Source organism: Rhodococcus jostii NBRC 16295, from assembly GCF_001894825.1.
Taxonomy (GTDB): domain Bacteria; phylum Actinomycetota; class Actinomycetes; order Mycobacteriales; family Mycobacteriaceae; genus Rhodococcus_F; species Rhodococcus_F jostii.
Map to the genome: position 1 here is coordinate 1 of NZ_BCWY01000035.1, position 90,625 is coordinate 90,625.

85 protein-coding genes are annotated in these 90,625 nt (G+C 68.7%); 33 read left to right on the forward strand and 52 right to left on the reverse strand.

Annotated features, from left to right (window positions below; translation table 11 throughout):
- Positions 1–170 precede the first annotated feature (170 nt).
- Positions 171–1,181: a 4-hydroxy-3-methylbut-2-enyl diphosphate reductase gene (locus RJ1_RS22255; protein ID WP_073364033.1), complete on the reverse strand. Its 1,011-nt coding sequence runs from the start codon at positions 1,179–1,181 to the stop codon at positions 171–173.
- A gap of 142 nt (positions 1,182–1,323) precedes the next feature.
- Between RJ1_RS22255 and RJ1_RS22260 the strand changes: the two genes are divergently transcribed.
- From RJ1_RS22260 to RJ1_RS22270, 3 genes are read left to right on the forward strand one after another with little or no spacing between them, the layout of a single operon-like run.
- A complete protein-coding gene (locus RJ1_RS22260; protein ID WP_073364174.1) occupies positions 1,324–1,953 on the forward strand; it encodes a lipid droplet-associated protein in 630 nt (209 codons plus the stop codon).
- Entirely contained in the window at positions 1,950–3,206 is a 1,257-nt protein-coding gene (gene xseA, locus RJ1_RS22265; protein ID WP_073364034.1) for an exodeoxyribonuclease VII large subunit, read from the forward strand. Before RJ1_RS22260 ends, xseA begins: the two co-directional genes overlap by 4 nt.
- A gap of 3 nt (positions 3,207–3,209) precedes the next feature.
- The gene (locus RJ1_RS22270) at positions 3,210–3,440 is read left to right on the forward strand and encodes an exodeoxyribonuclease VII small subunit (protein ID WP_073364035.1); all 231 of its coding nucleotides are present in this window, start codon (positions 3,210–3,212) and stop codon (positions 3,438–3,440) included.
- A 13-nt stretch (positions 3,441–3,453) separates the two neighbouring features.
- Here RJ1_RS22270 and RJ1_RS22275 read toward each other — a convergent pair whose 3' ends face one another.
- Positions 3,454–4,023 carry a DUF4245 domain-containing protein gene (locus RJ1_RS22275; RefSeq protein ID WP_073364175.1) on the reverse strand — a complete coding sequence of 190 codons (570 nt, stop codon included), beginning with the start codon at positions 4,021–4,023 and terminating at the stop codon, positions 3,454–3,456.
- Positions 4,024–4,214: 191 nt separating this feature from the next.
- On the opposite strand from RJ1_RS22275, the gene glpX reads away from it, so the two are divergent.
- Positions 4,215–5,255 carry a class II fructose-bisphosphatase gene (glpX, locus tag RJ1_RS22280; protein ID WP_073364037.1) on the forward strand — a complete coding sequence of 347 codons (1,041 nt, stop codon included), beginning with the start codon at positions 4,215–4,217 and terminating at the stop codon, positions 5,253–5,255.
- Between the two features lie 98 nt (positions 5,256–5,353).
- Positions 5,354–6,757, forward strand: coding sequence for a class II fumarate hydratase (locus RJ1_RS22285; protein ID WP_073364038.1), 1,404 nt, complete (start codon positions 5,354–5,356; stop codon positions 6,755–6,757).
- A 61-nt stretch (positions 6,758–6,818) separates the two neighbouring features.
- On the opposite strand, the gene RJ1_RS22290 is transcribed toward RJ1_RS22285, so the two are convergent.
- The gene (locus tag RJ1_RS22290; protein WP_073364040.1) at positions 6,819–7,676 is read right to left on the reverse strand and encodes an acyl-ACP desaturase; all 858 of its coding nucleotides are present in this window, start codon (positions 7,674–7,676) and stop codon (positions 6,819–6,821) included.
- Between the two features lie 155 nt (positions 7,677–7,831).
- On the opposite strand from RJ1_RS22290, the gene RJ1_RS22295 reads away from it, so the two are divergent.
- Both RJ1_RS22295 and RJ1_RS22300 read left to right on the forward strand, forming a co-directional pair.
- Entirely contained in the window at positions 7,832–9,430 is a 1,599-nt protein-coding gene (locus tag RJ1_RS22295; protein WP_073364042.1) for a serine hydrolase, read from the forward strand.
- Between the two features lie 26 nt (positions 9,431–9,456).
- Positions 9,457–9,888, forward strand: coding sequence for a limonene-1,2-epoxide hydrolase family protein (locus RJ1_RS22300; protein WP_073364044.1), 432 nt, complete (start codon positions 9,457–9,459; stop codon positions 9,886–9,888).
- A 98-nt stretch (positions 9,889–9,986) separates the two neighbouring features.
- Here RJ1_RS22300 and phoH2 read toward each other — a convergent pair whose 3' ends face one another.
- From phoH2 to RJ1_RS22315, 3 genes are all read right to left on the reverse strand, one after another.
- Positions 9,987–11,354 (reverse strand): RNA 5'-3' helicase PhoH2, encoded by a 1,368-nt coding sequence (gene phoH2 / locus RJ1_RS22305; protein ID WP_073364046.1) that lies wholly within the window; start codon positions 11,352–11,354, stop codon positions 9,987–9,989.
- A gap of 308 nt (positions 11,355–11,662) precedes the next feature.
- Entirely contained in the window at positions 11,663–12,958 is a 1,296-nt protein-coding gene (glyA, locus tag RJ1_RS22310) for a serine hydroxymethyltransferase (RefSeq protein ID WP_073364048.1), read from the reverse strand.
- Between the two features lie 66 nt (positions 12,959–13,024).
- Positions 13,025–14,245 carry a DUF885 domain-containing protein gene (locus tag RJ1_RS22315; RefSeq protein WP_073364050.1) on the reverse strand — a complete coding sequence of 407 codons (1,221 nt, stop codon included), beginning with the start codon at positions 14,243–14,245 and terminating at the stop codon, positions 13,025–13,027.
- Between the two features lie 169 nt (positions 14,246–14,414).
- Between RJ1_RS22315 and coaA the strand changes: the two genes are divergently transcribed.
- Complete coding sequence (coaA, locus tag RJ1_RS22320) at positions 14,415–15,347, forward strand: type I pantothenate kinase (RefSeq protein ID WP_005238987.1); 933 nt, start codon at positions 14,415–14,417, stop codon at positions 15,345–15,347.
- Between the two features lie 41 nt (positions 15,348–15,388).
- On the opposite strand, the gene RJ1_RS22325 is transcribed toward coaA, so the two are convergent.
- Complete coding sequence (locus RJ1_RS22325) at positions 15,389–16,156, reverse strand: isoprenyl transferase (protein ID WP_073364053.1); 768 nt, start codon at positions 16,154–16,156, stop codon at positions 15,389–15,391.
- Positions 16,157–16,318: 162 nt separating this feature from the next.
- Between RJ1_RS22325 and trhA the strand changes: the two genes are divergently transcribed.
- Positions 16,319–16,987: a PAQR family membrane homeostasis protein TrhA gene (gene trhA / locus RJ1_RS22330; RefSeq protein WP_073364055.1), complete on the forward strand. Its 669-nt coding sequence runs from the start codon at positions 16,319–16,321 to the stop codon at positions 16,985–16,987.
- Between the two features lie 7 nt (positions 16,988–16,994).
- On the opposite strand, the gene RJ1_RS22335 is transcribed toward trhA, so the two are convergent.
- From RJ1_RS22335 to mca, 3 genes are read right to left on the reverse strand one after another with little or no spacing between them, the layout of a single operon-like run.
- On the reverse strand, positions 16,995–19,010 hold the full coding sequence (locus tag RJ1_RS22335; RefSeq protein WP_073364057.1) for a thioredoxin domain-containing protein: 2,016 nt from the start codon (positions 19,008–19,010) through the stop codon (positions 16,995–16,997).
- Between the two features lie 17 nt (positions 19,011–19,027).
- Complete coding sequence (locus RJ1_RS22340; protein WP_073364059.1) at positions 19,028–19,348, reverse strand: hypothetical protein; 321 nt, start codon at positions 19,346–19,348, stop codon at positions 19,028–19,030.
- Positions 19,345–20,223, reverse strand: a complete 879-nt coding sequence (gene mca, locus RJ1_RS22345) for a mycothiol conjugate amidase Mca (protein WP_073364177.1) — start codon at positions 20,221–20,223, stop codon at positions 19,345–19,347. The genes RJ1_RS22340 and mca overlap by 4 nt, the downstream gene beginning before the upstream one ends.
- 190 nt (positions 20,224–20,413) lie before the next feature.
- Here mca and RJ1_RS22350 point away from each other — a divergent pair, with 190 nt between their 5' ends.
- Both RJ1_RS22350 and greA read left to right on the forward strand, forming a co-directional pair.
- The gene (locus RJ1_RS22350) at positions 20,414–20,839 is read left to right on the forward strand and encodes a DUF4307 domain-containing protein (protein WP_073364061.1); all 426 of its coding nucleotides are present in this window, start codon (positions 20,414–20,416) and stop codon (positions 20,837–20,839) included.
- A 227-nt stretch (positions 20,840–21,066) separates the two neighbouring features.
- Positions 21,067–21,561, forward strand: coding sequence for a transcription elongation factor GreA (gene greA, locus RJ1_RS22355; protein WP_005238978.1), 495 nt, complete (start codon positions 21,067–21,069; stop codon positions 21,559–21,561).
- Between the two features lie 77 nt (positions 21,562–21,638).
- On the opposite strand, the gene RJ1_RS22360 is transcribed toward greA, so the two are convergent.
- Entirely contained in the window at positions 21,639–22,988 is a 1,350-nt protein-coding gene (locus RJ1_RS22360) for a bifunctional lytic transglycosylase/C40 family peptidase (RefSeq protein WP_073364063.1), read from the reverse strand.
- A gap of 148 nt (positions 22,989–23,136) precedes the next feature.
- The gene (locus RJ1_RS22365) at positions 23,137–24,999 is read right to left on the reverse strand and encodes a YecA family protein (protein ID WP_073364066.1); all 1,863 of its coding nucleotides are present in this window, start codon (positions 24,997–24,999) and stop codon (positions 23,137–23,139) included.
- A 163-nt stretch (positions 25,000–25,162) separates the two neighbouring features.
- Here RJ1_RS22365 and RJ1_RS22370 point away from each other — a divergent pair, with 163 nt between their 5' ends.
- A complete protein-coding gene (locus RJ1_RS22370; RefSeq protein WP_073364068.1) occupies positions 25,163–25,354 on the forward strand; it encodes a hypothetical protein in 192 nt (63 codons plus the stop codon).
- A gap of 25 nt (positions 25,355–25,379) precedes the next feature.
- The gene (locus RJ1_RS22375; RefSeq protein ID WP_073364070.1) at positions 25,380–26,150 is read left to right on the forward strand and encodes an FAD:protein FMN transferase; all 771 of its coding nucleotides are present in this window, start codon (positions 25,380–25,382) and stop codon (positions 26,148–26,150) included.
- Positions 26,151–26,166: 16 nt separating this feature from the next.
- On the opposite strand, the gene ilvA is transcribed toward RJ1_RS22375, so the two are convergent.
- From ilvA to RJ1_RS22395, 4 genes are all read right to left on the reverse strand, one after another.
- Positions 26,167–27,399, reverse strand: coding sequence for a threonine ammonia-lyase (gene ilvA / locus RJ1_RS22380; RefSeq protein WP_073364072.1), 1,233 nt, complete (start codon positions 27,397–27,399; stop codon positions 26,167–26,169).
- A 72-nt stretch (positions 27,400–27,471) separates the two neighbouring features.
- A complete protein-coding gene (locus RJ1_RS22385) occupies positions 27,472–28,644 on the reverse strand; it encodes a cystathionine gamma-synthase (protein ID WP_073364074.1) in 1,173 nt (390 codons plus the stop codon).
- A 21-nt stretch (positions 28,645–28,665) separates the two neighbouring features.
- On the reverse strand, positions 28,666–29,217 hold the full coding sequence (locus RJ1_RS22390; RefSeq protein ID WP_073364076.1) for a hypothetical protein: 552 nt from the start codon (positions 29,215–29,217) through the stop codon (positions 28,666–28,668).
- A gap of 93 nt (positions 29,218–29,310) precedes the next feature.
- Entirely contained in the window at positions 29,311–30,696 is a 1,386-nt protein-coding gene (locus RJ1_RS22395) for a cystathionine beta-synthase (protein WP_005238969.1), read from the reverse strand.
- Between the two features lie 138 nt (positions 30,697–30,834).
- Between RJ1_RS22395 and RJ1_RS22400 the strand changes: the two genes are divergently transcribed.
- Both RJ1_RS22400 and RJ1_RS22405 read left to right on the forward strand, forming a co-directional pair.
- Positions 30,835–31,857: an SGNH/GDSL hydrolase family protein gene (locus tag RJ1_RS22400; protein ID WP_073364078.1), complete on the forward strand. Its 1,023-nt coding sequence runs from the start codon at positions 30,835–30,837 to the stop codon at positions 31,855–31,857.
- A gap of 108 nt (positions 31,858–31,965) precedes the next feature.
- Entirely contained in the window at positions 31,966–33,183 is a 1,218-nt protein-coding gene (locus RJ1_RS22405) for an acetyl-CoA C-acetyltransferase (RefSeq protein ID WP_073364080.1), read from the forward strand.
- Between the two features lie 116 nt (positions 33,184–33,299).
- On the opposite strand, the gene RJ1_RS22410 is transcribed toward RJ1_RS22405, so the two are convergent.
- From RJ1_RS22410 to RJ1_RS22420, 3 genes are all read right to left on the reverse strand, one after another.
- The gene (locus RJ1_RS22410) at positions 33,300–34,154 is read right to left on the reverse strand and encodes a Bax inhibitor-1/YccA family protein (RefSeq protein WP_174695011.1); all 855 of its coding nucleotides are present in this window, start codon (positions 34,152–34,154) and stop codon (positions 33,300–33,302) included.
- 164 nt (positions 34,155–34,318) lie between these two features.
- On the reverse strand, positions 34,319–35,461 hold the full coding sequence (locus tag RJ1_RS22415) for a class I SAM-dependent methyltransferase (protein ID WP_073364084.1): 1,143 nt from the start codon (positions 35,459–35,461) through the stop codon (positions 34,319–34,321).
- A 1-nt stretch (position 35,462) separates the two neighbouring features.
- Positions 35,463–36,170: a nitroreductase gene (locus RJ1_RS22420; RefSeq protein ID WP_073364086.1), complete on the reverse strand. Its 708-nt coding sequence runs from the start codon at positions 36,168–36,170 to the stop codon at positions 35,463–35,465.
- 102 nt (positions 36,171–36,272) lie between these two features.
- Here RJ1_RS22420 and RJ1_RS22425 point away from each other — a divergent pair, with 102 nt between their 5' ends.
- The 3 genes from RJ1_RS22425 (at position 36,273) to RJ1_RS22435 (ending at position 41,462) form a co-directional block, all read left to right on the forward strand.
- Positions 36,273–39,767, forward strand: coding sequence for a serine/threonine-protein kinase (locus RJ1_RS22425; protein WP_073364088.1), 3,495 nt, complete (start codon positions 36,273–36,275; stop codon positions 39,765–39,767).
- 69 nt (positions 39,768–39,836) lie between these two features.
- Entirely contained in the window at positions 39,837–40,568 is a 732-nt protein-coding gene (locus RJ1_RS22430) for a flavodoxin family protein (RefSeq protein ID WP_073364090.1), read from the forward strand.
- A gap of 24 nt (positions 40,569–40,592) precedes the next feature.
- Positions 40,593–41,462, forward strand: coding sequence for a class II glutamine amidotransferase (locus RJ1_RS22435; RefSeq protein ID WP_073364092.1), 870 nt, complete (start codon positions 40,593–40,595; stop codon positions 41,460–41,462).
- Between the two features lie 10 nt (positions 41,463–41,472).
- Here the strand turns inward: RJ1_RS22435 and RJ1_RS22440 are convergent, their stop codons facing one another.
- Positions 41,473–42,522, reverse strand: a complete 1,050-nt coding sequence (locus RJ1_RS22440) for a ferredoxin--NADP reductase (RefSeq protein WP_073364094.1) — start codon at positions 42,520–42,522, stop codon at positions 41,473–41,475.
- Between the two features lie 106 nt (positions 42,523–42,628).
- Positions 42,629–43,390 (reverse strand): SDR family NAD(P)-dependent oxidoreductase, encoded by a 762-nt coding sequence (locus RJ1_RS22445; RefSeq protein ID WP_073364096.1) that lies wholly within the window; start codon positions 43,388–43,390, stop codon positions 42,629–42,631.
- Positions 43,391–43,510: 120 nt separating this feature from the next.
- Between RJ1_RS22445 and RJ1_RS22450 the strand changes: the two genes are divergently transcribed.
- Positions 43,511–44,284 (forward strand): SDR family oxidoreductase, encoded by a 774-nt coding sequence (locus RJ1_RS22450; protein ID WP_073364098.1) that lies wholly within the window; start codon positions 43,511–43,513, stop codon positions 44,282–44,284.
- A gap of 80 nt (positions 44,285–44,364) precedes the next feature.
- On the opposite strand, the gene RJ1_RS22455 is transcribed toward RJ1_RS22450, so the two are convergent.
- The 6 genes from RJ1_RS22455 to RJ1_RS22480 are packed head-to-tail and all read right to left on the reverse strand — an operon-like array spanning position 44,365 to position 49,999.
- A complete protein-coding gene (locus RJ1_RS22455) occupies positions 44,365–45,177 on the reverse strand; it encodes a MaoC/PaaZ C-terminal domain-containing protein (RefSeq protein ID WP_073364100.1) in 813 nt (270 codons plus the stop codon).
- Positions 45,178–45,179: 2 nt separating this feature from the next.
- Positions 45,180–46,358, reverse strand: a complete 1,179-nt coding sequence (locus RJ1_RS22460) for a lipid-transfer protein (protein WP_073364101.1) — start codon at positions 46,356–46,358, stop codon at positions 45,180–45,182.
- On the reverse strand, positions 46,355–46,789 hold the full coding sequence (locus RJ1_RS22465; RefSeq protein WP_073364103.1) for a MaoC family dehydratase: 435 nt from the start codon (positions 46,787–46,789) through the stop codon (positions 46,355–46,357). The genes RJ1_RS22460 and RJ1_RS22465 overlap by 4 nt, the downstream gene beginning before the upstream one ends.
- Complete coding sequence (locus tag RJ1_RS22470; protein ID WP_073364105.1) at positions 46,786–47,898, reverse strand: acyl-CoA dehydrogenase family protein; 1,113 nt, start codon at positions 47,896–47,898, stop codon at positions 46,786–46,788. The genes RJ1_RS22465 and RJ1_RS22470 overlap by 4 nt, the downstream gene beginning before the upstream one ends.
- On the reverse strand, positions 47,898–48,836 hold the full coding sequence (locus tag RJ1_RS22475) for a bifunctional MaoC family dehydratase N-terminal/OB-fold nucleic acid binding domain-containing protein (RefSeq protein WP_073364107.1): 939 nt from the start codon (positions 48,834–48,836) through the stop codon (positions 47,898–47,900). The genes RJ1_RS22470 and RJ1_RS22475 overlap by 1 nt, the downstream gene beginning before the upstream one ends.
- On the reverse strand, positions 48,833–49,999 hold the full coding sequence (locus RJ1_RS22480) for an acyl-CoA dehydrogenase family protein (RefSeq protein WP_073364109.1): 1,167 nt from the start codon (positions 49,997–49,999) through the stop codon (positions 48,833–48,835). The genes RJ1_RS22475 and RJ1_RS22480 overlap by 4 nt, the downstream gene beginning before the upstream one ends.
- 139 nt (positions 50,000–50,138) lie before the next feature.
- Between RJ1_RS22480 and RJ1_RS22485 the strand changes: the two genes are divergently transcribed.
- Positions 50,139–50,579, forward strand: coding sequence for a nuclear transport factor 2 family protein (locus RJ1_RS22485; RefSeq protein ID WP_073364111.1), 441 nt, complete (start codon positions 50,139–50,141; stop codon positions 50,577–50,579).
- Here RJ1_RS22485 and RJ1_RS22490 read toward each other — a convergent pair.
- Genes RJ1_RS22490 through RJ1_RS22500 form a run of 3 tightly spaced genes read right to left on the reverse strand, consistent with a single transcriptional unit; the run spans position 50,563 to position 54,351 of the window.
- The gene (locus tag RJ1_RS22490) at positions 50,563–51,450 is read right to left on the reverse strand and encodes an LLM class F420-dependent oxidoreductase (protein WP_073364113.1); all 888 of its coding nucleotides are present in this window, start codon (positions 51,448–51,450) and stop codon (positions 50,563–50,565) included. The genes RJ1_RS22485 and RJ1_RS22490 overlap by 17 nt on opposite strands.
- Positions 51,451–51,463: 13 nt before the next feature.
- Entirely contained in the window at positions 51,464–53,131 is a 1,668-nt protein-coding gene (casI, locus tag RJ1_RS22495; protein ID WP_073364178.1) for a steroid-22-oyl-CoA synthetase, read from the reverse strand.
- A gap of 26 nt (positions 53,132–53,157) precedes the next feature.
- Entirely contained in the window at positions 53,158–54,351 is a 1,194-nt protein-coding gene (locus RJ1_RS22500; RefSeq protein ID WP_073364114.1) for an NADH:flavin oxidoreductase, read from the reverse strand.
- A 153-nt stretch (positions 54,352–54,504) separates the two neighbouring features.
- Here RJ1_RS22500 and casG point away from each other — a divergent pair, with 153 nt between their 5' ends.
- Positions 54,505–56,166 (forward strand): steroid-24-oyl-CoA synthetase, encoded by a 1,662-nt coding sequence (gene casG / locus RJ1_RS22505; protein WP_073364116.1) that lies wholly within the window; start codon positions 54,505–54,507, stop codon positions 56,164–56,166.
- Between the two features lie 72 nt (positions 56,167–56,238).
- Here casG and RJ1_RS22510 read toward each other — a convergent pair whose 3' ends face one another.
- The 6 genes from RJ1_RS22510 to RJ1_RS22535 all read right to left on the reverse strand — a co-directional run bounded on the left by RJ1_RS22510 (position 56,239) and on the right by RJ1_RS22535 (position 62,853).
- The gene (locus RJ1_RS22510; protein ID WP_073364117.1) at positions 56,239–57,054 is read right to left on the reverse strand and encodes a mycofactocin-coupled SDR family oxidoreductase; all 816 of its coding nucleotides are present in this window, start codon (positions 57,052–57,054) and stop codon (positions 56,239–56,241) included.
- A gap of 19 nt (positions 57,055–57,073) precedes the next feature.
- Complete coding sequence (locus RJ1_RS22515; RefSeq protein ID WP_073364119.1) at positions 57,074–57,724, reverse strand: PaaI family thioesterase; 651 nt, start codon at positions 57,722–57,724, stop codon at positions 57,074–57,076.
- Entirely contained in the window at positions 57,721–58,593 is an 873-nt protein-coding gene (locus RJ1_RS22520) for a MaoC/PaaZ C-terminal domain-containing protein (protein ID WP_073364120.1), read from the reverse strand. The genes RJ1_RS22515 and RJ1_RS22520 overlap by 4 nt, the downstream gene beginning before the upstream one ends.
- Before the next feature lie 11 nt (positions 58,594–58,604).
- Complete coding sequence (locus RJ1_RS22525) at positions 58,605–60,860, reverse strand: acyl-CoA dehydrogenase family protein (protein WP_073364122.1); 2,256 nt, start codon at positions 60,858–60,860, stop codon at positions 58,605–58,607.
- Positions 60,861–60,894: 34 nt separating this feature from the next.
- On the reverse strand, positions 60,895–62,058 hold the full coding sequence (locus RJ1_RS22530; RefSeq protein ID WP_073364123.1) for a steroid 3-ketoacyl-CoA thiolase: 1,164 nt from the start codon (positions 62,056–62,058) through the stop codon (positions 60,895–60,897).
- A gap of 183 nt (positions 62,059–62,241) precedes the next feature.
- Positions 62,242–62,853 (reverse strand): TetR/AcrR family transcriptional regulator, encoded by a 612-nt coding sequence (locus RJ1_RS22535; RefSeq protein WP_073364125.1) that lies wholly within the window; start codon positions 62,851–62,853, stop codon positions 62,242–62,244.
- 184 nt (positions 62,854–63,037) lie between these two features.
- Here RJ1_RS22535 and RJ1_RS22540 point away from each other — a divergent pair, with 184 nt between their 5' ends.
- Positions 63,038–64,576, forward strand: a complete 1,539-nt coding sequence (locus RJ1_RS22540) for an FAD-dependent oxidoreductase (RefSeq protein ID WP_073364126.1) — start codon at positions 63,038–63,040, stop codon at positions 64,574–64,576.
- On the opposite strand, the gene hsaA is transcribed toward RJ1_RS22540, so the two are convergent.
- Positions 64,577–65,743, reverse strand: a complete 1,167-nt coding sequence (hsaA, locus tag RJ1_RS22545) for a 3-hydroxy-9,10-secoandrosta-1,3,5(10)-triene-9,17-dione monooxygenase oxygenase subunit (protein WP_073364128.1) — start codon at positions 65,741–65,743, stop codon at positions 64,577–64,579.
- A gap of 166 nt (positions 65,744–65,909) precedes the next feature.
- Here hsaA and RJ1_RS22550 point away from each other — a divergent pair, with 166 nt between their 5' ends.
- From RJ1_RS22550 to RJ1_RS22560, 3 genes are read left to right on the forward strand one after another with little or no spacing between them, the layout of a single operon-like run.
- The gene (locus tag RJ1_RS22550) at positions 65,910–67,073 is read left to right on the forward strand and encodes a 3-ketosteroid-9-alpha-monooxygenase, oxygenase component (RefSeq protein ID WP_073364130.1); all 1,164 of its coding nucleotides are present in this window, start codon (positions 65,910–65,912) and stop codon (positions 67,071–67,073) included.
- Complete coding sequence (locus tag RJ1_RS22555; RefSeq protein ID WP_073364132.1) at positions 67,051–67,305, forward strand: hypothetical protein; 255 nt, start codon at positions 67,051–67,053, stop codon at positions 67,303–67,305. The genes RJ1_RS22550 and RJ1_RS22555 overlap by 23 nt, the downstream gene beginning before the upstream one ends.
- A 39-nt stretch (positions 67,306–67,344) precedes the next feature.
- A complete protein-coding gene (locus RJ1_RS22560; protein ID WP_073364133.1) occupies positions 67,345–68,136 on the forward strand; it encodes an SDR family NAD(P)-dependent oxidoreductase in 792 nt (263 codons plus the stop codon).
- A 9-nt stretch (positions 68,137–68,145) separates the two neighbouring features.
- Here the strand turns inward: RJ1_RS22560 and RJ1_RS22565 are convergent, their stop codons facing one another.
- Positions 68,146–68,934, reverse strand: a complete 789-nt coding sequence (locus RJ1_RS22565; RefSeq protein ID WP_073364135.1) for an SDR family NAD(P)-dependent oxidoreductase — start codon at positions 68,932–68,934, stop codon at positions 68,146–68,148.
- Between the two features lie 232 nt (positions 68,935–69,166).
- On the opposite strand from RJ1_RS22565, the gene RJ1_RS22570 reads away from it, so the two are divergent.
- Together RJ1_RS22570 and RJ1_RS22575 are read left to right on the forward strand one after the other, a co-directional pair.
- Positions 69,167–69,982 (forward strand): alpha/beta hydrolase, encoded by an 816-nt coding sequence (locus RJ1_RS22570; RefSeq protein ID WP_073364136.1) that lies wholly within the window; start codon positions 69,167–69,169, stop codon positions 69,980–69,982.
- A 70-nt stretch (positions 69,983–70,052) separates the two neighbouring features.
- The gene (locus RJ1_RS22575) at positions 70,053–71,285 is read left to right on the forward strand and encodes a low temperature requirement protein A (RefSeq protein ID WP_073364138.1); all 1,233 of its coding nucleotides are present in this window, start codon (positions 70,053–70,055) and stop codon (positions 71,283–71,285) included.
- Here RJ1_RS22575 and RJ1_RS22580 read toward each other — a convergent pair.
- The 12 genes from RJ1_RS22580 to RJ1_RS22635 all read right to left on the reverse strand — a co-directional run bounded on the left by RJ1_RS22580 (position 71,282) and on the right by RJ1_RS22635 (position 83,027).
- Positions 71,282–72,130 (reverse strand): DUF427 domain-containing protein, encoded by an 849-nt coding sequence (locus tag RJ1_RS22580; RefSeq protein WP_073364139.1) that lies wholly within the window; start codon positions 72,128–72,130, stop codon positions 71,282–71,284. The two genes, RJ1_RS22575 and RJ1_RS22580, sit on opposite strands and share 4 nt — an antisense overlap.
- Positions 72,131–72,149: 19 nt before the next feature.
- The gene (locus RJ1_RS22585; protein ID WP_073364141.1) at positions 72,150–72,749 is read right to left on the reverse strand and encodes a hypothetical protein; all 600 of its coding nucleotides are present in this window, start codon (positions 72,747–72,749) and stop codon (positions 72,150–72,152) included.
- The gene (locus RJ1_RS22590; protein WP_073364142.1) at positions 72,749–73,822 is read right to left on the reverse strand and encodes a PEP/pyruvate-binding domain-containing protein; all 1,074 of its coding nucleotides are present in this window, start codon (positions 73,820–73,822) and stop codon (positions 72,749–72,751) included. The genes RJ1_RS22585 and RJ1_RS22590 overlap by 1 nt, the downstream gene beginning before the upstream one ends.
- A 3-nt stretch (positions 73,823–73,825) precedes the next feature.
- A complete protein-coding gene (locus tag RJ1_RS22595; RefSeq protein WP_073364180.1) occupies positions 73,826–74,212 on the reverse strand; it encodes a hypothetical protein in 387 nt (128 codons plus the stop codon).
- Positions 74,213–74,280: 68 nt separating this feature from the next.
- Positions 74,281–75,435 (reverse strand): alpha/beta hydrolase family protein, encoded by a 1,155-nt coding sequence (locus tag RJ1_RS22600; RefSeq protein WP_073364144.1) that lies wholly within the window; start codon positions 75,433–75,435, stop codon positions 74,281–74,283.
- Positions 75,432–76,343 carry a biphenyl-2,3-diol 1,2-dioxygenase gene (gene bphC, locus RJ1_RS22605; RefSeq protein ID WP_073364145.1) on the reverse strand — a complete coding sequence of 304 codons (912 nt, stop codon included), beginning with the start codon at positions 76,341–76,343 and terminating at the stop codon, positions 75,432–75,434. Before bphC ends, RJ1_RS22600 begins: the two co-directional genes overlap by 4 nt.
- A gap of 87 nt (positions 76,344–76,430) precedes the next feature.
- Positions 76,431–77,609, reverse strand: coding sequence for an acyl-CoA dehydrogenase family protein (locus RJ1_RS22610; protein WP_073364147.1), 1,179 nt, complete (start codon positions 77,607–77,609; stop codon positions 76,431–76,433).
- Positions 77,610–77,649: 40 nt separating this feature from the next.
- Positions 77,650–78,708 (reverse strand): 4-hydroxy-2-oxovalerate aldolase, encoded by a 1,059-nt coding sequence (gene dmpG / locus RJ1_RS22615; RefSeq protein WP_073364149.1) that lies wholly within the window; start codon positions 78,706–78,708, stop codon positions 77,650–77,652.
- Positions 78,709–78,743: 35 nt separating this feature from the next.
- Positions 78,744–79,649 (reverse strand): acetaldehyde dehydrogenase (acetylating), encoded by a 906-nt coding sequence (locus RJ1_RS22620; RefSeq protein WP_205415419.1) that lies wholly within the window; start codon positions 79,647–79,649, stop codon positions 78,744–78,746.
- An 8-nt stretch (positions 79,650–79,657) separates the two neighbouring features.
- Positions 79,658–80,443 carry a 2-keto-4-pentenoate hydratase gene (locus tag RJ1_RS22625; RefSeq protein WP_073364152.1) on the reverse strand — a complete coding sequence of 262 codons (786 nt, stop codon included), beginning with the start codon at positions 80,441–80,443 and terminating at the stop codon, positions 79,658–79,660.
- A complete protein-coding gene (locus RJ1_RS22630) occupies positions 80,443–82,155 on the reverse strand; it encodes an FAD-binding protein (RefSeq protein WP_073364153.1) in 1,713 nt (570 codons plus the stop codon). Before RJ1_RS22630 ends, RJ1_RS22625 begins: the two co-directional genes overlap by 1 nt.
- Entirely contained in the window at positions 82,152–83,027 is an 876-nt protein-coding gene (locus RJ1_RS22635; protein WP_073364155.1) for an alpha/beta fold hydrolase, read from the reverse strand. Before RJ1_RS22635 ends, RJ1_RS22630 begins: the two co-directional genes overlap by 4 nt.
- A 197-nt stretch (positions 83,028–83,224) precedes the next feature.
- On the opposite strand from RJ1_RS22635, the gene RJ1_RS22640 reads away from it, so the two are divergent.
- Positions 83,225–83,761 (forward strand): flavin reductase family protein, encoded by a 537-nt coding sequence (locus tag RJ1_RS22640; RefSeq protein ID WP_073364156.1) that lies wholly within the window; start codon positions 83,225–83,227, stop codon positions 83,759–83,761.
- Positions 83,762–83,794: 33 nt separating this feature from the next.
- Here the strand turns inward: RJ1_RS22640 and RJ1_RS22645 are convergent, their stop codons facing one another.
- Positions 83,795–84,688, reverse strand: a complete 894-nt coding sequence (locus tag RJ1_RS22645) for an IclR family transcriptional regulator (RefSeq protein WP_073364162.1) — start codon at positions 84,686–84,688, stop codon at positions 83,795–83,797.
- A gap of 202 nt (positions 84,689–84,890) precedes the next feature.
- On the opposite strand from RJ1_RS22645, the gene RJ1_RS22650 reads away from it, so the two are divergent.
- Both RJ1_RS22650 and RJ1_RS22655 read left to right on the forward strand, forming a co-directional pair.
- The gene (locus tag RJ1_RS22650) at positions 84,891–85,787 is read left to right on the forward strand and encodes a TIGR03619 family F420-dependent LLM class oxidoreductase (protein ID WP_073364164.1); all 897 of its coding nucleotides are present in this window, start codon (positions 84,891–84,893) and stop codon (positions 85,785–85,787) included.
- Positions 85,784–86,266 carry a nuclear transport factor 2 family protein gene (locus RJ1_RS22655; protein ID WP_073364165.1) on the forward strand — a complete coding sequence of 161 codons (483 nt, stop codon included), beginning with the start codon at positions 85,784–85,786 and terminating at the stop codon, positions 86,264–86,266. The genes RJ1_RS22650 and RJ1_RS22655 overlap by 4 nt, the downstream gene beginning before the upstream one ends.
- 63 nt (positions 86,267–86,329) lie before the next feature.
- Here RJ1_RS22655 and RJ1_RS22660 read toward each other — a convergent pair whose 3' ends face one another.
- Entirely contained in the window at positions 86,330–87,793 is a 1,464-nt protein-coding gene (locus RJ1_RS22660; RefSeq protein ID WP_073364167.1) for an MFS transporter, read from the reverse strand.
- A gap of 240 nt (positions 87,794–88,033) precedes the next feature.
- On the opposite strand from RJ1_RS22660, the gene RJ1_RS22665 reads away from it, so the two are divergent.
- The 3 genes from RJ1_RS22665 to RJ1_RS22675 are packed head-to-tail and all read left to right on the forward strand — an operon-like array spanning position 88,034 to position 90,598.
- Positions 88,034–88,969: a 3-oxoacyl-ACP reductase gene (locus RJ1_RS22665; protein ID WP_073364169.1), complete on the forward strand. Its 936-nt coding sequence runs from the start codon at positions 88,034–88,036 to the stop codon at positions 88,967–88,969.
- A 25-nt stretch (positions 88,970–88,994) separates the two neighbouring features.
- Positions 88,995–89,738 carry an SDR family NAD(P)-dependent oxidoreductase gene (locus RJ1_RS22670; protein WP_073364170.1) on the forward strand — a complete coding sequence of 248 codons (744 nt, stop codon included), beginning with the start codon at positions 88,995–88,997 and terminating at the stop codon, positions 89,736–89,738.
- Positions 89,739–89,761: 23 nt separating this feature from the next.
- Entirely contained in the window at positions 89,762–90,598 is an 837-nt protein-coding gene (locus tag RJ1_RS22675) for a mycofactocin-coupled SDR family oxidoreductase (protein ID WP_073364172.1), read from the forward strand.
- Positions 90,599–90,625: the final 27 nt, after the last annotated feature.

Sequence of the window (90,625 nt, forward strand, 5' to 3'; positions counted from 1 at the left end):
ACCGCCGCGCACCACCCAGGTGCCGCGTTCGGTCCCGCCGCGCGCAACGCCCCGGCCGCGGCCCAACCCCGACATTCCGGCCCACCCCATTCCGCAGGTGCGCTACCGCGACCGGTACGAGCCGCCGTTCGAGACGGAGCAGCCCCGCTAGAGCGGGGTGAGCGGGCCGATCAGGTCCGCGCCGCGCGAAGCTCGCGCGGCAATGCGAAGACCAGCGTCTCGTTGGCCGTGGTGACCGGCTGGACGTCGTGGAATCCGTGCTCGTCGAGCAGATCGATCACGCCGCGGACCAGGATCTCCGGCACGGACGCGCCCGAGGTGATTCCCACCGTCCGGACGCCGTCGAGCCACGCCGGATCGACCTCGCGTGCGTAGTCGACCAGGTACGACGCCTTCGCGCCCGCACCCAGCGCTACCTCGACGAGGCGGACGGAGTTCGACGAGTTCCGGGAGCCGACCACGATCACGAGGTCGCACTCGGGCGCCATCGCCTTGACCGCCACCTGACGGTTCTGGGTGGCGTAGCAGATGTCGTCGCTCGGCGGGTCCTGCAGATTCGGGAAACGCTCCCGCAGTCGGGCGACCGTCTGCATCGTCTCGTCGACGCTCAACGTGGTCTGCGACAGCCAGATGACCTTCGATTCGTCGCGGACGGTCACGGTGTCGACCGAATCGGGACCGTCGACGAGCTGCACGTGATCGGGGGCCTCGCCGGCCGTGCCCTCCACTTCCTCGTGGCCTTCGTGGCCGATGAGGAGGATGTCGAAGTCGTCGCGGGCGAAGCGCTTGGCCTCCTGGTGAACCTTCGTGACCAGCGGGCAGGTGGCGTCGATCGTGCGCAGATTGCGCGCTGCAGCTGATTCGTGAACGGCGGGAGACACGCCGTGGGCGGAGAACACGAGCAGCGCACCCTCGGGAACCTCGTCGGTTTCGTCGACGAAGACGACACCCTGATCGGTGAGCGTCTCGACGACGTGCCGATTGTGCACGATCTCCTTGCGCACGTAGATCGGGGCGCCGTGCTTCTCGAGAGCCTTCTCCACCGTCTCGACGGCGCGGTCGACGCCGGCGCAGTAGCCGCGTGGCTCTGCGAGCAGCACGCGCTTCCCGCCGTCGGCACGCGACGCTCCCGAATCTGCCGAACGTGTGATACCCACATTGAGTGGAACAGCCGAAGACATGGTTCCAGACTACGGGGCACCCCCGGCGGACGACACTTTCGCAGGGCCCCGGCGGGGTACTGTGCGCATCGTCGCACCCGAGTCGTCGACGCTGTGGGCACGTCGGCTACCCAAACGTGCCGTTGTCAGGCAGGCTGTGGGAATGATTCGTCCCCCGTTCGTGGCGCGCGTCGCCGCTGGAATCGCCGTGACGGCCGTCGAAGAGGCCCGAAAGCTGCCCACCACCGCGGCGACCCTGCCCATGACCGCGGTCAGCCAGGTGCTGCAGACCACGATGCGGGTTCAGCAGTCCATGACGGCGCTGGCCATCAAGGGTGACCAGGCATTCGCACTCATCAACTGGACGCACGACGACGAGCAGCCGGCGTGGGCGGTCTTCGACGAGGACACCGGTCCCGAGCCCGCCGTCGACGGCACCGACGACCGTCCGGCCGGACCGGGCCGGTTCGCCCTGTACTCGCTGAGCCCGCAGGACGAGAGCGCGCTCCCGAAGATCTCGACCCCGAAGGCTGCTCCCGCCGCCACCAACGGTTCCGCCCCCGCGAAGACCGCGACCAAGAAGCCCACGGCCTCCGCGCCGGCCGTCGCCGAACCCGAGATCGCCGTGCTCCTCGACTACGGCACGCTCACCCTCGCCCAGTTGCGGGCGCGCCTGCGCAGCCTGTCGGTCGAGGACCTCACGACGCTGCTGGACTACGAGAACGCGACCCTCGCACGGGCGCCGTTCCAGACCATGCTGACCAACCGCATCACCACCGCCAAGGCCAAGTGACCTCCGCACAGCCCCGCGCAGCCAGTATCGGACCGAGTACCGCCGAGCAGCCCTGGCCTGTCCGCACCGTGTCGGCCAAGGTCGCACAGTGGATCGACCGGCTCGGCAGCGTCTGGGTGGAGGGACAGATCACCCAGATCAACGCGCGACCCGGCACCCGGACCGCGTTTCTGGTCCTGCGGGATCCGTCCGTCGACATGTCGCTGTCGGTGACCTGTTCCCCTCAGTTGCTCCAGAACTCCCCCGTCCCGCTCACCGAGGGCAGCCGGGTGGTGATGTTCGGCAAGTTGTCGTTCTACACCGGCCGCGGGTCGGTGTCGCTGCGGGTCACGGAGATCCGCGCGATCGGGATCGGTGAACTCCTGGCCCGGATCGAGCGCTTACGCGCGTTGCTGGCCGCGGAAGGCCTGTTCGACCCTCGGTTGAAGCGTCCGCTGCCGTTCCTGCCGGGAACGATCGGGCTGATCACGGGTCGCGCGAGCGCCGCCGAGCACGACGTGCTCAGCGTGGCGCAGCGCCGCTGGCCGGCCGTGCGGTTCGAGGTGCGCAACACCCCGGTCCAGGGTGCGACCGCCGTCCCACAGATCCTCGACGCGTTGAAGGAATTGGACGCCGACCCGCACGTCGACGTCATCATCCTCGCGCGCGGCGGCGGCAGCGTGGAAGACCTGCTGCCGTTCTCCGACGAAACGCTGTGCCGCGCGATCGTCGCCTGCACGACACCGGTGGTCAGCGCGATCGGGCACGAGCCGGACAGCCCCCTCAGCGACCACGTCGCCGACCTGCGGGCCGCGACACCCACCGACGCCGCCAAACGGGTGGTCCCGGACGCCGTCGCCGAGCAGGCCCTGGTCGGCGAACTGCGGTCGCGGAGCGCGGCCGCCCTGCGCAACTGGGTGCAGCGCGAGTCGCACCTGATCTCCCAGCTGCGGAGCCGGCCGGTGCTCGCCGACCCGCTGCGCGCACTGGACCACCGGTCGGACGAGGTCGAGCGATTGCGCGAGGCCGGCCGACGCGACATCAGCCGCGCGATCGCCGCGGAGAGCACGACCGTCGAGCACCTGCGCGCCCGGCTCACGACCCTCGGGCCCGCGGCAACCCTGGCCCGCGGGTACTCCGTGGTCCAGCGGATAGTGCCCGACGGCGACCCCGAGGTGCTGCGTTCGGTCGACGACGCCCCGCCGGGCACCCAGATTCGCGTTCGAGTCGCCGACGGCGCAGTCCGTGCCGCGGTGATGGGAAAGGACAAGTAGGACATGAGCAAGCCCACCGGAAACGACACCGACATCGCGGAGCTCGGCTACGAGGCGGCGCGCGACGAACTCGTCGACGTGGTCAAGGTGCTGGAGCAGGGCGGCCTCGACTTGGACGCGTCGCTCGCGTTGTGGGAGCGGGGCGAAGCCCTGGCGAAGCGTTGCGAGGAGCACCTCGCCGGGGCCCGCAAGCGCGTCGAGACCGCGCTGTCACATGCCGACGACGAGGGCTGACGCCCCTCTCGTCTCAGTCTGCGAGGACCGGGGCGTCCGCCGACGCGGTCGTCAACTGCTCGAACGCCTCGGGTGATGCGCTGCCCGTGACGAGCAGCCGGACGTCGCCGAAGTCGGACACCCAGATCGGTTCGACACCCTCACCGCCGTACACGATCCAGCTGTGACCTGCGACGTCCTCGGTTCCGGTGGCCGTGCGCGGTCCACCCGCGACGAACGGCACGAGTACCGTCTCGCCGGCGTTGCTCTGCGTGAGCTGGATGTAGCGGCCGGCGTCGGTGATGAAACCGACGGTGCTCGAATCGCCGCCACCGTCGCCGCTGACGATGCTGCGGCTGCCCGAGTTGGGCGTCCAGCCCTCCGGGGTCGCCGGCTGACGCACCGGGAACGGAAGGTCCTTCGCGTCGTACTTCAGCGCCGCGTCGATGTCGAAGCTGGGGATCGGGCCGCTCGTCGGCCCGCCGGGGCTGAACGTGCACTGGCTGGCGATACCCGCGATCAGTACGCAGAACAGGACAAGGGGTACGAGCGACCACACCATGTCGCGGTTGTTGTGCAGGATGCGGGGTTTATCAGATGCCACGCCCACCAGTATCCAGGGTCGGTCCCGGAACAACGATTCTCGGTCCCGTGAATCGCGCCCCAGCAGCGCACGTCACACATCTTTCTGGGAGAATCAGCAGGCGAGATCCACCCGACACTCGGTGGCCGTGAGGCCGCCGACACAGCGTCGGCGTACAACGTCGACCGTGACAGCACCAGGAGGCACTGCCCATGACGGCTAGCACCACTTCGAGTCGCCGCGAGGCCCCGGACCGAAATCTTGCTCTGGAATTGGTCCGAGTCACCGAGGCTGGTGCGATGGCTGCCGGTCGCTGGGTCGGCCGTGGCGACAAGGAGGGCGGCGACGGAGCTGCCGTCGACGCCATGCGCCAGCTCGTGAGCTCGGTCTCGATGCGCGGCGTCGTCGTCATCGGTGAGGGCGAGAAGGACGAAGCCCCGATGCTGTTCAACGGCGAGGAGGTCGGCAACGGCGACGGACCCGAGTGCGACTTCGCGGTCGACCCGGTCGACGGCACCACGCTGATGGCCAAGGGCATGCCCAACGCCATCGCCGTACTCGCGGTCGCCGAGCGCGGCGCCATGTTCGACCCGTCCGCCGTGTTCTACATGGAGAAGATTGCCGTCGGTCCCGACGCCGCCGACGTCATCGACATCACCGCTCCCGTCGCGGAGAACATCAAGCGCGTCGCGAAGGTCCGCAAGGCGTCCACGTCCGACGTGACGGTCTGCATCCTCGACCGCCCCCGGCATGCCGGGCTCATTCAGGAGGTCCGGGACACCGGCGCCCGCATCCGCCTCATCTCCGACGGTGACGTCGCGGGTGCGATCGCCGCCGCGCGTCCGGACTCGGGCACCGACATCCTGATCGGCACCGGTGGCACCCCGGAGGGCATCATCGCCGCCGCCGCGATGCGCTGTATGGGTGGTTCGCTGCAGGGCCGCCTGGCCCCGACCGACGACGCCGAGCGGCAGAAGGCCATCGACGCGGGCCACGACCTCGACCGCGTGCTGACGACCGAGGATCTCGTGTCCGGTGAAAATGTCTTCTTCTGCGCCACCGGTGTCACCGACGGCGACCTGCTCCGCGGTGTCCGCTACTACGGTGGCGGCGCGTCGACCCAGTCGATCGTGATGCGGTCGAAGTCGGGCACCGTCCGCATGATCGACGCGTACCACCGTCTGGAGAAGCTGCGCGAGTACTCGTCCGTGGACTTCACGGGCGAGGACGGCGCCGTTCCGCCGACGTTCTAGGCAGCTCCGCTGCTCGTGCGCCTTTCCGGTTGCTGCGGCGACCGGAAAGGCGCACGGGAGCATCCCCACTCGGCGCCCATAAGTGGCATGTTTGACGCATGACCGAGAGCAACGAGCAGCAGTACCGGATCGAACACGACACCATGGGCGAGGTGCGGGTGCCCGTGGATGCCCTGTGGCGCGCGCAAACTCAGCGTGCCGTCGAGAACTTCCCGATCAGCGGTCGAGGTCTCGAGCGCACCCAGATTCGTGCGATGGGGCTGCTGAAGGCAGCCTGCGCGCAGGTCAACAAGGACCTCGGCCTCCTCGACTCCGACAAGGCGGACGCCATCATCGCCGCGGCAGGCGAGATCGCCGAGGGCAAGCACGACGATCAATTTCCCATCGACGTCTTCCAAACCGGCTCGGGCACCAGTTCCAACATGAACGCCAACGAGGTGATCGCCTCGATCGCGGCGGCGAACGGTGTGGTGGTCCACCCCAACGACGACGTCAACATGTCGCAGTCGTCCAACGACACCTTTCCCACCGCAACACACGTCGCGGCCACCGAGGCCGCGGTGAAGGACCTCCTCCCCGCCCTCGACCATCTGCGGCTGGCGCTGCTCGACAAGTCCACCGAGTGGAAGACCGTCGTGAAGTCGGGTCGCACCCACCTCATGGACGCGGTCCCGGTGACCCTCGGGCAGGAGTTCGGCGGTTACGCACGCCAGATGGAGGCGGGAATGGAGCGGGTCGTGGCCTGCCTTCCCCGTCTCGGTGAGCTGCCCATCGGCGGCACCGCGGTCGGAACGGGACTCAATGCCCCCGACGGCTTCGGTCCGAAGGTCGTGGCCGAACTGGTGAAGGCGACGGGTGTCGACGCCCTCACACCGGCGAAGAACAGTTTCGAGGCGCAGGCGGCGCGCGACGGCCTGGTGGAGGCGTCCGGAGCGTTGCGGACGATCGCGGTGTCCCTGACCAAGATCGCCAACGACATCCGCTGGATGGGTTCGGGACCGCTCACCGGTCTCGGCGAGATCCGGCTCCCCGACCTGCAGCCCGGCAGCTCGATCATGCCCGGCAAGGTCAACCCGGTGCTCCCGGAGGCGGCCACCCAGGTCGCCGCGCAGGTGGTCGGCAACGACGCCGCCGTCGCGTGGGGAGGTGCGGCGGGCGCATTCGAGCTCAACGTGTACATCCCGATGATGGCGCGGAACCTGCTGGAGTCGTTCACGTTGCTGGCCAACGTCTCGCGGCTGTTCGCCGACCGGTGTGTCGCGGGGCTCGTCGCGAACACCGAGCACCTGAAGACTCTCGCGGAGTCGTCGCCGTCCATCGTGACGCCGCTGAACTCGGCGATCGGGTACGAGGAGGCCGCCGCGGTCGCGAAGCAGGCGCTGAAGGAGAAGAAGACCATCCGGGAAACGGTCATCGACCGCGGCCTGATCGGCGACAAGCTGAGCGAGGAAGAACTCGACAGGCGTCTCGACGTGCTGGCGATGGCGAAGGTGAAGGACTGACCCTGCCGACGGAGAGGGCCCGCACTCCGTTCGAGTGCGGGCCCTCACGCGCAGGAAGTCCCTACAGCAACGCGGACAGCTCGTCCCGGGCCTTCTCGCCCTCCTCGCCGAGATCGGTGCGACCGGCGATGTTCCACGCGCGGAGCAGCGGGGCGAAGACCTTCTCTCCTTGCTGGGCGGGGTCGTAGATCCCGGCCTCGGCGAGCACGGCGGTGCTGTCGGTTCCGCCGGGGAGCGCCACGCTCGGCACGTCGAAGGCGGCGATCCGCGAAGCGATGGCGCGCATCGTCTGGTCGGGGACCAGCTCGAACGCCGCCTCGACGAGGTTCCGGTAGAACAGTGACTGCAGTTCGTCGTCGGCGGCCAGTCGCTCGGCGATCACGGCCACCAGCGGGTCCTCACCGAGCGCCGCGGTGTTGTGATGACGCACTGCCGCGGCCTTCTCCTCGAACGCCGAGTTCGCGAGCATCTCGATCAGGTGCATCGGCGGCATCGCGTAACCGCGGACCATCTCGTCCATCCGCGCGCGCTCGAGGGCGACGGGATCGACGGCCCGCGTCACCATCAGGTAGTTCCGGAGCACGATGGAGTGCCGGTTCTCCTCCGCGGTCCAGCGGCCCACCCAGCGCCACCACGGTCCGACCAGGGCGAGATGTTTGGCGATCTCCCGGTGATAGGCGGGCACGTTGTCCGCTACCAGCACACCCACGGTCAGAGCGAGCGCCTCGACCTCGCTCAGGGTCGACTGATCTGCCGACCAATCCGTTCCACCCATGAACGCAAAGTTCTTGCCCTGGTCCCAGGGAACCAGATCGTGCGGCTGCCAGCCGTCCGCCTCGGCGATGTGGCGTGTGAGGTTTTCGTCCACCACCGGAGCCAGCTCACTGAGCAGCTGCGAGTCATTCTTTTCAATCGGCATCCGCACACCGTAGCGTCCGCGCCCGGGTGCCGGGTTGACCAGCGGTGGATTCGAGGGAACAACACCGGCGTTGTGACGAAAACAGCCAGGTCATGGGCCTGTAGTCGTTAGGCTGGGAGTTCACGACCCTCCCGGGCCCGAGCAGAGGATCGCCAATGCGTCGACATGGGAACCTGACGATACTTCTGCTCGCCGTCGCTCTTGGCGGGTCCCTCCTCACGGGGTGCGGCTCCGGCACGGACGACTCCTCGCCCTCCGCAACCTCCACGTCCGAATCTTCCACACCACCGAATCCGGGCACCGTCGCGGGCGTCGAGATCCCCGACGGTCAGATCGACGACGCCGTCGGCCGTCTCGACGAACTGGCGAACGAGTTGATGGAGAGTTCCGGGCTGCCGGGCATGGCGGTCGCCGTCGTCCGCGGCGGGCAGACCGTCTACGCGAAGGGTTTCGGGGTTCGTGAGGCGGGCACCGATCAGAAGGTGGACGCCGACACCGTGTTCCAGTTGGCGTCGATGTCGAAACCGGTGGGGTCCACGGTGGTGGCCCATCAGGTCGGCGACGGGGTGATCGGCTGGGACACTCCCGTGGCGTCCACGTTGCCCGGGTTCGCCCTCGCCGACCCGTGGGTCACCGAGCACGTCACGGTGGGCGATCTGTACTCGCACCGGTCGGGGCTGCCCGATCATGCCGGCGACCTGCTCGAGGACCTGGGTTACAACCGGCAGCAAGTGCTGGACAAGCTCCGGCTCGACCCGTTGAACCCGTTCCGGATCACGTACGAGTACACCAACTTCGGTCTCACCGCGGCAGCCGAGGCCGTCGCGGTGGCGTCCGGGACGGATTGGGCGACGCTTTCGGAGCAGACGATCTACCAGCCGCTGGGGATGTCCTCCACGAGTTCGCGGTTCGCCGACTATCAGGCCCGCAGCGACCGCGCCGTCGCACACCAACTCGTCGACGGCAGGTACGTCGCCGATGCGGTGCGCGACCCCGACGCCCAGTCCCCCGCCGGCGGGGTGAGCTCGTCCGTCAACAACATGGGCAAATGGCTGGCGATGCTGCTGGCGGACGGAACGTTCGAGGGCAAGGAGATCGTGTCGCCCGAGGCGCTGCTGCCGGCCGTCAGTCCGCAGATGGTGTCCAGCCCACCGCGTTCGATGGACAGCCGTCCGGGGTCCTACGGTTACGGGTTCAATGTCTCGAGTTCGCCGGCAGGCCGGGTCTCCCTCAGCCACTCCGGTGGATTCCAGCTCGGGGTGGCGACGAACTTCGTTGCGATACCGTCGGCCGACGTCGCGATCGTCGCCCTGACCAACGGGTCACCCATCGGGATTCCCGAAGCCCTCACCGCCGAGTTCGCCGACCTCGTCCAGTTCGGGGAGATCCGCGAGGACTGGAGAGCGTTGTACCGGCAGGCCATCGCGCCGATGGACGAGCCCGAGGGCAGTCTCGTCGGCCAGACCGCCCCCGCGAACCCGGCACCACCGCAGCCCCTTCCGACCTATGCGGGCACGTACGACAACGCATATTGGGGGCCCGCCGTCATCACCGAGAGCAACGGCGGGCTGACACTCCAACTCGGTCCCGCCGGGCAGACCTTCCCCCTCACACACTGGGACGGCGACACCTTCACCTTCACACCCACCGGTGAGAACGCCCCACCCGGAACCATCTCGAAGGCCACGTTCGCCGGCAACAACGTCACACTCGAGCACTACGACATGGAAGGCACGGGGACATTCGTCCGCTGAGCCGACACATCGACGGGGAGAAGATCATGAATTCGAACTCGCACGCACCCACGGGAACCACGCAGAAGGACACCGCGAATGTCGAGGTGGTGCGAGCGTTCCTGGACGCGCTCGTCGCCGGCGACCCGGACGCCGCACAGCAGTACCTCGACCAGGACATCGTGTGGCACAACGTGTCTCTGCCCAAGATCCGCGGAATCCGCTCCGTGATGCGCATCTTGGACGGCATGAGCCGCCCTGGTTTCGGATTCGACGTGCGTCTGCACCACATCGCCGACGACGGAACGGCAGTGCTCACCGAACGCACCGACGTCCTGATCTACAAGCGTCTCCGCAGCGAATTCTGGGTGTGCGGCACGTTCGAGATGAAGGACGGCAAGATCGCCGTCTGGCGTGACTATTTCAGCAACCGGGACGTCCTGTGGGGCACGATCAAGGGGATCGTGCGGGCCTTCTGACGACCCCGGTTTTCTGCTGACACTCCGCCCGATGTCACCTCGGTGCAGTCCGACTGCACTGGTGCGACACCGGGCGGATCACGCTGCGGGACAGGCGCCTACGGCGTCGGCCCGAACTCCTCGAGCATCTCCGTGACGAGCGCGGCGATCGGCGAGCGCTCACTGCGCGTCAACGTGATGTGAGCGAACAGCGGATGCCCCTTGAGCTTCTCGATCACCGCCGCCACACCGTCGTGACGCCCGACCCTCAGATTGTCGCGCTGAGCGACGTCGTGCGTGAGGATCACCCGGGAACCGGTACCGAGCCGGGAGAGCACTGTGAGCAGCACGTTGCGTTCCAGGGACTGCGCCTCGTCCACGATCACGAACGAATCGTGCAGTGAGCGTCCGCGAATATGCGTGAGTGGCAACACTTCCAGCATGCCGCGACTGATGACCTCGTCCATCACCTCAGTACTGGCAAGACCGTCCAGGGTGTCGAAGACCGCCTGGGCCCACGGCCCCATCTTCTCGCTCTCACTGCCCGGCAGGTAGCCGAGTTCCTGACCGCCCACCGCATAGAGAGGCCGGAAGACGACGACCTTCCGCTGGGTGCGACGCTCCAGCACCGCCTCCAGACCCGCCGTCAACGCCAGCGCCGACTTACCGGTGCCCGCCTTGCCGCCGAGCGACACGATGCCCACGCTGTCGTCGAGCAGGATGTCCAGGGCGATCCGCTGCTCGGCCGAACGTCCGTGCAGGCCGAACGCTTCACGCTCTCCGCGCACCAACTGCACTCGCTTGTCGGCGTTCACCCTGCCCAGCGCGCTCGACGAACCACCCAGCAGCCGAATACCCGTGTGGCACGGCAGCTCCCGGGCCTCTTCCAGGTCGACGACGCCCTCGGCGAACAATTCGTCGATCGACGAGGATGCCACATCCATTTCGGTCATACCCGTCCAACCGGACGGAACGACGTCGTGGGCGTGGTACTCGTCGGCGGGCAGACCCACCGCACCGGCCTTCACACGCAGCGGGATGTCCTTGCTGACGAGGACGACGTCGCTGCCCTCGGCCTCGAGATTCAGTGCGCAGGCGAGGATCCTGGAATCGTTGCTGTCCGTGCGGAATCCGACCGGAAGAACCGACGGGTCGGTGTGATTCAGCTCGACCTGCAGGGTGCCGCCCTCCGTGCCGATCGGCACGGGCTGATCGAGACGACCGTATTCCAGCCGGAGGTCGTCCAGCATACGCAGCGATTCTCTTGCGAACCATCCCAACTCGTGGTGGTGTCGCTTCCCTTCGAGCTCACTGATCACGACGAGGGGAAGCACCACACGGTGCTCGGCGAACCTGGTGACGGCCCAGGGGTCGGACAGCAATACGGACGTGTCGAGTACGAACGTACGAATTCCCGAGTCCGAGGACTTCCTGGGTGCGGCGGACGAATGTCCGGCGCGGGCTGAGACGGAGCGTGAAGCAGTCACGTTGGCTCCTAGGTCTGCGTGGCACCCACGCAAACTCGGTTCGCTGGACCGGTCCGTCCCTGGTGTGTCACCACACGAGGGCCGGGCGCCGGCCCCCTCGCACTGAGTGTGTCAGCCACGATCAGGACCTCCCGTACAAGCAACTTCCCCGCTGCCTGTTACCCCCGACGGTACTGCCAAACACGCCGGACGGCCGCGCGAGAGGCGGGCGTGTCGGTGAACATCGCGTTACGCGGGGGCGTCTGCGGCGCCCGTGCGTGGTTGACGAGTCTCTGCACTCGCAGGTCACGCACGGGCGGCGGAGCCGCCTAGATCAGGCGCCAGTCCTCGAGGCCCTCGTACAGCGGGAAGTCGGCGGCGAGCTTCGACACGCGGGCCTTCAGGGCCTCGACGTCGGCCGATCCGGCGAGCGCGGCGCCGATGATGTCGGCGACCTCGGTGAACTGCTCGTCGCCGAACCCACGCGACGCGAGCGCGGCGGTGCCGATCCGGAGGCCGGACGTGACCATCGGCGGGCGCGGGTCGAACGGCACGGCGTTGCGGTTGACGGTGATGCCGACCTCGTGGAGGAGATCCTCACCCTGCTGTCCGTCGAGCTGCGAGTTGCGCAGGTCGACGAGCACGAGGTGGACGTCGGTGCCGCCGGTGAGGACGCTGACGCCCTTGTCCACGACATCCGAGCCGGTCAGGCGCTCGGCGAGGATCTTCGCACCGGTCAGCGTGCGCTGCTGACGGTCCTTGAACTCCTCGGTGCCCGCGATCTTCAGCGAAACGGCCTTGGCGGCGATGGCGTGCATCAGCGGCCCGCCCTGCTGACCGGGGAACACGGCGGAGTTGAGCTTCTTCGCCCACTCCTGCTTGGCCAGGATCAGACCGGAGCGGGGTCCGCCCAGCGTCTTGTGGACGGTGCTGGACACGACGTCGGCGTAGGGCACGGGCGACGGGTGCAGGCCGGCAGCCACCAGGCCCGCGAAGTGCGCCATGTCGACCCACAGGTACGCGCCGACCTCGTCGGCGATGGAACGGAACGCGGCAAAGTCCTCGTGACGCGGGTACGCAGACCAGCCGGCGACGATGACCTTCGGCTGCGCGGCGACGGCGATCTTGCGGACCTCGTCCATGTCGATGCGGTGGTCTTCCTTGCTGACCCCGTACGACTCGACGTCGTAGAGCTTGCCCGAGAAGTTCAGCTTCATGCCGTGCGTGAGGTGGCCGCCGTGCGCCAGGTCGAGGCCGAGGAGCTTCTCCCCCGGGTTCATCAGGGCCATCAGGACGGCCGCGTTGGCCTGGGCGCCGGAGTGCGGCTGGACGTTCGCGAAGTCGGCGCCGAACAGTTCCTTGGCGCGGGTGCGGGCGAGGTCCTCGATGACGTCGACGTGCTCGCAGCCGCCGTAGTACCGGCGCCCCGGGTAGCCTTCGGCGTACTTGTTGGTGAGGACGCTGCCCTGCGCCTGGAGGACCGCGCGGGGAACGAAGTTCTCCGAGGCGATCATCTCGAGCGTGTCGCGCTGACGGGCCAGCTCACCTGCCATGGCCTGGGCGACTTCGGGGTCGAGTTCGGCGAGGGGGGCCGTGTTGACGTCGGTACCGGGCACAGCGGTCATCGAGGAATCTCCAAGCTGGATGCGGAAACGAATGCTCCCAGTCTACGAAGAACCCGTGAGGAGTACCTAACCGCCCGCGGTGAGGGACCCCTCACCGGCACGCAGGACGCTGGGAACGAGCGGCTCGTCGAGCAGTCGACGGAACCGCTCCGACCGCTCCGCGCCGACGGGCACCTCGGCCAGCCAGCCGCCGAGCAGGCGGTATCCCTCCACATAGGTGCTGGTGTAGGCCCGCCACAGCGGCGACGACAGGAACCGCAGCGACTGCCGGGCCCGCTCGGGGGTCGACAGGCTCCACCGCTGCAGGAACGCGGCGACGTCGTCGTGGCTGCGGCCCTCGTCGTGCAGCATCATTGCCGCGTCCTGCCGCACGCCGAGCAGCTGGCCGGATGCCCCGGACAGGCGTTGCGCCTGCTCACCGTCGAATCGCAGCCCGAGGTCGGCGTAGATTTTCTGCGCCCACAGCCCCCAGTCGGACCCGACGATCGCCTCCAGTGCGAGGTCGGCGAGGCCCTCCGCCATCAGGCACTGCGGGGTGTTGACGACGAACAGCGTCTGCTCGAGCTGTCCCGCGCCGACCAGTCCGGCTTCTTTGCGGCAGTGCTCGGTGTGGTGGCCGGGGTACGACTCGTGCGCGATCAGCCGCGGCAGGTTCGACATGTGCTGCTTCAGGTCGGAGTTGATCGCGACCCGGGAACGGTAGTCGCCGAGGTAGTAATTGAACCCCGACCACGGCTTGTCGCCCACCACCTCGTACTCGACGACCTCCGTCTCGGGCAGGGCGTAGTGCTCCCGCACGAGATCGCGCAAGGCGCTGGAGAAGGCGTCGACGCATTCCTGCAACCGGTCCGCGGGGATCTCGTCCTTCGCGCGGTGGGCCTGGATGCGTTCGGCCAACGGCCCCGTCCCGGGCAGCACGGCGTCCATCTTCCGGTGCGCCTCCCGGTACTGCTCCTCGTCACCGCGTTCGATGCGGACGTCGAAGTACGCCTCGACCTCGTCGACGAATGCGACGTCGTCTCCAGCGAACTTGCGTCCCGAGCATTCGAGGGCGCGCAGATGGACGTCGAGGAACCGGGTGCGCTCTTCGGACAGTCCGGCCGACGGCAACTCCTCGCGAAGGTTCGCCGCCGTGCGCGCGAGGTCGCGCGGATCGGGCTTCGGCGCGTTCTCCACCTGCCTGCGCAGCGCGGGATCGCCGGTGTACGCGTCGACGAATCCTTCCTCCAGCCGGTCGAAACCCAGCCCGAGCAGCAAGTATTCGCGGACGAACGAAACGGATTCCATGCCGTCCGACCTTAGTCGCAGACACGTCTTCCCGACCCGCCGACAGCGCAGCGTGTGGCACCAAGCACAATCCGACTATGCAACCGCTACTCGCCAGCGCGACGACGACGGCAGAGATTCTGGGCATGGGCCGCTCACTCCCCCTGGTACCCGAGTGTGAGCGGAACTGATGGCGCGGACGAGCGAGTCCAGTCCGTACGTCGAATTCGACCGGAAGCAGTGGCGCACACTGCGTAAGTCGACGCCGCTCGTCCTCACCGAGGAAGAGCTGTACGGACTGCGGGGCCTCGGCGAGCAGATCGACCTCGAGGAGGTCGCGGAGGTCTACCTGCCGCTGTCGCGTCTGATCCACCTGCAGGTGGCGGCCAGGCAGCGACTGTTCGCCGCGACCGCGACGTTCCTCGGCGAGAAGCACCCCGACCAGCAGGTGCCGTTCGTGATCGGCGTCGCCGGCAGTGTGGCGGTCGGCAAGTCCACCACGGCGCGTGTCCTGCAGGCGCTGCTCGCGCGCTGGGAGCACCACCCGCGTGTCGATCTGGTGACGACGGACGGCTTCCTGTACCCGACGGCCGAACTGAACCGCCGCGGGATCATGCACCGCAAGGGCTTTCCCGAGAGTTACGACCGCCGCAAGCTGCTGCGGTTCGTCACCGAGGTGAAGTCGGGGGCCGAAGAAGTGGCCGCACCGGTCTATTCACACATCTCGTACGACATCATCCCCGGCCAGTATCACCTGATCCGGCAGCCGGACATCCTCATCATCGAGGGGCTCAACGTGCTGCAGACCGGACCCCGGCTGATGGTGTCGGACCTGTTCGACTTCTCGATCTACGTCGACGCGCGGATCGAGGACATCGAGAACTGGTACATCCAGCGGTTTCTGGCGCTGCGGAAGACGTCGTTCTCCGACCCCGACGCGCACTTCCACCACTACGCCGGACTGTCGGATCGGGACGCAACGTCTGCCGCGCAGGAGATCTGGCACAACATCAACCGGCCGAACCTGGTCGAGAACATCCTGCCGACGCGTCCGCGTGCCACGCTCGTGCTGCGCAAGGACGCCAATCATTCGATCAACCGGCTGCGGCTCCGCAAGCTGTAGGTGAGTGGCAAAGTGTGTTCCGGCACACTTCGCCGCTCACGTCAGACGCCGAACCTGCGGTGCCGGGCGGCGTAGTCGCGCAGCGCGCGGAGGAAATCGACGCGGCGGAACTCGGGCCAGTACGCCTCCGTGAACCAGATCTCGGAGTAGGCGCTCTGCCACAGCAGGAACCCCGACAGCCGCTGCTCCCCCGACGTGCGGATCACGAGGTCGGGGTCGGGCTGGCCGGACGTGTAGAGGTGGCCGTCGATGCCGTCGACAGTGATCGATTTCACGAGTTCGTCCCCCGACAGTCCCGCGAGGAGCTTCTCGCTGAGCAGCGACTGGACGGCGTCGGCGATCTCCTGACGGCCGCCGTAGCCGATGGCGACGTTGACGTGGGTGCCGGTGCGACCCTCGGTTCCGGCGGCCGCGTCACGCAACCGGCGCGACTGCGCGGCGGGCAGGAGATCGAGAGCGCCGACGATCTTGACGCTCCAGTTCTTGTCGGGGCCGGAGATCTCCTCCACGACGTCCGTGATGATCTCGAGCAGGGTGTCGAGTTCCTCGGGGTCGCGGCGCAGATTCTCGGTGGACAGCAGGTAGATGGTGGCCATCTCGATGCCCGCGGCGTCGCACCAGCCGAGCAACTCGGAGATCTTGAGGGCGCCCATGCGATGGCCGTGACTGACGTCCTCGAAGCCGTTCTCCCGGGCCCACCGCCGGTTGCCGTCGCACATCACGGCAATGTGCCGAGGGTGCTGTAGACCGTCGAGCCGCTTCAGTAGCCGACGCTCGTAGATGCTGTACAGCAGTCCTCGCGCACTCACCTGGAGATCACCATGACACGCAAGAGTACGCCGCACCCGAAGGTGATCCGCGACGGCCGTCACACAGCGCGCGACTTCCCGCTACCGACGGGTACGCTCTCACCAACACGCTAACCTACGGTTGCGTAGGTTAGCTCCACGCACAGCGAGAAGAGGTGTTCAGTGACCGCTTTCGGCCTCGACGAACTACCCGTCAAGCCCCGAATGCGCGGGTGGATCCACCTGTGGGCGTTCGGCGTCTCCGTGATCGCCGGCATCGTCCTCGTCACGGTCTCGGGCATCCGGGTGTCCGGGCAGGCGGCGCTCGCCACCGCCGTCTACAGCCTGACGGTGTGCGGCGTGTTCGGGGTCAGCGCCACCTATCACCGCATCCACTGGAACACCGTCTCGGCGCGCACCTGGATGAAGCGCGCGGACCATTCGATGATCTTCCTGTTCATCGCCGGCAGTTATACCCCGTTCGCGGTGCTGGGACTCCCGTCCGACACGGGCCGGACGCTGCTGATCGTCGTGTGGGCGGGCGCGCTCGCCGGGGTCGCGCTGAAGATGTTGTGGCCGACGGCCCCGCGCTGGGTCGGGGTGCCGCTGTACCTGCTGCTCGGCTGGGCCATCGTCCCCGTTGCACCCGAACTGACGCACGAGGTCGGCGTCGTCCCGATGCTGCTGCTCCTGATCGGCGGCATCCTGTACTCGGTCGGCGCGATCCTCTACGCCACCAAGTGGCCCAACCCGTGGCCGACCACGTTCGGACATCACGAGTTCTTCCACGCCGCCACCGTGGTCGCGGCGCTGTGCCACTACGTCGCCGTGTGGCTGGTGGTGTTCCGGTAGTCCCGGGCTACCGGCTCAACGCCTCGCTCAGGTCCTCGACGGTCGACACCGGGCGGTCGCAGACGAACCCGCGGCACACGTACGCCGCCGACGTTCCGCCGACCAGCGGCCGGTCGGCAAGCAGGGGTGACGAGTCCGGTTCGCCACCGACCACGACGGCACCGCCGGGGGCGAGCCTGTGTGCCTCCTCGAGCAACGCGGACTCGCCGTCGGTGGCCACGGCCACCTGGATCGGGCCGCGCACCGACGCCTCGGCCACCGCGAGCCAGTGCCCGGCGGATCGCGGTGCGCGCTGCAGGAGCAGCGCCACCCGGTCGAGCGAGTGCGCGGCGGCGGTCGCATACCGTCCCGATGCCTCCGGGTCGGCCATCGCAGCCGCGGTGAGCAGCGCCTCGGCCAGGCACGACGCCCCGGACGGCGTCGCTCCGTCGACGGGGTCACGGGGTCGGGTCACCAGCGTCTCCGCGTCGTCAGCGGTGTCGAACCAGCTGCCGGGCCTCTCGCCGTCGGCGAAGTGGATCAACGCCCGGTCCAGCAGCGCCTGCGCGGGCTTCAGCCACTCGGTGTCGCCGGTCGCCTGGTACAGCGCGAGGAGCCCCGTCGCCAGGCAGGCGTAGTCCTCGAGTACCCCGGCCGACTCGCCGACGGTAGCTCCGAGGGATGCCCTCCGCAGTCGCCCGTCGACGACGTGCAGTCCGAGGACGGCTCGCGCGCACTCCGCGGCGGCGTCCACCCACTCCGGCCTGCCGAGTCCCGCGCCCGCCTCGGCGAGCGCGGTGATCGTGAGGCCGTTCCACGCGGTGACCACCTTGTCGTCGCGCCCGGGCTGCGGCCGTGTCGCGCGCTGCGCGAGAAGCGCGTCCCGCACCCGGCGCCAGCGGTCCCGGTCGTCGGGGTCGCGGAGAAGCTGCAGGACGGAGGTGCCGGCCTCGAACGTCCCGGCGGGAGTCACTGCGAACACACCCGCCGCCCACTTCCCGTCCTCGGGCCCGAGGACCTCGACGAGCTGTTCCGGGGTCCACACGTAGGTGAGTCCCTCGACGCCCTCGGTGTCGGCGTCGAGGGCCGACGCGAACGACCCGTTCGCGGTGCGCAGATCGCGCAGCAGGAACTCGACGGTCTCCTCGCTGACACGGACGGCCAGGTCCGAGCCGGTGCGGCGACCCAGGTGCGCGTACGCACGTAGCAGTTGGGCGTTGTCGAAGAGCATCTTCTCGAAGTGCGGCACCACCCATGCGGCGTCGACCGAGTAGCGGGCGAATCCGCCGCCGAGCTGGTCGTAGATGCCACCGCGGGCCATCGCCGACGCAGTGCGCTGCACCACGCCGAGCACTGCCTCGTCGCCGGACCTCTCGTAGGTGCGGAGCAGGCCCTCCATCAGCGCGGACGGCGGAAATTTGGGGGCACCGCCGAATCCGCCGCGCTCGGCGTCCTCGTCGCTGCGCACGCTCCCGGCGGCCGCGTCCAGCAGGGCCGCATCCACCCGGACGTCACCCTCCGGGATGCCGCCCGCTCCGCGCCGCAGTTCGGCGACCACCGAACCCGCTGCCTCGTCGACGTCGCCGCGGCGGTCACGCCACGTGTCGGCAATGGCCCCCAGCAGCTGGGTGAACGACGGCATGCCACCGCGGGGCTCGGCCGGGTAGTAGGTGCCGCAGTAGAACGGGGCGCCGTCCGGGGTGAGGAAGCACGTCATCGGCCAGCCGCCCTGACCGGTCATCGCGACCGTGGCGTTCATGTACACGGCGTCGAGGTCGGGCCGCTCCTCGCGGTCGACCTTGACGCAGACGAAATGCTCGTTCATCAGCGACGCGACCGACTCGTCCTCGAAGGACTCGTGAGCCATGACGTGGCACCAGTGGCACGCCGAATACCCGATCGACAACAGGATCGGGACGTCCCGCTCCCGCGCCCACTCGGTCGCCTCCGGACCCCACTGCTGCCAGTGCACGGGGTTGTCGGCGTGCTGTCGCAGATAGGGGCTGGTGGACCCACCGAGTGTGTTCTGTGCGCGTGGGTCCATCTCCAGCTCCTGTTCGACTACTTCTGCAGGTTGGGCGGGGTGTCCGTGGGCTTCGGCGGTTCGGTCGTGCTCGCGCCGCCACCGTGAATCGCGCCGCGGTCGGTGCCCTCGTCCACTTCCTGGTCGGGTTCGGGATGCTCCGGCTCGAACGTCTCGGGCAGGTTCTTGAGCTTCTTGTTCATCGAACGCACCAGCAGCACGACACCCGCGAGCAGCGCGAGAATCACGACGAGGCCGATGGGCGACGCCTTACCGAACTCGGGACCGGACGGAGTGCTCGGCGTCTGCGCCAGGACGTCCGCCGCGCCGGTCACGATGCTGACCGTCAACGCGTTCACTGCCGGCCGTCCTCGGTGATACCCGCGAACAGATCGTTCTCCGGGATGGAGGTGGTGACCCGGGTCTTGGCCAGTTCGAATTCCTCTGTGGGCCAGATCTTCTGCTGGATCTCGAGCGGAACCGCGAAGAACGAACCGTTCGGGTCGATCTGGGTGGCGTGGGCCCGCAACGCGTCGTCCCGCTGTGGGAAGTAGTCGCCGCACGTGATCTGCGTGGTGACACGCGCCATCAGGTCACCCTGCTCGGTCTTCCACTTCTTGAGCCACTCGGCCATCGGGAACTCTTCACCGCGGCGGTCGTACTCCTCCTGGAACTGCAGGAGACGCTTCCGGATGAAGCCGTGCGAGTAGTAGACCTTCTGCACCCGCCACGGCTCCCCGGCGTCCGGGAACTGCTCGGGGTCGGCGGCGGCCTCGTACGCGCCCATCGACACCTCGTGGCAGCGGATGTGATCGGGGTGCGGGTAGCCGCCGTTCTCGTCGTACGTGGTCATGACGTGCGGGCGGAACTCGCGGATCGCGCGCACCAGCACCTCGGTCGACTCCTCGAGCGGAACGAGCGCGAAGCATCCCTCCGGCAGCGGCGGCTTCGGGTCGCCCTCCGGCAGACCGGAGTCGACGAATCCCAGCCACTGGTGCTGGACGCCGAGGATGCGTGCCGCTTCGGCCATCTCCTCGATGCGCACCTCGTGGATGCGGTCCCGCACCCCGGGCACGTCCATCGCGGGGTTGAGGATGTCGCCACGTTCACCACCGGTCAACGTCACGACCTTCACTTCGTTGCCCTCTGCGGCGTAACGGGCCGTTGTCGCGGCGCCCTTGCTCGACTCGTCGTCGGGATGGGCATGGACGGCCATGAGCCGGAATCCGCTCACGTATTCGTTCACCTCAACTTCGCCAGTAGCCGTTGCCGGCTTGTCCGTGTCGCGCGCTCTCGCCCCCGCCATCGCTGACGGCGCACTGACGCACGTCCTCTATAGTTCCACCCGAGAGTTCCGCTTGCAGCCGTGCCCCCGCTCGAGTGCTGTGAGTTACAGGGAACCGGAGCGGTACGAGAGTTGAGAGATGACGAGAACGCTTCCCCCGGGCCGATACACAGCCGCGGCAAAGCCTGCGCGCCCGAAGCGCTGGCTCGTGTGGGCGCTGTCCGCAGCTGTCGTGGTGGTCGGCGTGATCGTGGCGTTCGTCGCCTACGACAAGTTCGCCGTCTCCGAGATCGACAGTGAAGCCACGTCGTTCGATCTGGTAAGTGATTCGCAGCTCGACATCACCTTCACCGTCACGCGCCAGGATCCGTCCCGGGACGCGGTCTGCATCGTCCGCTCCCGTTCCAAGGACGGTTCCGAGACCGGCCGTCGCGAGGTCTTCATCGCCGGCGGCGAGGATCAGACAGTGAAGGTCACCGCACCCGTCTACACGTCGCGGCCGCCTGCCATGGGCGACATCTACGGCTGCAGCCTGGACGTTCCCGCCTATCTCACCGGCGGCTGACACCCCCGCACCCGAGCGACCGTTCGGGTTATTCGGGGGCTGCACTCCCCGATCGTGCTAGAATCGCCTGATACACGGTTCCGGTTTGGAACCGTGTATTGCTGCATTGGCGGCAAGGCGGAACTCCGCACGGCTACGGCCGTCGAATCCGCCGAGCCGTTGATCACTGCTGTTGCAGTGGTCTGTCGAGGGAGCCCGGCGGCTCCAACTACGAGGGAGTGATCGAGATGACCGAGACCCAGGTGACCTGGCTGACCCAGGAGTCACATGACAGGCTCAAGAGCGAACTCGACCAGCTCATTGCCAATCGTCCGGTCATCGCCGCCGAGATCAACGAGCGTCGCGAAGAGGGCGATCTGAAGGAGAACGGCGGCTACCACGCGGCCCGCGAAGAGCAGGGCCAGCAGGAAGCCCGCATCCGCCAGCTTCAGGAACTTCTGAACAGCGCGAAGGTCGGCGAGGCCCCCACCCAGTCCGGTGTCGCACTGCCCGGTTCCGTGGTGAAGGTCTACTACGACGGCGACGAGAAGGACACCGAAACCTTCCTGATCGCCACCCGTGAAGAGGGTGCTCGCGACAACAAGCTCGAGGTCTACTCCCCCAACTCCCCGTTGGGTGGCGCACTGCTCGAGGCGAAGGTCGGCGAGACCCGCGAATACACGCTGCCCAACGGCAGCAGCATGAAGGTGACGCTCGTCAGCGCGGAGCCTTACCACAGCTGATCTCGGATCCACCGCCGAAAACTCCGGTCCGGGCCCAGTGCCCGGGCCGGAGTTTTGTGCATTGATTCCTGTGTGACTCAGAAGACTCGGCGGGCTTTCATGTCGGCGAACACAGGTCCGATGCGCACGACGTCTCCGGTGGTGGGCGCGTGCAGCATCTGGCCGTTGCCGACGTAGATCGCCACGTGCCCCGGCCCACCCGACTGCCAGTTGCCGAACAGCAGATCCCCGGGCCTGGCCTGGGACAGCGGCACCTCGACACCGACATTCCACTGCGTCTCCGACGTGCGGGGCAGTTTGACGCCGGTTGCGGCGTACACGGCGAACGAGGTCAGTCCCGAACAGTCGAATCCGCCACCCGACGGCCCGTTGATGTTGCCGCCGCCCCACACGTACGGCAATCCGATGAACCGCATGGCCGCTTCGACGACACGGCTCGTGTCACCTGCGGCGGCACCGTAGAAGAACGGCGACAGCATCCGTGCGAACGATTCTTCGAGCGAACGGATCCGCGCGACGTACGGCTGGGTTTCGTGCTCGTAGTCGAACTTTCCGGCAGGCATGCCGCCGGTGGTCCGGACCGCTCCCGCGCCGGCGTTGTAGGCGGCGATCGTGAGGTCGAGGGTGTCGCCCTTGACCACCCCCTCCTTCTTCCAGCCCTCGATCTGCCCGAACAGGTCGCACAGCATCTGACCGGACGCCATCATCGGGTCGGCGACGCCGTTGATGTCGACCTTGCCGTCGCCGTCCGCGTCCTTGCCGTACTTGGCCCAGCTCGCGGGCATGAACTGGCCGGGTCCGCGGGCGCCTGCGCGGGACACGGGCGACGTCGCGCCGTACCGGAAGCCGTTCTCGACCGAGTACAGGGCCGCCAGCGTCGGCGGCTTGATGCCCTCGCACAGCGATCCGGCCTTGCGGATCCACGGGGCGAAGACCGCGATGGCGCCGACCGGTGCGAGTGAGACACCGGGAAAGCCGGCGGGGACCGACGGGATCAGCGATCCAAGCCCGCTGATGAGGGCCGGAACACCGGGCAGAGCGGCGAGGCCCCCGATCGCGGTTCCGACGTCGGGGGCGCTCATTACAGGGGGCTGGTCGAGGGGTGTGTCCGGGAGCACCAGCGGTGCGACCGGGCCGGGCGGCGGCGCCGCTTCGACAGCGGGCGGTGGCGGAATGTACGGGTCGGTTGCCTGCTTCACGACATCCGAGGCCTGCGCAACCATCTGCTCGGCCTGCACGCGGGCCGGTTCGGGGAGGGTTGACAGTGCGTCGTTTACTTGTTTCTGAACGTCGGGTGAGGCCTGCTCGACCACCTGGATTGCTTCGGCTGCTTGATCTTTCACCGGCTGCGGTATGTCCGCTCCCTGAACGATGGCCCCCGCTGCGGTGGTGATCGCCACGATGATCGCCGCTGCATCAACTGACATACGTGCGCTCCTCCTCCTCGGTGCACCTAACCGAGTGAGTTCACGTTACGACGGGGCACAGCAGGTGCGAGGCGATTCTGCCGGATTGCTCGGATTCCTACCGTGACCTGCGGGAGAACGGAAGATGACGAATCACACCGCTGGGCGGTCACCCACGCACGGGCGCAAAACGTTCGCTGAGGATCTCGACCAGGTCGGCCGGGTCTGTGGTGTCGTCGTTCAACGCCTCGAGCAGTTGTGCGCGCTGAGCCGGCGAGATCGGTTCGATTCCCCCGAAGATCTGCCACGTGTCACCGGCCGGGACGACGCGGGCACAGATCAGATTCCCGACGCCCCATTGCCGGCTCGCGGCACGTTCCCTGATTTCTCGCCGGTCTCCGGTACGCAGATCCCGCAGCGTCAGGCCCTCACCGGGCCGGGCCTCCTCCACCTCGTGCACCGACCGTTCGACCTCCTGCCACTGTCGTGCGAGTGCGAACTCGTCCGCGGGCAACATGTCGCCTCGGCTGTCGACGAAGTCGGCGAACGCACCGCCTTCGAAGAGGGCGACGTCGGCGACCAGCGGGTCGTCCAACGCCTCGACCAGCGCTGAGTCCCCGGCCCAGTACTCGGATCGAATTTCGGCGAACTCGAAGATCTGGTCCCGCCAACCGAGCTCCTCCGCGTGCAGCTTCGCCTTCTGGTACAGCCATGCTGCCCGCTCGGACAACGGATGGTCGCCCTTTCCGAGGTGGCACATCTTGTACTTCTTCCCCGACCCGCACCAGCAGGGATGGTTTCGGCCCAGCCCCGGCCTGGGAGTCGGCTGGAAGCGTTCGAGCACGGCGTGCAGCGTCTCCACGTCCCCGCCGGCCATCCGATTCAGCAACGACAGTCCGCGGACGGCGTCACCGCGATCCGAAGCGAAACGGGCAAGGTCGAAGAGGGCGGGATCGAACGCTCCATCCACGACGAGAGCATGTTCGTAGTGTTCTTCGGCGTCTTCCGGGAAGCCCTCCCTCTCGGTGGCGCGGCCGGCGAGCCAGGACGCGGCGGCTTTCACGTTCCGGGGTCCCAGCATGAGCAGCAGATCCGCTGCGTGCAGTATCACGCTCGGGTCCACGTCGCCGTCGAACAGCTCGTCTGCCGCGACCTCCACGACTGCAGGATCGGCCAGGCCCGCGTAGAGCTCCGGTTGTCCGAAGAAGCGTTCTTCGATGTCCTGGTGGTCGCCTTCGGTGAGAGCCGCGACGAGGGTAACGAGCAGCGCGACGGCCGGTGCCGCCTCCACCGGCACCCCCAGGCGGTCCGCGTACAGGCGGAGCACCTGATCGTTCCGGTACTCCTCGAAATCGAATCCGCGCGGGGCGACAAGTTTCCCGGAACGGTCGAAGCCGGCGTTCTCGATTATTTCCGCCAATGGGAACGTCTGCACGGTGAACGCCGCCGGATCGTCGACCAGGAGCTGCCAGACCTCCTCTTCCACATCGACTACCGCGCTCTCGGTCAGCCGCTGGGTGAACCGCAGGGCGAGATCGGGAGCGACCGCGACCGGCCCGTCGACGAAGTCGAGGTGCACGCCGGTGTTCGACGTCGACAGCGCGAGAAGGTCTCCGGGAGAGCACTGCGCAAGGGTGCCCGGAGGAAGGACGAGCGCCGCCTCATCGGCGAACGTGTCAGCGTCCTCGTCGAAGAACACCACCTCGAAGCCATCGACGTCGGGCTCCCCGGATCCGAGAAGCAGGAGCGGCCCGAAGTCGTCCATCTCCACGACGTCGGCCGAGATCTCCTGCGCGGTGAGGCGGTGCGTGAGGACGCGTCCCGCGAGCAGAATGTCGAGCGCGACGTTTCGGCCGTCGGGGAGATATCCGAGAAGCGGCGCGTCCAGGTCCACCACGTCTACGAGCAGGTCGTTGATATGACCCCGGCCCGAATCCGCGAGCGCGTCTGCCAGCTCGCGGTCGGAAAGGGGGCCGCGCTCCCGCAGCAAACCCAGAGCGGCATCGAGCAGTTCGTCATGGTCTGCGATCACGGATCGAATCGTAGTGACGACTCCGTCACGGCGGCGGCTGTCGGGCACGACTGCGCACATCTGCGGACGACACGCCGGGCATGCGCTGCACGACTGCGCACTCGGCGAGGAGAGACAGAATCTTCCCAGGTTGTTCTAAGGTTCGTCGGGGAAGCTGGTCGGCATGAGTGAAGACCGACGGATCACCCGCCTGCTTCCCGTTCGCCGCGTCCTGGCGGCAGCTGGTATCGCCGGACTCGTCGCCGGTGGCGGTATGGCGGCGGCCGCCGACCCCGCGACCCCCGATTCGACGGTGGCGGCGCCCCTCGTCTCGGCCGGATTCGGCGCACCGGACGCCGTGTCCAGCGGCTCCTGAGCCACCGCGACCGGAGATCGACCACATGACCACCGCACGAAGCGCAACCGAATGGTCTACCTGGGGCGTCCACGCCCGCATCGTCGTCACCGACCCCGACTCGCTGAGTTCGGCGTCGAACCTGATCCGCGGATACCTTGCGGCCGCCGACGCCGCCGTCAATCGCGACCGCGCGGACGCCGAGATCCGCTCGCTCGAAGAGGGGCGGAACACGGTCACGCCGATGTTCGCGCGATTCCTCGCCGACGCCCTCGCCGCAGCGCGCACCACCGAGGGCGCACTCGACCCCACGGCATCGGCGCCCGCGTCCCACGCGTGGCGGTCGATCACGGTCGACGGCACCGAGGTCACGCTTCCCGCCGGCGTGGAACTCGACCTGACGGCAACGGCGCGCGCGAGTTCGGCCGATCACTGCGCATCGACGACGGCGGAGCTGCTCGGGTGCGGCGTGCTGGTGGCCCTCGGCGGAGACATCGCCACCGCCGGGACCACACCGCCCGGCGGCTGGCAGGTGCAGGTCCAGGACCTGCCCGGCGACCCCACCTGCCAGGTGTCGATCCCGTCGGGTGCGGCCGTCGCGACCGCCAGCACCGTCAAACCGCTGCACCCCGACTCGATCTCGTTGTGGCGCACCGTATCCGTGGTGGCCGAGTCGTGCACCACCGCGCACGCGTCGAGTACTGCGGCGGTGGGGATGGGCGGCGGCGCCATCGACTGGCTCACCAACCTCGAGCTACCCGCGCGGCTGGTGGACCAGGAGTTCCGGGTGATCACCCTCGGTGGGTGGCCGAGCTAGGTCGGGTTTAGCGGGTTTACTCCTGCAGGCGGACCGTGTACCGGGCGTCGCGCAGTGCGTCGAGGAGATCCTGCCGGTGACCGGGACCGCGGGTCTCGACGGTGAGAAACACCTCCACCTCGTCGAGCGCGAGCGCGCCGCCGGTGCGGGAGTGGACGACGTCGACGACGCTGGCGCCGTTGCCGCTGACCACGCCGAGGAGGCTGACCAGACCACCCGGTCGGTCCGGGATGGTCACGTGCACACCGAGATACCGTCCCGCCGCCCGTAGACCGTGGTTGACGACGTGGGTGAGCAGCAGCGGGTCGATGTTGCCGCCGGACAGCACCGCGCACACCTTCCCGGTGAGCCCCATTTCTTCCGTCGAGCAACTGATCAGCGCGGCCACAGCCGCAGCACCCGCAGGCTCCACGATCAGCTTCGCGCGTTCGAGGCACAGGAGCAGCGCCCGGGACAGGGCATCCTCGCTGACCGTGACGATGGCGTCGACCTGAGTGCCGACGTGCGCGAACGGCACGTCGCCGGGCCTGCCGACCGCGATACCGTCCGCCATCGTCGACATGCTCTCCAGCGGAATCGGGCGACCCTCGGCCAGCGAACGCGGCCACGCGGCCGCCTGCTCGGCCTGGACGCCGACGATCCGCACGTCGGGGCGGCTGGCCTTCACGGCCGCGGCGATACCCGCGATCAGGCCGCCACCCCCGGTCGGGACGACGACGGTCCCGACGTCGGGTTCCTGCTCGAGAATCTCGAGTCCCACGGTCCCCTGCCCCGCGACGATGTCGGCGTGATCGAACGGATGGATCAGGACGGCGCCGGTCTCGTCCGCGAACTTCTTCGCCGCGACCAGCGCGTCGTCCACCGTGTCTCCGGTGAGGTGGACGGTGGCGCCGTACGCCTTGGTGGCGACGAGCTTCGGGAGGGGCGCCCCGGTGGGCATGAAGACGGTGGACGGGATGCCCAGTTCCGTGGCCGCCCAGGCCACCCCCTGCGCGTGATTGCCGGCGCTGGCCGCCACCACCCCGCACGCCCGTTCCGCCACCGACAGATTCGCGATCCGGTTGTACGCACCGCGCGGTTTGAAAGACCCTGTGCGCTGCAGATTTTCGCACTTCAGGGTGACGACGTGCCCGCACCGTTCCGACAGCGCCCGGGACGCGATCACCGGTGTCCGGCGCATGACGGGGTCCAGCAGCTTCCGAGCTGCTCTGATCTGATCCAGCGTGACAGGCTCCACGCGGGCCAGCATAGGGCGCTCCGCGCCCCGTGCGTGGTTAACGAGTCCAGAGGCTCGTCACCTACGCACGGGCGCCGGAGGCGCCTACTTCAGCGCCTGCTCGATGTCGCCCACGAGGTCGGCGGCGTCTTCGATGCCGACGGACAGGCGCACCAGGTCGTCCGGGACCTCGAGCAGCGATCCGGCGGTGGAGGCGTGGGTCATGGCGCCCGGGTGCTCGATCAGCGACTCGACGCCGCCCAGCGACTCGGCCAGCGTGAAGATCTCGGTGCGCGAGCAGAAGTCCAGCGCGGCCTGCTTGCCGCCGGCGAGGCGCACCGAGATCATGCCGCCGAAGCGGCGCATCTGCTTCTCGGCCACCTTGTGGCCGGGGTGCGATTCGAGGCCGGGGTAGATCACCTGCGACACCGCGGAGTGGCCGGTGAGCAGTTCGACGACCCTCTCGGCGTTGTCGCTGTGGCGCTCCATGCGCAGGGACAGGGTCTTGATGCCGCGGAGGGTGAGGAACGCGTCGAAAGGTCCGGGGACGGCACCGGCACCGTTCTGCAGGAATGCGAACGCCGTGTCGAGCTCTTCGTCGTTGGTGACGAGTGCGCCGCCGACGACGTCGGAGTGTCCGCCGATGTACTTGGTGGTCGAGTGCAGCGCGACGTCGGCACCGAGCTGCAGCGGCTGCTGCAGGTACGGCGACGCGAACGTGTTGTCGACGACGATCTTCGCCCCGGCCTCGTGCGCGATGTCGGACAGCGCCTCGATGTCGCCGATGTTGAGAAGCGGGTTGGTGGGCGTCTCGACCCACACGAGCTTGGTGTTGGGACGGATCGCCTCGCGGACGGCGTCCACGTCGGACACGGCGGCGGGCGTGTATTCGATGCCCCACTGGGTGAAGACCTTGTCGATCAGGCGGAACGTGCCGCCGTAGGCGTCGTTCGGGATGACGAGGTGGTCGCCGGGGCGAAGTGCGGCGCGGAGCAGGCAGTCGGTGGCGGCCATGCCCGAACCGAAGGCGCGACCGTACGTACCCGACTCGAGGGCTGCGAGGTTGGCCTCGAGCGGTCGTCGGGTGGGGTTGCCGGTGCGGGCGTACTCGAATCCGTTCCGCATGCCGCCGACGCCGTCCTGCGCGAACGTCGAACTCGCGTAGATCGGGACGTTGACGGCGCCCGTCTGCGGGTCCGGGTCGAATCCGGCGTGCACGGCCTTGGTGGAGAAACCCTGCCAGCTGATGTTGTCCGCTTTGCTGCGCTGCTCACTCATGGCCCCCAGCCTAGTGGGGACCTAATTCTCCAGATACTCCGCGATGGCGAAGGCGACGTCGAGCTTGGTCGCGTCGCTGACGGAGGGGTCGAGCGCGTTGACGATGATGCTGTGTTCGGGTGTGAGCAGGGCCATCGCCACGACGTCGAGGACCACCCCGCCGAACTGCGCGGACCGTGGGTCGGGCACGACGTTCGTCCCGTTCCGCATCTCGACGAGGACGGCCGGGTCGGTGACCTGAGGCTTCACCGACGCGGTGATCGTGCTCATCACGTTGGTCGGTCCCTTGGACCACGAGCAGGTCGGATCGATCGATCCGGGGAGGACGGCCTCAGTGAGGTGTGGCCGGTCCGACACGAGCCGCCCGAGCGCCTTCGTCAGCGCGGCGCAGTCGGTGGACACAGTCGACCCCGGCGACGACACCGAGCCGGACCCCGGTGACGACACCGAGCCGACGTCCGACGGTCCCGACTGCGCGACCGCTTCGCCCTCGATGCTGCTCCCGCAACCGGCGGCGGCGAACCCGAGCACAGCGACCGGGACCACCAGGCCACGGCGTAGACGAGCACTCACAGCGATTTCCCCCTCACGACCACCGGACCGGCACCCTGCTGTGCACCGTACGTTCCGCGCGCAGCAGGGACCAGTCTCGCCCCGACGTGTCGGCTAGGAGCCGGCGCTGAGGAAACCGAGGAGGTCGTGGCGGGTGATGACCCCGGCGGGCTTGCCGTCGTCGACGACCATCAGCGCGTCGGTGTCGCCCAGCGCCTTGGTGGCGGCCGACACCGGCTCACCCGAACCGATGAGCGGGAACGGCTTGCTCATGTGCTTCTCGACCGGATCCGCGAGGTGTGCGCGACCCTCGAACACGGCACTGAGCAGGTCGCGCTCGGTGACGCTGCCCGCGACCTCACCGGCCATGACGGGCGGCTCGGCGCCGACGACGGGCATCTGGGACACCCCGTACTCGCGGAGGATCTCGATGGCGTCGCGCAGCGTCTCGGACGGGTGTGTGTGGACGAGGTCCGGGAGCTCGCCGGACTTGCCGCGCAGGACGTCGCCGACGGTCTTCTCGTCAGGCTTGCCGTCGAGCGGGGTGCGGAGGAATCCGTAGGACGCCATCCACTTGTCGTTGAAGATCTTCGACAGGTAGCCGCGACCGCCGTCGGGGAGGAGGACGACGATGACGGCGTCGGGGCCCTCACGCTTGGCGACCTCGAGTGCGGCGACGACGGCCATGCCGCACGAGCCGCCGACCAGCAGGCCCTCTTCGCGGGCGAGACGGCGGGTCATCTCGAAGGAGTCGGCGTCGGACACGGCGATGATCTCGTCCGGGATGGACGGGTCGTAGGCGGTCGGCCAGAAGTCTTCGCCGACGCCCTCGACCAGGTACGGACGCCCGGTGCCACCTGAGTAGACGGAACCCTCGGGGTCGGCGCCGATGACCTTCACCTTGCCGCCGGACACCTCCTTGAGGTAGCGGCCGGTGCCGGTGATGGTGCCGCCGGTGCCGACGCCCGCGACGAAGTGGGTGATCTTGCCGTCGGTGTCGGCCCAGATCTCGGGGCCGGTGGTCTCGTAGTGGCTCTGCGGGCCGCCCGGGTTGGAGTACTGGTTGGGCTTCCAGCCGCCGGGGAGCTCGCGGGCGAGGCGGTCGGAGACACTGTAGTAGCTGTCCGGATGCTCGGGCGCGACCGCGGTGGGGCACACCACCACCTCGGCGCCGTAAGCCTTGAGAACGTTGCGCTTGTCTTCGCTGACCTTGTCGGGGCAGACGAACACGCATTTGTATCCGCGCTTCTGTGCCACCAGGGCGAGGCCGATCCCGGTGTTGCCGGACGTGGGCTCGACGATGGTCCCGCCCGGCTTCAGCTCGCCCGACGCCTCCGCGGCGTCGATCATCTTGACCGCGATGCGGTCTTTCGAGCTTCCACCCGGGTTGAGGTATTCGATCTTGGCTGCAACGGTCCCGTGATTCTCACCGATGACGGAAGAGAGCTTGACGAGAGGGGTGTTGCCGATCAGGTCGACGACGTGTTCCGCGATGCGCATGCCTCCATGCTCCCAGATGCCCTGATCCGATGCTCACGGACGTCCGGCACGGGGACCCTGATCCGACTAGATTGGTACGGACGCAGTCCGCTGGAACCACCCGTGAGATGAGCACCAGGTAGCGGAAAGGTGAGACCAGTGCCCAAGAGCACCTGGCAGACCGGAGTGAAGGCCGGCGCCACGGCTGTCGTGGCAGGTTCGAGCGCAGGCACGTTGTCGTGGGTGGCGTATTCGTATCTGATGTCCCAGGCGACGGCGGCCCGGGGTGTGATCGGACGCAACGTCGCCAAGCCGCCGGAGGCCGACGGCGTCTACTCCCCCGGCGTCCCGGTTCCCGAACGCTGGCTGCGGACCACCCGGTACGACGTCCACTTGATGATCTTCGGCGACTCGACGGCCGCGGGGGTGGGGTGTGTGTCAGCCGAGGAAGCGCCCGGCGTGCAGATCGCGACGCGCCTCGCCGACGAGACCGGGAAGCGGATCCGGCTGAGTACCAAGGCCATCGGCGGCGCCACGTCGCGCGGACTCAGTGGGCAGGTGGACGCGATGTTCGTGGCCGGACCGCCGCCGGACGCCGCGGTGATCCTGGTCGGCGCGAACGATGTCACGGCCAAGAACTCCATCCGGGCGTCGGCACGCCGGCTGGGAAACGCGGTCGAGCGATTGCGAAAACACGATTGCGCCGTCGTGGTCGGGACGTGCCCGGACCTCGGGGTGGTGACCGCGATCCCGCAACCGCTGCGCACCGTCGTCCGGACGTGGGGGTTGCGGCTGGCACGTGCGCAGGCGGCGGCGACCAGCGCGGCGGGGGGCCATCCGGTGGCGCTGGCCGACCTGCTGGCGCCCGAGTTCCTGGCGGCCCCCGATCGAATGTTCTCCTCCGACCACTTCCACCCGTCGGCGGCGGGGTACGAACTGGCGGCGATCCAGATCGTGCCCGTGCTCGCGACCGCGCTGGGCATGTGGCACGGCGGCCCACTCCCCGACCTGCCCGAGGTGTCGGAGGCCGCGGAGTCCCGCAAGCTGTCGACCCGAATGACGGCGTCGCTCAATCGTTTTCTGTGGCGGCGCGACGCCCGGCGGCGGTCACCCGGCCGCCTCGACGACCTCCTCGCGATCGAGGAGGCCTCCGCGTCGAGGGCGCAACGGATCGCTGAGTGAGATAGCCATGTCCACGCGGTCATCCGGCAACGTAAGTTGTCGGGAAGGCCACAGAACGGGTGGTCTGAAACACAGTCCAGGCCCCCCGCAGTTGACAAAGGAGTTTCCATGCCCGAGGCAGTCATCGTCTCCGCAGTACGCTCACCGATCGGCCGAGCCATGAAGGGCTCACTGAAGACCATCCGCCCGGATGATCTGACGACGCAGATGGTGGCCGCGGCGCTGGCGAAGGTGCCGGAGCTCGACCCCACCGAGATCGACGACCTGCTCCTCGGGTGCGGTCAGCCCGCCGGACAGTCGGGTTTCAACATCGCCCGGGTCGTCGCGGTGGAACTGGGCTACGACTTCCTGCCCGGTGTCACCGTCAACCGCTACTGTTCGTCGTCGCTGCAGACCACCCGCATGGCGCTGCACGCGATCAGGTCCGGCGAGGGCGACGTGTTCGTCTCCGCCGGTGTCGAGTCGGTGTCCAGCTTCGTCACCGGCAACGCCGACGGCCTGCCGAACACCAAGAACGCGCGGTTCGCCGACGCCGAGGCGCGGACCGCGAAGCTCGCGGAGGGCGGTGTTGCGTGGACCGACCCGCGCGAGAACGATCAGATTCCCGACGTCTACATCGCCATGGGCCAGACCGCGGAGAACGTCGCCTCGGCCACCGGCATCAGCCGTGAGGAGCAGGACCGGTGGGGCGTCCGGTCCCAGAACCGCGCGGAGGAGGCCATCAAGAACGGCTTCTTCGAGCGGGAGATCACCCCGGTCATCCTCCCCGACGGCACCGTTGTGTCCACCGACGACGGCCCCCGCGCCGGCACCACCTACGAGGGCATCAGCCAGCTCAAGCCGGTGTTCCGGCCGGACGGTACCGTCACCGCCGGCAATGCGTGCCCGCTCAACGACGGCGCCGCCGCGCTGGTGATCATGTCCGACACGAAGGCGAAGGCCCTCGGCCTGACCCCGCTGGCGCGCATCGTGTCGACCGGCGTGTCGGGCCTGTCGCCGGAGATCATGGGCCTCGGCCCGATCGAGGCCGTCAAGAAGGCGCTCGCCCTCGCGGGCAAGTCCATCTCCGACATCGATCTGTTCGAGATCAACGAGGCCTTCGCGGTGCAGGTCCTCGGTTCGGCCCGCGAACTGAAGATCGACGAGGACAAGCTGAACATCTCCGGCGGCGCCATCGCCCTCGGCCACCCGTTCGGCATGACCGGTGCCCGCATCACCAACACCCTGCTCAACAACCTGCGTGAGCAGGACAAGACGTTCGGCGTCGAAACCATGTGCGTCGGCGGCGGGCAGGGTATGGCGATGGTCCTCGAGCGCCTGAGCTGAGGCGGCTCCGCCGCTCGTGCGTGGTTAGCGAGTGCAGAGACTCGTCAACCACGCACGGGCGCGAAGCGCCGAAGGCCCCCGAGAGCATTGCTCACGGGGGCCTTCGTCAGTTGCTGTTAGTCGCTGTTGAAGTAGCTCAGCAGTCGCAGGATCTCGACGTACAGCCACACCAGGGTGACGGTGAGTCCGAATGCGACGCCCCACGCTGCCTTCTCCGGCGCCTGGGCGCGGATCAGCTGGTCGGCGGCGTCGAAGTCCAGCAGGAAGCTGAACGCGGCGATGCCGATGCAGACGAGGCTGAAGATGATGGCGATCGGACCGCCGTCGCGCAGGCCGAGGCCGCCTTCGGTGAAGAAGCTGGCGATCACGTTGCCGAGGACGAGGACGACGACACCGATGAGAGCGCCGATGATCATCCGCGTCAGGCGGGGCGTGACCCGGATGGCGCCGGTCTTGTAGACGACGAGCATGCCGAAGAACACACCGAACGTGCCGAGCACGGCCTGGGCGATGAGCGCCGCTCCCCCGACTCCGCCGAACGTGACGTCGGTGAACATGAACGACAGGGCGCCGAGGAACAGGCCCTCCGCCACCGCGTAGGCGAGAACGATGCCGGGGTTGTCCATCTTGCGGCCGAAGGTGGCCACGAGGACCAGCACGAGACCGACGAGGCCGCCACCGATGACCAGCGGGCCCGCGAGGTCCGCGTTGTTGCTCACCAGGAAGTAGGAGATGATCGCCGACACCGTCAGCACGCCGAGCGTGACGCCCGTCTTGGTGACGACGTCGTCGATGGTCATCGAACGGTAGTCGGGGCCGGTCCGGTAAGGCTCGGCCTGGGTGTACTGCGGCTGACCGAACTGCTGCGTGACCTGCGCGGCGCCGGCCGTCGTAGATCCGAACGAGGCGTATCCGCCGCTGCCCTCTTGTTTGGGCAGGTTGCGGAACACCGGGTTACTGGTGGTGCGCACCGTGCACATCCCTTCTCGTGGCTCGCCGGGTGGATCCGGGTTTCTTGTACGTTGAACGTCCCGCACCCACCGCAAGTTCCCGTTCGTCGCTTTCGGGTCGGACAATTCGGACTCTACCGGTGCCCCGGTGACACTCGCCAGACGAGGCCGGTCCGGCGTGGCGGTCAGGCCACGGACCGGGTGACGGTGAACTTGGGATTGCGCCCGACGACGTCGGTGGGTCCGACGAGCCGCTGCAACCGGCCCCGGTACCCGAGATGGGAGTTGTATACGGTCCACAACTCGCCGCCGGGCCGGAGCACGCGTCCGGCTTCGGCGAACATCTTCGACGCACCGCCGGTGTGGACGGCGGCGCCGACGTGGAACGGCGGGTTGCACAGGACGACGTCCAGGCTGTCGGTGCCGAGGCTGGACATGGCGTCGTCGCGCAGCGTGCTCACCCGGTCGTCGAGTCCGTTGGCGCGTGCGGTGGCCGCCGCCGACGCCACTGCAGCGGAGGACTGGTCGGTGGCGATCACCGACACGTCCGGTAGCAGCTTGGCCAGGCTGACGGCGAGAATGCCCGTTCCGCATCCGAGGTCGACGGCGGTCCGCGCGCGGGGGTTCACGCGGGGTAGGAAGTCGAGGAGGTACCGGGTTCCGATGTCCAGTTTGGCGCCGGCGAACGCGGCGCCGTACGACACGACGTCCAGACCGAGCTCGGCGAGGTGATCGGTGACGGGGTACGTCGGCGCCGTCACCGCCTCCGGACCGCTCGCGATCAGCACCCGCGACTTCTGTCTGCCGAGGGATGCGCGGACGGCGGAGAAGGAGCGCCCGAGCACGTCGTTCATGGCGGTGGAGATGTGCTTGTCGCGGCCACCGGCGTAGACGGCGACGGACGGGTCGGCGTAGCGGGCGATCGCCTCGGCGATCTCGGTGAGTTCGCTCAGGCTCCGGGGTAGCTGCATCAGCACGACCGTCGCGCCGCCGAGCAGTTCCTCGCCCAGCGCGGACGGCCGGTAGCGGTCGGACAGACCGGTCGTCTCGGCGTTGGCGGCCAGCGCCAGCTCGCCGGTCAGCGGGTCCTGGTGCACCCGGATTCCGGTGGCACCGTGCCCGGCCGCGGCGCCGAGGGTGAGTGCGCCGTAGTGGTCGCCGATCACGGCGACCGTGCCCGGGCGGGCCGCCGACAGGGCCGCCGCGGCCTCGTCGAGGATCAGCCGATCGGCGGCGTCGACGGCCACCAGGTTGGGGGCCTCGACATCGGGACGGCGGCGCAGGCGGGAGAACAGGGCGTCCCGGTCGAACACTTCGGAGCCGGGCACGCTACTCGGACACCCACTGCGCGACGTCGGCGACGGATTCGCGGTGGGTGCGGAATCCGTTGACGGGGTTGTCCGTGTCGGGGTAGCCGAAGGAGATGGCGCAGACCACGCGGCGATCCTCGTCGAGTCCGAAGAATTCGTGGATGAACCGTGCACTTCCCGCGAGAGCGGCCTGCGGAATGGTCGCGACTCCGAGGCTCTGTGCGGCGAGGAGGAACGTGTCGACGTACAGCCCGCAGTCCACGGCGCCGTACGTGCCGAGCGCTTCGTGGGTGGTGACGATCGCGACGTGCGGCGCCCCGAAGAGGTCGAAGTTCTTGAGCGTCTGCTCCGCCGAGGCGGCGCGGTCGCCGGCCGCGATGCCGACGCTGGAGTACAGCTGCATCGCGCATTCCCGGCGGCGCAGCTTGTGCTCGCCCGTGTACTCGCGTGGGAAGTCGAAGTCGGACTCCTGCGGGTGGGTGCGCACGTACTGCGCCAACCCGGCGCGGAACCGCTCGGTGCCCTCTCCCTCGGTGATCGCGACCTGCCACGGCTGCGTGTTGCACCACGACGGCGTCTGCTGGGCGAGCTGGAGGATCCGCTCGATCACCTCACGCGGTACCTGCGTCGGCAGGTAGGCCCTGCAGCTGATTCGCGCGTCGAGGAGCTGGGCCAGGGTCTGCTCGGCCCTGCTTGTGTCCGCCGTGGCAATGCCGCTGTCCGTCACCGTCGAATTCTCCTCGGGTCTACTCGTTCTCGAACACGCTCTCGGTGTCGTGCGACCGCGATATGCTGGCGTCAGTGCACCGAGAAGGTGATTGGATTGAGTGTGCCACGACCCCCGGAGAGCAGTTCCGGGCCGACCGACTCGGATCCGCAGGCTACCAAGCGGATCGTCGTGACCGACATCGTCGCGGAGCTGTCGGCGGAAGGGTTCGACGACGCTCGTGAGATCGGCCGGGGAGGGTTCGGGGTCGTCTACCGCTGCCTTCAGACGGCCCTCGACCGCACGGTCGCGATCAAGGTGCTGTCCTCCGATCTGGAGGGCGAGGACCGGGAACGTTTCCTGCGGGAACAGCGTGCGATGGGAAAATTGTCGGGTCATCCGCACGTGGTCGACATCCTGCAGTCCGGGGTGACGCGGAGCGGCCGGCCGTACATCGTGATGCCGTACCACGCGCGCAATTCGCTGGACGCCTGGATTCGCCGTGAGGGGCCGCTGCCGTGGAGCGAGACGCTGCGCGTCGGGGTGAAGCTCGCCGGTGCCCTCGAGACGGCGCACCGGCTCGGCACCTTGCACCGGGATGTGAAGCCGGCGAACATCCTGCTGACCGGGTACGGCGAACCGCAGCTCACGGACTTCGGCATCGCGCGCGTCTCCGGTGGGTTCGAGACGACGTCGAGCATGATCACCGGTTCACCGGCGTTCACGGCGCCGGAGGTCCTGCGGGGTGACGCACCGTCGCCGTCGTCCGACATCTACAGCCTGGGTGCAGCCCTGTTCTGCCTGCTCACCGGGCATGCCGCGTTCGAGCGGCGGAGCGGCGAGCGGCTCGTCGCCCAGTTCCTCCGGATCGCCACGCAACCCGTTCCGGACCTGCGGGGTGAGGACATTCCCGACGACGTGTGCGCCGCCATCGAACGGGCCATGTCCGAGGACCCGGCCGACCGCCCGGGCTCGGCGGCCGAGTTCGGTCAGGAACTCCGCGACGTCGAACGCAGGCACGGGCTCGACGTCGACGAGATGGCGCTCCCGGCCGCGGCCGACGAGTTTCCACGTACCGAGCACACCTCGGCTCCGACCACGCAGTCGTCGTCCGGGCACAGTCGCAGCTATCGCCGGCGGTCGGGCGCCACCCCGCCGAGTGCCGCCGCTCGCTTCCGACCCCCGACCCCGATGCGTTCGCTGGTGGAGCGCACCCGCCTGCTCGAGATGCTCCGGCTGGGTCAGCGCAGACGGCTGACCCTCATCCACGCTCCCGCCGGCTTCGGGAAGAGCACGGTGGCAGCGCAGTGGCGCGACGTCCTGATGGAGGACGGCGCCGCCGTCGCGTGGCTGACGGTGGACAACGACGACAACAACGTCGTGTGGTTCCTGTCCCATCTGGTCGAGGCGATCCGCCGGGCGGAGCCGACCCTCGCGGACGAGCTGGGGCAGGCACTCGACGAGAACGGGGCCGAAGCGGAACGGTACGTTCTGACGTCGCTGGTGAACCAGGTCCACGACAGCCGGCGCCACGTGGTGGTGATGATCGACGACTGGCATCGTGTCACGTCGCCGGACACGGTCGCCGCGATGGACTTCATCCTCGAGAACGGCTGTCACCACCTGCAGATGGTGGTGAGCAGCCGAAGCCAGGCGGGGCTTCCGCTGGCCAAGATGCGGGTGCGGGACGAGCTCGTCGAAATCGACTCCGTGGCTTTGCGTTTCGACCTCACCGAATCGCAGAGGTTCCTGGTCGACCTGGGCGGACTCCACCTGGACGACTCCGACGTGGAAGCCCTGGAGGAGACCACCGACGGCTGGGTGGCGGCGCTGCAGCTGGCGTCGTTGTCGCTGCGGGATCGCGCCGACCCGGGCGACCTCATCCGGCACATGTCGGGGCGCCATCACGCGATCGGCGAGTACCTCGCGGAGAACGTCCTCAGCACCCTCGAACCCGCACTGCTCGACTTCATGCTGGCCACGTCCGTCACCGAACGGGTCTGCGGCGACCTCGCCTGCGTCCTGGCGAACGTGACCCGCGGTCAGGCCCTGCTCGAACAGGTCGAATCCCGCGACCTGTTCCTGCGCAGTCTCGACGAGGACCGGGAGTGGTTCGAGTACCACCACCTGTTCGCCGAGTATCTCCGCCGGCGCCTCGAACGTGATCACCCGTCCCGCGTGGAAGATCTGCACCGTGCGGCCGCGCACTGGTTCGCCGAGCGCCACTATGTCAGCGACGCAGTCGATCACGCGCTGGCGGCGGGCGACCGCGACATGGCCGTCGCGGTGGTCGAGGAGCAGGGCATGTACCTGGTGGAGCACTCGCGGATGGTGGCGCTCCTCGGTCTCGTCGACAAGTTGCCGCGGCCGCTGATCGAGTCCAGTCCCCGCATCCAGATCGCAGTCGCGTGGGCGAACATTCTCCTGCAGCGGGTGGCGCCGACGCTGCGGGCGCTCTCGCTGGTGACGTCGGCGCTCGAGTCCTCGGCGCTGAGCGAATCCGAGCAGGCGGACATCCGGGTGGAGGCCGACATTGTCCGCGCGGTGATCGCCGTGTCGTCCGATCGCGTCGCCGGCGTCCCCGATCTGATCGCGGAATGCCTGGCCCGGCCGGAAACCCTACGCGCGTGGGTGGTCTCGGCGGGGTCCAATCTCGCGTCCGCGGTCGCGATCGCCCAGTTCGATTTCGTCGAGGCCCGTCGCCTGCAGGAGTGGGCGGCCGGGTATCACCAGCGGACCGTCGGACCGTTCAGCAGGATGTACGGGTACTGCTTCGCCGGGATCGCCGCCATGGAGCAACTCGACATCACCGCGGCCGAGGACAATTTCCGGCTCGCCGTGCAGACCGCGACGAAAGCGACCGGTCCGCATTCGCACGCCGCCCGTCTCGCGGGAGCGCTCCTGGGCGAGCTGATGTACGAATTGGGCCGTCTCGACGAAGCCGAGCGACTCCTCGACGAAAGCTACGAACTCGGGCCGGAGGCCGGCATCGTCGATTTCATGATCGCCCGCTTCGTGACGGGCGCGCGGCTGAAGGCGGAACGCCGCGACCTGGAGTCCGCTGCCCGCCACCTCGACGAGGGCGCGTCGGCGGCGGCGACGCTGGGACTGCCCCGGCTGCGGGCCCGGGTGGAGAACGAACGGGTCCGACTCGGTCTGCCCGCGTCGCCTCAGCCCCCCGCCCCGGAGGGAAAGGCCACCCGGGTACCCGATTTCGGATTCGCCGAGATCGTCGCGCAACTCGACGACGCCACCGAGATCCGGAAGCAGTCGGCCGTCGAGCCCGATGCCGCGTGCCGCCGCGCGGCGGAGTGGGTGCGCCGGGTCGAGCAGGAGAGCAGGCCGCGGGCGGCCATGCAGGCCAACCGCCTACTCGTCGCCTGCCTGGTGGCGGCGGGCCGGATCGAGGAGGCGAAGCCGGTGCTGGCGTCGATCGCCGCGACCTGCGCGCGAATAGGCTTCGTGCGCTACCTGATCGACGGCGGACCGCGGATGGTGCCGGTGCTGACGGCACTCCTCGAGGATCGGCGTGCCGGCCGCTGGCAGTCCGGCTGGCCGGACGTCCCGGCGGAGTTCCTGGCCGCTGCACTGGCGACTGCGACGCCGATCGAGAGCTAGACACTTCTGCCACGAGGAGGAACCGCCGCGGCCTATCGTGGACTTCCGGACTCTTTCGTGGGAGGACTCATGACCGATCCATCGCCGCAGGACGGGACGCCGCGGTTCGGCGGTCTGCGCGCCCTGTTCGTCAACTGCACGTTGAAGCGTTCTCCCGACGTGAGCAACACCCAGGGTCTGATCGACCGCAGCGTCGGCCTGATGGAGAAGGAAGGGGTCACGGTCGACCAGATCCGGGCGGTCGACCACGACATCGCGACCGGCGTCTACCCCGACATGACCGAGCACGGATGGCCGAGCGACGAATGGCCCCAGCTGTTCCAGCGAGTCCTGGACGCCGACATCCTCGTCCTCGCCGGTCCGATCTGGCTGGGCGACAACGGTTCCGTCACCAAGCGGGTGATCGAGCGACTGTACGGTTGCTCGTCGCTGCTCAACGATCACGGCCAGTACGCCTACTACGGGCGCACGGGTGGCTGCCTGATCACCGGGAACGAGGACGGTGTCAAGCATTGCGCGATGAACATTCTGTACAGCCTGCAGCATCTCGGATACGTGATCCCACCGCAGGCGGACGCCGGGTGGATCGGCGAGGCCGGCCCCGGCCCGTCGTACCTCGACGAGGGGTCGGGTGGTCCCGAGAACGATTTCACCAATCGCAACACCACGTTCATGACGTACAACCTGATGCACACGGCCGCGATGCTGAAAGCGGCCGGCGGGTTCCCCTCGTACGGGAATCAGCGTTCGGAGTGGGACGCGGGGTGCCGCCCCGACTTCGCCAACCCGGACTACCGCTGATCCGTCCGACCGAGAGGAAACGTCATGTGCCGATTGTTCGGGTTGTCCGCCGCCCCTCACCGCGTCCGCGCCTCGTTCTGGCTGCTCGACGCACCGGACAGTCTGTCGCAGCAGAGCCACAAGGAACCCGACGGCACCGGTCTCGGCACGTTCGCGGAGGACGGCACTCCCGTGGTGGAGAAGCAGCCTCTCGCGGCGTACGAGGACGCGGAGTTCGCGCAGGAGGCGAAGCATCGGTACTCGGCCACGTTCGTCGCGCACATCCGTTTCGCGACCACGGGTGAACTGCTCCCGCAAAACACCCACCCGTTCGCGCAGGCGGGCCGCGTGTTCGCCCACAACGGCGTGGTCGAGGGTCTACCGAAGCTCGAGGCCGAACTGGGCACCGATCTGAGTCTCGTTCAGGGCGACACCGATTCCGAACGCGTTTTCGCGCTCGTGACCCGCGAGATCGGCCGGAACGGCGGCGACGTCACCGCCGGCATCACCGCGGCCGCCAACTGGCTGGCCGACAACGTGCCGATCTACGCCCTCAACGTCCTGCTCACCTCGCCCGGCGAATTGTGGGCGCTGCGCTACCCCGACACCCACGACCTTCTCTTTCTCGAGCGGCGCGCCGGCGGTCCGAGCGGTGGCCGTCACCTCCAGCACGCGAGCACCCCCGGCAGGATCCGGGCCAGGTCCGAACATCTCGCCGAGCATCCCGCGGTGGTGGTCGCCAGTGAGCAGATGGACGAGGATCCGGGCTGGACGCCGCTGCACTCGGGCGAACTGCTCCACGTCGACCGCGACCTCGGTGTCACTCGTGAAGTGATCGTCGATCGGCCCCCGCGCTACCCGATCCGTCTGGCCGATCTGGGCGCCCGCGCCGCGGCATCGCAGACGGAGAAGTAGCCCACCCCGGTCAGAACTCCACCCGCACGTGCTCGGAGACGGGACGCGCCTGGCACGCGAGGATGTAGCCGCTCGCAAGGTCCTCGGGATCGAGGATCGACGCGTTCTCCATGTCCACCTCACCCTCCACCACCGTGCATGCGCAGGAACCACATTCGCCTTCGCGGCAGGAGTACGGGACGTCGAGTCCCTTCGAGAGCATCACGTCGACGAGCGTCGCGGTCCGTGGCCAGCTCATGTTGTGCGCTTCGCCGTCGAGTTGCACCTCCACCGTCGACGCCTCCCCCGTGTCCGGCAGTGCGCCGACGACGACGTCGGCGAACGGGTCGCCGGACAGCGACGTGAACACCTCGGCGTGCACCCGGTCGCGCGGCGTCCCCGCGAGGGCGAGCGCCTCGTGGATCGCGTCCATGAAGGGTCGCGGTCCGCAGAGGTAGGCCCGGTGGTTCCGGAACCGGTCCGACAGAGTGGCCAACTGCCGCGGCGTCGGCAGACCCTGCACGCTCTCGAGCCAGTGCACGACGGTCAGCCGGTCGTCATGGCGGGCCGCGAGCTCCCGCAACTCCCCGGCGAAGATGATCGACGTCTCGTCCCGATTGGCGTAGACGAGAACAACTTTCCCGCCACCCTCGCTGAGCGCCGACTTGAGAATCGACATCACCGGGGTGATTCCGCTGCCCGCCGCGAACAGGATCAGGTCTTCGTCCAGACTGGCCGGTGTGAACACCCCGGCGGGCGGCAGAACCTCGATCCGGTCGCCGACGCCGACGTTGTCGCACAGCCAGTGCGAACCGTAGCCTCCGGCGGTGCGTTTGATCGTCACCTTCGGCAGGGCGTCGGTGAACGGCGAACTGGCCAGGGAGTAACACCGGGCGACGGATCCGGTCCGGTCACTCGGGATACGCAGGGTCAGGAACTGTCCGGGCTTGTACGCGAATTCGTGGCGGCGCTCGTCCGGGACGTCGAAGACCAGCGACCGGGCGTCGGACGTCTCCTCCACGACGGCGGCCACGGTGACCACTACTGATCGCGAACTGCGCGGTGTTTCAACGGTCGTCATCGCGACGGTGCCCTCTCGGTACGGTAACTCGATCCTGCCGAAACTAGTGCAGTTCGGCGGCGCCCGCCGCAGGCCTTCCCGCTGGGCGGGACCCCGAAGTTCGCCGTCATCCCCACCGGGACTGTCCGCCGTCCAGGGGAATGGTCGCCCCGGTGAGGTAGCCGGCGTCCTCGCCGACGAGGAAGACGACGGCCCGTCCGATGTCGGATTCGGCGTCGCCGACCCGGCCGAGCGGAATGCCCGCCACGAATTCCGCCGCCTCGTCCGGATTGGTGTCCATCCACCGCTCGAGCGCCGGACTCTTCGCGTGCGGGGCGACGGACAGCACCCGGATTCCGTCCCGGCCCCATTCGCACGCCGCCGCCCTGGTCAGCGAGCGCATCCCCTCCTTGATCGAGCCGTACGCGCCGTAGTTGCTCGCGTCCCAGCGCACCGCCGCCGACGTGACGAGGTTGACAATGACGCCACCGCCCCGCGCCTTCATGTGCGGGTGACACGACTGCATCATGCGCAGAGTCGCGAGCGGCCCGGTGGCGAAGGACCGCTCGTACTCCTCGTCGACTACCGACAGGATCGGTCCCGGTGTGCAGTCGTTGGCGTTGTTCACCAGGATGTCGACGCCGCCGAACACGTCCACCGTCCGCTCGACCGCGGCCGCGATGTCCTCGCGCCTGCTGACGTCGCACACGACCGGCTCACTGCGGGCACCGAATCCCGCGAGCAGCCGGCACGTGGTGTGCAGTTTCGACTCGGTCCGCCCGGCGACGGCGATCGCCACGCCCTCCTTGGCGAGGGCGGTGGCGATTCCCTGCCCGATCCCCTGCCCCGCACCCGTGATCAACGCGGCCTTGCCGTCGAGCTTGCCCATGTCCACTCCCGTTCGCCTACTATCAAACCAAGCATTTGCTTGTTTCTGGCCCAGTGCCGCTTTCATGCGATCAATTCGAGCGCCAGGCATCCTCGCGCTCCCTCACTCCGAAGGCTTCCCGTGACACACCTCCCTCCTCTCGATTTCAGTGGCCGCACCGTCGTCGTGACCGGCGGAACCAAGGGCATCGGTTTCGTCGTCGCCGAGTCGTTTCTCGCCGCGGGCGCGAACGTGCTCGTCTGTGGCCGCTCCACGCCGGACTCCCTGCCCGCGCACGGTGACCGCACCGCCGCGTTCCTGGCCACCGATGTCCGCGATCCGGCCGACGCGACCGCACTGATCGACGACGCCGTTACCCGGTACGGCCGCCTCGACGTTCTCGTCAACAACGCGGGCGGCTCACCCGACGCTGACGCGGCCACCGTCTCGCCGCGGTTCGTCGAGAAGATCATCGCACTGAATCTGCTGGCGCCCTTCACCGTTGCCCAGGCGGCCAACACGGTGATGCAGCAGCAGTCCGACGGCGGGGCCATCGTGAACATCGGCAGCGTCTCCGCTCACGATCCGCAACCCGGCACCGCCGCCTACAGTGCGGCGAAGGCGGGGCTCCTCGTGCTGACCAAAGCGCTTGCGCTCGAATGGGCTCCGAAGGTGCGGATCAATCACATCACCACCGGACTCATCCGCACCGAGAGTGCGGCCTCCGTCTACGGCGAGGACGGCGGCGCCGCCGTCACCCGGACCCTGCCGATGGGACGGATGGCGGTGCCGTCCGACATCGCGGACGCCTGCCTGTTCCTCGCGAGCACCCAGGCGTCGTACGTGAACGGCGCCGATCTCGCCGTCCACGGCGGCGGTGAATACCCGGCGCGGTACCTCGCGACCCGTTCCTGACCCCGCCTCCCCCGCCGAATGTCACCCCGGTTCGGTTCACCTGCACCGGTGTGACATTCGGCGAGAAAACGAACGCGCGGTCAGCCGAACGAGGCGCGGGCGCCGACGATCACCGGCCGGTCGTCCTGGACGAGTTCGAACGACGCATCACCCGCGTCGCCCCAGGCCCGCAGCGACGGCGCGTCACCCGGGTACACGGGCGCCGCGAAGCGTCCCTCGAGCCGGGCGAGGTCCGCGGGGTGCACGTCCAGCGCTCGCGCGAGTTCCAGTGCGCTCGCGGCGAGCGTGCACAGGCCGTGCATGATCGGCCGCGGCTGCCCGATCCGCTCGGCCGCCGCCGGGTCGATGTGGATGCGGTGCCGGTCCCCGGTCAGCCGGTACAGCGCCGCCTGGTTCTCCGCCGTCTGCAGAACGCCCCGCACGACCGGTTCGCCTTCGGGGCGGGACGGTTTCGCGGGACCGCGGTCGCCGCTGAAACCGCCCGCGCCCGGCGCGAACAGCGACCAGGTGGCGACGAAGAACTCCGATTCGACGCGCACGTCGAACACGGCCGCCGACCCCTTGTCCCACACCTCACCGACCGACGCCGACAGCTCGATCTCGCCGCGCCGCGGGAGCGGAGCGAGCACCGTCAGCTCCTGCGACCCGTGCAGGGCCGTCTTCGTGTCGAACGCGCCCCGCGACCCCAGTTCGTCCGGCGCCCACTGGGCGAGGGTGAGAGCGAACGTGGGCAGCACCCGCAGTCGCTCCTCGAACACGAGGTCCAGTTCGGTGGCCCGCGCACCGACGGACAGTGCGTACAGGATGGCGTCGCGCTCGTCGTAACTCACGGTGCGCGTGCCGAGAACCTCGCCCCTCCACGCCTCTGCCGTCGTGCGTTCCGTTGTCGTCATGATCAGTCCTCTCTGCCCAGGATCAGGCCGCTGGTGGGTACTGCCGTGCCCGCGGTCACCAGCACGTTGCCGATGCCGTCGGGTTGTGTGGTCGACGTGCGGCGGATCAGCCGTACCGCCTCCGCGATGCCGTTCACGCCGTGCAGGTAGGCCTCGCCGATCTGCCCGCCGTGGGTGTTGGCCGGCAGGCGGCCGCCGACCTCCAGGTGTCCGTCCCGGATGAAATCCTTCGCCTCGCCGGGGTCGCAGAACCCGAGTTCCTCGAGTTGCGGCAGGACCAGCGGGGTGAAGTGGTCGTAGAGGATCGCCGCGGAGATGTCGTCCGGCGCGAGACCGCTCTGCCCGTAGAGTTGCCTGCCCACGAGTCCCATCTCGGGGATCCCGGTAATGTCCGGCCGGTAGTAGCTGGCCATCATGTGCTGGTCCTTGCCGGAGCCCTGCGCCGCGGCCTTGACGATCGCCGGGGTGTTGGGGAGGTCCTTCGCGCGTTCTGCCGAGACGACGACGAGGGCCTGGCCGCCGTCGGTTTCCTGGCAGCAGTCCAGCAGGTGCAGTGGTTCGGCGATCCACCGCGACTGCTGGTGGTCGTCGAGTGTGATGGGCCGCCCGTGGAACCAGGCGGCGGGGTTGACGGCGGCGTGCTTGCGCGCGACCACCGCGACCCTGCCGAAATCCTCGCTCGTGGCCCGGTATCGGTGCATGTACCGGCGAGCGAACATCGCCACCCACTGGGCTGGCGTCGACAACCCCTGCGGGGTCAGCCAGGCGTAGGCCGCCCGGTCGGCGGTGCTGTCCATCGGGCGGTCGTGCTGCCCGAGTCCGTACCGCACCCCGGACCGTTCGTTGAACGCGCGGTAGCAGACGACGACGTCCGCGATACCCGTCGCCACGGCCATCGCCGCCTGTTGGACGGTGGCGCACGCGGCGCCGCCGCCGTACCCGATGCGGGAGAAGAACTTCAGCTCTCCGATTCCCGTGTTGCGGGCGACGAGCACCTCACCGTTCGTCTCGGCGGTGTACGTGGAGAGCCCGTCGACCTCCGACGGATCGATCCCTGCGTCGGCGAGCGCGGCGACGACCGCCTCGCACGCCAGTTGCAGTTCGCTGCGCCCGGAGTTCTTGGAGAATTCGGTGGCGCCGATACCGACGATCGCGGCGGCGCCGGACAGCGGGCTGGTCATCGGTTCCCTCCCGCGGTCCACGCGACGACGACGGTGCCCGTGACGTGATCACCGAGGCTGTTCGCGCCGCGGACCTTCACGGTCACCAGGCCGTCGTCCTTCGCGATCACCTCACCGGTCAGGGTCATCACGTCGCCGGGGTAGTTGGGTGCGCCCAGGCGCACCGCGATCCGGCGCAGCGACGCCCGCGGGCCGGCCCAGTCGGTGACGCACCGCCCCACCAGCCCGTTGGTGGTGAGGATGTTCATGAACACATCCTTCGACCCTCTCGCCACCGCGAGTGCCGGGTCGTGGTGGACGTCCTGGAAGTCGCGGGTGGCGAGGGCGGTGGCGACGATCAGGGTGCGGGTCAGGGGGATCGTCAGCTCCGGCAGGTTCTCGCCGACGGCGACGTCCCCGTAGCCGCGGGCGGTGTCGACGGCGGCGGTCATGCGACCACCTCGACGCCGGCCGCCAGTTGCGCACCCAGACGTGCCAGGTCGGAACTCGCGCCGCCGAGAGTGGCGGCGAGTTGCTTGCCCCACAGCAGGTGCCGGTGCACCGGGTAGTCGGTGTCGACCCCGATTCCGCCGTGCACGTGCTGGGTGCGGTGAACCACGCGCTGACCGCCGTCGGTGGCCCACCACTTGGCCACCAGCACCGCGGTTCCCGGATCCTCGCCGTTCGCGAGGAGCCAGACGGCCTGCCACAGTGTGACGCGCATGGCCTCGAGGTCGATGTAGCAGTCCGCGAGCTGATGGGTCACGGCCTGGAACGTCGCGAGAGGGCGGCCGAACTGGGTGCGGCCGTTGAGGTAGGTGACGGCCTGACGCACGGCACCCTCGCCCACTCCGAGCTGCGCGGCCGCGAGCGCGAGTTCCACCCGCTCGAGCAGCCACCGGACCGCGGTACCGTCCGCCGGACCGACCGGTTCCGCCGGGGCGGCGTCGAAGGTCAGGTTCGCGCAGATTTCGCGCGTGGTCGACTCCGCCTGCTGGGCAGTCACTCCCGCCACTTCCGGATCGACCAGGAACAACGCCGGACCGGTGTCGGTGTTCGCGGAGACGAGGACTCGCTCGGCGGCGTGCGCCGCCGGGACCGCGGCCTTGGCACCGTGCACCTGCCACGCACCGTCCACCTCGATCGCCGTCGTCGACGGTTCGCCCGCGACGTACGGTCCGAACTCCTCGAGCCCGACGGTGAGGATCCGGCTGCCGTCGGCGGCCGACGGCACGAGGGCCTCCCGCTGCTGCCGCGTCCCGAACTCGCTGATCGCGAGCGCTCCGAGGACGTGCGGCCACACCGGTACCGGCGCCACGTGCCTGCCCTGCTCCTCGAGCAGGACGTACAGTTCGGCGAGCCCCGTTCCGCCGCCCCCGAGGTTCTCCGGCAGGGCGATGCCGAGCAACCCTGTGCCGGCCAGTTCACGCCACAGTTCCCGGTCGATCCGTTCGGCCGAGGACTCGACCTCCGTGATCCTCTCGGGCCGCGACCTGGCGGCGAACACGTCCGCGGCCAGACCGCGCACCGCCTCCTGCTCCTCGCTGAATGTGAAGTCCATCAGTTCTCCTCCCGTGCGGCGGGCCGGAACGCCGGAAGTGTCAGTTCCGGGTCGGCGTCGATCCAGTCCAGTTCGACCGGCATCCCGATGTGCACACCCGCGGGTTCGACACCCGTCATGTCGGCGATCAGCCGGGTGCCCTCCTCGAGTTCGATCACCGCGACGATCAGTGGGTAGTCGAAGGCGTCGATCTTCGGGTGGTGGTTGACGACGAACGTGTAGACGGTGCCCCGCCCCGACGCGTCGACGGTGTCCCATTCGGTGGAGCGGCACTCCCCGCACATCGGTCCGGTCGGGTGTCGCAGCACACCGCAGGAGGCGCACCGCTGGATGACCAGGCGGTGCTCGCGCGCGGCCGCGAACCAGAAGGCGTTGTCGTCGTTGAGCGCAGGCCGCGGACGCAGGGCGCGCGGGGCCGGGCTTTCGGCGGGCCGGAAGCGCAGCGTCCGCCACCGCTGGGTGCCGACGATCTCACCGTCGCCGTTGCGGTACGTCTTGAGGGTCGTGACGAAATGTCCGGCGCCGAGGCCGGTCCGCTTCTCCGCGGACACGGACTCGACCACCTCGGTCATGTTCACCCGGTCGCCGGGGCGGAGTTCGGCGAAGAACTCCTGATCGGAATCGGTGGCGACGACGGACGTGAATCCCGCCTCGTCGAGCGTGTCGATCAGTTCCGTCCACACGGCCGACGGGTCGGCGCCGGACATCTTGTCGGCGAATGTGCGCATCGTCCACACCTGCAGCATCTGGGCCGGCGCCACGGCGCCGTCGCGGCCGGTGGCGCGTGCGGAATGTTCGTCGAGGTAGACGGGGTTCGTGTCGCCCATCGACTCGACCCAGTGCCGGATCATCGGGGTGTTCACGGGATCGGGACCCCAGGTGGCGGGGACGATCGTCCGTCCCTCGAAGGCGCGCAGCCGGGCGAGGAGTTCGCTCATTTCACCCTCTTCTCACGGACGAGGCCGAGGCCGAGGGTGCCGACCATGTCGCGGAGCACCTCGTTGACGCCGCCGCCGAACGTGTTGACCACGCTCTGCCGGGAGATCTGTTCGATCTGACCGGCGAGGATCGCGCCCGCTGAGCCGGGACGCAGCCGACCGCCGGCGCCGAGGATCCCCAGCAGGGTGCGGTAGACCTCGACATGGGTTTCGGTGCCGTACGTCTTGGTGGCACCGGCGTCGGCGCCCGACAACGCATCCCGCGCGACGGCCGCGGTCATCTTCCAGTTGAGGAGTCGCATCGCCTCGAGCTTCGCGTGAGTGCGTGCGAAATCGGTCTGCACCCACGGGATGTCGAGGGCACCGTTCTCCCGGGCCCAGTCGAGGACCTGGTGCCACAGCCCGAGCGTGCGTCCGCCGAGCGCCGCGAGCCCGATGCGCTCGTGGTTGAGTTGCGCGGTGATCAGCTGCCACCCGCCGTGGACGTCGCCCACGACGTCCTGATCGGCGACCCGGATCCCGCTGTAGTACGTCGACGTGACGGTCAGCCCTCCCACGGTGTGGATCGGCGACCAGCTGAAACCGGGGTCGTCCGTGGGAACTATGAGGATCGAGATGCCCTTGTGCTTCGGGGCGTCGGCGTCGGTGCGGCACGCGAGCCACACGTAGTCGGCCGTGTTGGCACCGCTGGTGAAGATCTTGTTGCCGTCCACCACCCACGAGTTCCCGTCCCGCACGGCCCGGGTCTGCAGGGACGCGAGGTCGGTGCCGGCCTCCGGTTCGGTGTAGCCGATGGCGAAGACGATGTCGCCGGCGAGGATGCCGGGGAGGAACCGCGCCTTCTGCTCCTCGGTGCCGTACTTCATCAGGGTGGGGCCGACGGTGTTGACGGTGACGAACGGGAACGGCAGTCCGGCCCGCTGCACCTCGTCGAAGAACACGAACTGGTCTTCGATCGACCGTCCCTGCCCGCCGTATTCCACGGGCCAGCCGACACCCAGCCAGCCGTCCTTGCCCAGCAGTCGCACGATGTCGCGAAAGTGCTCTCCGCCGACACCCTCCTCACCCGCGACGCGCCGCTTCTCTTCCGGCAGCAGCGCCGCGAAGTAGGCGCGCAACTCCCGCCGGAGTTCCCGCTGCGCGGGCGATTCCTTCAGATCCATCGGCGTTCTCCTCGAGCCAGTGTGTGGCTGTCGCCACGTGTGTTCTGGACGCTAACCAGCGCTCCCCCGCCCCACTGCCGATGTCTCGGTCAGCGGGAGGTGGTTGTCGCCGGAGCCGAATGTCCGCTGGAATGGTCGGATGGCCACCGGATTCGCTCTCACCGAACTCACCGCCCGCTATGCCCGGGCCGTCGACCGGCGCGAGGCGGCAACGCTCGCGTCGTTGTTCGACCCCGACGCGACGTTCGTCCTCCCGCCTGCCTTGACGGGCACCGGCACGGCATCGGAACTCCGCGGCAGCGACGTGCTCGCGTCCGCCGTCGTGGACGCGGTCTCGCATCTGCAGTCGACCCGGCACGTCGTCCACCAGCAGGTGATCGATGTGGGCGGGTCGACGGCGTCGGGCGAGACGTACTGCACCGCGCATCACGTCTACTCCGGCCGAAACGGCCACCGCGACAACCGGATCGCGCTGCGTTACCACGACCGGTACATGCTCGGCGACGCCGGCTGGCGGTTCTCCCGGCGCGAACTGATCGTCGACTTCAGCGAGGACGTGCCGGTCACCGTGCCGGACTGAGCCCCAACCGGGCCGAGCATTCGGCCATCTCGCCGATGACCTGGTCGAGCGACTGCACGTGCCGGGACGCCGACAGCACCAGCCGATTCGCGCCGAGGTCCCGGGCCCGGTCGAGCCTGGCCTCGTCCAGCCGCGGCAGGGTCGCGCCGAGCACGAGGTCGACGTCGGCGGGATCGCGGCCGGCGTCCGCTGCCGCCGCCCGCATCCGGGCGATCGCCCGGTCCAGTTCTTCGCCGGCGAGGCCGAGCGGCTGGAACCCGTCCCCCAGTCGTCCGGCCCGCCGCGCGGCCGCTGGGCTGTGTCCGCCGATGTAGAGCGGCACACCCGAAACCCGGTACGGTGCAGGCCGGCTGTGGGCGCCGCGGAACGAGAAGTACTCGCCGGCGAAGTCGACGCCGCCGGTCCCCGACCACAGCGCCCGCATCACCGCGATCGCCTCGTCGGCCACCGCCCCGCGCCTGTCGAAGTCGCCGCCGCAGGCCTCGATCTCCTCCCGCATCCAGCCGAGCCCGAGGCAGATACGGAGACGGCCCGCGGAGAGCCGGTCCAGGGTGGCGAGGCGTTTCGCCAGCACGACCGGGTGGTGATTGGGCAGCACCAGCACTCCGGTGGCCAGACCCAGGGTCGTCGTGGCCCCGGCGACGAACGACAGCAACTCCAGTGGGTCGGGAAGGCTGCAGTCGTCGGGCAGGTGCGACTTCCCGGTGGGCGAGTACGGGTAGTCGCTCGTCGTGTCCGCGATGACGACCGAGTGCTCGACCGCCGAGATCTCGTCGAATCCGAGCGATTCGGCCGCCCGGGCGAATTCGAGTATCCACTCCGGCTCGCCCGTCCGTCCCAGCTCGACGGGAATCACCACACCCAGTTTCATGTCACCCTCACCGTCACACGTGCAGGAATCGTCGCCGGCCGTGCGTGTGGAACTCCTGCTCCAGCGCGGCCTTCTCACTGTCGGTCATCTCGCGGTACTCGGGAACACCGCGTCCCACCCACCGGAAGACCGGATCGCCGCACCGCCACCCCTGCTCCTGCAGCGTCCTCTTGAGCACCTTGTTCGATCCGGTCACCGGCAGGTCAGTCGACACCCGGACGAATCGCGGGGCGGCCTTCGTGCCCAGGTCGTCCTGGGCGGAGAGGAACGCGGCGAACTCCTCCGGATCGAAATCGGTCGAGTCCGACACCTCGACGGCGGCCATCACCTGATCGCCCGACCGCGGGTCGGGGACGGCGTACACGCCGGTGGCGATCACCTTCGGGTGGCGACGCAGAATCCGTTCCACCATCAGCGCCGAGGTGTTCTCTCCGTCCACCCGGATCCAGTCGCCCTTGCGGCCGGCGAAGTAGATGAAACCGGCCTCGTCGATGTACCCGAGGTCGCCGGTCCAGTACCAGCCGTGCCGGATGCGGTCGGCGATCGCGTCCTCGTTCTTGTAGTAGCCCTCGAACCGCGCCGCGCCGGCCTTGTCGATCATCTCGCCGATCGCTTCGTCCGGGTTCAGCACGCGCCCGTGCTCGTCGAGGCGCGCCCGCCGCTTCTCCTCCCGGGTGTCGGGGTCGACGATGACGATGTTCTCGTTCGCGGGCCGGCCGAGCGCGCCCTCGGGGGCGTTCGGGTCGAGCGTCACCGAACCGGCGCCCTCGCTCGATCCGTACCCTTCGTACAGTTCGGCGCCGAACCGCCGCACGAATTCGGTCTTGTCCTCCGGGGAGGCCTCGGTCCCGAAACCGCGGACGAGCGTGTTGTCCCGGTCGTCGGGTTGCTCCGGCGTGGCCATCAGGTACGCCAGCGCCTTGCCGACGTAGGTGAAGAACGTGGCGCCGAAGAACCGGACGTCGGGCAGGAACCCGGACGCGGAGAACTTGCGTGGCAGGCAGACGGTGGCGCCGTTGGCCAGCGCGGGAGCCCACAACGCCATCAGCGCGTTGCCGTGGAACAGCGGCATGCAGCAGTAGTCGACGTCCTCCCGCACGTGGCCGTACTTCGCGGTGTTCGAGTACGCCAGCCGGGCGAGCCGGCCCTGACTGCACCGCACCGCCTTCGACGTGCCGGTGGTGCCGGACGTGAAGAGCAGCAGGAACAGGGTCGACGCGTCGATCGCGGGATCCTCCACCGGATTCGCGACCGCGTGGGCCGCGACGAGTTCGGCGTAGGCCGGGTCGTCGACGAGCAGGAAACGGTCCTCGGACAGCCCGAGGTCGAGAGCGGCGAGCTGGGCCTTCCCCGCGGTGTCCGTGACGATCAGCTGACAGTCGACGTAGCGGATCTCGGCCTCGAGTTCCGCCCCGCGCCGCGTCGGGTTGATGCCGACGATCGTGGCTCCGGCGAGAGCGGCGCCGCCCAGCCAGAACAGGAACTCGGGGGTGTTGTCGAGCAGCACGCCGATGTGGAACGGCCCCTCTGTCCGCAGCGAGGATGCGACCGCGCCGCATGCCGCACTCTCGTGGACCACCTCGTCCCACGTCCAATCCCGTTCCCGGGTACGGACTCCCGGCCTGTCGTCACCCAGCCGGTCGAGCAGCATCCGGGCGATCGTGGTGCGTTCCAACTCGATCTCTCCTGTCGACACGGTGCCTGCGCTCACGGAACCCGGAGCACGCAGTGGGTGCCACCGTAGATCGCCGTCATGCATTTGTTGCAGTGAATGCACAGACCGGGGTTGTGGGTCTCGTCCGTGATGCGGTTGACGAGGTCGGGTTCCCGCAGGAGTGCCCGCGCGACCGCCACGAACTGGAAGCCCTCCTCCATCGCGAGGTCCATGGTCTCCTTGCCGGTGATGCCGCCGAGCAGGACGAGCGGCATCGTCACGGCGGCCCTGATCTGGCGGGCATCCTCGAGGAGGTAGGCGTCGTGGTAGGGGTATTCCTTGAGGAAGTGCTTACCCACCAGCTGGATTCCCAGCTTCGTCGGCTGCGGCATCACGGCGGCGAACTCACGGAGCGGGGCGTCGCCCTTGAACAGGTACATCGGATTCAACAGGGAACTTCCCGCGGTCAGCTCGAGCGCGTCGAGCGAACCGTCCTGCTCGAGCCACTGCGCCACCTGGATCGCCTCGTCCACCCAGAAGCCCCCGGGCACACCGTCGTCCATGTTCAGCTTGGCGAGGATCGCGATCCGATCACCCACCGCGTCACGTACAGCTCGGCCTGTTTCGAGCGCGAACCGGGCGCGGTTCGCCAGGGATCCGCCGTACTCGTCTGTGCGCTTGTTGATCTTCGGACTGAGAAACGAGCTGATCAGGTAGTTGTGGCCGAAATGGATCTCCACGGCGTCGAACCCCGCCTCCACCGCGCGGCGAGCCGCGTCGGCGTGCGCCGCGACGATCCGGGCGATGTCTGCCGTGGAGGCCGGCTTGGAAAAGTTCTGAGTGGTCATCCGGAACGCGCGGGACGGGCCCAGCGCGGGGTACCCGATGTACTTCGCGGCCGCGACCGGTCCCGCGTGGCCGATCTGCGCCGACACTGCCGCGCCCTCGTCGTGGATGGCGTCGGTCAGCTTCCGCAGGCCCGGCATCGTCTCGTCGGTCCACTGGATCTGGCCCGGCGACGTCCGGCCGTCGGGGGCAACGGCGCAGTACGCGACCGTCGTCATACCGACGCCCCCGGCGGCGGGTTGCCGATGGAATTCGATGAGCTCGTCGGTGACCAGTCCCTTCGGGGTCAGCCCCTCGTACGTCGCTGCCTTGATCACGCGATTGCGCAGAGTGATCGGCCCGAGCTTGGCCGGGGCGAGCGGATCGACCTTCACTGTGGGCGGGTCGAGATCTATCGTCATAGTGTTCCTCCAGCTGCGATTCGCTGTCGAACGTAACGGCGCCGGGACGTCACGGGTCGCGGCAGTCTCGCTGAGTGGTAACCACGTCCGGGCGCCCGTCACGGCGTGCCATGTTGTGTCGGTACGAGTGCCCGAGGACGAAAGGTCGCCTTGATGACTGCCCCTACAGATCCACAGTTGCACCTGGATCAGGTGATGTCGCGTCTCACCGGACCCGGTGGACGGTTCGAGCTCGTCGAGGAGGCTGTGCTCGGCACCCGGATGCCGGTGATGAAGAACCGTGGACGCTCGGTCGGCGAACTCCTCACCACGTCCCTCCGGTGGGGCGACCGCGACTACCTCGTCACCGCCGACCGCAGGCTGTCGTACACCGAGCACGCCGCGGCGGTGGCGGCCCTGGCGACGGCGCTTCGCGAGGACCACGGCGTCCGCAAGGGCGACCGGGTCGCGATCCTGGCCGCGAACACCCCCGAGTGGGTGATCGCATTCTGGGCCACGCAGGTTCTCGGCGCCATCAGTGTCGGATTGAACGGCTGGTGGGTTCCGCGGGAAGTCGAGTACGGGCTCGCCCACAGTCGCCCGAGCGTGGTGATCGCCGACGCGAAACGCGCCGAGACGCTCACCGCCGTCGGCGCCGATCTGCCCGTCCTCACGATGGAGGACGATCTGCCTGCGATCTTCGCGCGGTACGCGGGTTCCCCGATGCCGCACACCGACGTCGACGAGGACGATCCCGCCGCCATCCTCTACACCAGCGGCACGAGCGGGCGGCCCAAGGGTGCGCTGCACTCGCAGCGCAACATCCTGGCCGTCGTCGACTACCACCGCTTCAGCGACGCCGTGGTCGGCGAATTCAGCGGACGGCCCGTCGATCCGGCGGTACCGAGCCCGCTGCGCTACCTCCTGACCTCTCCCCTGTTCCACATCGCGAGCCTGCACAATCTGGTGATTCCGCGGCTGGCGACCGGTGGTGCCGTCGTCATGCACCAGGGCGGATTCGACGTGGACGCCGTGCTGCGTCTCGTCGAGCGCGAACGCGTCACCAACTGGGGTGCGGTACCCACCATGGCGTCGCGCCTCGTGGAGCACGACGACCTCGACCGGTACGACCTGTCGTCGCTCACCTCGTTCTCGCTCGCGTCCGCACCGTCGTCGGTCGCGTTCAAGGAACGGCTGCGGGAGAAGGTGCCGTTCGCCCGCAACGCGCTCGTGGACAGTTACGGACTCACCGAATGCAGCACGGCGATCGCCGTCGCCACCGCCCCTGAACTCGAACAGTTCCCGGGCACGCTGGGGCGGCCCATCATCACGGTGAGCATGGAAATCCGCGATCCGTACGGCGAATGGCTGCCCGACGGTGTCGAGGGTGAGGTCTGCGTGCGCAGCCCGTTCGTGATGCTCGGGTACTGGGAGGACGAGGCCGCCACCGCCGCGGCGATCGCCCCCGGCCGGTGGCTCCGGACCGGCGATTACGGGCTCGTCGAAAACGGTCGCCTGCGCCTCACCGGGCGGCGCTCGGATCTGATCCTGCGGGGCGGGGAGAACGTGTACCCCACCGAGATCGAGCAGTGCCTCGACGAACACCCCGACGTGCTCGAGTGCGCGGTGATCGGGACGCCGCACGAGGATCTGGGGCAGGAGGTGTCGGCTGTCGTGGTCCTGCGGCCGGGCGCCGGTGCCACGGAGGCGGAACTGCGCGCGTACGCGTCCGAGCGACTGTCGTACTTCAAGGTCCCGACCCGGTGGCGGATCACCACGGACCTGTTGCCACGCAATGCCACCGGTAAGATGATCCGGCGCGACATCGCCGTCTGAACGCCGAATGCCGCAGTGGTGCAGTCGAACTGCGCCACTGCGACATTCGGCGAGCGAGGGAGCGCGCGATCCTCAGCGGATGAGGTTGCCGAGATCGACGGGAATCTGCGCCCCGGTGATGTACCGCGCTTCGTCGGAACACAGCCACGCGACGACGGCGGCGACGTCTTCGGGCTGGGTGATGCTGTACGGCAGCGAGTTCTGGTAGATGGAACCGAGCGTCGACGCGAACCGGGCGATGAGCGGGTGCAGGTCGTTCACCTTCATGCCGGTGTCCACACCGGCCGGGTGCACCGTGTTGACGCGGATGCGGTGCTCACCGAGTTCGTTCGCCATCGTCTTGGCGAGCCCGGTGATGCCGTGCTTGGTCGCGACGTAGTGGCCGGTGAACGGTGTGCCCTTCAGCCCGGACACCGAACTGGTGAAGACGACGGCCCCGCCCTCGCCCTGCTCGAGCAGGTACGGAATCGCCGCTTTCGCGGTGTGGAATGTGCCGGTGAGGTTGACGTCGACCGTCTCCTGCCACTGCTCGGCGGTGATCTCCCACGACAACGCGCCCGAGCAGATGCCCGCGTTCGCGATCACGACGTCGAGGCGTCCCAACCGGTCGACGCCGTCGGCGAGCGCCCGCGAGAGTCCGTCGAAGTCGCGCACGTCGGCGGTCGCGGCGACGATGCGCCGGCCGGTCGCCTCGACAAGCCGGACCGTCTCGGCCAGGTCGTCCTCCGTGGCACCAGGATAGGCGGTGGACGCGAAGTCGGCGCAGGCGTCGATCGCGATGACGTCGGCGCCCTCGGACGCGAACCGCACCGCCTCGGCGCGGCCCTGCCCTCGGGCGGCGCCGGTGACGAAGACGACCTTGTTGTCGAAACGGTGTTGTGACGTCACGGTTTTGCTCCTGATCTGGTCAGCGGGGTCGGGGAACGGTCCTGTCGACGAACAGCCCCTCGACCGACACGCACACCTGCCCGTCCGCGGTGCGGATGTCTCCGACAGTGGTGATCTTGCGGCCGTCCACCGACATCAGTTTCCCGGTGAGGGTGAGCGGTTCGAACAGCGGGGTCGGACGATGGTAGCGGGTGCTCAATTGCGCTGTCACACCCGCCTTTCCGGCCCAGGCGTTGGCGACGCCGAGGACGTGGTCGAGCAGCAGCGCCGACACGCCGCCGTGGACGTGTCCGGGCGGGCCCTGGTACGGGATGGTCAATGTGACGGTGCCCTGCACCGATCCGTCGGACATTCCCTCGAGTACCAGCGGTGGCGCGATCGCGTTCTCCGGTCCGGTCACCGGATCGTGCCGGGTGACCCCCTCGCCGTTCCACATGTCGATCAGCCGCTCCGCGACGGCGGGCGCGTGCTCCTCGAGGTGCCCGGCGATGCTGTTCAGTTCTTCCGCGACCCGGTCGAGGTTGGCGTTGCCCCGGTCGGTCCGCAGCAGCGCGTCGACCACCCGCCGGGCAGCCTCGGTCGCCCGGTCGACGGCAGACCCGTCCGGCGGCGACGTCAACACCGTTCCCGCCGGGCTGTTCTCGAGGGTGGGGTGCGTACCGACCTTCACCCGGTCACCTCCATCGTCGCGTGGGTCAGCACGGGCTGCCCGTCCCGCTCGGGGCAGGTGGCACGCAACGTCAGCCGGTCGCCGTCCTGCCAGACCGCGGTCTCCACCGTCTCACCCGGGCACAGCGACCCGGCGAATCGCACCGCGTAGTGGCGCAGCCGGGTGGGATCGCCGTTCAGCATCCCATCGACGACGGACTTGCAGACCACACCGTACGACGCGAGTCCGTGCAGGATCGGCCGCTCGAACCCGGCGGCCGCCGCGAAATCCGGATCCGCGTGCAGGGGGTTCAGGTCGCCGCTGAGCCGGTAGAGCAGTGCCTGTCTCGTTCCCGTGCGCGTCACGAGCACCTTGTCGGGTTCCCGGTCCGGCACCGTGGCCACCGACTCGGGTCCCGGGGAGCCGCCGAACCCGCCCTCATCGCGGGCCCAGATCTGCATCCCCGTGGTCCACAACGGGTGACCGTCCGAGTCGGTGGCCGTCTGTTCGAGCACGATGACGGCGGCCTTGCCCTTGTCCCACACGTCGGCCACCCGTGAGGACAGCCGGGCCGTGCCCGAGGCGGGAATCGGCGCATGCACGGTGAGCGACTGCCCGCCGTGCAGGATCTTGCGCAGATCGATGTCCACGCCGGGCAGACTCATGCCGGCCGCGGGCACCGCGCCCGCCGAGATCCCCTGCCCCGCCACCACCGCGAACGTGGGCAGCACCCGCAGGTCCTTCTCGTACACCCAGCGCAGTTCGGCGGGGTCCAGGGCGTTCGCGCCGGCGCCGAGCCCGAGGTGATAGAGGATCACGTCGCGGGCGGTCCACGACACGTCCCGGACCGTCGGGTCGGCGTTCAGGGCCACGTCCACATCGATTGCCATGTCAGTCTCGCTCACTTTCCGGGTTCGGGGTCGCGGGGCAGGCCCAGCAGGCGTTCGCCGATGATGTTGAGCTGGACGTTGGTGGTGCCGCCCGCGATCGACATGCACTGCGCGTTCAGGAACATCTGCGTGTCCGACGTGCGGGGCCGGTCGCCGAGCAGGGCGCGCGGTCCGGCCCAGTCCATCGCCACCTCCCACACCTGCTGGATGTGTTCGACACCGAGCAGTTTCGCGACCGAAGACTCGGCACCCGGTTGCCCGCCCGCGAGGGAGCGGAGGGTGGTGCGCAACCCCATCAGCCCACCGGACTGTGCGTCGCAGAGGACCTTGCCGAGCACGGTCAGCTGCTCGTCGTCGATGCCGCCGGGCAGTTCGGCGGCCAGGGTCAGCAGTGCCTCGCCGCCGGAACCCAGTGAGGAGTCGTGCGACAGCGACACGCGTTCGTTGGCGAGGGTGGTGCGGGCCAGCTTCCAGCCGTCGCCCGGTTCGCCCACCACGAGTTCGTCGGGGACGAAGACGTCGTCGAAGAACACCTCGTTGAACAGGGCCTCGCCGGTGATCTCCCGCAGCGGCCGGATGTCGAGGCCGTCGCTGCCCTTCATGTCGATCAGGAAGTACGACAGTCCCTTGTGTTTGGGCACCGAGGCGTCGGTGCGGGCGAGGCAGATACCCCAGTCCGCGTCCCGGGCCATCGACGTCCACACCTTCTGCCCCTCCAGTATCCACCCACCGTCGACCTTGGTGGCCCTGGTGTTCAGGCCGGCCAGGTCGGACCCGGCACCGGGTTCGGAGAACAGCTGGCACCAGACGAGGTCGCCGCGCAGCGACGGGGGCACGAAGCGCTGCAACTGTTCTTCGCTGCCGTGTGCGATGAGGGTGGGCACCACCCAGTTGCCGATGATCATGTCGTGGGGCTTCAGCGCGGCCGCGCGCAGTTCCTCGGCGATCACGAGCTGTGCGACGGCACCCGCTCCCCTGCCCCACGGCGGCGGCAGGTGCGGTGCGGTGTAGCCCTTCTCGGCCAGGTATCTCGCCCGCTCGGACTCGCCCAGCGCGGCGGCGGGTACCAGATCCGTGAGCACGTCGGCGCGGATACCGTCCGCTTCCGGGGGAAGGTCGATGCCGAGCACCCGGCGGGCGCCGCCCCGGGTAGCCCGGGCCACGCGCCGCCGCCACGACGCCGTGGATCCGAGCAGGATCCGCAGCGACTGCGCCCGGCGCAGGTACAGGTGGGCGTCGTGCTCCCACGTGTAGCCGATGCCGCCGAGCACCTGGATGCAGTCCTTGGTCACGGTGAACGCCGCGTCGGGGGCGGTGGCCCCGGCGACCGCGGCCGCCAGTGACGCCTCCGCCGCACTGCAGCGCGGCGCAGCCGTCGCGGCCCTGGCACTGCAACTCGGCGCAGCCGTCGCGGCCCTGGCACTGCTTCCTGGATTCATCGCGCGGGCCGCGTCCCAGGCGCACACGCGGGCCTGCTCGGCGAGGCACAGCATCCGGGCCACCTTGTGCTTCACGCCCTGGAACTGGCCGATGGGGCGGCCGAACTGCTGACGCACCTTCGCGTAGTCGGCGGCGGCGGTCACGGCCCAGTCGGCGACTCCCGACGCCTCGGCGGCGAACAACGTCGCGGCCAGGTCGAGGACACGCTGCGAATCGATCTGCAGGAGTTCGCCTTCCGCGAGCGCGAGTCGGGTCGCCGTCGCGACGGCGTTGCGGCGCACCACGTCGTGGCTGGGCAGGTCGGTCACGTCGAGCCGGTCTCGGGCCAGCGCCACGAACACGGTCTCGGCGCCGTCCGTCGCCGCGAGCAGGAACAGGTCGCCGACCTGCCCGCCGAGGACGTACCCGGACTCCCCGTCCAATGACACCACGCCGCCGTCCCGGACGAGGCGCAGCGTGCCCGGCTGCAGCGCGACCGCGCCGAGGGTCGAACCGTCGGCCAGGCCCGCGAGCTCAGCGGTGTGACCGGCCTCGTGCAGGACGGCGCCGAGCAGCACGGTCGGGAGAAAGGGACCGGGTAGCAGAACCCGGCCGAGTTCCTCGGTGGCCACCGCCAGCTCCACCAGGCCGCGGCCCGCCCCGCCGACTTCCTCCGGCAGGTGCAGTCCGAGTACGCCCAGGTCCGCCAACGACTTCCAGAACAGCGGTCGCTGCTCGGACTTGGCCTCGACGGCCTCACGGAGCACGGCCGGGGTCACGGTGCGCGTGGCCCAGCCTCGCACCGAGTCGCGCAGATCGCGCTCTTCTTCGGTCAATCCCATTGTCATGTCGGCCTCGTCGGTGGTCGTCGATTGTTCGGGGTCAGATGCGTTCGATGATGGTGGCGGTGGACAGCGCACCGCCCGCGCACATCGTGATCAACGCGGTGGAGGTGTCGGATCGCTCCAGCTCGTGCAGGGCGGTGGTGATCAGCCGGGCCCCCGTGGAGCCCACCGGATGTCCGAGTGCGATGGCGCCGCCGTTGACGTTCACCTTCGCCATGTCGGCGCCGTGCACCTGCGCCCACGACAGCACGACGGACGCGAACGCCTCGTTGATCTCGACGAGATCGATGTCGCCCAGCGACATTCCGGCGCGGCCGAGAACCATTAGCGTCGACTCGATGGGCCCGTCGAGGTGGTAGTAGGGGTCGGAGCCGACCATGCCCGACGCGACGATCCTCGCGCGTGGCCGCAATCCGAGTGCGCGGGCCCGCTCCTCGTCCATGAGCAGGACCGCGGCGGCCCCGTCGCTGATCTGGGACGAGTTGCCCGCGGTGTGGATGTGACCGTCGATCACCGGTTTCAGCGCCGACAGGGCCTCCGCCGTCGTCTCCCGCAGCCCCCCGTCGCGGGTGACCACCGCGTCGTCACCGGTGGGCGTGCCGGCCTTGTCCACGACGGGTGCGGTGACGGGGACGATCTCGCGGTCGAATCGCCCTTCCGCCCACGCGCGGGCGGCGCGCCGTTGCGACTCGAGCCCGAAGGCGTCGACATCGCCGCGCTCGATCCCGCGCAGGTCGGCGATCCGCTGGGCGGAGGCGAACTGGTCACCCATGTCGATCGTCCAGTCGTCGGGGTACGGGTTGCCGGTCTCCGGCGTGACTGCCTGGCCGAGAAACACCCGGCTCATCGCCTCGACACCGCAGCCGATGCCGGCGGAGATCTGCCCGGACGCGATGAGACCGGCGACGACGTGCACGGCCTGCTGGGAGGATCCGCAGGCACAGTCGAGCGACGTGGCCGCCGTCGCGTACGGGAGTCCTGCGTGCAGCCACGCCTGCCGGGTCACGTTGTTGGACTGTTCGCCCGCCTGGGTGACGCATCCGCCGACGATCTGCCCGATGTCTTCCGGGGCGACCCCGGCCCGTTCGAGGACGCCCCGTTGGGCGGCACCGAGCAGCTCGGCGGGATGCAGTCCGGACAGTGCCCCGCGCCGGCGGCCGATCGGTGTCCGTGCCGCGTCGACGATGACGGCGTTACCCATGTTCTGCTCCTCGGATTCTTCTGGCTCACGGACTCAGCCGCAGCTCATAATTGGAATTTATTCTATTTCTGAGAAGACATCAATACCGTTTGCCTTGCAAAAAAACCGTCATCGCAGGTCAGACAGACGGAATGAATTTCACTTCACGGTCGCGGACGCGCCGGCACCCCGGACCGACGAGCGTCAGCGGTGCGACAGGTTGACGAGCAGGAGGTCGCAGGCCTTGCGAATGTCGGAATCGGCGTCCGGAATCGAGACGCGGCCGTTGAGGCAGGACTGGATCACGCCGAACCACAACTGCACCAGCAGGCGCAGTGCCGTCAGATCTTCCTCGGTCGGGTGTTCGATCCCCGCAGCGTCCAGCATGATCTGCCGGAATGCCCGGTCGACCTTCCCCGCGTCCGGCACGGACGCGACGTTGGCGGTGCTCGTCGACTGGATCATCGCCGTGGACAGGGCGGGGCGGCGCAGCAGACCGCGGGTGGCCCGGACGAGCACGTTGTACACCGCATCCTGCGGCGACTCGCCGGGGGGCGCGCTCTTCTTGAAACCGCTCCCCATCCGGTCGATTTGATCGACCATCACCGCGACGAACAGATGCGTCTTCGACGGGAAGTACCGGTAGAGCGTGCCGATGGCGACGCCCGCGCGTTTGGCCACCTCGTGCATCTGGACGCGGGCGAGTTCCTTCTCCGTGGCCAGTTCGACGGCGGCCTCGAGCATGCGGACGTGGCGGGCCCGCTGTTCTTCCGAACTCGGTTCGGCAGCGTCCCGCGCTTCGGCGATTCTCGGCACCCTCGATCCCCCTTCACTCCGCACACAGCCCCGGATCCGGTGTCGATTCTCGCATTGGATCGGGAAAGCATCGAATTACGTCCGGTGAGTGGGACCGCCCGTGCCGCAGGTCGCCCGGATGCGATTGCGTGAACCCCGCGACTGGGCCTCCAGTCTCCACAGACCATCAACGGAGGAAACGACGATGCAGGACTGGACAACCGAGTGCGACGTGCTGGTGGTCGGTTCCGGGGGCGGCGCCCTGACCGGGGCATACACGGCCGCTTCGCAGGGTTTGCGTACCCTCGTCCTCGAGAAGACCCCACTGTTCGGCGGGACGTCCGCGTACTCCGGCGCCGCGGTGTGGCTGCCCGGAACCGCGGTGCAGGAACGTGCCGGCATCGGCGACTCCACCGACAAGGCTCGCACCTACCTGCGCGCGGTGGTCGGCGACGAGGAACTCGACCGTCAGGAGGCGTACGTCGCCACCGCCCCCGAGGTCGTCGCACTCCTCGAAACCGATCCGCACATCGAGTTCGAGTGGCGCGCGTTCCCCGATTACTACAAGGCGTCCGGACGCATGGACTACGGTCGCGCGATCAATCCGCTCGACCTGCCGAGCGACGAGGTCGGGGATCTCCGCGAGGTCATCCGTCCCGAGGCCGACGTCGACCGGGCCGGCGACCCGCACCCCGAGGGAACGCTGAACGGTGGCCGCGCCCTGATCGGGCGGCTCCTGATGGCCCTCCACGGCACCGGGCACGCGGAACTGCGCACCGAGACCGCCGCACGCTCGCTGATCGTCGAGGACGGCCGGGTCGTCGGCGTCGAGGCGACGAACGCCGCCGGGGAGAGCATCCGCATCCGGGCGACGCGCGGTGTCCTCCTCGCCGCCGGCGGAATCGAGGGCAACGCCGCGCTCCGCACCGAGAACGGCACGCCGGGCAAGGCGGAATGGAGCATGGGACCGCGTGGCGCGAACACCGGCGACCTCCTGCAGGCCGCGGTCGCGATCGGCGCCGACACCGCGCTCCTCGACGAGGCGTGGTGGTGCCCGGGGGTCGAACTTCCGGACGGCTCCGGCGCTTTCATGGTGGGCGTGCGAGGCGGAATCCTGGTCGACACTTCCGGCGAACGATACCTCAACGAATCGCTGCCGTACGACCAGTTCGGTCGCGCGATGATCGAACACGGGAGCGGCGCGTCGTATCTCGTCTTCGACTCGAAGGAGGGCGGACCGGTGTTGCCGGCCATCTCCATTCCGAACATCTCCGCCGAGAAGCATCTCGCGGCGGGCACCTGGGTCTCGGCGGACACGATCGAGGAACTCGCGGAGAAGATCGGTGTTCCCGCAGACTCGTTGTGCCGCACCGTCGAACAATTCGCCGACTACGCCAAGCACGGAGTCGACGAGGCCTTCCACCGCGGCGAGGACCCGTACGACAACTTCTTCTGCCCTCCGGGCACGGGTGCGGATGCCCCGCCGAACCCGGCACTGAGCCCGGTGGCACAGGGCCCGTTCTACGCGGCCCGCATCGTCCTCAGCGATCTCGGCACCAAGGGCGGCGTCCGGACCGACGCCGACGCCCGGGTCCTGCGCGCCGACGGCACGGCCATCGACGGACTGTATGCGGCCGGTAACACGAGCGCGTCGCTCAGCGGCCGGTTCTACCCCGGCCCGGGTGTGCCGCTCGGAACCGCAATGGTGTTCTCCTACCGGGCAGTTCAACACATGCAGCGCTGACTACACCAGGTTGTCCTCCACCGGGAGCCCGAACGCGCCCCTGCCGAACAGGGCGAGGGCGCGTTCGGGCTCGTTCGCCACGTGCACGCTGCCCGCGTGGGCGTCGCGCCACGACCGTTCGATCGCGTTGCCGCGGGACAGCGAACTCCCACCGGCGGTCTTGAACAGCAGGTCGATCGCCTCCAGCGCACGTTCGGTTGCCCGCACCTGATCGCGGCGCACCCGCAGCCGCAGGCCCATGGGCAGTTCCTCACCGGCTTCCGCCAACTCCCACAGTTCCCGCACGTTGCGATCCATCTGCAGTATCGCGGCATCGATCTCCGACGCCGCCCGGGCCACCGCGACCTGGGCGAACTGGTCGTCCACGAACCGGCCGCCACCCAGGCTCAGCCGCACGCGTTCCCGCATGGTCGTCAGATAGCGTTCGTAGCATCCCGCCACGACTCCCACTCCGGGGGCGGCGACGGCGGTGGTGAAGAGGGTGGCGAACGGCAACCGGTACAGCGGTCCCCGGTTCACCTTCTGCCCCGGTCCGCGCAGTTGCGCCGTCTCGTAGTTCCTCTTGATCCGGTGTTCGGGCACGAACACGTCCTCGGCACTGATCTCGTTGCTGGCCGTCCCGCGCATCCCCACCACGTCCCACACATCGTGGATGCGGTAGTCCGAGCGCGGCACCAGCGCGGTCAGGAAATCGACGGGACGTCCCTCCGCCCCCACCACCATCGCGCCGAGCAGCGCCCACGAGGCATGTTCACAGCCCGAGGAGAAATGCCAGTCCCCCGTCAGCCGGTATCCGCCGTCGACCGGGACGAGCCGCCCGACGGGCGCGTAGGCGGACGACACCAGCACCGAATCGTCGTGGCCCCACACGTCGCGCTGCGCGCGGTCGTCGAACAGGGCCAGGTGCCACGGGTGCACGCCGAGCACGGATGCCAGCCACCCCGTCGAACCGCACACACCGGACACGGCCCGCACCACCTCGTAGAAGTGCACCGGGTTGCTTTCGGTGCCGCCGTACCGCCTGGGCTGCAGCATCTTGAACATTCCGGCGTCGCCGAGTTCGCGGATCACCTGCTCGGGGACCCGCCGGGACTCGTCGACCTTGTCCGCGCACTCCGCGATCATCGGGAGCAGCTCACGGACCGACCGCAGGACCTCGTTCGTCATCTGTCGGAGGGTAGGGCGACGCCGCGCAGGCGTGGATATGCGTCTCGCTCAACGGGAAACGCTGTCCGACGCCCGGTCCCGTCCAGTGAGACCGCACGGCCGGGGCCGTCGCCGCTCGCTTAGCGTGCTGGGCACCGCACAAGCCCAGGAGAGGACGGGACGCATCGTGACCACCCAACAGTCCGAGACAGTCGAGGTACGCGAAATCGACGCCGGCGCAGCGCCCACCCGATTCGCCCGTGGATGGCACTGCATCGGATTGTCCGACGCTTTCAAGGACGGCAAGCCCCACCCCGTCGAAGCCTTCGGCACCAAGCTCGTCGTGTTCGCCGACAGTGCCGGCGATCTCGCCGTACTGGACGGGTACTGCCGGCACATGGGCGGCGACCTCAGCCAGGGCACGGTCAAGGGCGACGAGGTGGCGTGCCCGTTCCACGACTGGCGCTGGGGAAGCAACGGCCGCTGCAAAAAGATTCCGTACGCGCGGCGGGTGCCGCCGCTCGCACGGACCCGCTCGTGGCACGCGCTCGACCAGGACGGGATGTTGTTCGTGTGGAACGACCCGGAGGGCAATCCCCCGCCGGCCGATGTCACGGTTCCCCGGATCGACGGCGCGCTCGACGACGAGTGGACGGACTGGGTCTGGTACCAGACCACGGTCGACACCAACTGCCGTGAGGTGGTCGACAACATCGTCGACATGGCGCACTTCTTCTACGTGCACTTCTCGTTCCCCACCTATTTCAAGAATGTCTTCGAGGGCCACGTCGCCAGCCAGTTCATGCGCGGCCAGGCCCGCGAGGACATGCGCCCACACGCGCCGGGTCAGCCCAAGATGGTCGGAAGCCGCTCGGACGCCACCTATTTCGGCCCGTCGTTCATGGTCGACGACCTGACGTACCGGTACGAGACGTACGATGTCGACTCCGTGCTGATCAACTGCCACTACCCCGTCAGCGCCGACAGGTTCGTGCTGCAATACGGCATCATCGTCAAGAAGTCGACGGAACTCGAAGGCGCCGCCGCCACCGAGATGGCGAAGAACTTCGGCACGTTCATCGCGAAGGGTTTCGAACAGGACATCGAGATCTGGAAGAACAAGACCCGCATCGAGAACCCGCTGCTGTGCGAGGAGGACGGCCCGGTCTACCAGTTGCGACGCTGGTACGAGCAGTTCTACGTCGACATCGCCGCGGTGACCCCGCAGATGACCGAGCGGTTCGAGTTCGAACTCGACACCACCCGCCCCGTGGAGTCGTGGAAGCGCGAAGTGGAAGAGAATCTCGCCCGGAAGGTGCGCGAAGCCGATGCAGCCGCTGCAGTGCACTGAGTGCGGCGCGCGGGTACTGGTCCAGAAGAACAGCTGGGAACACACGTCCGTCCAGTGGGACGACACCGCCCGCGCGACGTGCCGCGAGATCGGCGGCACCGGTGAGGGCCGGCCCGGCGCCCCCCGCGAGGGGTGCGCGGCGCTGACCGTGTCGATAGCCCGGGCGGCGGAGGCAGGTGTGGTGCCGGTGCGCGATCCCGATCCGGTCCCGACTCCCGTCATCGTCCCCTGAAACTTCTCTGCCACTGCACGATTCTCGAAGGGAAACATCATGATCGACACCGATCACTACGGCCCCTGGGCCGTCATCGCGGGCAGCTCCGAGGGCGTCGGCGCGAGCTTCGCCGAAGAACTGGGCAGGGCGGGGATCAACCTCGTCCTGATCGCCCGCAAGCCCGGACCGCTCGAGGAGACCGCGGACAAGGTCCGCGCCCACGGGATCGAGGTCCGCACACTCGCCCTCGATCTCGTCGATCCGGACGCACTCGACCGGATCCGCGCCGCCACCGACGACGTCGAGGTGGGCCTGCTGATCTTCAACGCGGGCGCCAACAGCTACGGGCACGAGTTCGTCAGTGGCGACCTCACCGGGTTCCAGGGCGTCATCGACCTCAACATCACGTCTCAGCTGCACCTGTCGCATCACTTCGGCGCGAAGATGAAGGACCGCGGCCGGGGCGGCATCGTGCTGGTCGGTTCGCTGGCCGGGTACCTGGGTTCGGAGGACCAGAGCATCTACGCCGCGTCCAAGGCGTTCGGCCGGGTCTTCGCGGAGAGCCTCTGGCTGGAACTCGCACCGTTCGGGGTCCACGTGCTCGAACTCGTACTCGGGGTCACCCGCACGCCGGCGATGGTGCGCGCCGGACTGAACTTCGACCTTCCCGGGATGAACATCGCCGAACCCGAAGACGTTGCCCGCGAGGGGCTCGCGCACATCGCCGACGGACCGGTGTGGGTGGCGGGCGGCAACTACGACGCGGCACGCAAGCGCAGCGGTTTCCCTCGCGACGCACTCGTGCGCGGCGCGGCCGAGGGAATGCAGAAGCTGCTGGGCCGCCGCTAGCCGCGAACGTCAGAGCGTGGTGACGAGTCCCCCGTCGATCACGAAATCGGACCCCGTCACGTTCCCGGCCCGCTCGCTCGCGAGGAACACGACGAGATCCGCCACCTCGTCGGGGCGCGTGAATCGGCCCGTGACGGACTGCTTCGCGACGCCCTCCGCCACCGCCGCCGGATCGCCGCCGCCGGCGCGCGCCACCGTGGCGGCCACCCCGTCGTCACCGAGCCACAGCGCGGTCGACACCGGGCCGGGGCTGACCGTGTTCACCCGAATACCCAACGGTCCCATCTCTTTCGAGAGTGACTTCGAGAAGTTGGTGAGCGCCGCCTTGGATGCGCTGTAGTCGATGACGGTGGGATCGGGCAGGAAGCTGTTGACCGAACTCGTGGTCACGATGCTTCCCTTGCCCGCGGCGATCATCGTGGGCAGGGCGGCGCGGATCGTCCGCACCGCCGACAGCAGGTTGAGATTCATCGTCGTGATCCAGTCCTCGTCGGTCACGTCGAGGAAACCGGTCAGCCGCGGGTGCGCGGCGCCGACGTTGTTGACGACGACGACGCCGAGGCTGCCACGCGCAGTGGCTGCGGCGACGAGTTCGCCCGGTCCGTCGGCCGTCGACAGGTCGACGCTCACCGCCTCGACCATTCCGCCGCGGACGAGTTCCTCCAGTTCCGGGCCGGGTGATCGGGCTCCCGCCACCACGAAGGCACCCTCCGCGACGAGGGCCCGGGTGATGGCAAGACCGATCCCCTTGCTCGCTCCGGTGACCACGGCGACGGTACCGCGCAGCGCGAGATCCATGGATTCCTCCTGACGACGGCGGAGCGTGTACACACACGAACGAAACTTCCCCCTCGGACAACGCTAGCCGAAATGATGCCGACCGCGCTGCGGGCGAGTAATCTCAGCCACGAAGGGCCAGGCCACGGCGTCGCTCGTCGTACGACACTGTCTCTCGTCGCACGACTGTTCCTGGCGCGCAGGCCCCTTCACCCCTAACCACTGTGTTCCTTCCTGACTCGGGAGACGAGTGATGCGACTTCTTCGACTTCGAACGGCCCTTGCCGCGTGCGCCATCGCGGTCGCAGGCACGGTGACCGTGGGGGCCGGACCGGCCCTCGCCCAGGATCTGCCGACGGTGGTACTGGTCCACGGTGCGTTCGCCGACACGACCAGCTGGGACGCGGTGGCGTCGGAGCTGCGCGGTCGAGGGTACGAAGTCGTGGTCCCGGACAACCCCTTGCGCGGACCGGCATACGACTCCGCCGCCATCGAGAAGGTGCTCGCGGACATCCCGGGACCGGTGGTGCTCGTCGGCCACTCGTACGGCGGTGCCGTCATCACCAACGTGCATTCCCCGAACGTCGAGGCCCTCGTCTACGTGGCAGCCTTCGCCCCGGCGCAGGGCGAACCGGTCATGCTGAACCTCGACCCGATCCGGTTCCCCGGCAGCCAGTTGCTTCCGCCGGTGCTGCAGGTGAAGGTCGTCGAGAACGATCCCACCGGAATCGCAGGCAGAAACCTCGACGGCTACATCGATCCCAGCCGCTTCCACGACGTGTTCGCCCAGGACGTCTCGGACGCCACCGTCGCAGGCATGATCGCGCACCAGAAGTCGGCGGCGCTCGTGGCGAACCTCGAACCGTCGGGCGATCCGTCGTGGGCGTCGACACCCAGCTGGGCGATGGTAGCCCAGAACGACCGCGTGATCCCGGCCGCCGCGGAGCGGTTCATGGCCACCCGGGCGGGAGCGCAGATCACCGAAGTGTCCGCGTCGCACGCCGTCCTGGTGTCCCAGCCCGCCGCCGTCGCGGACCTCGTGGTGCAGGCAGACCAGGCGACTCCGTAACGGCCTCGCCGTGAACGAGCCCGGCCGGCCGGCACCGAACAACAGGAGCCTCGCCCACCGCGTCCAGAAGATGGTCGGGCGCGATCCGAACGAGGAACACCGTGCGGCAACGCCATTGGAGTTGCTCTTCGATCTGACGTTCGTCGTCGCGTTCGGTGTCGCGGGCGATCAGTTCGCGCACCTTCTCGCCGAGGGACACGTCGCCGCCGGGCTGGCCGGATTCTCGTTCGCGATGTTCTCGATCATCTGGGCCTGGATCAACTTCTCCTGGTTCGCGTCGGCCTACGACACCGACGACTGGATCTACCGGGTCACGACGATGGTGCAGATGATCGGCGTCGTCGTCCTGGCGCTCGGTATGCCCCAGATGTTCGCGTCCATCGACCGCGGAGTCGAACTCGACAATTCCGTGATGGTGTCCGGGTACATCGTCATGCGCGTCGCCATGGTGTTCCAGTGGTTGCGCGCCGCCAGACACGATCCGGAGCACCGTCCGGCGGCGCTGACGTACGCCACGACGCTCGTCCTCGCGCAGATCGGCTGGGTAGCCTTGTTGATCGCGCCCCTCACCGTCGAGTACGCGTTCGGCCTCGGCGCGGTACTCATCCTCGTCGAGATGAGCAGCCCCGTCGTCGCCGAACGGTACAAGGGCGGAACACCCTGGCACGCACGCCACATCGTCGAGCGTCACGGCCTGCTCGTGATCATCACACTCGGCGAGGGCGTGATCGGCACCGTGGCATCACTGTCCGCCGTGGTCGAGCATCAGGGTTGGACGCTCGATGCAATGCTCGTCGCGGTCGCCGGCATCGGACTCACCTTCGGATTGTGGTGGGTGTACTACACCCTGCCGTCGGCGGAGGTCCTCGAGGTGTACCGCAGCCGGTCGTTCGTCTGGGGTTACAGCCACATCGTGATCTTCGCGTCGCTCGCCGGCGTGGGGGCAGGGCTGCACGTGGCTGCGTATTACATCGAACACGCCTCCCACATCGGCGCGACGGCGACGGTGCTCTCCGTCGCCGTGCCCGTCGCGATCTTCCTCGCAGCCGTGTACCTGCTGTACACGTATCTGCTGCGGGTGCCCGACCCGTTCCACGTCCTGCTGCTCGTCCTGACCGCGGCCACGATCGCCCTCGCACTGGTGCTGGCGGCGCAGGGCGTGTCGATGGCGTGGTGTCTGATCGTGGTGATGCTGGCACCGGTCGTCACGGTTGTCGGATACGAACTGCTCGGGCACGCCCACGAGGCCCGTGCGCTCGAGGTCGTCCTCGGGCGCGCAGACACCGGTGCCCGCGGGGATTAGGACCAGGGGGTCACCGGACGCGACCGGGCCACACCGTCGATCACCAGGTCGATCCGCTCGTCGAAGAAGGCGAGTAGCCCACGAACTTCGGTCGCATCGACGAGCGGATTGTCGTACCGCCACGCGATGTCGTGCAGAACCCCGTCGGGGGTGACGGCGGACCAGTACGCGGCCTCGCCCTTGTAGGCGCAGAACGTCGTCGTCGCACTCGGTCGGAGTTCGGCGACGACATCTTCGGGCGGGAGGTAGTAGCGGACCGGCAGCATCGTCTCGAACAGCATTCTCGCCCTCCGGGTCTCGGCCAGCACGGTGTCGCCCAGCATCACGCGGACGTGCCGGGAGGTGCGTCGGACGTCGATGCGCTGGAACGGGTCGTGCGGATGCCCGACGATCTCGTCGTCCTCCTCCAGCCACCGGTCGAAGCCGTCGAAATCGAGTACGACGTAGCCGCTCAGGTCCTCGTCGGCCGGCCGGAAACCCAGGGCGGATCGCGCACCGTCGCCGGCGGTGCGGATGGCAACGGTCTCGCCGTCCGTGCTGTGCACCGAGAACGGCACACGCGGATCGAGTACCGGCATCGTCGTCACGTCCGGCAGGGCGAAACCGACGTCGCCGGCCGCCTCCTGCTTCTCCCCGCTCGGTGGCTGCGGCACCAACTCCGCGGCGATGTCGTCCGCGGGCACCGCATAGGTCGGGACCACCCGCCGCGGTTCCCAGACCAGGACCGCACGGTCGCTGTCGACCACCGTGGTTCCGTTCAGCACGGCACGGATCCGCTTCGCCGTCGGCTCGTAGCGCAGCTCACGCAACTGCCGTCCGATGGTCTCCCGCAGTCGCACACCCATGACTTCGAGACTAGGCCGGTTATCGCACCAGGCCGAGGGAGGCGATGAGGTCCTCGTGCAACTCGAACCAGACGCGGTGGCAGGAGTCGCGGTCGGTCGCGGTGATCCAGGCCGGATCCGTGCCCGCCCGTTCGAGGGCGTACGCGAACCGCAGGTGGTAGCCGGCGAACCGGTCCATCTCCGCGACCAGACGCGCCTCGAGCTCGGCCAGGGCGTGCGCGGCCGACGCCAGGCGCGTGATCGTCTCGCCGATGGTGACGGTGTCCTCGCCGATGCCGATCTCGGCCAGCTGCCAGGCGGTGCACGCGTCCGCCACGGTGACGTTGTGCGGCAGGAAGTCCCGGTGGACCCGCTCTACCACGGCGCGGGTGCCGCACCGGTCGAGTTCGGCGGCGAGCAGTCGCTCGCCCTGCATTTTCCCGGTTTCGGTGAGGGACCAGCCGCTGTCACCGGCAAACGCGCTGTGGCTGACCCACCCCCGCGCCTGGGCATCGAGCAGGTGCTCCGCGGCGATCTCGGCAGGCACGGCGAACCGGGCGGCGACGCGTGCCGTCTCGGCGTAGCCCAGGACCCGCACGGCATGCAGCACCAGGATGTCCGTCGGTGTGCGGTGCGACATCAGTTCCTCCCCGCGGTGCCGACGTGCCCGTGGGTGCCGTCGACGCGGACCAGCCGGCCCTCGGTCAGGATGGTCATGGCCCCCGGCGCCGCCAGGACTGCCGGGATGCCGAATTCGCGGGCCACGATCGCGGCGTGCGCGAGCATCCCGCCCGTCTCGGTGACCACCGCGCACGCGCGGGCCAGCAGCGGGGTCCACGCCGGCGAGGTCGTACGGCAGACCAGCACGTCGTCCGGACGAAAGCGGGCGAAGTCGTCCAGGCTGCCGATGATCCGCGCAGGCCCGACGGCAGTGCCCGGGCTGGCTGCGACGCCTGTCAGCAGAACGTCGCCCGACGTGGCTCGCACTGGCGGCGCGGCGGTGGGAGCGGTCGTGATCGGGCGGGCCTGCAGGACCCGGATCTCGTCGCCGGCGATCGCCCACTCGATGTCCTGCGGGCGGCCGAACAGGCTCTCGATATCGCGACCCAGCGCCGCGAGGGCGAGGGCCTGGGCAGTGGTCAGCAGTTGCCCGCCGCGGTGCCGGGCGACCTGCACATGCGCACCGTCGACCAGGTACGCCTCCGGAGTCACGGTCCCGGCCACGACAGTGCCACCCAGGCCCCGCGCAGCCTCGATCACCACCTGCTCGGTACCGGTGACCGGGTGCCGGGTGAACATGACTCCGGCCGTCTCGGGTTGCACCATCACCTGCACGATCACCCCGACCGACGCGGGGGCTTCCCGATCGGTGCGAGCCGCGTAGGCGACGGCTTCGGGCGAGGAGCCCGACGCGGCGCTGCGATGCACCGCCTCGATCACCTCGGCGCTGGTGGTCCCGAGCGTCGTGGTCAGCTGTCCGGCGAACGAGCACTCGACGCCGTCCTCCGCGAGGGCGGACGAGCGCACCGCGAACGGACCGGGCCCGAGACGGCGCAGACCGATGTCGATCTCCCGCTCCCAACCGGGATCGCCGAGCGGGTCGGGTATCACGAATCCGTCGGGCACCCGGAATCCGGCACGCAGCAGCCGGCCGAGGTTGCGGGCCTTGGCACCGCAACGCTCCGACGCGTCCGGCAGGGGGACGATCGGCACTGCTCAGGCCTCCGCGCCGCGGTCGCCGGCCCTGGCAAGGACCCGGTTCAGGCGCTGCTGGGCAGCCTGCGCCGAACCCAGCCCGAGCGCCTCCGCGATGTGTGGCCAGGTCATCCCACTGCCCCGGGCAGCGAACAGCAGACCGGCCTCGATCTGGTCGAGCTCGACACGAGCGGACGACAGCAGCCGCAGCCCGGCCGAGACAACCGACGGGTCCGTACCCTGCGCGTCGCGGCAGATCCATGCCGCGAACCTCACGAGGTCGGTGTCCGAAGGTGGCTGCCCGGTGTGCTCCCACGGGCGCCGCGCGAGCCGCGACGCACCGGCCTCGTTCATCGTCGTACGCGCCTGGTCGAGTTCGGCCGCGCGGGTCCGATCGTCGGTGGTCACCCGACCACTCCACGTCATCAACAGTGTGTTGTCAACATTCTGTTGATATTCGTGCTGTCGCGGCATCCTCAGCGAGCGAGGATCCCGGCGACGAAATCCTGCGCGTCCTGCTGCGACGCGCCGATCGTCCCGCGGTGATCGACGCCCTCGTACGTCCGGTACGTGAGCTCGTTCCCGTTGTCCTGCAGCGTCTTCACCATCAGATCCGTCGACGGTTTGCTCACCACCAGGTCGCCGGAACTCTGCGCGACCAGCGTCGGGACCTGCACGTGGACCTTCGACGGCTCCTGCCGCACCAGGTAGTCGGTCAACGGCCCCAGGTCGGCGTCGGGACGGAAGACCTGACCGGCGCTCACGGGCGGCACCTTCCGGATGTCGTCGATACACCCCGTCCGCGCCGCCGTCAGCAGCGGTTGCGCCTGCTCCGTCAGCAACGCCGCCGCGTCGATGGCGGGGTCCGCGGCCTGCGCGCCGAGCAGTATCAGCGGCAGGAACGCCTCGGCCGCCTCGATACCGGGAACACCCGAGCGGAAGTACTGCGGCGTCTGGTCGAGTCCGTTGCCGGGGGCGATCGCCACGGCACCACCGAGTTCCAGTTCCGGGGCACGCTCCCCCGCCTGTTCCGCGGTGAACAGCGCCGCCTGCCCGCCCTGGCTGTGACCGATCACGAACCACGTCGAGCCGACGGCCGGATCCATCGCACGGGCGGCGCGGACGATGTCGACGACGGCGTTCGCCTCGGTGTCGCCGTTGATGTACGGATGGATGCCCGGCGTGCCCAGACCCTGATAGTCGGTGCTCACCACCGCGTATCCCTTCGCGACCCAGTCGTCGAGGGAGGCGTTCACCCCGGAGAGATAGCCGTGTGCGGGGCCGCCGGCGAAATCCGCGGACGGGGCGCAGGCGTCCGCGACTCCCGTGGTGCCGTGCGCCCAGCTGATCACCGGGTACCCGCCCTCGGGCGCCGGTGTGCGGGGAATAGACACGGTGCCCGACACCACGACCGGCTCGCCGTTGCCGTCCTGCGACGCGTAGGTGATCACCTCGTTCCGCGCGGCACTCGGCAGTGCCGGACCGTCGTCGACGGACCGGGTCGACAGCAGTTGGCCAGGACGGACTGCGGCCGGTTCGGTGGCAGTCTCGGAGGCCGCGGTGGAACAGGCAGTGCCGCCGAGGAGCACGAGCGCGGCTACCGCACCGATCCGGGCACGCGAGGTCGTCACGAGAACGCCGCCAGCGGCTCGGAACCCGACCAGTCGTGGCCCCAGTAGCTGTCCGCCGTGATTTCCTCTGCGGTGTAGTGCCTCTCGTCGACGAGTATGCCCTCGGTGCCGAACTCGAGGTCCCAGCCGCCGGGGGCACGCACGTAGAACGACACCATGCGGTCGTTCGTGTGGCGGCCGAGCGTCGACGAGATCGAGAAGCCGAGCTTGCCGAGCCGGTCGAGTGCCTGGCCGACGGCGTCGAGCGTGTCGACCTCCGTCATCAGGTGCACCATCCCGGGTTCGCCGCTGTGCGGTGCGGGGCACAGCGCGAGACTGTGATGACGCTGGTTGACACCCATGAACCGCACACGGCGGGCCGGTCCCGGGGCATCGGCCGGTCCGAGCCGGATCGCGCCGCGGGGCAGGAAGCCCAGCACCTCGGTGTAGAACGTGTAGGCCTCCTCGAACGCCGGCGTCGGCAGGACGACGTGGCCCAGCCCCTGCGCACCGGTGACGAAGCGGCCGCCGTGCGGGGTGACGACCGGACTGTGGTCGAGTACCGGCCCGAAGAACACCTCCACCCGGGTGCCGGACGGATCGTCGAACGCGATCACCTGCTCGGCGTCCCGGTAGCGCGACTCCTCCTCCGACAGGACGTCGACCGCGACACCCGACTTCTCCACCTGCTCCCGCACCCACTGGAGGGCGAACTGGTCGCGCACCTCCCACCCCACGGCGAGCGCCGTGTCCGTGTCGCCCGGCAGGACGATCAGCCGCGACCGTCGCTCGTCGACGCGCAGATACAGGCCGCCGGGCTCGGGGCCGGAACCCACGGCCATGCCCAGCCCGTCCACCACCAGCTCACGCCAGCGTGGCACGTCCTTCGTCTGGATCCGCAGGTAGCCGAGCCCTCGAATGTCGGTCATGTGAAGTCCTTTCCTGGAGGCGGCTCCGCCACCCGTGCGCCTTTCTGGTAGCTGGAACTACCAAAAAGGCGCACGGGCGCGGAGCGCCTAGATCATCGAGCGGTGGATGCCCTGGGGTTCGCCGCCGAGCTGGGTCAGAGCCGAGGAGTGGAAGATCGATCCGGGCACGTGGATGGCATGCGAGAGGCCGGCGTGGACGTCGCGCCAGAACCGCTGCATGGGTGTCTTCAGTTGCAGCGCACCGCCACCGGAGCGGGCGAAGATCTCGTCCACGGCGCGGACCACCCGCCAGGCGGCGGCCGTCTGGGTGCGACGACCGATCGACCGCAGTTCGAACGACACCTCCTGGCCCTTCTCGGTCATGTCCCAGAACCGGTCGACCGTCTCCAGGATCGCTGCGCGGGACGCCGCGATTTCCGCAGCCGCCTCGCCGATCGCGAACAGCACGTACGGGTCTTCCTTGATCGCGGTGCCGGAGACGGTGATGCGTTCGCGTTGCGCGTTCAGGTGGCAGGCCAGTGCACCCTCGGCGATGCCGATGAGCGAGGACGTGATGCCGAGCGGGAAGATGCACGAGAACGGGAAGTTGTAGAGCGTCTGGGTGCGTCCGAACTCCTTCGGCGCGGACCCGTCGAACACCTTGTCGGCCTGCAGGGTCCGGTGCTGCGGGATGAACGCGTCCTTCACGATCAGGTCCTTCGACCCCGTGCCCCGCAACCCGACGACGTTCCAGCTGTCCTGGTCGATGTCGTAGTCCGAGCGCGGGAGCAGCACGTGCAGGATCTTCGGGGGCATCACCCGGTTGCCGTCCCGGTCGCCGACCGCGGCGCCGATCATAATCCACCCGCAGTGGTCGGTGCCCGACGAGAACGACCACCGACCCTTGAGGACGTACCCGCCGTCGACGGGCGTCGCGACCCCCATCGGCGCGTACGGCGAAGCCATCCACATGTCGGAGTCCTCGCCCCACACCTCGTCCTGCGCTGTGCGGTCGAAGAACGCCAGTTCCCACGGGTGGACGCCGACGATGCCGCTGACCCAGCCCGCGGCCCCGTCGATGGCGCCGATGCCCATCGCGGTCTCCGCGAACTCGCGCGGGTGGGATTCGTAGCCGCCGTATTCCTTGGGCTGCAGCATCCGCATCACGCCGGAGTCGCGCAACCTTTTCGCGGACGTGTCCGACAGGCGCATCAACTTGTCGCCTTCGGCGCCTTCCGCGCGGATCTCGTCCGCGTACTGTTCGATCCTGTCAAGAACCTGGCCCATGATGATCTCGGCTTTCTGGTGTGGGTGCCCGGCGAAACGCCTAGGCGGACTTCTTCTCGGCCACTGCGGTTTCCGCGGACTGCCGGTCCGCGAGGCCGAGGGCGATCTCGATCAGCTGGTCCTCCTGACCACCGACCAGCTTGCGCCGGCCGGCCTCGATGAGGATCTCCGCACCGGACACGCCGTACCTGCGGGCGTGCGAGTCGGCGTGCTTGAGGAAACTGGAGTACACCCCCGCGTAGCCCATCGTCAGCGACAGCCGGTCGAGCAGGCAGTCGCCGTCCATGATCGGCCGGACGACGTCCTCGGCGGCGTCGATGATCTTCAGAGTGTCGATGCCCGTCCGGATTCCGAGTTTCTCGGTGACGGCGGCGAACGCCTCGACCGGGGTGTTGCCCGCGCCGGCACCGAAACGCCGGGTGGAGCCGTCGATCTGCAGGGCGCCGGCTTCGACGGCGAGCACCGAGTTGGCGACGCCGAGGCCGAGGTTCTCGTGACCGTGGAAGCCGACCTGTGCGTCGTCGCCGAGTTCGGCTACCAGCGCGGACACACGGTCGCTGACGGCGTTCATGATCAGCGCCCCGGCCGAGTCGACCACGTAGACGCACTGGCAGCCGGCGTCGGCCATGATCCGGGCCTGCTGCGCGAGCACCTCGGGGGGTTGGCTGTGCGACATCATGAGGAACCCGACCGTCTCCAGCCCGAGGTCGCGGGCGAGCCCGAAATGCTGCACGGAGATGTCGGCTTCGGTGCAGTGCGTGGCGATGCGGCAGATGCTCGCGCCGTTGTCCGCGGCCTCGCGGATGTCGGATTGCACACCCAGACCGGGGAGCATGAGGAACGCGATCTTCGCCCGTTCCGCGGTCTCCACGGCGGCCTTGATCAGCTCCTGCTCCGGGGTGTGGCTGAAGCCGTAGTTGAACGAGGAACCGCCGAGTCCGTCGCCGTGGGTGACCTCGATGACCGGAACCCCGGCGGCGTCGAGCGCCCCGACGATGGAGCGGACGTGTTCGACGGTGAACTGGTGTCGCTTGGCGTGGGAGCCGTCGCGCAGCGACGAATCCGTCACCCGGATGTCGAGATCAGCACTGTAGGGCATCGGTATTCCTTCGAAGAGTGAGTGGGCGGACGCGCTCAGACGCTTGCGCCGAGGATCTGCGTCGCGAAGCTCTCGCCGACCTTGGTGGCGGCGGCGGTCATGATGTCGAGGTTGCCGGAGTACGGCGGCAGGAAGTCGCCGGCGCCCTCGACCTCGAGGAAGATGCCGACCCGTGCGAGTCCGCCGCTGATCGGCGTCGGGTCGTCGAACTGCGGTTCGGCGCGCAACCGGTAGCCGGGGACGTACGCCTGCACGGACGCCGCGACGTCGTGGATGGACGCGGTGATCGCGTCCCGGTCGGCGTCGGCGGGGATGGAGCAGAACACGGTGTCCTTCATGAACATCGGCGGTTCGGCCGGGTTCAGGATGATGATCGCCTTGCCCTTCTTCGCCCCGCCGATCGTCTCGATGCCGCGGCTCGTGGTGATCGTGAACTCGTCGATGTTCGCGCGGGTGCCGGGACCGGCCGACGGCGACGCCACGCTGGCGACGATCTCGGCGTACGCCACGTCGGTGATCCGGGAGACGGCGTGGACCATGGGGATGGTCGCCTGGCCGCCGCACGTGATGAGGTTGACGTTCGGTGCGGTCCGGTGCTCACCCATGTTCACGGCGGGCACGACGGCCGGTCCGAGCGCGGCCGGGGTGAGGTCGACGGCCTGGATGCCGAGTTCCCGGTAGCGGGGGGCGTTCGCCCGGTGCACGTACGCGGACGTGGCCTCGAACACGATGTCGGGACGCTCGTCCTGGGCGAGCAGCCAGTCGACGCCCTCGGCGCTGGCGATCACGCCCCGGTCGGCGGCGCGTCGGAGTCCCTCGCTCTCGGGGTCGACGCCGATCATCCAGCGCGGTTCGATGATCTCCGAGCGGAGAAGCTTGTACAGGAGGTCGGTGCCGATGTTGCCGGATCCGACGATCGCGGCGAGAGCCTTGGTCACAATTGTCGCCTTTACTTGAATTCTACTGATACGGAACCGATGTCACTGAAGTCGGCGCGGAACACGTCACCGGGTCGGGCGTCGATTGCGCGGGTGCACGAACCGGGCAGGATCACGTGACCGGCCTCCAGTCGCACCCCGAAACTCGCGACCTTCCGCGCCAGCCAGGCCACGGCCTTCGTGGGGTTGCCGAGCACAGCCGACGCCTCGCCCCGTGCGATCTCCTCGTCGCCCTGGAAGAGCACCGCGGAGATTCCACCGATGTCGACCTTCGACGGTTCCACACGTCCGGCGCCGAGGATCACGCCGGCCGACGACGCGTTGTCGGCGATCGTGTCGGCGAGCCCGATCTTCCAGTCCGTGATGCGGGAGTCGATCAGTTCGATACTGGGAACGATGTATTCGGTGGCCGCGAGTACGTCCGCCTCGGCGCACCCCTCGCCCGGTAGCGTCGCGCCGAGGACGTACCCGATCTCCACCTCGATGCGCGGGTAGCAGAACTGCGCGGCGTCGATCGGGGTCCCCTCCGCGTACACCATGCTCGACAGCAGATGTCCGTAGTCGGGCTCGTCGACGCCCATCATCTTCTGCATGACCTCGGACGACAGGCCGACCTTGTGGCCGTACACCGTCTCCCCCGCGGCCAGTCGCTCGCGGATGTTCAGCAGCGCGATCTCGTACGCGTCGACGACGTCAATGTCCGGAAACACAGTGGTCAGCGGGTCGATCGGCGCGCGGTCCCGTTCGGCGTTCCGCAGGAGGTGGGCGGCGGACAGTCGTTGCGCATCGCTCAGCATCACGCCACCTCTCCCGCACGTGAGTGGTGTCGTGTGTCCGGGGACGCATTGCCACTCACGTGGGCGACGTGCTGCGCGGCGATGTAGCCGAACACCATCGCGGGACCGATGGTCGCGCCGGCGCCGGCGTATTCGTTGCCCATCACCGACGCCGACGTGTTGCCGGTGGCGTACAGGCCGTCGATGACGGAACCGTCCTCACGGAGCACCCGCGCGTCGGCGTCGGTGACGAGACCACCCTTGGTGCCCAGGTCGCCGGCCTCGCAGCGGATCGCGTAGAACGGTCCCTGCGTGATCTCGTCGAGGCACGGGTTCTTCATCGTCGGGTCGCCGTAGTAACGGTCGTAGGCGCTGTCGCCGCGACCGAAGTCCTCGTCCTTGCCGGTGCGGGCGAATCCGTTGAACCGGTCGATGGTCGCGACGAGGGTGTCGGCCTTGACGCCGATCGCGTCCGCGAGGTCGCGCAGCGTGTCCGCCTTGTGCACCACCCCGGAGTCGTAGAACCCCTGCGGGAACGGCACACCCGGCAGTACCTGCGCGAACGGGTACCGCGACTTCGCCTTGCCGTCCATCACGAACCACGCGGGGACGTGTCCGCCGCTCAGTTGGTCGTGCACGAAGTTCACGTACGGCGACGACTCGTTGGTGAAGCGCTCGCCCCGGCCGTCGACGATCACCGACGGCGGAATGCACCGCTCCGACACGAGCGGGATCACGGCGCCCATCGGGTGGAACACCGACGGCATCCACCAGGCGTCGTCCATGAGGTCGACTGCTGCGCCGAGCTTCTGGCCCGCGACGATGCCGTCGCCGGTGTTCTCCCGGGCGCCGGCGCTGACGTCCGGGACGCCGTGTTTGGGCAGGTACTTCGCGCGCATGTCCTGGTTGTGGTCGAAGCCGCCGGTCGCGAGCAGCACACCGCGACGCGCGCCGATCCGGATCGTCTGCCCGTCACGCTCGGCGAGCACGCCCACGACCGCGCCGGTTCCGTCGACGATCAGTTCCGTCATCGCCGTCTTCAGCCACAGTGGCACCCCGGCATCCTGGAGGACCATGCGCATCCGTGCCACGAGTGCGCGTCCACCGGTGGCCATGTGGCGCCGGCGGATCACGTTGGACGCCACCCGCCAGGCCGCCACCAGTGACGCCTTCCGTCCCTTCCAGGTGCGCTTGACCATGGCGAGGTCGTGATAGTCCTTGGACGTGACCCACAGTCCCAGCGGGCCCTTCATGCTGTTCGGACGCTGGAACTGCTCGTCCTCCTTCAGCGCCCGGGTGTCGAACGGCGTGCATTCGATGGTGCGCCCCAGCGGGCGGCCGCCCTCGTATTCCGGGTGGTAGTCGGAGTAGCCCTTCACCCAGTAGAGCTTCATGTGCGGGCTGCGGCCCAGGAGTTCCATCAGCTCGGGACCCTTGTCGACGAACGCGTCGAGGCGGTCGGCGGGAACGGTGCCCTCGGTGATGATGTCGAGGTAGCGGCGGATCGATTCCCGGGAGTCGACCACACCCTTCTCCCGCAGTGTCGGCGCGTTGGGGATCCAGATTCCGCCTCCGGAGATGGCGGTGGATCCGCCGAATGTCGCGCCCTTGTCGATGACGAGGGTGTCGATGCCCCGGTGGGCGGCGGTGATCGCCGCGGCCATGCCGCCGCCACCGCTGCCGACGACGAGGAAATCGACTGTGGTGTCGAAGGTTTCTTCGGTGCCGCTCATCGTCCGCTGCCGTCCTTGCGGAGGAGGAACGCGAGGACGGCACTCTCGAACGCCGTCTTCTGCTCGATCATTGCCCAGTGTCCGCAGTTGGGGAACACGTGCAGTTCCGCCTTGGGGATCAACCGCATCGGGATGATCGCCATGTCCATCGGGCTGACCCTGTCGTCGCGACCCCACGTGAGCAGTGTCGGCGCCTTCACCTTGTGCAGCTGAGCCCAGTACGGGGTCGCGTCGGACTCGAGTGCGGCCCGGGTGCCGGCCTCGAACGCCGCCTTGCTGTACATCTTGCGGGCGCTGGCGAGAGTGCCGGGATCGGTGGCCTGCGTCCAGCGTTCCTCGATCAGCTCCTCCGTGACCATGGCCGGGTCGAACACCATGGAGTGCAGCCACTCGATCAGCCGTTCGCGTGTGGGGTCGTCCGTGAACTCCATCAGGAGGTTGATGCCCTCACCGGGGCCGGGGCTGAAGAGGTTCTTGCCGATGCCGCCGATGGTGATCAGCTTGCTCACCCGGTCGGGGTGCGCGATGGCGAACTGGGTGGCGACGATGCCGCCCATCGAGTTTCCGAGTACCGCGACCTCGTCGAGTCCGAGCCCGTCGAGGAAGCGGAGTACCGCGTCGCCGGCGGTGAGCATCGGATGACCGCCGAAGTCGTCGCTGACCCCGAATCCCGGGAACTCCAGGATGAAGGTGCGGAAGTGCTCGGCGAAGACGCCGAGGTTGCCGCGGAAGTTGCGCCATCCCGTCACGCCGGGGCCGGAGCCGTGCAGCAGCAGAAGCGGCGGGCCGTCGCCGGCCTCGTGGTAGCGAAGCACGCCGAGGTCGGTCTTCAGCTCCTTCAGGGTGCCCTCGTAACTCGAGTCAGTCGTCATGGTCGATCACGTTGCCAGCGCGTCCGCGACTCGGACAGGAGCGATCCCGGTCAGCGAGACATCACCCGGCCAGGGCGGCCCCCGGCCCCCGGACTTCCACTGACCGAGACGGCATCTCGTGACCGTTTCGGGGTGTCCCTAGCCTCGGTGGAGTCGTCGAATCGGTCGGCGACGCAAGAGCAATCGGAGGCGGTCTGATGTCACCCGAACCGGCCGAGGCCCGGCCCGGAACACGCGCGGACGCACCCTCACCCGACGAGATGCGCCGCGCCCTCGGCCAATTCGCCAGCGGGGTCACGGTGGTGACCGGGCTCGATTCGGACGGTCCGGTGGGGTTCACGTGTCAGTCGTTCGCGTCGGTGTCGCTCGAGCCGCCGCTGATCCTGTTCTGCGCCGATCACCGCGGTCGGGCATGGCCGCGCATCCGCCGGTCGGGGCGGTTCACGATCAACGTGTTGCGCGAGGACCAGACGGACCTGTGCTTACGCTTCGGCTCGAGCCGGGGCACCAAGTTCGACGGACTGTCCTGGGAGTCGTCCCGGTGGTCGACGCCGTCGCTGCCCGGGGTCCTGCTGCGCGTGCACGCGGACGTGCAGTCGGTGCACACCGCCGGCGATCACGACGTCGTGATTGGACGCGTTCTCGAACTCGAGTCGGTGTGCGAGGAGCGTCCGATGGTGTTCTTCCGGGGCGGTTTCGGCCTCGGTGCCGCTTCGCGACCCGTGCGCGCGTAGCGAGTCCGGAGACTCGTCAACCACGCACGGGCGCTAGAGCCATTGACCCGACTGCACGGCGAGGAGCTGGTCGAGGGTCTCCGTGGACCACGAGCTGTCGGGGATCTCCGCGGTCCTGCGGCCGCGACGGGGGGTGCCCAGTTCGGGGTGCAACGTCCGGGTGACCTCCCGGGCGGCGTCGACGACGAGCGGGGCGACCCGTTCGAGCTGGACGGTGCGCGCGTCCCCGCACAGCGAGATGCCGGCCACCGGTCCGTCGGCGCTGCGGACCGCGACACCGACGCAGCCGATTCCGCGTACCGCTTCACCGCGCTCGAACGCGAGACCGCGGCGCTGCCGAATCCGGTTGAGCTCCTGGTGCAGTGTGGACAGCTCGGTGATCGTGCGGTCCGTGCTCCGGTTGAGCCGCGGCCCGTACATGCCGTCGACCTGTTCCGGGTCGACCCACGCGAGCATCGCCTTGCCGCCCGCAGTCGTGTAGGCGGGGACACGCCCACCCACCCGGGACGGCAGGGTGGCGGCCATCCGCCCGCCCACCTTGTCCAGGTACACGCTCTCCGCGCCGTCGAGGACGGCGAGGTGCACCACCATTCCGGTCTGCATGTGCAGCTCGTGTAGCAGCGGCGCCGCGGCCGCCCGGACCTGGCTGTGTCCGTTGTCGCCGCCGCCGAGCCCCATCGCGCGCCGTCCGAGGCAGTAACCGAAGCTCGCGTGATCGACCCAGTCGAGGCGGACGAGCTGGTCGAGGATGCGGTGCACGGTGGACCGCGGCAGGCGGGTGCGGCACGCGACCTCCTCGAGGGTCAGACGCGACGTGCGGCCGTCGAACGCGTCGAGGATCAGTGTCATCCGCTCGACCATCGACGGGGGCAGATCCTTCTTCGCAGCGGGTACCGACAGTGCATCATCCGAATCGACGACAGTCATCGACGCCTCCAAATATCCTGGTCACACGCATACGTCCGACGAAAATTGAAATGAATTCTTAAAATACTAACAGCCGTCCGCGCCGCTGGGAAGAAATCGGACAACCACCGCGTCCGGTCACCGGGAATACCCGCGCAGCCGTCGGGTACCTCGAGTACAACGGTGACCACACACCGATCCCCGACAGCGGAGTCACCCACAGATGCACATAGGAATCGCGCCGCCCATCGTCATCGCGCACCCCTCCGTCCGCGCCGACTGGGAACTCGGCGCCGGAATCGCGGAGTTGACCGCGATCGCCCGGACCGCCGACCGCCTCGGCTATCACCACCTCACCTGCAGCGAGCATGTCGCTGTGCCCACCGACGTCGCCGTCGAGCGCGGCGGCACCTACTGGGACCCGCTCGCGACCCTCGGGTTCCTTGCCGCCCACACCACCGGCATCCGCCTGGCCACGCAGGTTCTGGTACTCGGGTACCACCATCCGCTGGAGATCGCCAAGCGGTACGGCACGCTCGACGTCGTCAGCGGCGGCCGGCTCGTGCTGGGGCTGGGCGTGGGCAGCCTGCGCGAGGAATTCGACCTGCTCGGCGCCCACTTCGACGACCGCGGTGCCCGCGCCGACGACGCCCTCGCGGCGCTGCGTGCCTCACTGTCGCGGTCGCGGCCCGAGTACCACGGCACGTTCTACGACTTCGATGCCGTCGTCGTCGAACCGCATGCCGTCCAGCCGCGAGTCCCGTTGTGGGTCGGCGGGCGAACCCTGCGGTCGCTGCGCCGCGCCGCGACACTCGGCGACGGGTGGGTGCCGTTCGGTCTCTCCCTCGACGAGCTGTGCGCTCTACTCGGCAAGGTCGAACTCCCCGAGAATTTCGAGGTGGTCCTCAGCGCGGGAGCACCGCTCGATCCGATCGGCTCCCGCGACACCGTGGCGCGCGCCCTCGAACGACGCCGCGACGCCGGCACCACCGTCGTCAGCGCCACCCTCGCGTCCACGAGCGCGTCCCACTACTGCGAGCAACTGGACGCCCTCCGGCAGCTCGGCGACCAACTCGGACTCGCGTTCCGCACCCCCACCGAAGACAGGATCCGCCCGTGACCGGCACCGAAGAACTCGTCCGCACACTCGTCGCACGCGTAAGCGCGCTCGAGGACAAACTCGCCATCCTCGAACTGATGACCGCCTACGGTCCCGCCATCGACAGCGGTTCCGCCGACGCGGTCGCGCGGCTGTGGACCGAGGACGGCGTGTACGACGTCGACACCGGGGTGATGCGCGGGCATGCCGCGATCACTGCGATGGTGCAGTCGGAGGCTCATCAGGGATGGATCGGCGGCGGCTGCGCGCACATGCTCGAGCCCGGGCACGTACGAGTCGACGGTGACACCGCCGTGGCCACCTGCAAGTCGCAGTTGATCATTCACGACGACAACGGGTTCCGGGTCCACCGGATCACGGCGAACCGGTGGGAACTCGCCAAGATCGACGACGAGTGGAAGGTGACCCGCCGGATCAATCGGCTGCTCGACGGCCGCGAGGAGGCGCGCACCCTGCTCGCCGAGGGTGTACGCGCCTGAGAGCGTTCCATCGCACGACACGAGGCCCGCACTGCTGCGGGCCTCGTGTCGTCGGCGTAAAGGTCAGGCGACCATCTCTGTCTTCGGCGCCGCCACGTCGGCGGGGCGGTCGATCTTGTTGCGGGTAAGCAGAAGTCCCATCACCGCGGCCAGCAGTCCGGCGACGGCCAGCGTGCAGAAGGCGTAGACGAAGCCCTTCTCCGAGTACTGTGCGGCGCGGCCCACCAGCACGACACCGGGGATCGCGACGATCGCGATCATCACCTGGCTGCCGATCGCGCTGCCCAGCGAGCCCGACAGGTTGAGCATCCCGCCGGCGATGCCCTGCGTCTGCGCGGGCACGGTGCGCATGATGAGGTTCGGCAGCGTCGCCGACGCGGAACCGAGGCCGAGGCCGATCACCAACTGCCCGAACATCATCTGGGCCGTCGAGTCGTGCAGGGTGGCGAGCAGGACCGAACCGAGCGAGAGGCAGGCGCCGCCGAACACCAGAACCGGCGCGGGGCCGATGCGTCGGGTGAAATACCCTCCGACCGGGCCGGCGATCATCGACACGACGCCCGTGGGGACGGTGTAGATCGCCACGGCGAGGGCGGTGACACCGAATCCGTAGCCGAGACCGAGGTCGGGATCGGTCATCACGAACATCGGGATGAGCATCGAATGGCTGACCAGCACGAATTGGACGAAACCGCTGGCCGCCAGGGTTTTCGCGACGGGCCCGTGCTTCAGCATCTGCAGATCGATGAGCGGTTCCTTCGGCGTGCGCTCGTACACCAGCCAAGCAGCGAGGATGGCGAGACCGCCGCCCACGCAGAGAAGCGTTTGCGGTGCCGTGTACCCCCACGCGGTGGCCTTGCCGATGCCGAACAGCAGCACGAAGGCGCCGAGGCCGAGGATGACCGCGCCGAGCACGTCGAGCTTCGACTTGGTGCGCAGGGTGGTCTCGGGAACGAAGATCGCGACCGCGATCCCGACGACCGCCACGTGAATGAGTTGCGCCCAGAACACCCCGGTGTAGCCGAAGTGGTCGATGAGGTAGCCGCCGATGATCGGACCGAGGATGGTGCTGGCGCCCATGCCCGTCGCGACGAAGCCGACCGCCACCGGGATGATCGCCGGCGGCATGACGTCGCGGATCAATCCGTAGGCGAGGACGAGGATCGCCATGCCCGCACCCTGGAGTCCGCGCCCGACGAGGAAGAGTTCGAAGTTGGGGGCCAGCGCGCCGAGTAATGATCCGGCGCCGAACACCGCCGCGGACACGAGCATCATCCGCTTCTTGCCGTAGATGTCGCCGAGTTTGCCGACGAGGGGTGTCGAGGCGGCGAGCATGAGGGTGACGATCGTGATCACCCAGCCGACGTTCGCGGTGCCGAAGTGTTTCGCGATCTCCGGCAGCGCCGGGGTGACGAAGTTGTAGGCGAGCGGGATGACTTCGACCAGAAGGATGATCAGGGCCAGGAGGGCGAACGACTTGCGGCGCGAGAGCGGTGCGCGCTCCGCCTCGCCTGGGGACAGGGGCATGTTATGCATATGTGGCTCCGGGGGATTCGTGAGGATCGGCACGCCCAACCTGACATGCGGCCCAGTGACGTCGACCACAGTTCCCACTCACCGAGACCTGCCCGCAGCCGGTGCCTCCGAGGACTAAGCGACACCGTAATTAGAAAACATTCCTGCACTAGATACCGCTCATGTAGTGACTGATCAGTAGTTCATGCGATACAACTAGAATGAAATCTAATTTTCTCGACAGGAGCCCCCATGAAGGAATCACTCAACCTCGCCGGACGCACCGCCGTCGTCACCGGTGCCGGCGCAGGTCTCGGCCGGGCCGAGGCCCTCGCGCTCGCGGCCGCCGGTGCGGCGGTCGTCGTCAACGACATAGGCGACGGCGCACACGAGGTGGCCGCGGAGATCACGGCGGCAGGCGGCCGGGCAACCTCAGTGACCGGCGACGTGTCCGACTGGGCGCTGGGCGAACGCCTCGTGCACGAGGCCGTCAGCACCTTCGGATCGATGGACATCCTCGTCAACAACGCCGGAATCCTGCGCGACAAGATGATTTTCAACCTCTCCGAATCCGACTGGGACGACGTCATCCGCGTCCACCTCAAGGGGCACGCCGCCACGTCACGCGCCGCGGCCGTGCACTGGCGCGAGGCGAGCAAGGCCGCCGGAGGTCCGGTGTACGGGCGGGTCGTCAACACGTCGTCGGAGGCATTCCTGTTCGGGTCGGCGGGACAGCCCAACTACTCGGCCGCGAAGGCGGGGATCACCGCACTCACGCTGTCGACCGCACAGGGACTGTCCCGCTACGGAGTACGGGCCAACGCGATCTGCCCGCGAGGGAGGACTGCCATGACGGCCGACGCCTTCGGCGAGAACACGGCCGATGCAGGACTCGACCCCCTGTCCCCCGAACGGGTCGCCACCCTCGTCCACTACCTGTCCTCGCCCGCGTCCGACGAAATCAACGGCCAGGTCTTCGTCGTGTACGGGAAGATGGTCGCTTTGATGGAGGCGCCGAAGGTCGAGAACCGTTTCGACGCAGCGGGTTCCGAATTCACCCCGGAGGAGCTCGACGGCCTCCTCACGCCCTATTTCGCCGGCCGCGGACCGTACGAGAACTACGCCGCGTTCAGCGTCGCAGAATTGGAGAAGGTCGCGCTGGCGACCGGCGACACGGCCGGTGTCTGAGCCACACTCGCAGAAGGAGCACAGGATGAGGCTGCACGGAAAGACGGCGATCGTGACCGGCGGCGCCGGCGGAATCGGACGGGCGATCACGACCGTGTTCGTCCGCGAGGGCGCGAACGTCCTGTTCGTCGACATCGACGACGGACGAGGCAAGGACCTCGAGAGGGACCTGGGAGCGACCGCCCGCTTCCTGAAGGTCGACATCTCCCGGCGCGAATCCGCCGAGCAGATCCGGGACGCCGCCGTCGACGCGTTCGGATCCGTGGACGTCCTCATCAACAACGCGCACGCGTCGCGCCAGGCACTGCTCGTCGACCAGACCCAGGAGATGTTCGACCTCTCCTTCCAGACCGGGTTCTATCCCGTGGTGCACCTGATGCAGGCGTGCTACCAGCAGCTGAAGGCGGCGAAGGGTTCGGTGATCAACTTCGCGTCCGGGTCCGGCCTCGACGGAATGCCCACCCAGACGTCGTACGCCGCCGCGAAGGAGGCGATCCGCGGGGTCAGCCGCGTGGCGGCCAACGAGTGGGCGGCCGATCAGATCAGGGTCAACGTGATCTGCCCGTTCGCCGCGACCGAGGGCGTCCTCGCCTGGCAGGAGAAATTCCCCGAACGCGCCGCCGCCGCCGTCGCGAAGGTCCCGCTCCAGCGCATCGGCGATCCCGAGACGGACATCGCGCCCGTCGCGGTGTTCCTCGCCTCCGACGATTCCCGGTACATGACCGGACAGACTTTGATGGCGGACGGCGGCAGCATCAAGCTGCGCTGATCCGCCCGGACAGGAGAACAACGATGGAAGGCTTCGAGGGCCGAGTCGCCCTGATCACCGGAGGCGCCCGCGGCCAGGGCCGCAGCCACGCGGTCGCGCTGGCCGAACGCGGAGCAGACATAGTTCTGTGCGACCGCTGCGAGGACAGCCCGGCGGTGAACTACCCCCTGGCCACCGCGGCCGATCTCGACGAGACCGCCGAACTGGTCCGCGCCACCGGCCGCCGGTGCCTCACCGCCAAGGCGGACACGGCCGATCGCGGCGCGATGGACGCACTGGTCGCCGAGGCCGAGTCCGAATTCGGGCGGATCGACATCGCGGTCGCGAATGCGGGGGTCTCGGTGGCCGCCCCGGTGCAGTCGCTCACGCAGGAGCAGTGGTCGGAGGCGATCGGTTCCAACCTCACCGGCGTCTTCAACACCGTCGGAGCGGTGGCGCCCGGGATGATCTGGCGCGGTTACGGGCGCATCGTCACCATCTCGTCGATGCTGGGCCGGGCCGGCAACACCAACATGGCCGCGTACGGTGCGTCGAAGTGGGGCGTCATCGGGCTCACCAAGAGCGCCGCGCTCGACCTCGCCCCGCACGGGATCACCGTGAATGCGATTGCACCGGGCAACATCTCGACACCGATGATTCACAACGACGCCCTCTACCGGATGATGCGGCCCGACCTCGAAGCGCCCGGCGCGGACGATGTGGAACCGGTGTTCCGCAGCCTGCACGCCCAGCCCGTCGCGTGGTTGGACGCTTTCGAGATCACCCGGGTGGTGCTGTTCTTCGCCGCGGAGGGCAGCGCACACATCAGCGGCACCGTGCTGCCCGTCGATGCGGGCAATGCCGCGCGGGTGACTGGCTGACGCCCCGTGAGTACTTGTTAACGTGGG

What these genes read in the sequence shown, in the direction of transcription:
- RJ1_RS22255 (WP_073364033.1), bottom strand. Translation starts at nt 1,181, where the DNA reads ATGTCTTCGGCTGTTCCACTCAATGTGGGTATCACACGTTCGGCAGAT.
- RJ1_RS22260 (WP_073364174.1), top strand. Translation starts at nt 1,324, where the DNA reads ATGATTCGTCCCCCGTTCGTGGCGCGCGTCGCCGCTGGAATCGCCGTG.
- RJ1_RS22270 (WP_073364035.1), top strand. Translation starts at nt 3,210, where the DNA reads ATGAGCAAGCCCACCGGAAACGACACCGACATCGCGGAGCTCGGCTAC.
- glpX (WP_073364037.1), top strand. Translation starts at nt 4,215, where the DNA reads ATGACGGCTAGCACCACTTCGAGTCGCCGCGAGGCCCCGGACCGAAAT.
- RJ1_RS22285 (WP_073364038.1), top strand. Translation starts at nt 5,354, where the DNA reads ATGACCGAGAGCAACGAGCAGCAGTACCGGATCGAACACGACACCATG.
- RJ1_RS22290 (WP_073364040.1), bottom strand. Translation starts at nt 7,676, where the DNA reads ATGCCGATTGAAAAGAATGACTCGCAGCTGCTCAGTGAGCTGGCTCCG.
- RJ1_RS22295 (WP_073364042.1), top strand. Translation starts at nt 7,832, where the DNA reads ATGCGTCGACATGGGAACCTGACGATACTTCTGCTCGCCGTCGCTCTT.
- RJ1_RS22300 (WP_073364044.1), top strand. Translation starts at nt 9,457, where the DNA reads ATGAATTCGAACTCGCACGCACCCACGGGAACCACGCAGAAGGACACC.
- glyA (WP_073364048.1), bottom strand. Translation starts at nt 12,958, where the DNA reads ATGACCGCTGTGCCCGGTACCGACGTCAACACGGCCCCCCTCGCCGAA.
- RJ1_RS22315 (WP_073364050.1), bottom strand. Translation starts at nt 14,245, where the DNA reads ATGGAATCCGTTTCGTTCGTCCGCGAATACTTGCTGCTCGGGCTGGGT.
- coaA (WP_005238987.1), top strand. Translation starts at nt 14,415, where the DNA reads ATGGCGCGGACGAGCGAGTCCAGTCCGTACGTCGAATTCGACCGGAAG.
- RJ1_RS22335 (WP_073364057.1), bottom strand. Translation starts at nt 19,010, where the DNA reads ATGGACCCACGCGCACAGAACACACTCGGTGGGTCCACCAGCCCCTAT.
- RJ1_RS22350 (WP_073364061.1), top strand. Translation starts at nt 20,414, where the DNA reads ATGACGAGAACGCTTCCCCCGGGCCGATACACAGCCGCGGCAAAGCCT.
- greA (WP_005238978.1), top strand. Translation starts at nt 21,067, where the DNA reads ATGACCGAGACCCAGGTGACCTGGCTGACCCAGGAGTCACATGACAGG.
- RJ1_RS22360 (WP_073364063.1), bottom strand. Translation starts at nt 22,988, where the DNA reads ATGTCAGTTGATGCAGCGGCGATCATCGTGGCGATCACCACCGCAGCG.
- RJ1_RS22370 (WP_073364068.1), top strand. Translation starts at nt 25,163, where the DNA reads ATGAGTGAAGACCGACGGATCACCCGCCTGCTTCCCGTTCGCCGCGTC.
- RJ1_RS22375 (WP_073364070.1), top strand. Translation starts at nt 25,380, where the DNA reads ATGACCACCGCACGAAGCGCAACCGAATGGTCTACCTGGGGCGTCCAC.
- ilvA (WP_073364072.1), bottom strand. Translation starts at nt 27,399, where the DNA reads ATGCTGGCCCGCGTGGAGCCTGTCACGCTGGATCAGATCAGAGCAGCT.
- RJ1_RS22385 (WP_073364074.1), bottom strand. Translation starts at nt 28,644, where the DNA reads ATGAGTGAGCAGCGCAGCAAAGCGGACAACATCAGCTGGCAGGGTTTC.
- RJ1_RS22395 (WP_005238969.1), bottom strand. Translation starts at nt 30,696, where the DNA reads ATGCGCATCGCGGAACACGTCGTCGACCTGATCGGCAACACCCCTCTC.
- RJ1_RS22405 (WP_073364080.1), top strand. Translation starts at nt 31,966, where the DNA reads ATGCCCGAGGCAGTCATCGTCTCCGCAGTACGCTCACCGATCGGCCGA.
- RJ1_RS22430 (WP_073364090.1), top strand. Translation starts at nt 39,837, where the DNA reads ATGACCGATCCATCGCCGCAGGACGGGACGCCGCGGTTCGGCGGTCTG.
- RJ1_RS22435 (WP_073364092.1), top strand. Translation starts at nt 40,593, where the DNA reads ATGTGCCGATTGTTCGGGTTGTCCGCCGCCCCTCACCGCGTCCGCGCC.
- RJ1_RS22440 (WP_073364094.1), bottom strand. Translation starts at nt 42,522, where the DNA reads ATGACGACCGTTGAAACACCGCGCAGTTCGCGATCAGTAGTGGTCACC.
- RJ1_RS22445 (WP_073364096.1), bottom strand. Translation starts at nt 43,390, where the DNA reads ATGGGCAAGCTCGACGGCAAGGCCGCGTTGATCACGGGTGCGGGGCAG.
- RJ1_RS22455 (WP_073364100.1), bottom strand. Translation starts at nt 45,177, where the DNA reads ATGACGACAACGGAACGCACGACGGCAGAGGCGTGGAGGGGCGAGGTT.
- RJ1_RS22460 (WP_073364101.1), bottom strand. Translation starts at nt 46,358, where the DNA reads ATGACCAGCCCGCTGTCCGGCGCCGCCGCGATCGTCGGTATCGGCGCC.
- RJ1_RS22465 (WP_073364103.1), bottom strand. Translation starts at nt 46,789, where the DNA reads ATGACCGCCGCCGTCGACACCGCCCGCGGCTACGGGGACGTCGCCGTC.
- RJ1_RS22470 (WP_073364105.1), bottom strand. Translation starts at nt 47,898, where the DNA reads ATGGACTTCACATTCAGCGAGGAGCAGGAGGCGGTGCGCGGTCTGGCC.
- RJ1_RS22475 (WP_073364107.1), bottom strand. Translation starts at nt 48,836, where the DNA reads ATGAGCGAACTCCTCGCCCGGCTGCGCGCCTTCGAGGGACGGACGATC.
- RJ1_RS22480 (WP_073364109.1), bottom strand. Translation starts at nt 49,999, where the DNA reads ATGGATCTGAAGGAATCGCCCGCGCAGCGGGAACTCCGGCGGGAGTTG.
- RJ1_RS22485 (WP_073364111.1), top strand. Translation starts at nt 50,139, where the DNA reads ATGGCCACCGGATTCGCTCTCACCGAACTCACCGCCCGCTATGCCCGG.
- RJ1_RS22490 (WP_073364113.1), bottom strand. Translation starts at nt 51,450, where the DNA reads ATGAAACTGGGTGTGGTGATTCCCGTCGAGCTGGGACGGACGGGCGAG.
- RJ1_RS22500 (WP_073364114.1), bottom strand. Translation starts at nt 54,351, where the DNA reads ATGACGATAGATCTCGACCCGCCCACAGTGAAGGTCGATCCGCTCGCC.
- casG (WP_073364116.1), top strand. Translation starts at nt 54,505, where the DNA reads ATGACTGCCCCTACAGATCCACAGTTGCACCTGGATCAGGTGATGTCG.
- RJ1_RS22520 (WP_073364120.1), bottom strand. Translation starts at nt 58,593, where the DNA reads ATGGCAATCGATGTGGACGTGGCCCTGAACGCCGACCCGACGGTCCGG.
- RJ1_RS22525 (WP_073364122.1), bottom strand. Translation starts at nt 60,860, where the DNA reads ATGACAATGGGATTGACCGAAGAAGAGCGCGATCTGCGCGACTCGGTG.
- RJ1_RS22530 (WP_073364123.1), bottom strand. Translation starts at nt 62,058, where the DNA reads ATGGGTAACGCCGTCATCGTCGACGCGGCACGGACACCGATCGGCCGC.
- RJ1_RS22540 (WP_073364126.1), top strand. Translation starts at nt 63,038, where the DNA reads ATGCAGGACTGGACAACCGAGTGCGACGTGCTGGTGGTCGGTTCCGGG.
- hsaA (WP_073364128.1), bottom strand. Translation starts at nt 65,743, where the DNA reads ATGACGAACGAGGTCCTGCGGTCGGTCCGTGAGCTGCTCCCGATGATC.
- RJ1_RS22555 (WP_073364132.1), top strand. Translation starts at nt 67,051, where the DNA reads ATGCAGCCGCTGCAGTGCACTGAGTGCGGCGCGCGGGTACTGGTCCAG.
- RJ1_RS22560 (WP_073364133.1), top strand. Translation starts at nt 67,345, where the DNA reads ATGATCGACACCGATCACTACGGCCCCTGGGCCGTCATCGCGGGCAGC.
- RJ1_RS22565 (WP_073364135.1), bottom strand. Translation starts at nt 68,934, where the DNA reads ATGGATCTCGCGCTGCGCGGTACCGTCGCCGTGGTCACCGGAGCGAGC.
- RJ1_RS22570 (WP_073364136.1), top strand. Translation starts at nt 69,167, where the DNA reads ATGCGACTTCTTCGACTTCGAACGGCCCTTGCCGCGTGCGCCATCGCG.
- RJ1_RS22575 (WP_073364138.1), top strand. Translation starts at nt 70,053, where the DNA reads ATGGTCGGGCGCGATCCGAACGAGGAACACCGTGCGGCAACGCCATTG.
- RJ1_RS22580 (WP_073364139.1), bottom strand. Translation starts at nt 72,130, where the DNA reads ATGGGTGTGCGACTGCGGGAGACCATCGGACGGCAGTTGCGTGAGCTG.
- RJ1_RS22585 (WP_073364141.1), bottom strand. Translation starts at nt 72,749, where the DNA reads ATGTCGCACCGCACACCGACGGACATCCTGGTGCTGCATGCCGTGCGG.
- bphC (WP_073364145.1), bottom strand. Translation starts at nt 76,343, where the DNA reads ATGACCGACATTCGAGGGCTCGGCTACCTGCGGATCCAGACGAAGGAC.
- RJ1_RS22610 (WP_073364147.1), bottom strand. Translation starts at nt 77,609, where the DNA reads ATGGGCCAGGTTCTTGACAGGATCGAACAGTACGCGGACGAGATCCGC.
- dmpG (WP_073364149.1), bottom strand. Translation starts at nt 78,708, where the DNA reads ATGCCCTACAGTGCTGATCTCGACATCCGGGTGACGGATTCGTCGCTG.
- RJ1_RS22625 (WP_073364152.1), bottom strand. Translation starts at nt 80,443, where the DNA reads ATGCTGAGCGATGCGCAACGACTGTCCGCCGCCCACCTCCTGCGGAAC.
- RJ1_RS22630 (WP_073364153.1), bottom strand. Translation starts at nt 82,155, where the DNA reads ATGAGCGGCACCGAAGAAACCTTCGACACCACAGTCGATTTCCTCGTC.
- RJ1_RS22635 (WP_073364155.1), bottom strand. Translation starts at nt 83,027, where the DNA reads ATGACGACTGACTCGAGTTACGAGGGCACCCTGAAGGAGCTGAAGACC.
- RJ1_RS22640 (WP_073364156.1), top strand. Translation starts at nt 83,225, where the DNA reads ATGTCACCCGAACCGGCCGAGGCCCGGCCCGGAACACGCGCGGACGCA.
- RJ1_RS22645 (WP_073364162.1), bottom strand. Translation starts at nt 84,688, where the DNA reads ATGACTGTCGTCGATTCGGATGATGCACTGTCGGTACCCGCTGCGAAG.
- RJ1_RS22650 (WP_073364164.1), top strand. Translation starts at nt 84,891, where the DNA reads ATGCACATAGGAATCGCGCCGCCCATCGTCATCGCGCACCCCTCCGTC.
- RJ1_RS22660 (WP_073364167.1), bottom strand. Translation starts at nt 87,793, where the DNA reads ATGCCCCTGTCCCCAGGCGAGGCGGAGCGCGCACCGCTCTCGCGCCGC.
- RJ1_RS22665 (WP_073364169.1), top strand. Translation starts at nt 88,034, where the DNA reads ATGAAGGAATCACTCAACCTCGCCGGACGCACCGCCGTCGTCACCGGT.
- RJ1_RS22670 (WP_073364170.1), top strand. Translation starts at nt 88,995, where the DNA reads ATGAGGCTGCACGGAAAGACGGCGATCGTGACCGGCGGCGCCGGCGGA.
- RJ1_RS22675 (WP_073364172.1), top strand. Translation starts at nt 89,762, where the DNA reads ATGGAAGGCTTCGAGGGCCGAGTCGCCCTGATCACCGGAGGCGCCCGC.